Genomic DNA, 110,489 nt, shown 5'->3' on the forward strand with positions numbered 1-110,489 from the left:
AGTCCCTTGGCCACGCGCTGAAGATCGTGGTCGAAACCGTGGAAACCGAGCAGGTCCCGGCCGAGACCCTGCACCAGCGCGCCGACCGCCAGCGTGGCGAGCGGCAGCAGGCTGCCGAGGCCATTTTCATGGACGATCCGGAAGTCCAGCTGCTGATCCAGCAGCACGGCGCCCGGGTTGTTTCCGATTCCATCCGTTCTTTTGACGAGTAAGACGACATGCGCGGCAATATCGCCCAACTGATGCAGCAGGCCCAGAAGATGCAGGAAAACCTGCAGAAGGCCCAGGAAGAAATCGCCAAGATCGAAGTGACCGGCAGCGCCGGTGGCGGCATGGTCAGCGTCACCCTGACCGGTGCCAAGGAGTGCCGCAAGGTGCGCATCGATCCGTCGCTGGCCAGCGATCCGGAAATGCTGGAAGACCTGATCGCGGCCGCCTTCAACGATGCGTCCAACAAGATCGACGCCGAGTCGAAGTCGAAGATGGGTTCGGCCACCGCCGGCATGCAGCTGCCGCCGGGCATGAAGATGCCGTTCTGATGTGCCGCGTGGCATCCGCACTGCCGGGTGCCACGCACTGTGTAGCGTCGAGCGTGCTCGACTGCCCGCAATTTCCAGTCGAGCACGCTCGGCTCTACAGAACACACCGCCGTGTCCGCACCGCTGCTTGAACAACTGATCGATGCACTGCGGGTGTTGCCTGGCGTAGGCCAGAAGACGGCCCAGCGCATGGCCTACCACCTGCTCGAGCGCGAGCGCGAAGGTGGCAAACGCCTTGCCGGGACACTGGCAGAGGCGGTCGAACGCATCGGTCATTGTGCGCAGTGCCGCGACTTCAGTGAAACCGAGCTGTGCCCGACCTGCGCCAATGGCAGCCGCGAGCGCAGCCAGTTGTGCGTGGTGGAATCACCGGCTGACCGCTTGGCGATCGAGAATGCCACCGGCTATCGCGGCGTCTACTTCGTGCTGCAGGGGCGGCTGTCGCCGCTGGATGGCATCGGTCCGCGCGAGCTGGGTCTGGAGCAGCTGGAACAGCGTCTGGCCGAAGCGGAAGTGCAGGAGCTGATCATCGCCACCAGCGCCACCGTCGAAGGCGAAGCCACCGCGCACTACCTCGCGCAGTTGGCGCGCGCCCGCCAGGTGCGGCCGAGTCGACTGGCCCAGGGCCTGCCTCTCGGCGGTGAGCTGGAGTACGTCGATCGTGGCACGCTGTCGCACGCGTTCGGTACCCGCAGCGAAGTGCGCGATTGAGTCGATGCCGGGCATGCCCCGGCGTTACCGGCCTACAATGCGGTGACACCCCGCCGAGGCCGACCATGAGCAGCGAAACTCTCTTCAGCAAGATCATCCGTCGCGAGATCCCGGCCACCATCGTCTATGAAGACGAGGACGTGCTGGCCTTCAAGGACATCGCACCACAGGCGCCGGTGCACGTGCTGTTCATTCCGAAGAACGAGATCATTCCGACCCTGGATGACCTGCAGCCATCGCAGGCGCACCTGATCGGCAAGCTGGCCCTGGCCGCCGCCGAGTACGCGCGGCAGGAAGGCTTCGCGCAGGACGGCTACCGCATCGTGATGAACTGCCGCGAAGATGCCGGGCAGACCGTGTTCCATATCCACATGCATCTGCTGGCTGGCGCACCGCTGGGTCATTTCGGCACGCCGGGGCACTGACGCGGTCATCCACGCATGGCGTGGATCTACAGCGCACACCAGCAGTAGTAGATCCACGCCATGCGTGGATGAAGAAGTCCGCAGCGCACCATCGTCTCCGCGGCATCCACAGTAGATCCACGCCATGCGTGGATGAAAAAAGGCCGCCCAATGGGCGGCCTTCTGCATCATGCGTACCGGGCCTGGACTACCACCAGCCCCAGCCGCGGTAACCGCCCCAGTACGGGCCATACGGGCCCGGGCCCCACGGTCCGTAAGGGTAGGGCACCACATCTACCTGGCGCTGTTCCGGCCACAGGTAGATCACGTCGGCCGCCAGCTTCGGCAGGCGGTAGTCGTAATCACCGATGCGGGTGTTGGCGTAGCCGTCGATCTTGCCGATGAAGGTCACGTCGCGGCCGGCTTCGAACACGGCCGGATCGTAGAAGCCGGCACGGCAGGCAATGAAGCGGCCGTCACTGGCATCGGAGGAGGTCGTGTTCGGGCGGCCGCTACCGTTGAGCGGGCGCGAGATGATCTGGAAACAGGTCTCGCCCTGAGCGGGCTTGGTTTCGATGATCCGCCCACCCCAGCGCACCGGCGTGCCGACCTGCTGGGTGGCAACCGAGTCGCGCGGGGAAACCAGGCTGAATTGTCCCTGCAGCGGCTTGGGGGCCGTGGCGCAGGCCGACAGGGCCAGGGCGGCCACGGCGGTGAGGAGGAACTTGGTATTCATGGGGAGGCTCCGGAAGTCGGGCGATGCCTGCGCAGGTCCCGCAATAATGGGGCGAGCTCGGTACAAGTGCCAGCGTAGCGTGCATCAGCGAAACGCTGGCTGAGTGTGATGAGGTCCGGGTCGGGTCGTTGCGCGTTGACCCGTCGCGCCCAGTGCAGGGCGGGTTCGTGCGGTTCGCGGCCCAGCCCAAGCCGCGCATAGCGCTGCCCCAGCCGGTGCCAGGCGCGCAGCAGCGGGTCGCGCTCGCGTTCGCCACGGGCCAGCAGCCACGCCATCCACGCCAGCGCCAGCAACGCGGCCATCACGAAGCCGGCCAGCAGCTGTCCCGGCTGCAGATCGTCCAGCCCGAACGGTTGCAGCAGTTGCTGCTGGCGGCGCGCGTCGAAGGACAGGACCAGTTCGTTCCAGCCTCTGCGCATCCAGTCGCGGACCTGGCCCAACTGCAGCCAGCGCTGCTGCAGGCCGGTATCGGCCCCGGCCTGCAGACGGTCGTCGAGCGTGTCCAGGATGCGCTCGGGTGCTACTGCCGCTGTCGGGTCGATGCGCACCCAGCCGCGTTGCGGCAGCCACACCTCGGCCCAGGCGTGGGCGTCCATCCGCCGCAGTACCCAGTAGTCGCCGATCCGGTTGCGCGTGCCGCCAGCGAATCCGGTGACCACCCGCGCCGGAATGCCTGCATTGCGCATCAGCACCACGAAGGCAGAGCTGAAATGCTGGCAGTAGCCCGCCTTGTAGTCGAACAGGAATGCATCGACGGGATCGCGGCCGGCGGCCGGTGTCTCCAGCGTGTACGAGAAGTCCTCGGTTATCCACGCGAGGGCACGACGGACCACGGCGGCGTCATCGTTTCCTGCGTCCTGCCGCCACTGTCGGGCCAGGGTTGCCGTGCGGGGGTTGAAGCCTTCCGGCAACTGCAGCGCAGCGCGGCGCTGATACGACGACAAGTTGGCATCAAAATGCAGCGGCGGGGCCGAGTGCAGGCGCCACCGGCTCAACGCGGACAAGGTGCGGTCGCTGCTCAGGCTCAGGGCTGCATCAAGCCGGCTGCCTTCCGGTGCGGCGGTCGGGAGATCCAGGGCGACCAGCTGGCGACGGTCGGTGGGCTCGTAGTCGATCTGGTAATCCCAGCCGTCCGTGCCGTGCTCGACCACTGCAGGCAGCAAACGCTCGGTACGGCGGTCGCGTCGCCAGACATGCCCATCGAACTGGGTCAGTACCGGCCCGCGCCAGTAGCGCTGCGCCGGCTCCGGAACCGCGCCGAAGAACTGCGCCCGCAGGGCCGGGGTATCGTCGGCCATCAGGTCCAGCCACTTGTCCGGCTCCATCGTGTCCGACAGCCCGGGCGTACCGACGGCGCGTTCGGGTATGCCCCACAGCGGCGTGGCCAGTCGTGGGAACAGCCAGAAGCAGGCCAGCGCCAGCGGCAGGCCGATCAGCAGCAGGCGGCCGACGCCGCGAAGCTGCGCGGACAGCGGCGGTGGCGTACTGCGGCCTTCACCCTGTGCCAGTCGCTGCAGCGCAATCAGGGCGCTGATGCCGGCGAGCACGGCGAGCACGGTGGTCAGTGGCCCCTGGTCGAGCAGGAATGCAGCAAACGGTGAAAACAGGGCAAAGCCAAGCAGGCTGCGTGCATCGCGCAGGGTGCGCAGCTCGCTGGACTTGATCGCCAGCATCGCCGCCAACAGCGCGCAGCCGGTATCCCGGCCGGGGCGCACCGCACCCATCTGCCAGACGATGGCGGCCAGCATGCCCAGTACCAGCAGTACGCGCACCGGCATCGGCAGCATGCCGCGCTGCGACAGTGCGGCAGTGACGACCGCTGCCACGGCGATCAACGCGGCCAGCGTGGTGGGCAGCTGCAGCAGCAGCGGCAACAAGGGGAGTGCGGCGCTGGCCAGCGTCCACGTGCGGGTGTTGCGGTCCAGCAGCAGGGCAGGCTCAGTCATGGGGAAGCAACGCCAGCGCGCGCAGGCACAGATGGTGGTGGCTGGCGCCCTGGCCGGGGCCGATCGGCGGCTGCATCGGCAGCAGCAGTGTGTAGCGACGGCCTTCGCGCTCGGCGCTGTCCACCCAGCGTGCCAGCCGCGCGATGCGGGCCTCCTGGCCCAAGGGGGCCAGCGCGCGCCAGTCCAGCATCACTTCGATGCCTATTGGCTTCTCGTATTCGCGTACCAGCAGCGTGTCGCGGCGCGCGGAGTGTTTCCAGGCAATGCTGCGCGGTGGATCTCCAGCGCGATACGGACGCAGCTGATGCAGTTCCTCGCCGTTGGCGTGGGCGCGGGTGTGTAGTGGATCGCTGCCCTGCTGCGGCAACGGCGGCGCTTTCGCCTCGGCCAGCGGGTAGACCAGCAGGGGTTCTTCCGGCCACACCCATGACCACGCCCTGACCAGGCCAAGTGGTTGTGTGGTGGACAGGCGGATACGCGGCAGTTCCAGCCAGCCACGGCGTTCGCTGGGCACTTCCAGCTCGGCTTCACCGCGGCCGTGTGGGGGCAGGTCGAGCCACGTCTCGCTGTCGCCCAGTTGCAAGTGCAGGCCGTGGCGCGCTCGCGGGTCGCGCAGCGACAGGTCCACGCGCAGGCGCAGCGGTTGCCCGACCGGCAGCGGTTCGGCGGAGATCGCGTCGATCTGCACACCGGACAACTGCAGGTGCGCGGCGATGGCGCTGGCGATCGCTGCCGCGGCCAGCAGCAGCGCCAGCAACAGCGCAGGGTTGTTGTTGTAGTTCAGCGCGCCCAGCAGCATCGCGACCAGCAGGCAGGCCACAAACAGGCCGAAGCGGGTCGGCAGCACGTAGATGCGCCGTCGGTCCAGCCGTTGCGGCAACGACTCCGGCGTGCGTGGGCGTGCCAGCTGCAACAGTCGCCGGGCATGCGATGCCATCTTCAATCGACCGCGACGGTCTGCAGGATCGCGCGAGCCAGCGCCGGCCCCGAGCTCGACTCGGCTTCACCCACCAGGCGATGGCCAGCCACCGCTACGAACAACGTCTGCACGTCTTCGGGTACCACGTGGCCACGGCCGAGCAGCAGCGCATGTGCCTTGGCTGCGCGCAGCAGGGCCAGGCCGGCGCGCGGCGACAATCCCACGCGTACGCCGGCGTGCTGGCGGCTGCGGGTCAGCAGTGCCTGCACGTAGTCCACCAGCGCGTCGCTGACATGCACCTGGCTGACGGCCTCGCGCAGTGCGCGTACCTGGGTGTCATCCAGCTGGGGCACCGCGCGGGCGATCAGGTCGCGGCGATCGCTGCCGCGCAGCAGCTCACGTTCCGCCTGCGCGCTGGGGTAACCCATCGCCAGCCGCAGCAGGAAGCGATCAAGCTGCGAATCGGGCAGCGGGAACGTGCCTGACAGATCCACCGGGTTCTGCGTGGCGATCACGAAGAACGGATCGGGCAGGGCATGGGTTTGACCGTCGAGGGTGACCTGCTGCTCGGCCATCGCTTCCAGCAGGGCGCTCTGCGTGCGTGGCGGCGCCCGGTTGATTTCGTCGGCCAGCAGCACGTGGGTGAAGACCGGCCCGGGATGGAACTGGAACTGGCGGCTGCCGGCGTCGTAGACCGATACGCCGAGTACGTCGGCCGGCAGCAGGTCGGAGGTGAACTGCACGCGCTGGAAGCTCAGCCCCAGGCTGCTGGCCAGGGCATGGGCCAATGTGGTCTTGCCGAGACCGGGCAGGTCTTCGATCAGCAGGTGGCCGCCAGAGAGCAGGGCCACAAAGGCCAGTCGAACCTCCTGCACCTTGCCCAGCACCAGTGCATTGACCTGGTCCTGCGCATTGCGCAGGGACTGACGCAGTTGATCGGTTAGCATGCTGTGCATGGGGGACGAAGCTGTCATGGTCGTCTCAAGTTCGGTAACCGGTCGATTCTATCCATAGAGCAATGCAGGGCGAACAACGCGCACGTACGATTTTTCTCTGGTTATGGACGCTCGTCACAGCGGCCAAGCTGGTCGTGGCCGCACGCCTGCCGTTGTTCGTCGATGAGGCGTTCTACTGGCAGGAAGGCCAGCACCTGGCGGCGGCCTATTCGGATCTGCCAGGGCTGACGGCCTGGTTGACCCGGTTGGGTGTGGAGCTTGGCGGCCAGCACGTGCTTGCGCTGCGCCTGCCGTTCCTGGCCATCGGTGCACTGCTGCCGCTGCTGGTATCGCGTATTGCGGCGCGCTGGTTCGGCAACGTTGCAGGTTGGCAGGCCGGCAGCTTGACGCTGCTGATGCCGTTGTCGGCCACGCTGGGTCTGCTGGCCGTGCCCGATGTGCCGATGGCACTGGCGGCGGTGCTGTGCCTGGACGCCGGCGCACGCCTGCTGCGCAACGTAGACGCGTCCTCGGCGGTGAAACTGGCGCTGGGCCTGCTGATCGGCGCGCTCAGCCACTATCGTTTCATCGGTGTGATCGGCGTCGGCTTCGTTGCCCTGCTGGCGCTGCCGCAGGGCCGGCGCATGCTGGCCGATCCGCGCGTCTGGGTGGCCCTGGCCGTTGGCGTACTGGCATGGCTGCCGCTGCTGGCCTGGAATGCCGACAATCACGATGCCGGCCTGAAGTTCCAGGTGGTCGAGCGTCATCCGTGGGCATTCGAGTGGCGCGGACTGTGGTTCCTGGTGATCCAGCCGATGCTGGTGACGCCCATCCTGTGCATCGCGATGTGGAAGGTGGCGCTGGCGGGTACCCGCAGTGGTGGCGGTGCGCGCGTGCAGTGGCGTTATTTCGGTCTGGTCGGCGGTGTGTCGACATTGGGCATCTTCGCACTGGGCTTCTTCACCGACGTCGAGCGCATCAGCTTCCATTGGCCGTTGCCGGGCTACCTGGCCCTGCTGGTGGCGGTGCCGGTGATCCTCAACGGCTGGCCGCGCTGGTTGCGGCGTACCGGCTGGTGGCTGGCCGGGCTGGGCATGGTGCTGGCCTTCGGCTATTACCTGATGGCGTCCTCGTCATCGCTGCGCGAGCAGTTGGCCGGCGACAAGTACTACCCGCGCAACTTCGCCGGCTGGCAGCCGCTGGCTGCTGCGGTCCGCGAAGAACTGCAGCAGATGCCTGAAGGCAGCCGCGTACTGGCCGGCAACTTCAAGGTGGGCGCCGAACTGGGCTTCCAGCTGGGCCGCGGTGACATCGAAGTGCTGCCGCATCCGCTCAACGACAAGCACGGCCGTACCGCGCAGCTGGCGCAATGGAACCAGGTGCATGAGGGCGAGCGCGACGTGCCGATGCTGCTGGTGCTGTCGCCCAGCGATCAGCGTTTCCGCGATCTGCTCACCCGCTATCACGCCCTCTGCGAACAGGTCGGGCCGCTGCCGCCGCCGCGCGTGGTCAGCAACGATCATGGATTCCAGCGCTTCCTGCTGTTCCGCCTGCCGGTGCAGCGCGCGCAGGGCCCATGTGTAGCCCCCGCACTGGCCTGGCTGGACACCCCTTCCAACGGCGACGTGGTGAGCGGCACGCTGGCGATCAAGGGCTGGGCGTTCAAGGAAGGTGTCGGCCTGTCGCGGGTTGAAGTGCTGGTGGATGGTCGTTCGATCGGCGACGCCAGCTATGGGCGGGTGTTCGATATCCGACATGCCTGGCCAGACAGCACCGACCCGCAGCATCCGGCTGTCGGTTTCGATGCAACGCTCGATACGGGTACGTTGTCACCGGGAAAACACTGGCTGGGCCTGCGTCTGCATGGTCGCGATGGCAGCGTGGAGCAGTGGCAGGAACAGCCCTTTGTGGTGAAGAAACGCTGAGGTGTCGTGCCTCGTGTAGCGGGCCGGGTTACGGCACCGAGAATCCGGCCCTGCGCAGCAATCCGCACAGTGCGATCAGCGGCAGCCCGATCAGCGCCGTAGGGTCGCGATTGTCGATGGCGTCGAACAGGCTGATGCCCAGGCCTTCGCACTTGAAGCTGCCGGCGCAGTCCAGCGGTTGTTCGATGGCCACGTAGCGGGCGATCTCCGGCGCCTGCAGCGTGCGGAAGCGCACCTGGGTCAGATCCATTGCCGTGAAGGATTCTCCGTCACGGGTGAGACTGATCGCAGTGTGGAAGCGCACCGTCTGCCCGGACATTGCCGCCAGCTGTGCGCAGGCCGCCTCGACCGTACCCGGCTTGCCCAGCGGCTGACCGTTCAGGTCCGCCACCTGGTCCGAGCCGATCACCCAGCTGCCGGGATGGCGGGCGGCCACGTCGGCCGCCTTGGCGCTGGCCAGGCGTGCCGCCAGCGCCAGCGGGGCCTCGTTGGCGTGCGGGGTCTCATCCACCTGCGGGCGTGCGCAGTCGAAGGGCAACCCCAGCCGTTCCAGCAGGTCGCGGCGATAGCGGGAGGTGGAGGCCAGGACCAGGGCAGGCATGCGGGAATTCCGGGGGCGGGGCGCGGCAGTCTGGCCCGGCACAGCCAGCCACAGCAAGCCTTTCATGGCAGTCATTTGACACGGGACCTGCCGATCCTTAATATTCGGCGGCTTATGTCCGCGAACGTACCCGAAACGCTGGATGCCTGGCGGATGGTCGTAGCGCGAAGGCGCTTCGACGGTCAGGTCTCCCTGGCTGAATTGACTCGCCTGCAGGGGCTTGTCGCAGATACCGAAGGCGAGTGTAATTACTCGCTCGAATTCGGTCGCGACGAGATCTTGCGGGTATCCTATGTGGAACTCAGCATCGATACCGCGTTGCCGCTGACCTGTCAGCGCAGCATGCAGCGTTTCCTGCTGCCGGTGAAGATGACCCAGAGGCTTGGCCTGATCCGCGACGAAGACGAGGAATCGTCCTTGCCGGAGGAATACGAGCCGTTGCTGGTGCCGGAAGATGGCCAGCTGCGCCCGTTGGACCTGGTCGAGGACGAGCTGGTGCTGGCGGTGCCGGTGGTACCCCTGTCGCCGTACGGTGAGGCAGTCGACAAGGACTGGGCACCGACCGAAGAAGAAATTGAAAAGGCCAACCCGTTTGCGGCGTTGGCGGCATTGAAGAAACAATAGCAGCCGGTTGTCGTCGGCGGCTGCGGCGAAAGCGAAAAGTGTGCTGGACGCTGGCGTCCTGTGCGACGAAACGACGAAGCAAAACGAACCGAGTTTGGAGCAATCCCATGGCTGTCCAGAAATCCCGTGTTACCCCGTCCCGTCGTGGCCAGCGTCGTTCGCATGACGCCCTGAGCGCCAAGCAGCTGTCGACCGACCCGACCACCGGCGAAGTGCATCTGCGTCACCACATCACTGCTGACGGTTTCTACCGCGGCAAGAAGGTCATCCAGACCAAGTCTTCGGCTGTCCAGGAAGACTGATGTGCCGGAAGGTCGCTGCCCTATGGGCAGCGGCCTTCGCCTTCTTTCCCGGGCACGCCGGTGAACGGCGGCTCGTGCAACAGGAAACATGATGAGCAAGCGGATCTACTCGAGGATCGCGGGCACCGGTAGCTATTTGCCGGAAAAAGTCCTGACCAACGCCGACCTGGAAAAAATGGTCGAGACCTCGGACGAGTGGATCCAGACGCGCACCGGTATCCGTGAACGGCACATCGCTGCCGAAGGCGAAACCACCAGCGATCTCGGCTACCAGGCCGCGCTGCGTGCGATCGAAGCGGCCGGTATCGACGCCTCGCAGCTCGACATGATCGTGGTCGGCACGACCACTCCTGATCTGATCTTCCCCTCCACCGCGTGCCTGATCCAGGCCAAGCTCGGTGTGAGCGGCTGCCCCGCTTTCGACGTCAACGCGGCCTGTTCGGGCTTCGTGTTCGCGCTCAGCGTGGCTGACAAATTCATCCGTTCCGGTGATGCCCGCCATGTGCTGGTGATCGGCGCGGAAACCCTGACCCGCATCGTCGACTGGGAAGACCGCACCACCTGCGTGCTGTTCGGTGATGGCGCGGGCGCCGTCGTGCTCAAGGCCGACGAAGAAACCGGCATCCTCAGCACCCACCTGCATTCGGATGGCAGCAAGAAAGAGCTGCTGTGGAACCCGGTCGGCGTCTCGGTCGGTTTCGGTGAAGGCAACAACGGTGGCGGCACCATCAACATGAAGGGCAACGACGTGTTCAAGTACGCCGTCAAGGCGCTGGACTCGGTCGTGGACGAAACCCTGGATGCCAACGGTCTGACCAAGTCCGACCTGGACTGGCTGATCCCGCACCAGGCCAACCTGCGCATCATCGAGGCCACCGCCAAGCGGCTGGACATGTCGATGGACCAGGTCGTGGTCACTGTCGACAAGCACGGCAATACCTCGTCCGCCTCGGTGCCGCTGGCGCTGGATGCGGCTGTGCGTTCCGGCAGGGTCGAGCGCGGCCAGCTGCTGCTGCTGGAAGCATTCGGTGGTGGCTTCACGTGGGGTTCGGCACTGCTGCGCTATTGATAGTGCCAGTTACGACAACGTGAAACCGTCGTTACGGCCCCTCTGGGGCCGTAATGCGTTAAAGGAGACTGTCATGGTTGAGCCCATCGTCATCGAAGGGCAACGCGCCTGGCTGAAGCAGTACGGCGAAGGAAGCCGAGCAGTGGCCCTGGGCCTGCTCAATTTTATTGCCCGCCGGTTCCATCTCGATGCCCTGCGCCCGCCGCCGCACCGCGGTGGCGACGCCGCGCGCGAAACCGAGGCCCGCCGGCTGGCCGAACTGCAGGCGCAGGGGGTGAATGTTCCCGCGGTGATCGGCAGCGGCCATGCCGCGCTGGTGATCGGCGACAACGGCAGCTCGTTCAATACCTGTCTGCGCGAGGCCGACGATGCCGGCCGCGATCGCCTCGTGGCTGCAGCGATGCAGGCCATTGCCGAAGCGCACGCGCGTGGCGCCTATTTTGGCCAGCCGCTGCCGCGCAACCTCACCTGGGATGGCCAGAACGTCGGTTTCATCGACTTCGAAGAAGATCCGCTGGAAGTCATGGACCTGGCCGAGGCACAGGCGCGTGACTGGCTGATGTTCGGCTACGGCGTGGCCAAGTACTACGCCGACCGCCCCGAATGCCTGCAGGCGATGATGGCCGAGGCGATGAACGGGGTGCAGGCACCGGTGCGTGCGCACGTACACGCTGTCAGTGGCCGCCTGCAGCGCCTGGCACGGGTGTGCATGAAGCTGGGGCGCTCGGCGCGCGCGCTGGCCCACTCCATTTTCATCACCCACGGCGCCACCACGCTGGGCCTGCTGATGGTGGTCGGCCTGTGCATGGACTGGTTTGCCGACGGCGAGCTGGACATCCTGCAGCTGCTCTGCTGACAGCGGGGCAGCCCGCAGCATCGGGTAGTGCCGGCCGCTGGCCGGCATCACCCGCTGCCCGATCCGGCAGGCCGCCTCCATACGCCGTGCATACGCGCACGTACAGACGACACGGCATGTTCCCCCTTATCATGGCCCGCTTCGATTGCAACAAGCGGATGACCGCGTGACCCTATCCACCCTCGCTTTTGTCTTCCCCGGTCAGGGCTCGCAGTCTGTGGGCATGCTGGCCGAGCTGGCCGAACTGCACCCGCAGGTGCGTGAGGCCTTCACCGAGGCATCCGATGGTGCCGGCGTCGACCTATGGGCGTTGTCCCAGGGTGGCCCGGAGGAAATGCTCAACCGTACCGAATACACCCAGCCGGCCCTGCTGGCCGCCAGCATCGGCGCGTGGCGCGCCTGGAACGCCGTGGGTGGTCCGCGTCCGTCGGTTCTGGCTGGCCACAGCCTGGGCGAGTACACCGCCCTGGTCGCCGCTGGCGCCCTCAGCCTGCACGACGGTGCGCACCTGGTGCGCCTGCGCGGCCAGCTGATGCAGGACGCCGCGCCGGCCGGTGTTGGCGCGATGGCCGCCGTGCTCGGCGCCGAAGACCAGCTGGTGCTGGACGTCTGCGCGGAAGCCGCCGGCAGCCAGGTGGTCGTTCCGGCCAACTTCAACTCGCCGGGCCAGATCGTGATCGGCGGCGACGCTGCCGCGGTCGACCGTGCGCTGGTGCTGCTGGCCGAGAAGGGCGTGCGCAAGGCGGTCAAGCTGGCCGTCAGCGTGCCCTCGCACACCCCGCTGATGCGCGAAGCCGCCAACCGTCTGGCTGAAGTGATGGCCGGCCTGTCCTGGCAGCTGCCGCAGCTGCCGGTGGTGCAGAACGTCGACGCCAAGGTGCACGACGGCGTGGACGCGATCCGCACCGCGCTGGTGCAGCAGCTGTACCAGCCCGTGCAGTGGACCGGCTGCGTGCAGGCCCTGGCCGCGCGTGGCGTCACCCAGATCGCCGAGTGCGGTCCGGGCAAGGTGCTGACCGGCCTGGTCAAGCGCATCGACAAGGCCATCGACGGCCGTTCCCTGGCCACCCCGGGCGACTTCGAAACCGCCCGCGAGACGTGGTCGGCCTGATTGCCCCTGTTCCTGCCGACCGTGCCGGTGGCCGCTGCAAGCGGCACGGGTGCGGCGGCCGCCCCAGCCTGAGGAAAACATCATGAGCAAGCCCCTGCAGGGTGAAATCGCACTGGTTACCGGTGCCAGCCGTGGCATTGGTGCCGCCATCGCCGATCTGCTGGCCGCCCAGGGCGCCACCGTCATCGGCACCGCCACCACCGATTCCGGCGCCGCCGCGATCGGCGAGCGCCTGGCCGCCCACGGCGGTCACGGCCGTGCGCTGAATGTCACCGACGCTGCCGCGCTCGACGCCGTGCTTGACGGCATCGCCAAGGAATTCGGCCCGATCTCGATCCTGGTCAACAACGCCGGCATCACCCGTGACAACCTGCTGATGCGCATGAAGGAAGACGATTGGGCGTCGATCATCGACACCAACCTGACCAGCGTGTTCCGCACCAGCAAGGCCGTCATGCGCGGCATGATGAAGGCGCGCAAGGGCCGCATCATCAACATCGCCTCGGTGGTGGGCGTGACCGGCAATGCCGGCCAGGCCAACTATGCCGCCGCCAAGGCCGGCATCATCGGTTTCTCCAAGTCGCTGGCCAAGGAAATCGGCTCGCGCGGCGTCACCGTCAACGTGGTCGCGCCGGGCTTCATCGACACCGACATGACCAAGGCGCTGCCGGAAGAAGCGCGTGCCGCGCTGATCGGCGACATCGCCCTCGAACGCCTGGGTTCGCCGGAGGACATCGCCCATGCGGTGGCCTTCCTGGCCAGCCCGGCTGCCGGTTACATCACCGGCGAAACTCTCCATGTGAACGGCGGCATGTACATGCCGTAAGCAAGGGGCGCAGGGATCGCGCCGCAAGTGATTGATCTGCGAGGATTTTTGCTGCAATGCAAGGTCACGCCGGTTTCCACTACACTATCCCACGGCCATCGCCTTTGATGGCGACCACTTTTTGAACCACTACTCCATCTGGAGCGATATCCCATGAGCACCATCGAAGAACGCGTCAAGAAAATCGTCATCGAACAGCTTGGCGTCAAGGAAGAAGAAGTCACCAACAGCGCATCGTTCGTCGATGACCTGGGCGCTGACTCGCTGGACACCGTCGAGCTGGTGATGGCGCTGGAAGAAGAATTCGAGTGCGAGATCCCGGACGAAGAAGCCGAGAAGATCAGCACCGTGCAGGCTGCGATCACCTACATCACGGCCCACGTCAAGGCCTGATGCAGGACGTCAGTGCGCGCGCGGGCGTTGAGCTCGCCGCGCACGACACCCCATGGGGCCGCTGTTTGCGGCCCCGTGTGTTTGCGTACCACACCGAAGTAAACCGCGTTACCCGCAAAGAACGTTCGGGTCAGGAGAATCAGCAATGAAGCGTCGCGTCGTCGTAACCGGCCTGGGTATGGTCTCGCCGTTGGGCAATGATCTGGCCAGCAGCTGGGAAGGCATCACCCACGGTCGTTCGGGCATCGGTCCGCTGACCAACGTTTCTGATGCCTACCTGGAACGGTTCACCACCAAGATCGCAGGTGAGGTCAAAGGCTTTGACATCACCGCCGACAACGAACTGTTCGGCAAGTACCGGGTCAGCGGCAAGGATGCCAAGAAGATGGACCCGTTCATCCATTACGGCCTCGGTGCCGCCTTCATGGCCCTGCATGATTCGGGCCTGGAGATCACCGATGCCAACGCCGACCGCATTGGCGCCATCGTTGGCGCCGGCATCGGCGGCCTGCTCGGTATCGAAGAGCAGACCATCGAGTTCCACGAAGGGAAGAAGATCTCTCCCTTCTACGTGCCCAAGACCATCATCAACATGCTGCCGGGCCAGCTGAGCATCATCAGCGGCCTGAAGGGCCCGTCGTTCTCGGCGGTCTCGGCGTGCGCCACCTCCAACCATTCCATCGGCACCGCCATGCGCATGATCCAGTACGGCGATGCGGACGTGATGGTGGCCGGCGGTGCCGAACGCGGTTCCTCGCCGACGGCGCTGGGCGGCTTCTGCGCGATGAAGGCGATGAGCACCCGCAACGACGCCCCGGAACAGGCCTCGCGCCCGTGGGACAAGGACCGTGACGGCTTCGTGCTGGGCGACGGCGCCGGCATCCTGATCCTGGAAGAGTACGAGCACGCCAAGGCACGTGGCGCGAAGATCTACTGCGAGCTGGCCGGTTTCGGCGCCAGCTCCGACGCGTACCACATGACCGCGCCGAGCGAGAACGGCGAGGGCGCTGCGCGCTGCATGACCATGGCCCTGAAGGACGCGGGTGTCACCCCGGAACAGGTCGGCTACCTCAACGCACATGGCACCTCGACCCCGCTGGGCGACCTCGGTGAGACCATGGCGATGAAGACCGCCTTCGGCGACCACGCCTACAAGATGATGGTCAGCTCCACCAAGTCGATGACCGGCCACCTGCTCGGCGCTGCCGGCGGCGTGGAAGCGATCTTCTCGGTGCTGGCAATGCGCGACAACGTGATTCCGCCGACCATCAACCTGCAGCAGCCGGGCGAAGGCTGCGACCTGGACTACGTGCCCAACGAAGCACGCCAGGCCAAGGTCGACGTGGTGATGTCGAATGGTTTTGGTTTCGGCGGCACCAACGGCACGCTGATCTTCAAGCGCGTCTGATCGCACCGGCAGCGTCGAGCCAGGCTCGACTCCGCCAACCACGAGGCCGCCGCAAGGCGGCTTCCGTGTATCCGTCTCCCAGAACTGGCCGCCATGACCCACGCCCCGCTGATCCACCCGCTGCCGCACCCGATCGACCTGCTGGCCCTGCAGCAGCGCGACCCGGCGCGTTTCCCGCTGCTGATGGAGTCCACCGCCTCGGGTACCGCGCAGGGCCGCTGGAGCCTGCTGCTGGCCGCGCAGGGCGACACCCTGCAGCTGGACGCCGATGGCCAGGTGCGCGACCAGCACGGTGCGGTGCAGCCCGGCAGTTTCCTGCAGGCGCTGGACCGCGCATGGCACGCGCAGCGGCTGCCGCACGACGGCGGCCACGCGCTGCCGTTCCGTGGTGGCTGGGCGCTGATGCTGGATTACGAAGTGGCCAGCCAGGTTGAGCCGGTGCTGCCGGCGCGCGCGCGCGATGACGGTCACCCGACCGCACTGGCCCTGCGTTGCCCGGCCGCCGTGCTGCATGACCACCAGGCCGACACCAGCTTCCTCATTGCCGAGGCGGGCGAGCAGGCGCTGCTGGACACGCTGGTCGCCTTGCTGGCCGGCGAACTGCCGCAGGCCGGGCAGGGCTGGCAGCCGCCGCAGTCGGTCAGCGAAGACGAGCCGCAGCGCTTCACTGATGGCGTGCGCCGGGTGATCGAGTACCTGCGTGCCGGCGATGTGTTCCAGGTGAACCTGTCGCGGCGCTGGAGCGCGCATTTCGCAGCACCGGTCAGTCCGCAGGCGCTGTACGCGCAGCTGCGGCGCGCCAATCCGGCGCCGTTTGCCGGCCTGTTCAGTGCGCACGGCCGGCATGTGGTCAGTTCGTCGCCGGAGCGGCTGGTATCGGTGCATGGCGGCCACGCGCAGACGCGCCCGATCGCCGGTACCCGCCCGCGCTTCGAGGGCGACGACGATGCCGCGCGCATCCAGGAGCTGGTCGGCCATCCCAAGGAGCGCGCCGAGCACGTGATGCTGATCGACCTGGAGCGCAACGACCTGGGCCGCATCTGCCTGCCTGGCACGGTCGTGGTGGACGAGCTGATGACCGTGGAAAGCTACGCCCACGTGCACCACATCGTCAGCAACGTCAGCGGCCACCTGCGCGCGGACGTGACCCCGGGCGAAGTGATCGCCGCCACCTTCCCCGGCGGCACCATCACCGGCTGCCCGAAGGTGCGCTGCATGCAGATCATCAGCGAGCTGGAGCAGGTGCCGCGCGGCGCGTACACCGGTGCGTTCGGCTGGCTGAACCGCGATGGCGACCTGGACCTGAACATCCTGATCCGTACCGCCGAAGTGGATGGCAACGAGGTCAGCTTCCGTACCGGTGCCGGCATCGTGGTCGACTCGGACCCGGACAAGGAACTGGACGAAACCCGGGCCAAGGCGCGCGGGCTGCTGCGGGCGCTGGGGCAGCAGGGGTGATCGATTGCCGCCGCCGGGCATGGCCCGGCGCTACCGGTCCTGGTGGGCACGGATGCTTCCATGGTCGTTCATCCACGCATGGCGTGGATCTACTGGAGATGGTGGGTGGGTGCCGACCGTTGGTCGGCACGGACGCGTGGCTCCGGTCATGACCCCACACCGGCGGCACGGTATCCTGCACGACGGAATCGAGTTCAGAGGTAGTCCATGGCGGGAGCCAAGCGCGGGTGTCTGTGGGTGGTAACGCTGCTGCTGGTGCTGGCCGCCATCGTGGCCGGCGCGGGCGCGTGGTTCTTCTACAAGCAGACCCAGTTTGCCGACGTGCCGTTGACCCCCACTGCGGACAGCGTGGTCATCGCCAGCGGCGACGGCATGAACAGCGTGCTGCGCAAGCTGCGCGAGGCCGGCGTGGACGAGGGCCAGGACACCCAGTGGCAGCTGCTGGCGCGCCAGCTGGACGCCGCCGGCAAGCTGAAGGTAGGCGAGTACGCGCTGAGCACGGACCTGACCCCGCGCGAACTGTTGCTGCGCATGCGCGCCGGCAAGGTGCTGCAGCACCGCGTCACCATCATCGAAGGCTGGAACATCCGCCAGCTGCGCGCCGCGCTCAAGCGTGCCGATCCGCTGCTGCACACCACCGACGCCCTCGATGACGCAGCGTTGATGGACCGCCTCGGTTTCGCCGGCCAGCACCCGGAAGGCCGCTTCCTGCCGGAGACCTACGTCTACCAGCGCGGCGACAGCGACCTGGACGTGCTCAAGCGTGCCCACGGCGCGATGGAGAAGGCGCTGGACGAAGCCTGGGAAAGCCGCGCGCCGGATCTGCCGATCAATACGCCGTACGAGCTGCTGACGATGGCGTCGATCATCGAAAAGGAAACCGCGCTGGCCAGCGAGCGACCGCAGATTGCCGGTGTGTTCATGCGCCGCCTGAAGATCGGCATGCGCCTGCAGACCGATCCGACCGTGATCTACGGCATCGGCGCGGCGTACGACGGCAACATCCGCCGCCGCGACCTCACCACCGATACGCCCTACAACACCTACACCCGGTCTGGCCTGACCCCGACCCCGATCGCCATGCCCAGCCGCGACGCGCTGATGGCTGCTGCGCAACCGGCACCGGGCGATGCGCTGTACTTCGTCGCCGTGGGCGATGGCAGCGGCGCACACGTGTTCTCGCCCAGCTTGGACAAACACAACGCCGCCGTAGCCCGCTACCTGCAGCAGCTGCGCCAGCAACGCACCAAGGAGACCCCGGCGCAATGAGTTCCGCGCTGCTTCGCCATCCCCGTTTCGTCAGCCTGGAAGGCGGCGAGGGCGCGGGCAAGACCACGGCCATCAACGCCATCCGCGAGTGCCTGCGCCGCCACGGCCATGAGGTCGTACTGACCCGCGAACCCGGTGGTACGCCGCTGGCCGAGCGCATCCGCGGCCTGGTGCTGAAGCCCGATGCCGAGATCGCTGCCGAGCCGCTCAGTGCCGAGGCCGAACTGCTGCTGGTGTTCGCCGCACGTGCGCAGCATGTGCGCCAGGTGATCCAGCCGGCGCTGCAGCGCGGCGCCTACGTGCTCAGCGATCGCTTCACCGATTCCAGCTACGCCTACCAGGGCGGTGGCCGCGGCCTGGACCCGCAGTGGATTGCCGACCTGGAGCGCCGCGCCGTTGGCCTGCTGCCCGGTTTGACCCTGCTGCTGGACGTGGACGTGGCCGTTGGCCGCGCGCGTGCCAATGGCCGCGATCTGTGGCCGGACCGCATCGAAAGCGAGCAGGACGATTTCTTCCAGCGCGTGCGCGAGGTGTTCCGCAGCCGCGCACAGCAGGACCCCCAGCGCTTCGCGCTGGTCGATGCCGGCCAGGTGCAGGAACGCGTGGCTGCTGATGTGGTTGCGCGTGTCGAGCGCTGGCTGCAGCAAGGGGACGGCGCATGAGTACGTTCTCGCCCTGGCAGCAGCGCGCGTTCGACCAGACCGTGGCAGCGTTGGATGCGGATCGGCTGGGCCACGGCCTGCTGATCTGTGGCCCGGCCGGGCTGGGCAAGCGTGAAGTGGCCCTCGCGCTGGCCGACCATGTGCTGGCACGCGGCGATGCCACGCACGCCACCCGCACCCGGCAGCTGATTGCCGCCGGCACGCATCCCGACCTGCAGCTGATCAGCTTCATTCCGAACAAGAGCGGCGACAAGCTGCGCACCGAGATCGTGATCGAGCAGGTGCGCGAGATCACCAACAAGCTGGCGCTGACCCCGCAGTACGGCGTGGCGCAGGTGGTGATCGTCGACCCGGCCGATGCCATCAACCGTTCGGCGGCCAATGCGCTGCTGAAGACTCTGGAAGAACCGCAGCCCGGACGCTACCTGTGGTTGATCAGCAGTGACCCGGCGCGCCTGCCGCAGACCGTGCGCAGCCGCTGCCAGCGCCTGGAGTTCAAGCTGCCGCCGCGCGAGGAAGCGCTGGCCTGGCTGCAGCAGCAGGGCCACAGCGAGGCGGCCGCGCGCGAGGCGCTGGATGCAGCACGCGGCCATCCCGGGCAGGCCGATAACTGGCTGCGCGAAGATGGCTTGAGCCTGCGTCGCGACGTCGGCCGCGAGCTGGAACAGCTGGCCGCCGGCAAGACCGGTGCGGTGGAACTGGCACAGAAGTGGTGCGCCGATGACAACGCGGCGCTGCGCCTGCGCTTCGCCGCCGACCTGGCGCTGGCCCAGGCCAGCACCGATGCCTTGACCACGCCGGAGCGATTGCACAAGCTTGCAGCCTGGTTCGATGCGGCCAACCGCACCCGCGACCTGCTGCGCACCACCGTGCGCGCAGACCTTGCGGTGGTCGAGTTGCTGCTGGCCTGGAACAAGGTGAACGAGCGGCCTGCCGCAAGGGGAAATCGATGAGTGCCAGCAACGCCCGCCAGGGCATCCTGTCCCTGGCCGTGAAGGACAAAGCCGCGCTGTACAGCGCGTACATGCCGTTCGTGAAGAATGGCGGCATCTTCGTGCCCACGCCCAAGCGTTACTTCCTGGGCGATGAGGTGTTCCTGCTGCTGACCCTGCCTGATTCCAGCGAGCGCCTGCCGGTGGCCGGCAAGGTGATCTGGGTGACCCCGGCCGGCGCGCAGGGCAACCGCACGGCCGGCATCGGCGTGCAGCTGGCGGACGGCCAGGAAGGCGAGACGGTGCGGCACAAGATCGAGACGATCCTGGCCGGCCTGACCGGTTCGGACAAGCCGACGCATACGATGTGATGTGGGCGGATTGCCCTCCCCAGTAGAGCCAGGCCATGCCTGGCTGATTCGGGGAAATGGGCTGGGAAACACGATGTGAAAAGGTGTTGACGCCCTGAAAAACCGCCCTATAATGAGCGGCTCAGCAACACACCGGGCGGTTAGCTCAGCGGTAGAGCATTGCCTTCACACGGCAAGGGTCACAGGTTCGATCCCTGTACCGCCCACCATGTTGCAGAACGAAAAAAGCCTCCAGCAATGGGGGCTTTTTTGTTGCCCGTGATTCAACCGGGCTCCTTTCCCACGGCTGTGATTGCATCGCCAAGGCCGGTCTGCGCGGCATGCGCGATCTGGCGTGCAGCCAGCAGCAGACCGTTTCGATGAAAGTCGCCAATCTGCTCGTCGGCACCTCCGTCCACGCGCGTGTGCTCTGCCGCGTGCAGAAGGTCCAGCACGACGTTCAGTGCGGACAGTGAACGGCCGAGGGCGGCGAGGGTGTGCGCGTTGAGGGTCTGCGTGGTGCAGGGCTGGCCGTCTTCGCCATCTCCCCTGCGTATCGCATCAAGGAGAGTGAAGAACATCGGCTTTGATGGTGGGATCTGCTGTTCCTTGAGTGCGCACTCGATCTCGCGTGCGAGGTCTTCGGGAGCGTCGGTAGCGATGTCGCCGATCAGGGCGTGCAGGTGGGGATGGATGGCGGTGCGGTTGGTCATGGCGGAACCCTCACTGGCATAGGGCCACCCTCCAAAGAGAGGGTGGCGGACGGTGCGGGTTGGCGTGCCGGGGCAAACACAACGGAGTGAGAAATCACCCGGCGGATCGAGTGATCCCCACGCACCGCCCGCCATTGAGGGCCGTCGGTGCATTCTTGCGGCTGCGCACTGCTGCGCAACCAATCCGTCAGGTTTGCTTTTTCGAGACGCCAATCCCGGCCAAGGCAACTTGCCTCGGCCCGGCGATCATCAAGTCGAACAATCACGTCGGTCTGTAAGGAAAGTTCTCAACTGCCCCTAAGCAGTCCAAGCGTGTTCTGTTCTGTGCCGTCGAGCACCAGCCCGCTGGGCAGCCCATCACTGATGGCGTAAATCGCCGCCCCTGCCAGGCGTGCACATGACGACTCCGCAGGAACGCCACCACGGCGATCGCGTCACCTCGCGCAGTTCTGGCGGGAACATGTCACGGATGGAGGCAGAGGGTTCCATCCATGCGCTGTTCCGGCGCCCTTGGCGGGCGTAATCTCGGGCCATTGTTGTGCCCCTCCCATCCTTGGAATGCCACCATGCCGCTCGCCCGCATCGATCTTCGCAAAGGTAAATCCGTCGAGTACCGCCAGCGTGTCGGCGAAGCCATCTACCAGGCCATGCGCGCGGTCGGCGTGCCGGAAAATGATCGCTTCCAGATCTTCCACGAGCACGACGACGACACGCTCGTGTTCGACCCGGGTTACCTGGGCATCGCCCGCACCGATGACTTCATCTGCATCCAGATCACCTGGAACGAAGGGCGCACGTTGGAGCAGAAGAAGGCGCTGTATGCCGGTATTGCCGATGGCCTGCACGCGGCGGTGGGTATCCGCCGCGAGGATGTTTTCATCAATCTGGTGGAAGTGAAGAAGGAGAACTGGTCGTTCGGTAACGGCCAGGCGCAGTACGTGAGTTGATGCGCGAAGCGCATCCACGCATGTCGTGGATCTACTGGATGCGTCGCGAAGACGTGTTCATCGATGTTGTCGGTGCCAGAGCCCTGCGTCACAGTGTCGCAGCAGGTAAACCCTGAACGCGGTCCAGGGTTGGCCCTGGGCCCGTAGAATGGCCGTGTGCGCCGCTCTGCTCTCCACCGCCGGTTCCAGACCCTGGCATGGCTTGCCATGCTGCTGGTGCTGCTTGCCCCGCTGGTGAGCCGCTGGCTGGCGCATGCGCACGTTGCTGTTGCTGCACCGGTGGCGGTCATGGACCACACCCTGCACGCGCAGCACGCGATGGAAGGGCACCACGACCACCACGCGATGGCAATGCAGCATGGCGAAGCGGCACCGAAGCCGCCGGCCGATCCACACGCCGACCACGAGATGGGCGTGGACTGCGACTACTGCCTGATTGCCGCACGACTGATCACCCTGCTGGTGGCGGCGCTGCTGTTGATGATGCCGCTGGCACCGGTGTGCCGTGCGCTGCGTGGTGCGGTGCAGACGTTGCCGCAGCGGATCTGCGGCACGTTGGGAGCGCGTGGGCCACCGGTACTGCTGGCTGCTTGATCCCTGCGCGTGCGCCCTTGGATTGATTCTCCCGAGCTGCCAGGCATGGCCTGGCACTACTGCGTGCGCGTTTCCCGAACTCCTTGAGCTTCCCTGCTACTGCGGGGTGGCCTTGCATGCCGTGAAACAATGAAAACAAACCCAAACTCCGCGCGCCTGCGCCGGGCGGCGCTGTCTGCCGCTTGTGCGCTGCTGCTGCACTCCGCTTCTGCCCTTGCTTCCGACGCGGCACCACCGACCACGCTGGATACCGTCCGCGTGGTGGATACCCGCAGCGGTGCGCTGTCCTCCACCGCCAGCACCGGCTCGGCCCTCGGCCTGAGCGTGCTGCAGACCCCGGCCAGCCTGACCGTGATTTCGCGCGAGCAGTTGGAGCAGCGCGGTGATTCCAATCTCAACGACGCGATCACCCGCGCCGGCGCGATCAGCGCACTTCCCCATCCGGGCAACGGCCTGAGTGCGCTGTCCAGCCGTGGCTTTACCGATGGCGCCTCGGTGATGCGCCTGTACGACGGCCTGCGCCAGTACGGCGGTGTGGGCATCACCTTTCCGTTCGATACCTGGTCGATCGAGCGCATCGAGGTGCTGCGTGGGCCGGCCTCGGTCATCCATGGTGATGGTGCCATCGGCGGTGTGGTCAACATCGTGCCGAAGAAGCCTTCGCGCGGTGCCATCGAGAACGAGGTCAGCGTGACCCTGGGCAGCGAAGACACCGCGCGACTCGGATTCGGCAGTGGCGGTGCGCTCACGCCGGCGCTGGCCTACCGCGTGGACGTCAGCGGCAACTACAGCAGCGGGTGGGTCGACCGCGGCCACAACGGCGATGCCACGTTTTCCGGTGCGTTGCTGTGGCAGCCACGGGCGGATCTGCAGTTCACGCTGACCCATGCGCAGGGCTACCAGAAGCCGATGCGCTACTTCGGTACGCCGTTGATCGATGGGCGGCAGCTGGATGCACTGCGCCACGAGAACTACAACGTGGCCGACAGCGTGATCCGTTTCCGCGACCGTTGGACCCAGCTCGATGCGCTGTGGACGCCGAACGAGAACGTGGAATGGCGCACGCGCGTCTACCAGATCGACAGCCAGCGCGATTGGCGCAACGCCGAGGCCTATGTCTACAACGAGCGCACCGGCCTGATCGACCGCTCCGGCAACACCCAGATCACCCACAACCAGGACCAGACCGGCCTGACTTCCACGCTGCGCCTGCTGGGAAATGCGGGTGGTCTGCCCAACAGTTTCGCCGTTGGCTTCGATGCCAACCGTGCGCATTTCAAGCACACCAACAACACCTATGCGGGCAGCTCGGGACCGGTGGATCCCTTCAACCCGGTGCCCGGCGGGTTCGTCAGCGATGCACCCAACCTGCCGCGCTACCGCAACAGCGCCGAGCAGGTCGCGCTGTTCGTGGAAGACCGGCTGGAACTGAGCGAGCGTTGGTCGGTGCTTGCTGGCGTGCGTCACGATCGCGCCACGATCGATCGCAACGACCTGGTCAGCGGCCAGCGGGCGTTCTCGAAGACCTACAACAGCACCGGCTGGCGCGCGGGCACGGTGTTCGCGGTACAACCGTCGATGACCTTCTATGCGCAGTACTCGCAGGCGGCGGACCCGGTCAGTGGGCTGTTGATGATCAGTCCGGCCAACGGCGTGTTCGATCTGGCCAAGGGCAAGCAGATCGAGATCGGCATGAAGCAGGCTTTCGATGGGGGCGAATGGACGCTGGCGGCCTATCGCATCCGCAAGACCGGGTTGCTCAGCCGTGACCCGTTGCAACCGGACCGTCGCGTGCAGGTGGGTGCACAGGCCTCGAAGGGAATCGAAGCCTCGTTGAACTGGGCCTTCGCGCCGCAGTGGTCGCTGGATGCCAACGCGACCGTGCTCAAGGCCGAGTTCGAGGACTTCCTGGAAGCCACCGGCACGCCGGCGGTGATTGTCTCGCGCGATGGCAACGTGCCGCCGAACGTGGCCGAACGCCTGGCCAACGTCTGGTTGAGCTGGCAGTTCCTGCCCGACTGGAGCGTGGCCAGTGGCGTGCGCTACGTGGGCAAGCGCTATGCCGACAACGCCAATACGCTGCAGCTGCCAGGCTATACCACCACCGATCTGGCCCTGACCTGGCAGGCAGCGCCACGTACACGGGTGACCGCGCGCGTGTTCAACGTGTTCGACAAGGCGTACTACGCCACCGCGTACTACACCAGTACGCAGTGGCTGCTGGGCGCGGACCGGCGCATCGAATTCACCTTCGACCATCGCTTCTGAGGATGGCCGCCATGTCGCTGCGATCCACTGCCAAGCGCTGGACCTACTTGGTGCACCGTTGGCTGGGCATTGGTGGGTGCCTGCTGATGTTGCTGTGGTTCGTCAGCGGCATGGTGATGCTGTTCATCGGTTACCCGAAGCTGACGCCGGGAGAACGCTTGGCCGCGCTGCCCACACTGGCTGATGCGCGCGGCTGGCAGGCACTTTCCGTGCTGCCGGACGCCGTGCGACAGGAGCCTGAGCGGATCGTGTTGACGACGCTGCGTGGCGAGCCCGCCTACGTGGTGCGCTCCGGGACGAACATGGGCGCATGGTCGGCGCTTACCGGGCAGGCATTGCCGCCGGTATCGGCGCAGCTGGCCGAAGTCTCCGCCGCGCAGTTCGCCGGTGGGCCGGCTTTCGTTGGTGCCATGCCGCTGGACGAGGATCGCTGGACGCATTCGCGCGGCCTTGATCCGCATCGGCCGCTGTACCGCGTCGGCGTGGGTGGCGCACAGCCTGGTGATGTCTACGTATCCTCGCGTACCGGCGAAGTGGTGCTGGATGCACCGCGCCTGCAGCAGCGGTGGAACTATGTGGGCGCGTGGCTGCACTGGCTGTACTTCCTGCGCATGCAGTCGGTGGACCCGGTGTGGACCTGGACGGTGATCGCGCTGTCGGCGCTGTGCACGGTGGCCGCGGTCAGCGGGGTCGTGGTCGGCATCTGGCGCTGGCGGTTTCGCGGGCACTACCGGTCGGGGTCGAAGACGCCGTATCAGGAACCGTGGATGCGCTGGCATCATCTGATCGGATTGATGGCGAGCGCGTTCGTTTTCACCTGGATCTTCAGTGGCCTGATGTCGATGAATCCGCTGGGAGTGTTCAGCAGCTCACGCGCCTCGCTCGACGTTGCGCGCTATCAGGGTGAGGTTCCGGCGGATGCAGGCGTCATCGCACAGCCGGCTGCTGTACTGGCTGCAGTGCACACGCCGCAGTTCGTGCCGGTCGAGATCCAGTGGCGACGGGTCGGCGGTGAGCTGTTCGCGGTGGTGCTGGATGGCAACGCCGATTCGCGCGTGGTCACGGAGCGTGGCGGCGCCCTGCAGGTGTCCACCGCATTCGGTGCAGACTGGCTGCGGGGCAGGGTAGAGGCGATGTCCAACGCGCGACTGCGCAGTTTCACCCCCCTGCAGGGGCCAGATGCTTACTTCTATCCGCGTGCTGCAGAGGCGATGAATGGCGCCGCGGTACGTCGCTTTCCGGTGGCGATGGCTGACTTCGATGATGCTGAGGCAACCCGCGTCTATGTCGACCTGGCCACCGGCGATCCGCTGTTGACGATGGGCAAGCGCGAGCGCGCAGGTCGTTGGCTGTTTTCCTTCCTGCACAGCTGGGATCTCCCCGTGCTGCTGCTGCAGGAGAACAGCCGTTTGATCATGCTGCTGTTGCTCAGTCTGGCAGGCACCGCGCTGTGCGCGACGGCCACGGTGATCGGCTATCGGCGGTTGCGGATGACATTCCGACGCAAGCGCCGCCATGCACATCACCCCCGCAGCCAGCGCGTCGACACCGCCACCAGCAACAGCGCCACCGCCACGCCGACGAAGGCGGCGATGAGGCCGAAATGATTGGCGGCGAATCCGATCAGCGCTGGGCCGGCAAGAATGCCGGCAAATCCAAGCGTGGAGACCGCAGTGATGGCGATCGCCTGCGGCATCCGGTTCTGGCTGCCAGCCAGCGAGAACAGCGCCGGGGCGATGTTGGCGCAGCCCAGGCCGACCAGCACGTAGCCGCCCAGTGACGCCTGCCACGGCGTGACCAGGGTGAGCACCAGCACGCCGGCGCAGGCCAGCAGCGCACCGGCCACGATGGCCTTCTGCCGGCCGATGCGCTCCACCAGGCGGTCGCCGAGCAGGCGCGCCACGGTCATGGTCAGAGTGAAGGTGACATAGCCGATGCCGGCATGGCTGGCATCGACCTTGCGGATGTCGGTGAGGAACACCGCACTCCAGTCCAGCATCGCACCTTCCGCCAGGAACGCGATGAAGGCAAGCACGCCGATGAACATGACGATGCCGCGCGGCCACGCCAGCAGCGGTGCATCGTGTGCGACGCGCTCGCCACGCCAGTAGCGCGCCGACAGCAGTGCGACCACACCCATCATCAATACGCCGAGCAGCACCGCCGAGATCGGCGCCATGCGCGCGCTCAGCAACAGGGTCATCGTCGCCGCGCCGAGGAATCCACCGATGCTGAAGAACGCGTGGAAGCCGGACATCATCACCCGCTGTGCTTCGCGTTCCACCACCACGGCCTGTACGTTCATCGTGCAATCCATCGCGCCCACGCCGGCACCGAAGACGAACAGCACCAGGCCCAGCATCCACGCCGACTCAGCCAACGCCAGGCCGGGTACCGTTGCGCAGATGATCAGCGTGGTGGCGACCATCACCCGGCGGCAACCCAGCCGTGCGGCGAACAGGCCCGACAGCGGCATGGCCAGCAGCGAGCCGGCGCCCAGGCAGAGCAGCACCAGACCCAGCGTGGCGTCGTTGATGTCGGTGCGCGCCTTGGCGAAGGGCACCAGCGTGGCCCACAGCGCAGTAGCGAAGCCGGGAATGAAGAATGCAGCGCGGGTCGCGTGCTGTTCGGCACGCGGTCGGTTGGCGAGGGACATGGGCGGTACGGTCAGGGAGGTGTCGGATGTACGGCGATGCCGGCGGCACGGAAACGGGCGGCCAGCGCAGGTGGTGCCGAGGTGGTCAGTACCAGATCGTCGATGTCGTCCAGGCCGGCGATCTGCCAGTTGCCGCGTGCGCCCAGTTTTTCGGTGGTGGCGGCGACGATGATGCGGCTGCTGCAGGCGACCATCGCGCGCTTGAGCGTGGCTTCCTCGGCGTCCATCGCCCACACGCCGGTATCGACGTCGACGGCGCAGGGGCCGGGCAGAAAGACATCCGCCCGCAGGTGCTGCACCTGGGCCAGCGCCTCGGCACCGACCGCGCCGCCGCCTGCGGCCAGACGCCCACCGATCAGCTGCACGGTGGTGCCGTCCTGCCACGCCGCGGCGGTGGCGATCTGCGGTGCGTTGGTGATCACCGTCAGCCCCAGCGCGCCCGGCAATTGCTGGGCAATGGCCAGATTGGTGGAGCCAGCGTCGATCAGCAGGACCTGGCCGGGCTGCAGCAGCGTGCAGACGCGGGCGGCCAGTTCATCCTTGCCGGTGCGGTCCTGGGTCATCCGTTCGCGCAGCGGTGCCGCCTTCGGAGCCGGCAGCACCGCACCCCCATAGACGCGCTGGCACAGGCCCTGGGCGGCCAGTTCACGCAGATCGCGGCGGATCGAATCTTCGGATATGCCATAGCGGCGGGCCAGTTCGGCGGCCACTACGCGCCCCTGCTGGCGCAGCTCCTGCAGGATCAGCTGGGTACGTTCGGCGGGGAGGGTGGGGTCGGAGTTCATGCTTCAATTGTGCATAAACGTGCATAAACGTGCAACATCGAGTGCCCGGCCAGAAGTTGGCGAGACGGGCTGTACACACTCCAACTGCAGCGATGGTGAATCGCGCGGGCGCTGGCGCTGCCCATCCCCTTTCCCGCGCGGCATCATGGCGAGGCATCCGGCACGGAACCCTGCATGTCCTCCACCGTTCATCACAAGCTGCGCATCGGCGCTGATCAATTCACCGGCCAGAAGGTGGTCGACCAGCAGTTCCACGAGTGCGATTTCTCCGGCGCGGACCTCACCGCCACCGAGTTCGTGAACTGCGGCTTCTACGACGCCGACACGCGCACCGGGTGCCGTTTCAGTGGTGCCACGTTGAAGGAAGCCAGCTTCCGCCAGTGCGACATCAGCATGTGCAACTTCAACTTCATCAAGGCGCTGGGGCTGGAAATCAGCGAGTGTCGCGCGCAGGGCGCCGATTTCAGCAACGCCAGTTTCATGAACCAGATCACCACGCGCAGCTGGTTCTGCAGCGCCTTCATCAAGAAGACCAACCTGCGCTATGCCAACTTCTCGCGGGTGACGCTGGAGAAGTGCGAGCTGTGGGAAAACCGCTGGGAAGGGGCCAACGTCAGCGGCGCCAGTTTTGCTGGGTCGGACCTGTCCGGTGGCCAGTTCGATGGCATCGACTGGAACACGGCCAACTTCACCGATTGCGACCTGACCAACTCCGAACTGGGTGAGCTGGACGTGCGCAGCACCAACCTGCGTGGCGCCACGCTGGATGTGCAGCAGGTGGCGCTGCTGATGCAGCGGATCGGCATCACAGTAGTTCCTTGAGCATGCGTCGCAGCGCTATGCCGCTGCGGTCGGCGCATGGGCCACCCATCCCTTGAAGCTGAAGCCGGCATAGAACAGTTCCACCTTGTCGAAGCCAGCCTCCTGCAGCAACGCCACTTCCTGCTCGGGCGACAACAGCGGTAGACGCTCGGCGATCGTGGCCGCTGCGCGCTGCGCATCGGCACGTGGAATGCCGGAGGCCTCCCCGAATGCGGCGTAGCGTTGCAGCCAGCGATGCTTGCCGGCCGCGTCCTGCGGCACGCTGTGGTGGGCTACCACCAGCGGCGCACCCGGCCGCAGCCGTTGCCGCAGTTCGTGCAGGGTGTGCAGGCGCTGTTCAACGGTGAGGAAATGCAGGGTCAGCAGGCAGGTGGCGCCGTCGAAGACGGTGTGCGGGGCATCGTCGATGTAGCCTTCCAGCAGCGTGACCTGCGCCATCAATGGCCCCAGGGTCTGTTCGGCCAGCGCGAGCATGGGCGCGGCCGGATCGATGCCGAGCATCTGCCACTGCGGATGCGCTTCGGCGAAGGCCTTGAGCTCCAGGCCGCCACCTGCGCCGAGCACCAGCACCTGGCCATCGTCGGGCACATGTTCGGCCAGCAGCAGGTGGGTCATCTGCTGCAGTCCGAGGAAACCCGGTACCTGCCGCAGCGGGCCGTCTGCGTAGCGGGCGACGGCGTGGGGATCGGAGAAGGACATCGGAAGCATTCCTGCAGCAATGGCGAGCATCCACTTTACCGCGCTGCGCAAGTGTCGATTGCACGAAGGGCCGCCTTTGCTTAAGGTCTGCGCCTGCCTGTATTCCAGAGATCGCGAATGGACCCTCGCACAGCCCCGATGCCTTCGGCGGAAGCCTTCGAACTGGCGCTGACATTGCTCGGACGCGAAGACGTGAATGAAGAGCAGGCCGAGCGGGCACTGCTCGCGCTCGGCAGCGAACACGGGCCGATGCGCCGCCTGCTGGTGTGGTTGCCTGAAGCATTCGCCATGGCCCTGATCGGGCACATGGAACTGGGCGTGGTGCTGCCGCGTACATTCACCGCCTCTGACGCGCAGGGTGAGCTGCATGAACTGCCGCTCGAGCGTGAACCGGTATTTGCCGCGGGTCTTCAGCGCGCCCTGGCCATGTACCACGAAGGCCCGCGCGCTGCGTTCAAGGCGATCTGCCAGCGGAGTTCGCTGCTCAATGCGATCGACAATGCCTTGAACGCCGGCGCCGATCTGCAGGGCGCGACGCTTTCAGGTCCAGAGCTGCTGGACATTCCCGCAGAGACCTACCTCGCCGATTGAGTCCGAGGTATTCAGAGCGCCGGCTTCATTCCGTCTGCTTCCAGTCGATACAGGCCGGTCAATCGCCAGTCATCCTGCACACGTTGCAGCCGGTACTCATGGATGAGGATGCTGGAGCGGCGTTGCTGTGCGGTACGTATCGACGCTGCGTCGCCGAGGATCTGCACGGCCAGGACCTGTTCCAGTGCCGGATCATGCGCTGACTCAACGCTTGGCCGTTGCATGAAGGTGTACGGGGTACCCGGCAGGGCATAGTGCTCCACCAGCTTTGCATACGACGCACTCGCCAACGCCAGGCCACGCGGAGCACCATGTTCTGTCACCCCTGCAAGCGAGGCATTGTTCCAGTCCAGGAAGTCGGACTGGAAAGCACGCATGCGTACCACCGGAGTGCTGCCGCCCAGATCGAGTGCGCTACGCTCGAAAACAAGGAGCGGTAGAACCTCGCCGAACCTCACGTCGCGGCCATAGCGGAAGTTGCGTTCGGCCTGCAGCCTGCCATTGCACAGCAGGGCGACGTGACCTGGCCTGCTGGAATGAACCATCACGTGCCGTTGAAAATACCCCTGTACCGGCTGGGCTTCCGCGTTGGATGCGCCCGGCGCGGTGATCTGCAGTTGGCAGTTCCCGTCCGTGGGTGCATAGCCAATGACCCGCAGTGAGCCGTCTCGGGGCCCGAACGTGATGCAACCACCGGTCAGGCTGCAGACCAAGGCGATGCCGATCCATCGACGCATGCGGATGCTCCTTGCTTGGATGGCCGGCAGGATAACGCACTGGGATGCTTCAGCTTTTCTGCTGCAGTGCCTTCCCCAGTACCTGCCAGATCTTCGGGTCCTGGCACTGCGACACATTGAATCGCACGTAATCAGCGGCTTTCTGCGACTGGCTGAAGGCATTGCCGGGCGCCACCACCACGCCTTCGCGCAGGCACAGCCGTGCTACCGCTGATGCATCGCGCCCATCGGGCAGCTGGCACCACAGGAACAGCCCTGCTTCCGGTTGCAGCCATGGCGTGATGCCCAGCTTCTGCACCTGCCGCAGGGTGTGCTTGCGCGCATCGGCCAGGCGCGTGCGCACCGCCTGCATGTGCCGTCGGTAGCCGCTGTCGGTCAGTGCGATCTGCATGAGGTGCGCGGCCAGGTGCCCACCGCCGAAGCTGGTGGCCAGCTTCAGATCGGTCAGTGCCTCGATCCAGTCAGGGCGTGCGGCGATGTAGCCGCAGCGCGATGCAGCTGAGATGGCTTTGGAGAAGCTGCCGACATGGATCACCCGCGACAATCCATCCAGCGCCGCCAGCCGCGGCGCGGGGCGCAGCTCGAAGTCGGCGAAGATGTCATCCTCGATGATGATCAGTTCGCTGCGTTCGGCCAGGCCAAGCAGGCGATGTGCCGTGGTCGCCGACAGCACCGCGCCCGTCGGGTTGTGCAGACCAGCGTTGGTGATGTACAGGCGCGGCGCGTGTTCCTGCAATGCGCTGGCGAACACCTCCAGATCCGGCCCGGTGTGCGTGTAGGGCACGCCTATGGCCTGGACCTGATGCGCCTTCAACATCGCGTGGTAATTGAAATAGCTCGGGTCGTCGACCAGCACGCAGTCGCCGGGCTTCAGCAGGAAGCGGCAGATGAGGTCGACCGCATGCGTCCCCGATTCGGCCAGCAGCAGCTGCTCCATCGACGCTTCGATGCCCAGCGTGGCCGCGCGTCGCTGCAGCGTCTGCCGCAGTGCCGGCAGGCCGAGCGGCCCCGCGTAGTCGACCAGGTGTGCGGCGTCGGCGCGGGCCATGCGGCGCAGGCCGCGGCGCAGGCCATCGTGGTACAGCCAGTCACTGGGCATCCAGCCGCAGCCGGGCTTGAGGTGGCCGGGTGGGGTTTCCAGTGATTGCCGCGATACCCACAACGGGTCCACCGCGCGATCAAGGCGCGGTTCCATCTCGGCCAGCGCCAGCGGTGCTGCCGGGCCAGTCACGTAGAAGCCGGAGCCGGCGCGCGCGGCGATCACGCCCTCGGCCGCCAATCGTTCGTAGGCCTCGACCACGGTGGACACCGAAACGCCCATCGTCGTCGCCTGCGCGCGCACCGAGGGCAGGCGGCTGCCCGGGCCATCGAGGCGCGAGCTGATGCGTGAGCGGACGGCGTGGATGACGCTGTCGATGCGGCTGGACGGTCGGGACATGGGCGTGACTGTAAGGGGATTGTGGGCAGTACAGTTACTTGTGACTGTACTGGATTGTAGCTGTGTGTCTCCGGCGCCCGGTGGCTCAATGACGGGCACAGCCGGCTATTGCCCGGTACTTCTGGAGCAGGGTGTGGAACGGTCGGCAAGCGGGTGGATCAATGGCTTCATCGGTGTGGTGATCTTCGCCGGCTCTTTGCCGGCCACTCGCATGGCGGTGATGGAACTGGACGCCAGCTTCGTTACTGCCGCACGCGCCAGCATCGCCGCGTTGCTGGGGCTGGTGCTGCTGCTGGCATTGCGGCAGCCGCGGCCGGTCAGAAGCGATCTGCCTGGCCTGGCGCTGGTCAGCCTGGGCGTGGTGGTGGGCTTCCCGTTGCTGACCGCGCTCGCCCTCCGCCACGCCTCCTCGGCACACACCATCGTGTTCCTCGGACTGCTGCCGCTGAGCACGGCGGTATTCGGCGTCCTGCGCGGCGGCGACCGGCCACGCCCGGCGTTCTGGGTGTTCTCGCTGCTGGGCAGCGCCTGTGTCGTCGGCTATGCCGCACGCAACGGCATCGAGGCTTCCCTGCAGGCCGACCTGCTGATGCTGGCGGCAATCGTGGTGTGCGGGCTCGGCTATGCAGAGGGCGGCCGCCTTGCCCGACATCTTGGCGGTTGGCAGGTGATCAGCTGGGCACTGCTGCTGGCATTGCCGGTCATGCTGCCGCTGATGGTGGCGATGCGCCCGGTCTCGTTCACGGCGGTCGCTGCTTCCGCATGGTGGGCGCTGGGGTATGTAGCGGTGTTCAGCATGCTGATCGGGTTCCTGTTCTGGTATCGCGGCCTGGCCCAGGGAGGCATTGCCGCGGTCGGCCAGCTGCAGTTGCTGCAACCGTTCTTCGGCCTGGCACTGGCGGCGATGCTGCTGCACGAGACCGTCAGCGCCGGCATGCTGCTGGTGACCGTGGCGGCGGTGATCTGCGTGGCCGGTGCCCGTCGCTTCAGCCGCTGAGAGCTCAGCCCCATCGTCGCGCGATACCGTTGGCGTATCGCGCGGTCGTGCAAACAGTATTGGCCGAGGATGATGGCGCTCGCCGATGCTGGCCGGATGAAACCCAATTCCAGTATCTCGTTCGAAGGCCAGGTGGGCCTGGTGACCGGTGCCGCCGGTGGCCTGGGCATGGCCTACAGCCGCCTGCTGGCGCAACGTGGCGCGCATGTGGTGATGCATGACGTGGGCGCTGCAACGGATGGCACGGGCGCCGATCCGCAGCGCATCGCCACGGCGGTGGCGACACTGCACAGCCAGGGCCTGCCGGTCGAGGCCGCCAGCGGCCCCATCAACGAGCGCAGTGGTTGCCATGCGCTGGTGCAGGACATCCTGCAACGCCACGGTCGCCTGGACTTCATCATCCACAACGCCGGCTGGGTGGCCTATGCCGGTATCGAAGCGGTGGAGGACGATGCGCTGGAGCAGATGCTGTGCCTGGCCGCAAAGACACCGCTGTGGCTGGCACAGGCGGCATGGCCCGCGATGCGTGCTGCCGGCGGCGGCCGCATCGTGCTGACCACCTCCGATCGCGCGCTGTACCCGCAGTATGCGCAGCGCGGCCTATGTGGCTACGCGATGGCCAAGCTGGCCGCGCAAGGGCTGGTCAATGTGCTGGCCCTGGAAGGCGCCGAACATGGCATCGTGGTCAACGCGGTATCGCCGGTGGCCAAGACCCGCATGTGGGGCATCGACGGAGAGCCGGATGAACTGCATCCCGATGCCGTGGCCACCGGGGTGGCCTTCCTGGTTTCCACCCGCTGCCGGCAGGGTGGCTGGATTCTGCGTGCCAGCAACGGCCAGTTCCATGCACTGCGGTTGCAGGAAGCAGAGCACGTGGACTATCCACGCGACCTGCGCGCCGTGGCCGCCGACAGCATCGAATCGGTGGCGCTGCAGTGGCCGGTCATTGCACGGCCGAGTGTCGACGCGCGCGGCTGAGCGCGTACCCTAGGCGGGTCTCCACCTGCCTGCGATGAAATGATCGATCTGCGCCTGCTCCGCCAGTTCGTGGCGGTAGCCGAAGAACTGCACTTCCATCGCGCCGCTGCACGCCTGCACATGTCGCAGCCGCCATTGACGGCGGCGATGCGGCGCCTGGAAGACGAAGTAGGCACGGGATTGATCGTGCGCGGCAACCGCACGCTGGGCTTGACCGCAGCGGGGCAGACGCTGCTGGTGGAAGCGCGCGCGACGCTGCAACAGGCCGAACAGGCGCTGCAGCGCACGCGCGAATCGGCGGCAGGGCAGACTGGCAGCCTGCGCGTAGGCTACGTCGGCAGCGCACTCTATGGGCGCCTGCCGGCGCTGATCCGCCAGTTCCGCCACGCGTTTGCGCAGGTGCAGCTGCATCTGCACGAAGCCACCTCGCGGCAGCAGCAACAGTGGCTGCGCGAAGGGCGCATCGACCTGGGCATCCTGATTCCGCCGATCATTTCCGCAGAACTGCATCTACGGGCGTTCGACCATGATCGACTGGCCATTGCCCTGCCGCGCGCGCATCGGCTGGTGGCACAGCAACGGCTGGATGTTGCAGACCTGATGGACGAGCCCTTCGTTTCATGGCCCTCTGCTGAAGGGATCGGCTTCCATGCACAGGTACTGGGCCTGTGTACCGCTGCCGGCTTCACGCCACGGGTCGTGCAGGAAGCGCAGGGCATGCACGCGGTGTTGTCGCTGGTGGCCGTGGAAGCAGGTGTGGCGATCGTGCCGGCAAGCATGAGCGGGTTCCGTCCCGAAGAAATCGTCTACCGGCCACTGGGCGGTGGCAATGCTGCGTTCGAGCTGCAATTCTGCATGCGCCCGGAATCGCCGACGCCGGTGCTGCAGAATTTCCTGGCGATGGCAGCGCAACCGGTAGTGTCGTGATTGCCGGTTGAGCTTCCGTGCTGCATGCACGGGTAGAGCAGTTGTCTGCGTCGTGCATGCCTCTGGAATGTGATCCGGCCTGCAGTTCTGACCCTGGGAATCGCGCCTGCCGCAAGCCTGATGCACAGGCGCGGGCAACTCCTACATACCGTCCCGGCGACAACGACCAGCATGTGCCCGTCGGCCATCATCGGCCGGCTGGGATTGGCGTCCCACAATCAACTCTGGCACGTGATCGGCAGGCGCACGGATGGCGCCTTCGGATCACGTGACCCGCTGTCCGTGGTGGGCGATGTGTGGGGATCACCATGATCCGCCGGTCAGTCCCAGAGTTGTCCGGTACGCCAACCCGCATCGCCCGCCGCCTGTGCGTGGTCAGACACGAATGCGTTGATCGCGCTTGCCTCGGGGGTGGCAATGCGCGTCGTGCATGGGGAGCGGCGGCGGGCGGTGCATCTGTCTGCTCAACAAGGACGGGCGAACAGATGATCGGCCATGTAATCGATGAACACCCGCAGGCGCGCACTGGGGTGACGATTGCCGGGCCAGAGCAGTGAGAATTGCCCGCGCTGCGGCTCCATCATCGGCAACACCTGCTGCAACCGGCCATCGGCCAGTGCTTCGGCCGCCAGGAAGTCGGGCATCCAGGCGACGCCCATGGCGCCGATTGCAGCGGCCAGCAGCGCTTCCATGTTGTTGCAGGTCATTGCTGTAGTCAGAGCGGCGCCGGCGTCGCCATCGACGCCGGGCAGGCTCCAGGGTTGCAGCATGCCGGTGGTCGGGAAGCGGAAACGCACCGCCTGCAGCGTACGCAGTTCCGGCAGCGACTGTGGCCAGCCGTGTGTTCGCAGGTAGACCGGCGCTGCGCACAGCACGAAGTGGAAGCTGCCGAGGCGCCGAGACATCAGGCTGGAGTCGGCCAGTTCACCGCTGCGTATCACCGCATCCAGTCCTTCGCTGACGACATCGACCAGGCGGTCATTGAAATCAAGTTCCAACTGCACCTGCGGGTAGCGCTGCTGGAAGCCGGGCAGCACCGGCAGCAGAAAACGGTAGCCGATGGTGGGCAGGCCAATCCGCAGCAGCCCGCGGGGAGCGAGTTGGCGCTGCGCAAGATCAGCCTGGGCCTCGGACAGTTCATCCAGTGCACGTCGGCAGCGCTGCAGCAGCAGGTCGCCTTCGTCGGTTAGGTGCATGCGGCGGGTGGTGCGGTGGAACAGTCGCGTACCCAGGTCCTGTTCCAGGCGGGCGATCCGCTTGCCCACCGCCGAAGCGGACAGGCCCAGTACGCGCGCGGCGCCGACAATGCTGCTGGCCTCGGCGGTGCGGACGAAAGCCAGTAGTGCGGAAATGGAATCCATGGCGGGATGATTGCGGAACATCTGGCCGTAATCAAACGCCTGTGAGCCGGTTTTTACCCGAACGCGGCCTGTTCATCATCAATGCCCCGATTGCAGGAGGCCCCGATGGCCCGTTTCTTGATGGATTCCCAGCCCGTGCAAGGGCGTTGGGCCCTGGTGTCGGTGTGCCTGGCGGCGCTCGCGTTGCCGTTGTCGTTCTCGGCCGGCGCGGTAGCGGTGCCGGTGCTGGCCATCCAGTTGGCCAGCTCGCCCGCTTCGTTGGCCTGGGTGACCAACGCCTTCATGCTCAGCTTCGGCAGCCTGCTGCTGGCGGCAGGGGGACTGGCGGACCGCTATGGGCGACGCCGGCTGTTCCTGCTGGGCAGCGGCGGTTTCGCGTTGGCGACGTTCTTCGTCTGCATGGCGCCGGATCTGTTCTGGCTGGACCTGGCGCGCGGTCTGCAAGGCGTGGGCGCTGCCGCGGCATTGGCATCGGGCAGCGCGGCGCTGGCGCAGGCGTGGCACGGCCAGGTCCGTATGCGTGTGTTTGCCCTGCTGGGCACCACCTTTGGCGCCGGCCTGGCGCTGGGGCCGCTGCTTGCGGGCGCGCTGCTCGAGGCGATGGGTTGGCGCAGCGTGTTTGCCGCCGGTGGTGTACTGGCTCTGCTGGCATGCGTGCTGGCAGCGCGCGTGCTGCCGGAGAGCCGCGGGCAGGCCGGGCGGCTGGACGTGCCGGGCATGCTGGCTTTCAGCCTGACGCTGAGCATGCTGACCCTGGCGCTGTTGTGGTTGGGCGAATTCGGCCTGCCCGCAGCGCGGGTACAGTGGGCATCGCTGGCGACCGTGCTGCTGGCGGCTTCGTTCGTACTGATCGAGCGCAGGCAGCCGGCGCCGTTGCTGGATCTTTCGCTGTTCGCGCAGCGGGCATTCGTCGGTGTGCAGCTGCTGCCGGTGGCAACCTGCTTCGGCTACGTGGTGCTGCTGGTGGTGCTGCCGCTGCAGTTGCTGGGCGTGCATGGCCAGGGCGTCGCCACCGTCGGCGTGCAGATGCTGGCGCTGTCCGCGCCGATGCTGGTGCTGCCACTGCTGGCCGCGCGCTGGGCAAGCCGGATGGGAAGCACGCGCCTGTGCGTGGCAGGGTTGCTGCTCTGCGCGTTGGGGCTGTATCTGCTGTCGCGGCAGGCGGTACATCCGCTGCCTGCGCAATGGATCCCGCCGCTGCTGCTGATCGGTGCAGGCACCGCATTGCCCTGGGGGTTGATGGACGGGTTGTCGGTCAGTGTGGTGCCGGTGCAACGCGCGGGCATGGCGGCGGGGATCTTCGGCACGGTGCGGGTAGCGGGCGAGGGCATCGCACTGGCGGCAGTGACCGCATTGCTGGCGACGCTCATCGGCCACCGCCTGCAGGGCACATCTGCTCCAGCACTGGGCAGGGCGGCGGCCTATCTGGCTACCGGTGCGTTGCATTCGGCCCAACCGCTGCTGCCCGGAGCAACGGCCCTGCAGTTGCAGCGCGCCAGCGGCGAGGCGCTGGGGCAACTGCTGCACATGCTGTCAGCGCTGACCGCCGGCAGTGCCTTGCTGCTGCATGTGCTGCTGCGGCGCTCAACGGCCGTTGCCGTGCCCGGAGCCGGTAGCTGATGGTGGCGGTGACCGCCTCAGGGAAGCCCGTCTGCAGCGCCGCGGATGCTCATCCAGGCGCCGCCGTCCGGGCCGCTGCCGGCGCGGACACGGAAGCCGTGCAGTCCGGCAATGGCAGCCACGATCGACAGCCCCAGGCCAAATCCTGGAGCTTGCCCGGCACTGCTGCTGCCGCGGAAGAAGCGCTGGTAGATCAAGGTGCGGTCCTGCGGCGGGATGCCCGGCCCGTTGTCGATCACATCGATGCGGGGCGCGCCGTGGTCGTCCACCGCGCGCAGCAGGATGCGCCCGTGCGCGGGCGTGAACTGCAGGGCGTTGGACAGCAGGTTGGCCACCGCTTCGAACAGCAGCTCGCGATCGCCGCGCAGCACGCCGATCTGCGGCGCGACCTGCAGCTGCAGCTCCTGTTGTTTCTCTTCGGCCAACGGCAGGTAGAACTGGTGCAGCTCCTGCAGCAGGTCGGCGATGTCGACCTCGTCGAAGGCTGAGCGGCGCTGGTGGCTTTCCAGCTCGGACACGCGCAGTAGCGCAGCGAAGCGCGCCATCAGCATGTCAGTCTCCGCCAGCGCCTTGTCCAACGGGTCCGCATGCGGGTCGTGCTCGTCCAGGCCCACGCGCATGCGGTAGAGGTGCGCACGCAGCCGGGTAAGTGGCGTGCGCAGATCATGCGCGATGCTGTCGCACACGCCTTTGACCTCGGTCATCAGCTGTTCGATGCGTTCCAGCATGGCGTTGACGATGCTCGACAGCCGATCGATTTCATCGCGCCGGTTGGATACCGGCAGGCGTTGCCCGAGGTCGCCGGCGATGATCCGGTTGGTGGCCGCTTCGATCTGCTGGATCCGCTTCAACGGGCGCCGGCGCAGCAGATGCCAGCCCACCAGCCCGGGAATGACGGTCAGTGACACGCCCCACAGCAGCGCATCGAGGATGATGCTGTTGACCGCCATCAGCTTGCCGTTCTGGCGCACGAACACCAGTGTGCGGCCATCGCGGGTGACCACGCCGAGTGCGCTGCCACCGCTCTCATGCGGGCCATCGACCAGTGTCCAACCCGCCACAGGATGCGAGTTGCCATCCAGCGGCAGTCCCTCGGGAATGGCCGTCAGCGGCCCCGCCATCGGCATGCCGGCGTTGTCGAACAGCCCGTACGTATACACCTGGTGCAGGTCGAAGCGCTGGCTGTCGCGCAGCGCGTCATCCAGGGCAGGGCCGTCGAAGCTCATGAACAGATGGGCGCGCTGTTGCAGACCCGATTCGGTCAGGTCGTTCAGGTAGTCCGAGATGCGCCAGTACATCACCCCCAGCAGCATGCTCGACCAGGCCACGAACAGGATGCAGTACAGGCCAAGAAGGCGGCTGCTGGACGAGCGCCACTGATCAAGGTTGCGCGTCGAAGACATAGCCGGTTCCCCTTACGGTCTTGATCGGCTGCGTACGGCCGGGCTGCTCGATGCGTTTGCGCACACGGCCGATATGCACGTCGATCAGGTTGGTGCCTGGGTCGAAGTGGTAGCCCCAGACTTCCTGGAACAACATGGTGCGGGTGACCACCTGGCCGGCGTTGCGGACCAGGAATTCGAGCAGCTTGAACTCGGTCGGCAGCAGGCTGATCTCCTGGCCGCCACGGCGCACCGAGCGGCTCATCAGGTCCAGTTCGAGGTCGCCGGCGCGCAGCATGCTGTCGACGGTGCCCAGCTGTCCGTGGCGGCGGATCAGCACCTCCACCCGCGCTGCCATTTCATCCGAAGCGAACGGCTTGGTCAGGTAGTCGTCGCCACCGGCGCGCAGCCCGCGCACGCGCTCGTCCACGTCCGACAATGCGCTGATCATCAGTACTGGCGTGGTCACGCCTTCGCGGCGCAGCGTGGTGACCAGGGTCAGCCCGTCCACGCCCGGCAGCATGCGATCCAGGGTGATCACGGCGTAGTCGCCGGCGCGTGCCAGCGCCAGGCCATTGCTGCCATCGGCCGCCAGGTCGACCTCGAAGCCGTGGCTGCGCAGCTCGGTGGCGATTTCCTCCGCGGTGACAAGGTCGTCCTCGATGGTGAGTACGCGCGGCATGGGCCACTTTGCAGATTGGGACCAGCGCATCCTCGCAACCACGGGCGTGCACTGCAAATGAAAAATGTTTCATGCGTTTTTCGCTGGATCGCAGCGCGGGGTCTTCTATATTCGGCGCCGAGCGCTCCCCCCGGCGCGTGGAACCTGCTGCCGATGACCCTTCCGTATTCCTTCCCGCCGGCTGCGGCCTGGCGCCTGCCCCGAACCTGGCGCCTGCCGCTGCTGTTGATAGCCCTGGCGACCCTGCTGGCCGGTTGCGGCAAGGACGCGCCCAAACCAGGCACAGCGACGCCGGAAGTGACCGTGCTGACGCTGCAGAACCAGTCGCTGGCGCTGGAGCAGGAGCTGCCGGGACGCACCATCGCCTCGCAGGAATCGGATGTACGCCCGCAGGTGGACGGGGTGCTGGTGAAGCGGCTGTTCGAGCAGGGGCAGCTGGTGAAGGCCGGGCAGCCCCTGTTCCAGATCGAGCCGGCGCTGTACCAGGCCGCCCTGAACGAGGCGCAGGCCAACCTGAAGACCGCCGAAGCGGCGGCCGTGACCGCGCGTCTGCGGGCGCAGCGGATGCAGGCGCTGGGCAAGGACCAGCTGGCCGCGCGCCAGGACGTGGACGACGCCATCGCCAGTGCCCAGCAGGCAGCTGCGGCAGTGCAGGCGGCGCAGGCGGCACGCGATACCGCCAGCACGCGGCTGGGTTTTGCCACAGTCACCGCACCGATCGCCGGCCGCATCGGGCGCGCGCTGTTCACCCCCGGTGCGCTGGTGACGTCCGCCCAGGCCGACCCGCTGGCGCGCATCCAGCAGGTGGATCCCATGAACGTGGATATCACCCAGTCCAGCAACGAGTACCTGGCGTTGCGTCGTGCCATTGCCGAGGGTGGGGTGCAGGCCAACAGCGCGCCGGTGCGGCTGCGCTTGTCCGATGGCACCGACTATCCGCTGCCGGGCACGCTGGAGTTCGCCGACATCGATGTGCAGCAGGACACCGGCAGCATCACCCTGCGGGCGCAGTTCCCCAATCCCGAAGGACAACTGCTGCCGGGCATGTATGTGCGCGCGCAGGTGGGCCAGGGCACGCAGCAGCAGGCGCTGCTGGTGCCGCAGTCGGCGGTGGACCGCAGTGCCAAGGGCGAGGCGCAGGCGTGGCTGGTCGACAAGGAGGGCAAGGCGCGGCTGCGCACGTTCCGCACCGCACGCGCGGTCGGCAACCAGTGGCTGGTGCTTGACGGCATCAGCGCTGGCGAGCAGGTGGTGGTGGCGGGGGCGCAGGGCCTTGCCGACGGCATGCCGGTGCGGGTGAAGCACGCGCCCGTGGCCGCGCCGGCCGGAAAGGACTGAGCGCATGCTGCCGCGCTTCTTCATCCACCGCCCCGTATTCGCCTGGGTACTGGCGATCTGCATCATGGCGTTCGGCACGATTGCGGTGACCCAGCTGCCGGTCGAACAGTATCCGGACATCGCACCGCCGCAGGTCAACATCACTGCCAACTACACCGGCGCGTCTGCGCAGACGGTGGAAGACAGCGTCACCCAGGTGATCGAACAGCAGATCAAGGGCATCGACCACCTGCTGTATTTCTCTTCCACCAGCTCGTCTTCGGGGCAGGCGCGGATCACGGTCACCTTCGACCAGAGCGCCAACCCCGACATCGCCCAGGTGCAGGTGCAGAACAGCGTCAACCAGGCCATCAACCGCCTGCCGCAGGAAGTGCAGCAGCAGGGCGTGACCGTGGCCAAGTCGCAGGGCGACTCGTTGATGGTGGTTTCGCTGTACGACACCAGCCGGCGCATGGAGCGGGTGGACGTTTCCGACTTCCTGGTCAGCAACGTGCAGGATCCGATCAGCCGCATTGCCGGCGTCGGCGAGATCAATGTGTTCGGTTCGGCCTATGCGATGCGGGTGTGGCTGGATCCGTACAAGCTGCGTGCATACGACCTGATGCCGTCTGATGTGCGCAGTGCGATCCAGGCGCAGAACACCCAGGTCACGGCCGGTGAACTGGGGGCGCTGCCGTCCAGTGCGACGCAGAGCCTCAATGCCACCGTCACCGCGCAGTCGCGCCTGCAGACCCCGGAACAGTTCCGCGCGATCATCCTGCGCACGCTGCCCAGTGGCGCGGCAGTGCACCTTGGCGATGTGGCGCGGGTCGAGATCGGCGCGGAGAATTACCAGACCAGCAGCTACCTCAACGGCTATCCGGCCGCAGGTTTCTCGGTGACCCTGGCCTCCGGCGCCAACGCGCTGGCCACCGCCGATGCAGTGCGCGCGGAGCTTGAGCGGTTGCGGCCTACGTTCCCGCCCGGGCTGCAGGTCGCCTATCCACGCGACAGCACGCCGTTCGTACGGGTCTCCATCGAAGGGGTCATCCACACCCTGATCGAGGCGATCGTGCTGGTGGTGGTGGTGATGTTCCTGTTCCTGCAGAACCTGCGCGCCACCCTGATTCCTGCGATCACGGTGCCGGTGGTGCTGCTGGGTACCTTCGGCGTCCTCGCGGTGGCCGGTTTCACCATCAACACCCTGACGCTGTTTGCGATGGTGCTGGCCATCGGCCTGCTGGTCGATGACGCGATCGTGGTGGTGGAGAACGTGGAACGCATCATCCACGAAGAGCATCTGCCGCCACGCGAGGCAACCGAGAAGTCGATGGGCGAGATCACCGGTGCGCTGATCGGCATCACCGTGGTGCTCGGTGCGGTATTCCTGCCGATGGCGCTGTTCGGTGGTTCCACCGGCATCATCTACCGGCAGTTCTCGATCACGATTGCATCGGCCATGGCGTTGTCGGCGCTGGTCGCGCTGACCTTGACACCGGCGCTGTGCGCGACCCTGCTCAAGCCCTCGTCGGCACAGAAACCAGCGGGACGCTTCTTTGCTGCGTTCAATCGCGGCGTCGAACGCAGCCAGTCGGCCTACCAGGGCAGGCTGGGCGGCGTGGTTGCCCGTCCACGCCGCTGGATGGCGTTCTACCTGCTGCTGGTGATCGCCATGATTGCCCTGTATGCGCGCATGCCGACCGGCTTCCTGCCGGTGGAGGACCAGGGCCAGGTGACGTTCCAGTTCTCCACGCCGGAAGGCACGCCGATGGCGCGCACCGAGGCGCTGGGCGAGCAGATCAGCCGCTACTTCATGGAACACGAAAAGCAGAACCTGGACGTGGTGTTCGTGGTGGTCGGTCGCAACAATGCGGGTACCGGCCAGAATGCGGGGCAGGGCTTCCTGGCGCTCAAGCCGTGGGACCAGCGCAACGGCGACAACACTGCGGCGGCGATCATCGCGCGCGCCAATGCCTATTTCCGCAAGCTGCCCGACGCCAAGGTGAATGTGCTCGCTCCGCCAGCCGTGCGTGGCCTGGGCCAGTCCAGTGGTTTCGAACTGTGGCTGCAGGACACCAGCGCTGCCGGACGCGTGGCCCTGCAGGCCGCACAGGAGCAGGTGGTGCGCGCAGCCGGCGAAGATGATGGGCTGACCTCGGTGCGCTTGAACGGATTGGGCGACAAGGCCGAGCTGCGGCTGGACATCGACCACGCCCAGGCCAGTGCGCTGGGTCTGGCCCAGGCCGACATCAATTCCACGCTGTCTGCCGCCTGGGGCGGCAGCTACATCAATGATTTCCTGGACCGCGGCCGGGTCAAGCGTGTCTACATGCAGGGCGACCAGCCCTACCGCAGCGTGCCCGAGGACATCGGTCAGTGGTATGTGCGCGGCGGCAACGGTCAGATGGCCTCGTTCGCCAGCTTCGCCAGCAGCCACTGGGCGCGTGGGCCGCAGCTGCAGCAACGTTTCAACGGCCTGCCTGCGATGCAGATCCAGGGCAGTGCGGCCGAAGGGCGCAGCTCGGGCGAAGCGATGCAGCGCATGCAGGCGCTGGTGGCCGATCAACCCGGATTCGATCTGCAATGGAGCGGGCTGTCCTACCAGGAACAACTGGCCAGCAACCAGACCCTGTACCTGTATGCCGCGTCGATCGCCTTCATCTTCCTGTGCCTGGCCGCGCTCTACGAGAGCTGGACGGTTCCGGTGGCGGTGGTGCTGGTGATCCCGCTGGGCGTGATCGGCACGGTGCTGGCGACCACGGCTGCGGGCTTTGTCAATGACATCTACTTCCAAGTGGGGTTGCTGACCACCATTGGACTATCGGCAAAGAACGCGATCCTGATCGTGGAGTTCGCCGAAGCGCGCTACCGCGCCGGCAGTTCGGCGGTGGAAGCGGCACTGCAGGGTGCGCGCCTGCGCCTGCGGCCGATCGTGATGACCTCACTGGCCTTCGTGGCAGGCGTCATTCCGCTGGCATTGGCCACCGGCGCCGGCGCGGTCAGCCGCCGTGAGATCGGCATGAGCGTGATCGGCGGCATGCTCTCGGGAACGGTGCTGGCGGTGGTGCTGGTGCCGCTGTTCTTCGTGCTGGTACGGCGGCTGGGCAGGGCGCGGCCGGTACACTGAAGGCAGGCCGCCAGCTGTCATCGGTATGCCGCAGCGCCATCACCCGGTCTTGGCCTGGGCATCGGTACGGTAGATCGTCCCCGCCCCCAACGGAGACCTGCCATGTGGTTGCTCGACCGACTCTGGCCCCCGCGCCCTGCGCTGCCTGCTGAGACGCTGCCGCCTGCGGCGGACGCGCCCTCGCGTCGAACGCCGTTGAAGCGCCCGTTGCGCGTCGGCCGGGCCAGCATGGCGCCGTGGCAGAAGATCGCGCCGCCGCCCCGGCGCAGCCGGCACTAACCGGTACGGTCGGCGGGGTGGTTCACCCCGTCATTGACCGGAATCGTTCCCAGCGCGAACGGATCGATGCCTTCCAGGCAGGCCACGTTGTAGCCGTACTGGTCCGGGTTGGAGCGGCGGCGGTGGTGCGTGTAGATGCCACAGACGCCGCAGAAATAGTGCTCGGCCACGTGGGTGTTGAACTGGTACAGGCGCAGATGAGCCTGGCCGCGCACGATCTGCAGCCCGTCCCGTGCCACGCTGGCGGCGATGGCGCCGCGGCGCCGGCACATCGAACAGTCGCAGCGGCGCGGGTCGACGATGCCCTCGGGCAGGTCCAGCAGCAGCTCGACCGTGCCGCAATGACAACTGGCCCGGTGCTGCGGCTGCACGGCTACGCCGGCCACGGTGGTGATGCCCATCTCTGCTCCCTGCGCGCCCTTGGTGGCTGCCAGTATGCCCCTGCCGGGCCAGCCTGAACCGGTTGTAGATGTCGCCGTGAGGCGGCTTGTGGCTAACTATGCCGCCCCGGGACCTCGACAGGACGCCAGTGAAAGCCGCAGGACGATGGATGACAGGATGTGTGATGGTGCTGCTGGCGCTGTGGGTGGCCGGTCTGTTGACCTACCAGATGCCCGGGCCGGGCTGGCTGGGCGGCGCTGTGGCGTTGCTGTGGTTGCTAGCCGCCGTCTGGGCGGCCTGGCAGGTGGCGCGCGGCCGTGGCACGCGCAGGCTGTGGGCGGCCTTTGCCGGCGCTCTGGCGCTTGCGGGGCTGTGGTGGCTGCTGCTGACCCCGCGCCAGGACCGCGACTGGGCCGATGACGTGGCGCAGCGCCTGCACGTGGAATCCTTCGATGGCCGCCACGTGGTGCTGGACAACGTGCGCGATTTCACCTGGCGTACCGAGACCGACTACGACGCGCGCTGGGTGCGCCGCAGCTACGACCTCGACCAGCTGCGTTCGGCCGATCTGGTGCTGTCGTACTGGATGGGCCCGGCAATCGCCCACACCCTGGTCTCGTTCGGATTCGAGGACGGGCGCCACCTGGTGTTCTCGCTGGAAATCCGCAAGGAGCGCGGTGAATCGTTCTCGGCGCTGGGCGGCTTCTTCCGCAAGTTCGAGATGACGCTGGTCGCCTCCGAAGAAACCGACATCATCCGCACCCGCACCAATGCCCGCGGCGAGGATGTCTACCTCTACCGCCTGCACGGCATGGACCGCAACCAGCTCAAGACCCTGTTCGCTGCCTACATCGACCAGGCACGGCAGCTCGATGCCGCGCCCGGTTTCTACAACACCCTGACCAGCAACTGCACTACGATCGTCTTCGATCTGGCGCGGCATATCGCCCCGCGCCTGCCGCTGGACTACCGGCTGCTGGCCTCGGGCTACCTGGCCGAGTACGCGCAGGAGGTGGGCGCGCTCACCCCCGGCGTGCCGTACGCCGAACTGCACGCCAAGGGCCGCATCACCGAGCGCGCGCTGAAGATGGCCCCCGACGATGATTTCTCCACCGTGATCCGCCAGGGCATCCCCGGCACCGAGCAGGACCCGCAGCAATGACCCCGATGATCCCGTTCCGCTGGCAGCGCGTGCTGCCGGCGCTGTTGGCTGCCTTCCTGCTGCTGGGTGGCAGCGGCTGCGCGATGGTCACCGTCAAGCAGGTGGCGTCCAGCGATTACCTGGTCAACAAGCGTGCCGACGTGCTCAACACCGGCAAGCTCAGCCCCGCCTCGCGCGAGACGCTGAGTGCGGCCGGGCTGGACGAATCGCAGTGCGAGAAGGACTTCCTGGTCTGCCGCAGCACGCTGTTGATGACCGATGACCTCAACGTCGAGCAGCGCTTGTCGACGCTGTCCGAGCTGTGGGTGAAGGCCGCTCTGGCACTGACGCCGAAGAAGCAGGCGGCCAACGAGCCGCCGATGAGCGATGCAGCGCTGGATGCGTGGCTGGAGGCGGCGCGCTATGGCTACGCCTATCTGTTCTACAGCGGACGCTCGCCCTCCGATCGTGCGTTCGAGGACCGGCAGACGCAGGTGCGCGATTACTACAACTACGCTGCCGAGAAGGCCGCCGTGGTGTTGTTCGCGCGCGCCCGCGCCGCCGCATTGGCCGGCGAGGACTACACCAAGCCGGTGTCGGCGGGCAGCTGGACGCTGGCGTCCGATTTCCAGCGGTTGTCGCTGAAGAGCATCCCCAAGCAGCTCGTGCCGGCCGGCACCGTCAGCTTCGTCGGCATGCGCAGTACCTATCGCCGCGATGGTTTCGGCGCCGAGCTGGTGATGGTGATGGACCCGCCGAAGCTGGTGGTGCCGGTGGTCGCCGCGGAAGGGCCGAAGGCCGAAACGGCACAGGCGCAGGCCACCAAGGACGAGCAGGAGGAGGGCGTCCGTCGCGGACGCCGCCACCAGCACGACGATTCGGTGCCCGAGTACAGCGAGATGTCCTCGATCAACGTCACGGCGTTGCTGCGTTTTGAAGGCAACACGCTGGAGGACGTGATGCGTACCCGCCAGGTGCTGCTGGATGGCTATTCGCCGGAGGCGACCGAGCGCATCACCCTGCATGGCGAAGAGGTGCCGCTGGCGGGCAACTTCACCGCCGCCTACGGCCTGTGGCTGGCGCAGAGCGGGTTCGCCACGCAGTCGCTGCGTACCCTGTTCGGCATGAGCGAGGGCATCGGCGAGCCGCACATCTACCTGATGCAGCCGTGGGATCCGAACCGCCGCATCATCTTCATGCTGCATGGCCTGGGCAGCAGCCCGGAAGCGTGGGTGAACCTGGCCAACGAGATCATGGGTGACCCCGAACTGCGCCAGCAGTTCCAGGTGTGGCAGGTGTACTACCCGACCAATGCGCCGATCGCGCTGAACCGCTATGAGATCGCCAACGCATTCAACGACACGTTGAAGCATTTCGACCCGAACGGCAGCACGCGTGCTTCCAAGGACATGGTCTACATCGGCCACAGCATGGGCGGCGTGCTGGCGCGGCTGCTGGTCAGCGACTCGGGCGACGTGCTGTGGAACGATCTGCTGGCCAACTATGACCTGAAGGGCGAACGCCTGAAGCGGGTGCAGTCCAAGCTCGGTCCGCTCCTGCACTTCAAGGCCGAACCGAACGTGGAGCGTGCGATCTTCATCGCGGCCCCGCACCAGGGCACGGACATCGCCGGCAACAAGGTCGGCCGCCTGATCGGCCGCCTTGTTCGCCTGCCGTTGACCATCCTCGGCAAGTTCGAGGATGTGTTTTTGGCCCTGGCGCAGGCCGAGCAGCAGGTGGATGGCACGGCCAAGCCGAAGATTCCCAACAGCATCGACAACCTCAAGGCCAGCGACCCGTTCGTGAAAGCCGCTGCACAGCTGCCGATCACGCCGGGCCTGAAGTACCACTCGATCATCGCCCAGCGCAAACCGGAACTGCCGGTGGAGAAGTCCGACGATGGGCTGGTGCCGTACTGGAGTTCGCACCTGCCCGGCGCGCTGTCGGAGAAGGTGATCATTTCCGGCCACAGCGTGCAGGAAACCCCGCAGGCGGTGCTGGAAGTACGCCGCATCCTGCACCAGGACATCGATGAAGTGGGCACGGTGGCGAAGCCCTGATCGCGGCGTCCGCCGGGCGTGCCCCGGCGGAACCCGCGGCGTGTCTACACCCGCCTGGCGATCACGGTGGCGAACGCGGCCAGGCCGAGGGTGATGGCCAGGCACAGGATGTAACCGGTATGCGGGGCGCTTTCCACGAACAACGCGAACAGCGCGCCGGATACCGCCAGTGCGGTGGTCACCGACAGCGCTTCGCTCAACTGCAGGGCCGAGGTGTTCGCGCCCTGTTCGTGCGGCGGTGACAGTGACAACGTCAGCACCGACAGGCTGGCGTAGATCATGCCCATGCCGAAGCCGGTCAGCGTCCAGCCGACCAGTGCGACCGGCAGTGGCACCGCAGTGAACAGCACCGCCAGCGTCGCGGCGATGCCCACGGTCATCAGCGGCGTGCCCACGCGCAGCAGTTGCTGGCGCGACCAGCCGCGCTGCTGGTGGCCCTGCAGCCACGAGCCGGTGAACCAGCCCAGTGCACCCAGGCTCAGCACGGCACCGGCCCAGCTGGGCGACAGCCCTCGCTCGCGCTGCAGGAGCAGGGGCAGGTAGGCCTCGCAGGCGAAGAACGCGGCAGCGGCCACACCGCGCAGCGCGATCACGCTGGGCAGGCCGCGGCGCAGGCGCAGGGTGCCGGCCGGCAACAGGCGATGCACGCAGAACAACAGCGCCAGCATTGCCACGCCGATGCACACCAGCGCCGGCAAGCCCTGTTGCTGCCCACCCAGGTACAGCAGCAGGGCAGCAAGGGACGCGCCGGTGGCCCAGCGCACGATGCTGCCGCGGCCATCATCGGCAACACCGGTCGCTGGAGCCTGCATGCGCGCCAGCGCCGGTCGCAGCAGCAGGCCGGCCGGTATCGCCAGCAGCGGCACCGCCAGGAACACCCAGCGCCAGCCCAGATGCTGCACGATCACCCCGCTCAGTGCCGGGCCGATCATCGAGGGCACCACCCAACCGGCGGAGAACGCGGCGAATACCTTCGGCCGCAGATGCTCGGGATAGGTGCGGCCTACCATCACATACAGCGAGACCGAGATGGCACCGGCGCCGAGGCCCTGCAGCAGACGGCCGGCCACCAGCATGCCCATGCGCATCGCGAAGCCGGCCAGCAGCAGGCCCAGCACGAAGCAGGCCAGGCCCCACCACAGCGGGCGTGCAGGCCCGTGGCGGTCGGCCCAGCGGCCGGCCAGGGTCATGCCGATCACGCTGGTGGCCAACGTGCCACCGAAGGCCAGCGCATACAGACGCAGGCCGTCCAGGGCCTCGGCCACGGTCGGCATAGCGGCGGCTACCGCCAGCGCCTCGAAGGCATGCAGGGAGACCAGGGCGACCATGCCCACGGTGGTGGCGCGATAGCGCGCGGACAGGATGGAGGAATCGGCCGGATCGGCCGTGGCAGCGGGGGAGGGCATCGGGTTCCTGCGGGTGGCGGACGGGCCGCGCTTGTCATCTGGCGGCGATGGTAGCAGCATGCCACCTCAACCAAAGTTGAGGTCAATCGATGCTGGCACAGGACATGAGCGTCGGCGATGTCGCCCGCCGCAGTGGCGTAGCGGTTTCTGCGCTGCATTTCTACGAGCGCAAGGGGTTGATCAGCAGCCTGCGCACGTCGGGCAACCAGCGCCGCTACGCCCGCGATGTGCTGCGGCGGCTGGCGGTGATCCGCGTGGCGCAACGCGTGGGCATGCCGCTGGAGGCGGTGGCGCGTGCGTTCGAGAGCCTGCCGCAGGGGCGGGCGCCGACCAAGGCCGACTGGGCCAAGCTGTCGGCACGCTGGCAGGTGGAGCTCGAAGAACGCATCCACATGCTGCAGTTGCTGCGCGACGAGCTGACCGGTTGCATCGGCTGCGGCTGCCTGTCACTGAAGCGTTGCCGCCTGGCCAACCCGGATGACGTGCTCGGCGAGCGCGGCGACGGCCCGATGCGCTGGGGCTGACCGTGCTGGTGGGTGCCGCCCCTGGTCGGCACGCTCGTTACCAGACGGTGATGGTTTCGCCGCTCTGGATGCCTTCCACCGCGCGCTGGAAGGCCAGCGCCGCGCGCTGTGCGGTGACTGCTTCAAAGCCAGGGAAGTACGGAGCGTAGGCCTCCATCGATTCCACCAGCACGTTCGGGCTGACCACGTTGATGCGCAGCCCGCGCGGCAGCAGTTCCAGCGCCGCCGCGCGCACGAAGCCTTCCAGTGCATGGTTGACGGCGGTGGCATTGGCACCATCGCGGATCGGCTGCGCGCTGACGATGCCACTGGTCAGGGTGATCGAGCCGCCCGCGTTGAGATGGTGCTGCGCCGCCAGTGCAAGGCGCACCTGGCCGAGCAGCTTGTCCTGCAGGCCGATGTTGAACTGTTCGGGGGTCATCTGCTGCAGGGGGCCGAAATGCAGCTTGCCGGTGGTGGAGATCACTGCATCGACCGGGCCGGTCTGCGCGAACAGCTCGCGCACGCTGGCGTCGTCGGTGAGGTCCACGCGCAGGCTGCCGCTGCGGCGGCCGGCTGCGAGGATCTCGTGCTGCTGGCCCAGGTGGCGGGCAACGGCCTGGCCGAGGGTGCCGCTGGCACCGACGAGAAGAATCTTCATGACAGCTCCTTGCGAGAGGGGATGGACGCAGTCTGCGCCGTCGCCGGCTGGTTTGGTAAGTGGCGTATGATTCGCATATTCCTAACCATGGGTTTGCAATGGATACCTTGCGCTGCATGCAGGCCTTCGTCGCCGTGGCCGAGCACGGCAGTTTTTCCGCCGCCGCCAGCCAGCTGCAGGTCTCGGCGGTGATGGTCGGCAAGTACATCCAGCAGCTGGAAGCGCATCTGGGCACCGCGCTGCTGCAGCGGAACACCCGGCGCCAACGCCTGACCGAAGCCGGCAATGCCTATCTGGCCGGTTGCCGGCAGGTGCTGGAACAGGTGCAGCAGGCCGAGGCCGACGTGGCCGGGCTGCAGGTGCAGCCACGCGGGCTGTTGCGGGTCAGTGCGCCGACCACCTGGGGCAGCTGTGTACTCGCACCGCTGCTGGCCGAGCTGCTGCGGGCACAGCCGCTGCTGAACCTCGAACTGGACCTGAGCAATCGCCGCATCGATCTGATCGAGGATGGCTTCGATGCAGCGATACGCGTCGGTCCGCTGCCGTCGCAGGAACTGGTGGCGCGGCCGCTGCCGCCGTATGCGATGAGCCTGTGCGCATCACCGTCGTACCTGCGCCGCCGCGGTACGCCGCGCACGCCTGCCGATCTTGAAGGACATGATTGCCTGAGCCACCTGGCCTGGCGCGGTGGTCACGGTTGGCAGTTGGCCAACGGCGAACAGGTGGACTGGGAAGCACGGTTGACCAGCAATGACGGTTACGCGCTGCGCGAAGCAGCCGTGGCGGGTGCGGGCCTGGTGCTGCAGCCGACGGCGCTGCTTGCTGGTGAAATCGCGGCAGGACGATTGAAGCCCCTGCTGCGTGACCATCTGCCCGAGCCACGGCCGATGCACCTGATCTACCTCCCCGACCGTCGCCCACGACCGCGTCTACAGTGTTTCGTCGATTTCGTCATGGCCAAGTTGGGCACGTAGATCCACGCCGCGCGTGGATGGCGGCGGGTGCCGACCGTTGGTCGGCATACCTGTTTCAATCATTCGCTGCAGAGAGCTCCCGCCCACGCACCTGCGCTGCACGTAGTGCTTTTCCCACCAACGCTTCAAACCCACCGGTCTGGAAGCTCTCGATCGCCGCCTGCGTGGTGCCGTTGGGTGAGGTCACCCGGCGACGCAGTTCGGCCGGGCTTTCACCGGCTTCGTCCAGCATGCGCGAAGCGCCCAGCAGCGTCTGCACCACCAGCGTGCGCGCCGCCTCTGCAGGCAGGCCCTGTGCGATCCCCGCCGCTTCCATCGCTTCGGCCAGCAGGAACACATAGGCTGGGCCACTGCCGGATACGGCGGTGACCGAATCCATCTGCGCTTCGTCGTCGATCCACACCGTGCGTCCAGCGCTGGCCAACACACGTTCGGCCTGCGCATGCTGCTGCGCATCCACCGAGGGCGTTGCATACAGACCGGTAACCCCGGCACCGAGCAGCGCCGGGGTGTTGGGCATCGCGCGCACCACCGGCAGCGAGCCACCCAACCAGCGCTGCAGCTGCGGGCTGGTGATGCCGGCGGCGATCGAGATCACCAAGGGCTTGCTCGCCTGCGCCAGCACCTGCAGTGACTGGCAGACATCGCGCAGCACCTGCGGCTTCACCGCCAGCAGCCACGTATCGCCTTGTGCTGCGGCGTCGGCCGCGTTGTCATGGGTCTGCACGCCGAAATCGGCAGCCAGTGCTTCCCGCAGTCCGGCCACCGGTTCGGCCACGTGGATATGCGTGGCCGGCACGCCCTGCCGGATCAGGCCGGCGATCAGGCTGCGTGCCATGTTGCCGCCGCCGATGAAGGTGATGGAATCAGCTGCCATGAGAATCTCCTTGGAATCAGGCCGGGCGCGGACGCGCGCCGAACAGGGCGGTGCCGATGCGCACCAGGGTGGCACCTTCGGCAATGGCTTCAGCGTAGTCGCTGCTCATGCCCATCGACAGGGTGTCCACCTGCGGATGACGGGCGGCCAGCGCCTCGAAAAGTGTGCGCATGCGCACGAACGCATCGCGCCGGCGCTCGGCCTCGGGCCATGGCGCAGGAATCGCCATCAGGCCGCGCAACCGCAGCTTGGGTTCGGCGGCGATGGCCGCGGCCAACGCCTCCACGTCCTCCGGCACGCAGCCGTGCTTGCTCGATTCGTCATCGATGTTGACCTGGATGAGCACGTTCAGCGGGCCACGTTCAGCAGGGCGGTAGCGGGCCAGGGCGGTGACCAGCTTGGGCCGGTCCACGCTCTGCACCCAGTCGAAGTGCGTGGCCACCGGTTCGGCCTTGTTCGACTGCAGGTGGCCGATCAGATGCCATTCCAGGCCCAGCTGCTGCAGTTCCTGCATCTTGGCCAGCGCCTCCTGCACGTAGTTCTCGCCGAAGGCGCTCTGGCCCTGCGCGGCAAGGGCCGCGACAGCCTCGGCCGGCTGGGTCTTGGACACCGCCAGCAGGCGCGGCGGTGGCCGCCCGGCGGCATCGGCGGCGTTGTGCAGGTTGCTCAGGATCTGGGGCAGGGGAGTGGCCACGTAACGCGTTCCGTTCAATCAGGAGGCTATACTGCCGCCCGGGGAAAGATCCTTCCAGTCGAAGCCGTTATTGGGGAGTAGCCGCTCATGGATATCGCCGAGCTGTTGGCGTTTTCCGTAAAGAACAAAGCGTCCGACCTGCATCTGTCCGCAGGCCTGCCGCCGATGATCCGTGTGGACGGCGACGTTCGCCGGATCAACATTCCAGCCCTGGACCACAAGCAGGTCCACGCGCTGGTGTACGACATCATGTCCGACAAGCAGCGCCGCGATTACGAGGAATTCCTCGAAGTCGACTTCTCCTTCGAGATCCCGTCGCTGGCGCGCTTCCGTGTCAATGCGTTCAACCAGAACCGCGGCGCCGGTGCGGTGTTCCGTACCATTCCGTCCGAAGTGCTGACCCTGGAAGACCTGGCCTGCCCGCCGCTGTTCCGCGAGGTGATCCAGCAGCCGCAGGGCCTGATCCTGGTGACCGGCCCGACCGGTTCGGGCAAGTCGACCACGCTGGCGGCGATGATCGACTACATCAACAAGAACGAATACGGCCACATCCTCACTGTCGAGGATCCGATCGAATTCGTGCACACCTCGCAGAAGTGCCTGATCAACCAGCGCGAAGTGCATCGCGATACGCATGGTTTCAACGAGGCGCTGCGCTCGGCGCTGCGTGAGGACCCGGACATCATCCTGGTCGGCGAACTGCGTGACCTGGAAACCATCCGCCTGGCGCTGACCGCTGCGGAAACCGGCCACCTGGTGTTCGGCACCCTGCACACCAGTTCGGCGGCCAAGACCATCGACCGCATCATCGACGTGTTCCCGGCCGGCGAAAAGCCGATGGTGCGCTCGATGCTGTCCGAATCGCTGCGCGCGGTCATTTCGCAGGCGCTGCTGAAGAAGGTCGGTGGCGGTCGTACTGCTGCGTGGGAAATCATGGTCGGCACCCCGGCTATCCGCAACCTGATCCGCGAAGACAAGGTGGCGCAGATGTATTCGGCCATCCAGACCGGCCAGCAGTACGGCATGATGACCCTGGACCAGCACCTGCAGGACCTGGTCAAGCGCAGCCTGATCACCCGCAACCAGGCCCGCGAATACGCCAAGGACAAGCGTCTGTTCGAGTAAGGCGAGGCAATGGTGGGGCAGGGCGCAGCACTACGCCATCGGCCCCGCGCTGTTTCCTCCACCGACCGATTCCTGGTACATGCCCCATTGGGAGCCCGCCGTGAACACCACCGCGACCACCATCGATTTCACTTCGTTTCTCAAGCTGATGGCGCACCAGCGCGCCTCGGACCTGTTCATCACCGCTGGCATGCCGCCGGCGATCAAGGTCAACGGCAAGATCTCGCCGATCACCCAGACTCCGCTGACGCCGCAGCAGAGCCGCGACCTGGTGCTGAACGTGATGACGCCGGCGCAGCGCGAGGAATTCGAAAAGACCCACGAATGCAACTTCGCCATCGGCCTGTCCGGTGTCGGCCGCTTCCGTGTGAGCTGCTTCTACCAGCGCAACCAGGTCGGCATGGTGCTGCGTCGCATCGAGACGCGCATCCCGACCGTGGAAGAGCTGAGCCTGCCGCCGATCATCAAGACGCTGGCGATGACCAAGCGCGGCATCATCCTGTTCGTCGGCGCTACCGGTACCGGTAAATCCACGTCGCTGGCCGCGATGATCGGCTACCGCAACCAGAATTCGACCGGGCACATCATCACCATCGAAGACCCGATCGAATTCGTGCACAAGCACGAGGGCTGCATCATCACCCAGCGCGAAGTCGGCATCGATACCGACAGCTGGGAAGCCGCGCTGAAGAACACCCTGCGCCAGGCCCCGGACGTGATCATGATCGGCGAGGTGCGTACCCGCGAGGGCATGGACCACGCCATCGCCTTCGCTGAAACCGGTCACCTGGTGCTGTGCACCCTGCACGCCAACAATGCCAACCAGGCGATGGACCGCATCGTCAACTTCTTCCCGGAAGATCGCCGCAACCAGCTGCTGATGGATCTGTCGCTGAACCTCAAGGGCGTGGTCGCGCAGCAGTTGATTCCTTCGCCGGATGGCCGCTCGCGCAAGGTCGCGATGGAGATCCTGCTGGGCACGCCGCTGGTGCAGGACTACATCCGCGACGGCGAGATCCACAAGCTGAAGGAGCTGATGAAGGATTCGGTCCAGTTGGGCATGAAGACCTTCGACCAGAGCCTGTTCGAGCTGTACCAGGCCGGTGAGATCAGCTACGAGGACGCACTGCGCTACGCCGATTCGCAGAACGAAGTGCGCCTGCGCATCAAGCTCAGCCAGGGCGGCGATGCCCGCACCCTGTCGCAGGGGCTGGATGGCGTGGAGATTTCCGAGGTCCGGTAACGGCGGCGCCGGCCACCGGCGCCAGTGCGATGGGTGGCCGGACGGCATTCATGAAATCCAGTCATGACCGACTGCCATCCAGGTCGTTCAATCCGCCGGCCCTGCAGGCGTATCGTCATCGCTCCCCTACTGGAGCACGACGATGCAGACACGTGAACTCGGCCGCAGCGGCCTGAAAGTCTCCGCCCTGGGCCTGGGCTGTATGGGCCTGAGCCACGGCTACGGTCCCGCCGTCGAGCAGAGCCAGGGCATCGCCCTGCTGCATGCGGCGGTCGAACGCGGCGTGACCTTCTTCGACACCGCCGAAGTCTATGGGCCGTATACCAACGAAGATCTGCTCGGCAAAGCGCTGGCACCGCACCGCGACAAGCTGGTGATCGCCACCAAGTTCGGCTTCAAGGACGCACAGGTCGACACCGGCCTGGACAGTCGCCCGGAGAACATCCGCGCGGTGGCCGAAGCCAGCCTCAAGCGTCTGCGCACGGACCATATCGACCTGTTTTACCAGCACCGTGTGGATCCGAACGTGCCGATCGAGGACGTCGCCGGTACCGTGCGTGACCTGATCGCCGAGGGCAAGGTGCGCCACTTCGGCTTGTCCGAAGCCAGTGCGGCCACGGTGCGTCGCGCCCATGCCGTGCAGCCGGTGGCTGCTGTGCAGAGCGAGTACTCGCTGTGGTGGCGTGAGCCGGAACGCGAACTGCTGCCGGCGCTGCAGGAACTGGGCATCGGCTTCGTCCCGTTCAGTCCGCTGGGTCGCGGCTTCCTGACCGGCGCGATCAACGCCGACACCACCTTCGCCGACAACGATTTCCGCAATACCGTGCCACGTTTCGAAGTGGAAGCACGTCGGGCCAATCAAGCGCTGGTTGATCGCATCACCACGATCGCGGCGGCGCGCGGCGCCACCCCGGCACAGGTCGCGCTGGCCTGGCTGCTGGCGCAGGCGCCCTGGATCGTGCCGATTCCGGGTACGACCAAGGTCCATCGCCTGGAAGAGAATCTGGCCGCCGCCGACCTGCAGTTGTCGCCGGCCGAGCTGGAGCGTATCGCGCAGACGCTGCAGGAGATCGCCATCGTCGGCGAGCGCTACAACGCACAGCGTGCGGCACAGGCCAAGGGCTGATCGCAGTGGGTACGTTCTGTGGTGGGTGCGGACCGTTGGTCCGCACCCCTCAATCCATCATCGGCCCGCGCAGCGCATCAAGCACGGTGCGCATCGCCACGGTGACATGCCGGCGCGACGGGTAGTACGCGTAGTAGCCGTCGAAGTGCGGGCACCAGTCATCCAGTGTTGATTGCAGCTGGCCCTCCTGCAGGGCCGCCTGCACCTGGTCCTCGGGCAGCCAGGCCAGGCCACTGCCAGCCAGCGCTGCTGCCCGCGTCATGCCCATGGTGTTGAAGGTCCACTGGCCAGAGACGCGGATGCTCAGCTCGTTGCCGTCCTGGCCGAAATCCCACGGCATCAGGCCGCCATGGGTGGGCAGGCGCAGGGTGATGCAGTTGTGCCCGGCCAGATCGTGCGGATGCACCGGTGCCACCTGCTGGCGGAAGTACGACGGCGCGCCCACCACGCGCATGCGCAGCGGCGGGCTGATCGGCAGCGCCACCATGTCGCGTGCCAGGCGCTCACCGAGACGGATGCCGATGTCGTAGCGCTCGGCAACGATGTCGGCCAGGCCGTAATCGGTGGTCAGCTCGACCTTCAGGTCCGGGTACTGCTGCAGCAGCGGCGCCAGCCTTGGCCAGGCCAGGTATTCGGCGGCGTGGCCGGTGGCATTGATGCGGATGGTACCTGCGGGCCGCTCGCGATATTCGGCCAGCGCGGCCAGTTCGTCTTCGATCTCGGCCAGGCGCGGGGCCAGGGTTTCCAGCAGGCGAGCACCCGCCTCGGTGGTGGCGACGCTGCGGGTGGTGCGGGTCAGCAGGCGCACGCCCAGCCGTTCTTCCAGCCCGCGCATGGCATGGCTGAGGGCGGACTGGGAGACGCCCAGCTGGGCGGCGGCCTTGGTGAAGCTGCCTTCGCGGGCAACGTGGACGAAGGCTTGCAGGTCGTTGAGGTTTTCACGCGGCATGAGGGGATGATACGGCCGGGCTGCGCCCGGCGCCCGCGGTAGTGCCGGCCGCTGGCCGGCAACCTCAACAGCAGCAGCCGAAGCAAGAGCAAAAGCCGAAGTCGAAGCAACAGCAACATCGGTTTCCCGGGTTTGGCGGGGTGGGTCCGGTTGCGGGGGACGCCGTGAATACGTCCCTGTAGGCTTGGCCGCGGCATCCATGCCGCGGACACCCCCGCAACCGGACCCACCCCGCCTTCGACAGTTTCCCGCGATCTTTTGGAATGGCATGGCCTGCTCTTAGTGGGTGTCGACCTTGGTCGACACGTAGATCCACGCCATGCGTGGATAGGTGCCGGGCTGTACCGGTGCTGGTTTGTAAATCCGCCATGTCGATTTGTGGTTCCGTGGTTCGTCGAATGGGTACTTTCCAAACAACAGGGAGCAGCACATGAGCACCGACAGCAAACCCAAGGGCCCGGCGTCCTACTTTCCGTCCATCGAGAAGACCTACGGGCAGCCGGTGGCGCATTGGCTGGGGCTGCTGGCCAAACGGCCGGGGCTGAAGCACATGGAGCTGGTCAGCTTCCTGAAATCCGAGCATGGGCTGGGCCATGGCCACGCAAACGCCCTGGTCGCACACCACCTCGCCACCCAGCGCTGAACCCACCGCTCCACCGAGCGCAGCGACCCGCTTTTGCTCTTCTTTTCTCTTTACGTGGCTGGACGCGCACGGAACCTGTCCAAGGCCGGGCAGGTGGGCTGTGCAGGGGCGTGAGCCGCATGGATGCGGCGACCGAGCTTACATGGACGTACTTGCAGCGCCCCCTGCACAGCCCACCCGCCCGGCCCACTGCCAGATTTGGAGGCAGTATGCCGCCCAGCCGCGAGGGGCTGCGCCGTTCGCCGGAACTCCCAACTGAACGATTTCATCTGCAACTGTCATGCAGATCGTGTCTAATACCGCTCCCCACCCGTAGTGCCCCCACCTGTATGTCCCTCCAATCCCATGGCCCGGCGCCGTGCGACGACGCTGACGGCCACCTGGTCACCGCTGGCCCGCTGACCCCGCCGCCCGATGTTGCCGGCACCCCCGCCGATGAGAAGGCACTGCGCCACTCGGTCGCCGAGGACGTGCAGGGCATGGTGCTGGCGATGCTGGTGGCCTCGCTGGGCCTGGCTATCTTCGCCAAGGGCGGGCTGATGATCGGCGGCATGGCCGGCATGGCCTTCCTGCTGCACTACGCCATGGGCTGGAACTTCGGCCTGGTGTTCGTGCTGGTCAACCTGCCGTTCTACTGGGTGGCCGTGCGCCGCATGGGCTGGGAATTCACCCTGAAGACGTTCGCGGCGGTCACCGCCTGCGGCCTGCTGACCGACATCCTGCCGCGCTGGGCCGACTTCTCGCATATCGCGCCGTTGTACTCGGCGCTGGTCGGTGGCGCGTTGTCCGGCCTGGGCATCCTGTTCTTCATCCGCCACCGCGCCAGCCTTGGCGGCATCGGCATCCTGGCGGTGTACCTGCAGCGCACCCGTGGCTGGAGCGCCGGCAAGGTGCAGATGTCCTTCGATGCGTGCCTGATGGTGGCTGCGTTCTTCGTGCTGTCGCCGTCGAAGGTGATGTACTCGGCCATCGGCGCGGTGGTGCTCAGCCTGGTGCTGATGTTCAACCACCGCCCGGGCCGGTACATGGGCGTCTGACGGCTCACGGGTAGTGCCGGCCGCTGGCCGGCAACGCGATCAACCCTGGCATCCTGCGAAGGTCTGCCGGCCAGCGGCCGGCACTACCGGGGCAGGGCCTGCACCCACGGTGGCGCCAGCTTCAGCAGCTTGGCGTGCACCGGGCAGTCCTCGGCATGCGCGCCCGGCAGGTAGCCCAGGCTCATCAGGAACTCGCCGGTGATCTCGCCACCGGTGAAGCGGAAGGTCTTCTTGAACAGCTTTACCCAGTCGGCCTTGCTGCGCGGGTGGTGCGCGTCCAGCCACGCGGCGAAGCTGCCGTGGCTCTGGCGCAGCTGCTGGATCACCTGTGCGTTGTGGATCGCCGCCATCACCTTCAAGCGGTTGCGGATGATCCCAGGGTCCGACAGCAGGCGCTCGATGTCCTGCTCGGCATAGGCGGCGACGCGATCGACGTCGAAGGCGTCATAGGCCGCGCGGAATCCCTCGCGCTTCTTCAGGATGGTTTCCCAGCTCAGGCCGGCCTGGTTGATTTCCAGCAGCAGGCGCTCGAACAGCTCGCGCTCATCGCGCTGCGGGAAACCATATTCGTTGGCGTGGTAGTACTCGTGCACCGGGTGGCCCGGGGCGATGCGGCAGTATCCGCTCATGGTGTTGCCGCCTCCGCGCGGTCTTTGCTGCGATCAATCTCCAGCTGGCCCGCCGCGCCGTCAAGCAGCAGCGTGGGCCAGCGTGGCGGCTGCACGGTCAGGCGGCCATCGCGCAGGGCCTGTGGGGCCTCGTCCGAAGTGCGCTGGTCAACGTCCTGGAAGGAAACATCACCCTCCTTTCTCCAGCCAGCGGGTTCACGCACGTGCAGCTGGCAGCGCGGACCGCTGTACAGACTGGTCATGCACAGCAGCACTTCATCTTCGCCATCGCCGTCCAGGTCACGACGCAGGGCGACGCAGCGCTTGTCGCCGATCTTGTCGTCGTCCAGGCAATCGCCTGCGCTCAAGTGCCGATCCAGTACTGCCTGCCACCAGTCATCGGCTGGCGATGCGGTGCCCTTGGCCAGCACGATCCGTGCCTTCAGGCCGGCCAGATCGCGCACGCCATCGTCGATGTCGTTGTCCCAGCGCGACTCGCGCTTCTGCCGGGCCAGTGCCTGCACGATGATGCTGGAGGCGCGGGTATCGGCCGCCAATGAAGGTGCCTTCTGCAGCGTGCGCAGCGCCTGCACACCACGGCGGCCCAGCTCGAAACGCAGCTGGTTTGCAGCGTCCGCGGTCATCAATGCCGGATCGGCGCGCAGGCGCTTCATCTGGCTGGCCAAGGTGATGCGCACCGGGTCGATCACCGGGGAGATGGCCAGCAGCGCAGTGGCCAGCACGGTCCAGCACATCCAGCGGTTGACCGGCTCAAGCCGATGCAGCCAACGCCCCTGCCGGCGCAGTGCGGCGAAGGCGTAGCCGATGGCATAGCCGGCGATCAGCACCGCAACCGCGAAGCCCCAGAAGCGCGAGAGGGTCCAGCCATATTGGCTGACCCGCAGGGTCATCGCGTACAACGCCAGGCCGGCGTAGATCGGCAATGCCAGCAGGCTGGCCTCGACCAGCCGGCGCAACCAGGCCGGGTAGGGCGGGGTGCCGTCGTCGTGCTGGTAGACCGCGTTGGCCAGGCTGATCAGCAGCACCGCCAGCACCAGCAGCAGGCTGGCGGCCGAGCGCGTGGCCCACAACGGCGCCAGCCCGGTGAACGGCAGCGACAGCACGAACAGCACCGCGATGAACGACAGCAACGGCAGCAGGCCGCGGCAGATCGCGAACAGCACCTGGCGGGTAATCTGCATCGCGCGATGCTGGGTGCGCCCGATCAGCACGCCGAAGCCCGCCAGCATGCCGGTGGCCAAGGCGATGAAGGCATCGCTGCCGAACAGCACGTGGAAGAAGTCGACCTTGACCATCCGGAACAGCGCCGCCCACAGCCACAGCAGCAGCCAGGTCAAGCCGGTGAACACCGCCGCCAGCACCAGGGTGAGACCGTTCTGCCACGCACGTTCGAACAGTGCGCCGTAGTCGGCCCGCCAATGACCCGCGTGCAGGCGGAACTGCCACCACGGTAGGGCAATGAACGTGGCAACCGCCAGGCAGACCGAGAGCGGAACCTGCAGCCCGGCCGCATACAGCGCGGTTTCTCCGCTCAGGTTCCAGGCGGCCCAGGCCGCGAGCGCAAGCACCAGCAGCGAGGCCAGCCCGGCGTGCAGCCACAGGCGCCACGCCTTCAGATCGACCAGCGTCAGGGCCACCGCGGTGGGCACGGTCAGTACCCAGGCATACCAGCAGTAGTGCCAGCCGATGTCCCGGAACGGCCATTGATCGGCCAGTTCCTGGGCGGCGAAAAGCATCAGCCCCTGCAGCAATGCGATCAACACGATCATGCTGCGGGTGGGCCATGACAGCGTTGCGTCCTGCTGCATCCGGTCGTCCTCCTTGCAAGAGCGCCATCCTAGCCCATCCCTTCGCGCCCGCATCCGGCCGCAGCGGTTAGAATGACGCCCATGCCAGTAACGCCGACTTCCCTCGCCAATCACCTGCTCGTGGCGCTGCCGTCGCTGATCGACGCCACCTTCGCCCGCACCGTTGCGCTGATCTGCCAGCACGATGAGAACGGGGCAATGGGGGTGCTGGTCAACCAGCCTTCCGAGTACACCCTGGGCGAAGTGCTTGCGCAGATGGACATCGCCACCGTCGATGGCGGTCTGCAGGCGCGTCCAGTACTCAATGGCGGGCCGGTGCATCCCGAACGTGGTTTCGTCATCCATGACGATGCGCGCGCGTGGGATTCCAGCCTGGTCGTCGGTGATGGCCTGTACCTGACCACCTCGCGTGACATCCTCGAGGCGATGGCGCGCGGTGAAGGCCCGGCCAACGCTGTGGTCACCCTGGGCTGCGCGGGCTGGAGTGCCGGCCAGCTGGAAAGCGAACTGTCCGAGAACAGCTGGTTGACCGTGCCGGCCGACGCCGAGCTGGTGTTCCAGCTGCCGCTGGAACAGCGCTGGCAGGGCGCCGCCTCGCGCATTGGCGTCGATCTGTTCCGGCTGACCGACTACAGCGGCCATGTCTGAGCCCGCCCTCATCCGTCGCGATGGCACCGTACTCGGCTTCGATGTCGGCTCGCGCCGGATCGGTGTGGCGATCGGCAGTGCGTTCGCCGCGCATGCGCGCGCGGTGGCCGTGGTCGATGTGCACGGCAATGGTCCCGACTGGGCGGCGATCGAACGCCTTCTCAAGGAATGGAAGCCCGATGGCTTGGTGGTTGGCGATCCGCTGACCCTGGACGGCCAGGACCAGCCGAACCGCAAGCGTGCGCAGGGCTTTGCCCGCCAGCTGCGGGAACGTTTCAAACTGCCGGTGGTGATGATCGACGAGCGTTCCAGCTCGGTCGAGGCCGCCCGCCGCTTCGCCGTCGAGCGCGCCGAAGGGCGCAAGCGCCGCCGCGATGCGGCTGCCCTCGATGCCGTGGCTGCGGCGGTGATCATCGACCGCTGGTTGTCGTCGCCGGACGACGCCATTCCCATTCCCTGACGATACGAACTCCGCCATGACCGCCCAGCAACTCGATGACTCCGGCCGCCTGCGCCACCTGTTGACGCTTGAAGGTCTGCCCCGCGACACCCTGGTGCAACTGCTCGACCGCGCCGGCCAGATCCGCGATGCCGCGGTGGGCCGCGTCGGCAACAAGCGCCATGTGCTGGGCGGATCGGCGGTGTGCACGTTGTTCTTCGAACCCTCCACCCGTACCCGCAGCTCGTTCCATCTGGCGGCGCAGCGGTTGGGCGCGGACGTGCTGAACTTCGACGCCTCCACCTCGTCCACGCGCAAGGGCGAAACCGCCTGCGACACGCTGAAGAACCTGGAAGCGATGGGCGTGCGTGGTTTCGTCGTACGCCACCCGGACGACGGCGCCGTGGCAGCGCTGGCTGCCGTGGCGGGCGAGGGCACCGCGCTGGTCAATGCCGGCGACGGCCGCAGCTCGCATCCGACCCAGGGCCTGCTGGACATGCTGACCCTGCGCCAGGCCAAGGGCCCGGACTTCTCGAAGATGAAGGTGGTGATCGTCGGCGACGTCAAGCACTCGCGCGTGGCCCGCACCGACCTGCATGCGCTGCGTACGCTGGGCGTGGGCGAGATCCGCGTGTGCGGCCCGCAGTCGCTGCTGCCGGACGACGACACCCTGAAGGGCTGCGTGGTGGGTGATGATTTCGACGCGATGCTGGAAGGCGTCGACGCGCTGATGATGCTGCGCCTGCAGCGCGAGCGCATGGAAGAAGGCCTGGTGCCGTCGCTGGAGCAGTACCACGCGCAGTACGGCCTGAACACCGCACGCCTGGCCCGCGCCGGCAAGGATGCAGCCGTGCTGCACCCGGGCCCGATCAACCGCGGCGTGGAAGTGACCGACGACGTGGCCGACGGCCCGCAGTCGTGGGTGCTGCGCCAGGTCGCCAACGGCGTCGCCGTGCGCATGGCCGTACTGGAAACCCTGCTGGGTTGATTGCCGGTGGGTGCCAACCTTGGTTGGCACTGGCCCCGCTCTGGTAGATGCCAACCTTGGTTGGCACGTGCACTGCTAGATGCCAACCTTGGTTGGCACTATCCGTCCGTGAATGCCTCAGGCCGATCACCCAAAGCCTCGAGCTCCCGCTCGCACCATGCGTGCCGATACTGACCCAACTGCGTCGTCAGACCCGCCCTGATCGGATTACCCATCAGGTACATCGCATGCCGGTACAACGATTCGTCCGAGCGGATCGCATGATCGTGGTAGCAGGCCTGCCAGAAACGCCCGACCCTTCCCAACAACCGGTTTGCCTGCTGCGCCGTGCGCGATTTGAAGCGCTTCATGACGGTTTCCAATGTTCCTGCACGCAATTCAACCAGCCAGTGGATGTGATCGGGCATGACTACGTAGGCGATCGAGCGGGTGAAGCCTTCCTGATCGAGCCTCTGGAATTCCTGGATTGCCAGGGCTGCGGCAGCATCGTTGGCGAACACGGGCGCGCGGCGATCCACGACGGTAGTGAGGAGGTAGCTGAGGCCGACGCTGGAGCGACGGCCGAGCAGGAGACGGACGTTTTGCATGGCGCAAGCTTGGGTGGACATGCCTGCGACGAACATCGGGGAATGGCTTGATCTTGGGTAGGCCAGTGCCAACCAAGGTTGGCATCTACCAGAACAGTGCCAACCAAGGTTGGCATCTACCAGAACAGTGCCAACCAAGGTTGGCATCTACCAGAGCAGTGCCAACCAAGGTTGGCATCTACCAGAACAGGCGCTCAGCGCTTCTGCTTGAACAACCACGCCCACATCGCCGCGTCGGCGTAGGTGGCATCCCAGGCATTGTGGTTGCCTTCCGCGTACTCGGTATAGCGCACGTCACGCGCGCCTGCGGTCTGGAAGGCGGCATGCAGCCGGCGGTCGTCATCCGGCGGCACCACATCATCCAGCGCGCCGTGGAAGATCCAGATCGGGGTGCGCTGCAACCGTTGCGCGATCACTGCATAGGGATCCGCTTCGTTCGTCACCTGCTCCACGAACAGGGTGGGACGTACCGCACGCGGCGCCAGTACCGCACCGCAGACCGGCACGATCGCGGCGAAGCGCTGCGGGTCATCCAGGGCGATGTTCCAGCTGCCGTAGCCACCCATCGACATCCCGGTCAGGTACTGCCTTGCAGGGTCGGCGCCGAATTCGGCGATTGTTGCATCGAGCGCGGCCACGGCCACACGGTTGTTGCGTCCACTCCATTCTCCACGGCCGGGTACCTGCGGAAACACCGCCAGCGCGGGGAAATCGGCGGCGTGCCGACGCAGGTACGGGCCCAGGCCTGCGTGGGTCTGCTTCACGCCATCGCCGCCGCGCTCGCCGGAACCGTGCAGGAACAGCACCACCGGCAGCGGCCCAGACGCGCGCGCGGTTTCGGCTGGAATGAACACCTGGTAGTAGGCGGTTTCGCCGTCCACCTTCACCGCGCGTGCCTCGAAGTGGCCGCGCCCACTGGGCGGCGTACTGGCGCACCCGGTCATCATCAGCAGGGCCAGCAGTGGCAGCCAGCGCGAGAACGATCGAAGCATGGCGATTCCCATGAGGGCGAGGTCGCTTCGATGGTAGTGTGCTGCGGCCAGCCCGGCATCGTGCGCCGCATCACTGCGGGCGCGGGAAGCTGGCGATGATCTGCAGCTGCTCCTGCGCTTCGGCATTGCCGCCTGCGGCTGCGGCCTGCACCTGCGCCATGTCCGGATGCAGCACCACCAGCAGCGGGTTCTCACACACCGGGCACACGTACTCGGTGGCGTCCTCGTCCAGCTCCATCACCATTGCCCGTGAACTGCCTTTCCACTCGCAGGCCGCGCAGGTGTGAGGCTGGTCGCGCCAACCCGGCGCAAAGTAGTTTTCGATCGTCGTTGCCATGGCAATTCCAGTCAGTGCAGCAGGACCATGGTGGCCAGGCCGAGGAAGGTGAAGAAGCCCATCGAATCGGTCACCGCGGTCAGGAAGATGCCGCTGGCCAGCGCCGGATCGAAGCCGAAGCGCTTCAGGCCCAAGGGCACCAGCACGCCGGCCAGTGCCGCGAACAACAGGTTGCAGGTCAGCGCGATGGCGATCACCGCCGAGAGTCCGGGCGAGTGGAACCAGGCGAGCACGATCAGGCCCAGCACCGAGCCGAGCACCACACCATTGAGCAGCGCGACCCGTACTTCCTTCCACAGCAGCGTGCGTGCGTTGGAACTGCCGACCTGGCCCAGCGCCAGGCCACGCACCATCAGCGCCAGCACCTGAGTGCCGGCATTGCCGCCGAGCCCGGCGACGATCGGCATCAGCACGGCCAGTGCGACCAGCTTGTCGATGGTGCCTTCGAAGTGGCCGACCACGCTGGAGGCCAGGAACGCGGTGCACAGGTTCACCGACAGCCACATCAGTCGGCGCCGCATCGCGCGCCAGACCGGGCTGAACAGATCCTCGTCCTCGTCCAGGCCGGCGGCGCCCAGCGCCTGGTGCTCGGCCTGGCCACGGATGATGTCGACCACGTCATCGATGGTGATGCGGCCGATCAGGATGTTGTTGTCATCGACCACCGGCGCGGAGATCCAGTCATGGTCGGAGAACTGCCGCGCCACTTCCTGGTCGCTCTCGCCGACATCGATGGCAGGCTGCTCATCGTCGATCAGGCGGTTGATCGGGGTGGTGTCTTCATGGGTCACCAGCGAGGCCAGCGACACGCGGCCGAGATACTGGTGACGGCGGCTGACCACGAACAGGTGATCGGTATGGTCGGGCAGTTCGCCGCGCAGGCGCAGGTAGCGCAGCACCACGTCGACATTGACGTCGGCGCGCACCGTCACCACGTCCGGGTTCATCAGGCGGCCGGCGCTGTCCTCGGGGTAGGACAGCACCTGTTCCAGGCGCTCGCGGTTTTCGCGGTCCATCGACTTGAGGACTTCGTCGATGACCGTGTCCGGCAGGTCTTCGACCAGGTCGGCCAGATCGTCGATGTCGAGGTCTTCGACCGCGGCGATGATCTCGTCCGGGTCCATGTCCGCGAGCAGGCTCTCGCGCACGTCGTCGCCGACGTGGACCAGCACCTCGCCGTCGTCTTCCGGATCGACCAGGCCCCAGACGATCTCGCGTTTGCCCGGTGGCAGCGATTCGAGCAGGTTGCCGATCTCGGCCGGCGCCAGGGTATTGACCAGACGGCGTACCGGGCCCAGCCGACCGCTGTCCAGTGCATCGGACAGCATCCGCAACTGGCGCGCAGTCTTGTCGTGGCGTACAGCCTCAGCCATCGCAGCTCCCGCGGGATAAGAAAAGCCGCGATCCTGGCAAGGATGCGGCAACAGGGGTGTTCAGCGCGTCATTATCGCAAGGGGATGTTTCAGCGCATACCCCGCTGGCCTGCGGCCACCGGGGTCCACGCATTCCGCCGGGTATGGCCCGGCGCTGCCAAAGGTGACACGCGGCGGTAGCGCCGGGCCGTGCCCGGCGAGCGCGTAGCGCGGGAATCAGGACGCGTCCGCCACCAACGCCAGCCAGCGCTCGATGCCGCGGCGGTCACGCATGCCCAGCAGCTTCGGTGCGCGGGCGCGCAGCGCACCGAGGTCGGCATCACGGACAGCTCGGCGTACCTCCAGCAGGGTGCCCGGGTGCAGGCTGAACTCGGTCAGGCCCAGCGCCAGCAGCAGCGGGGTCATCCGTGCGTCGCCCGCGATCTCCCCGCAGACCGCCACCGGAATGCGATGGCGTGCGCCTGTCTCGATCACCATCTGCAGCAGCCGCAGCACGGCCGGGTGCAGCGGCGAATACAGTTCGCCCAGTGCTTCGTTGTTGCGGTCGGCGGCCAGCAGGTACTGCACCAGATCGTTGGTGCCGATCGACAGGAAGTCGACCAGGTCGATGAAACTCTCCAGCGCCAGCGCGGCGGCGGGCACTTCGATCATCGCGCCCAGTGGCACATGCTCGGCCACCATGTGGCCCTCGGCGCGCAGTTGCTCGCCCAGTTTCAGCATGCGCCGGCGTACCGCCAGCAGTTCGTCGCGGGTGCTGACCATGGGCACCAGTACGCGCAGCTTGCCGTAGGCCGAGGCGCGCAGGATCGCGCGCATCTGGGTGTCGGCCACCTTGGGCCGGGCCAGTGACAGGCGCACGCCGCGCAGGCCCAGCGCCGGGTTTTCCTCGTTGCTCAGGGTCAGGCCGGTGCGGTCGGCCTTGTCTGCACCCAGGTCGAGGGTGCGGATGGTCACCGGGCGGCCACTCATGCCCAGTGCCGCATCGCGGTAGGTCTGGAACTGTTCTTCTTCGTCCGGCAGTTCGTTGCGCTGCAGGAACAGGAATTCGGTGCGGTACAGGCCCAGGCCGTGGGCGCCCAGCGCATGCGCTTGGGTTACATCTTCCAGCGATTCGGCGTTGGCCAGCAGGGCGATGTCGACCTGGTCGCGGGTACGGCTGGGCTTGCTGCGCAGGCGGCCGAGCTCGCGCTGCTCGCGCGCGTGCTCCTTCAGGCGTGCGCGGTAATCACGCAGGTTGTCGGCCTGTGGGTTGACGGTGATGCTGCCGTCGGCGCCATCGATGATCAGCACGTCGCCATCGATCACCTTGCTCAGCAGCTGCGGCACGTTGACGATCAACGGCAGGTGCAGGCTGCGGGCGAGGATCGCACTGTGCGAAAGCGCGCTGCCCGCGCTGGTCACGATGCCGACCACACCGTGCGACTGCAGCTGGGCCAGCTCGGAAGGGGCGATGTTGTCGCAGACCAGGATTTCACCGGCCAGGCCCTTTACCGCTGCCGGCCGCTCGGGCTGCAGGAACGCATGGATGCGCCCGATCACATGGTCGAGGTCGTCCATGCGGCTCTTCAGGTAGGCATCGTCCATGCCATCGAAGACTTTGGCCAAGCGGTCGCGCTGCAGTCGCAACGCATAGCCGGCGCTGTAGGGACCGCTGCGGATCAGTTCGTCCAGGCCGAACAGCAGTTCGGGATCGTCCAGCAACAGTGCATGCAGGTCGAGGAACTCGCCCACTTCCTGGTTCAGCGCACCATGCAGGCGCTGGCGCAGCTCGTGCATTTCCGTGCGCGCCGCGTCCACGGCGCGGTGCAGGCGTGCCAGCTCGGATTCAACCTGGGAAGGGGTGACGCGCTGTTCGGCTACTTCCAGTGCATGCGGCAGGCGCACGCGGGCGCGGCCCATCGCAGTACCGCGGGCGGCGCCGTGCCCGGCCAGCAGCTGTACCGGCCGTTGGCCGGTGGGGGCTTGGCCGGCGCGCGCGCGCGGCACGCTCAGTTGTCCTCGTCGAAGCGGCGCTCGAACAGGTCGACCACCGCGTCCATCGCCGCGACTTCGTCTTCGCCGTTGATGCGGATGGTGACCGGCGTGCCTTGCCCTGCCGCCAGCAGCATCACGCCCATGATGCTCTTGGCGTTGATCTCACGGCCCTTGGCGGCCATGGTCACATTGCAGCGGAACGGCGCCAGGGTCTGCACCAGCTTGGCGGTGGCCCGGGCATGCAGGCCCAGGCGGTTGCTCACAGTGAGTTCTCGTTCAAGCATCGTCGACTATCGCTCCATTACGGGTGCCCGCCGCCGCAGTGGCAGGCAGTTGATCCAGTCCCTGTTCCGGATAATTCATCACCCGCAGCAACATCGGCAGACTCAGCGCCGACACCCGGCGGACCGGGGTCCCCAACCGGGCCAGCTGCCCGGCAAGGTTGGCGGGGCTGGCGCCGTACAGGTCGGTCAGGATCAGCACGCCCTCACCCCCATCGACCCGCCGCAGAGCGGCCGAGGCGAGCGGGAGCAGAGCATCCAGGTCTGCGTCGAACGGTACTTCGAAAGCTTCGGTTTTCAACGGCAACTGCCGCAGAAGCCGGGTCGCCACCTCAAGCAGGGCGATCCCGACCCCAGGATGTGTTACGAGGAGAATGCCACAGGTCATTACTGCACGTTAACAGGTCAAGGTGAATTGGCGATAGCAGCAGGAGAGGGGCACTGTGTCCCGTATTCAGCGTTACTCGGGTCGGAGCCCTTTTTCGTTGAAAAAGGGATCCGACCCCATCCGTTTTTCGATGCATGACAGAGAGCCATCCACGCATGGCGTGGATCTACTGTGTCGACCAAGGTCGACACCCACCAACAGCAGCAGAGAACGCCGTCCCGACAGATCGCGGGAACCTGTCGAAGGCGGGGCGGGTCAGCAAGCGGGGGCGTGAGCCGCATGGATGCGGCGACCGAGCTTACATGGACGTACTTGCAGCGTCCCCCGCTTGCTGACCTGCCCCGCCACCCCAAGAAATGCAGGCGTTTGACGTTGACGTTGCCGTGGCTTCTGCGGGTGCCGGGCGCAGCCCGGCCGACCACCCCTCAATCCTGCTCGCGGTGGTACGTCGCCACGTCTTCCCAGCCCATCTCACGTGCATGGCGGGCCAGGCGTTCGGCCAGGAACACCGAGCGGTGCTTGCCACCGGTACAACCGAAGGCCACCGTCACATAGCTGCGGGTGCCATCACCCAGCTTGGGCAGCCACGTATCCAAGAAATCCATCAGCTGCGCCAGGTAGCGCTGCACATCCGGCTGCGCTTCCAGGTAATCGCGCACGCCGGGTTCGCGACCGCTCAGCGCCCGCAGTTCCGGATCCCAGTGCGGGTTGGGCAGCACGCGCGCGTCGAACACGAAGTCGGCCTCGGCCGGCACGCCGCGCTTGTAGGCGAACGATTCGAACAGCAGCGACAGGCGGGTGGCATGGCCCATCGCGAATTCGGTGATGATCCGGCGCCGCAGCTGATGCACGTTCAACGCACTGGTATCGATCACCGCATCGGCTTCGCGGCGCAGCGGCGCGATCAGTTCGCGCTCGCGGGCGATCGCTTCCGGCAGCGACAGGCCCAGCTGGCTCAGCGGGTGCCGGCGGCGGGTGTCGGCATAGCGCTTGAGGACCGTTTCATCGTTGGCCTCGAAAAACAGCACCTTGGCATCCACGCCGGCATCGGTGGCCAGCTGCCGCCAGCTGGACAACTGGGTCAGGTCGCTCTGCCCGCGTACATCGATGCCCACCGCCAGGCGGCGCGCTGCTGCACCGTTGTGGTGGCTCAGGACATTGCGCACGAAGTCCGGCAGCAGCTGGATCGGCAGGTTGTCCGAGCAGTAGTAGTCCTGGTCCTCGAAGGTCTTCAGGGCGACGGATTTACCCGAGCCGGACAGGCCGCTGACGATGATCAGGGTCGGGGCGGTGGGACTGACGGTGCTCATGGACGGACTCTTCGAAGGGCAGGGGGGTCAGGGCGTTCGCCGTTCCAGCAGGTTGCTGTGGCGGGCGATGAACATCGCCGCCGGGTCGATACCCTTGGTACGCAGGATGTGCAGGCGGGTGGCCGCCTCGGTCAGAACGGCCAGGTTGCGGCCGGGCATCACCGGCAGGGTGATCAGCGGCACGTCCAGGTCCAGCACGTGGCGCGTGCCCGAGTCGCCGGTCAGGCGCTCGTAACCATGGGGGGTGGGCTCGGTCATCGGCTTGGTCAGGTGGACGATCAGCCGAAGGTACTTGTTCTTCTTTACAGCGGTGTCGCCAAACATCTCGCGGACGTTCAGCACGCCCAGGCCGCGCACTTCCAGCAGGTCCTGCAGCAGTTCCGGGCAGGTGCCGTCGAGCACGTCGGGGGCGATCTGGGTGAACTCGGGGGCGTCGTCGGCCACCAGGCGGTGGCCGCGACTGAGCAGTTCCAGGGCCAGCTCGCTCTTGCCCGATCCCGCTTCACCGGTGATCAGCACGCCGATGGAATAGATCTCCATGAACACGCCGTGCAGGATCACCCGCGGCGCCAGCGTCCGCGCCAGGTGGTACGACAGATGGTTGAGCAGTTCGTGGCCGCGCTTGGGCGAGAGCCACAGCGGCGTGCCGGATTCATCGGCGGCCGCGCGCAGGTCTTCCGGGCAGGGCTGGTTGCGGGTCAGCACCAGCGCCAGCGGATGCGACTGCATGATTTTTTCGATGGTCTCCCAGCGCTGGCGTGGTTCCAGCGCGTCCAGCCAGGACAGTTCCTCGGTACCGAGGATCTGCACCTTGTTGGGATAGATCGCATTGAGATAGCCGGCCAGCGAAGGGCGTCGCGAGACCGTATTACCGGCCTCCAGCTCGCGCTTCTCGCCGGATTTGCCCGCTGCCCAACGCAGGCCAAGCCGCTCACGCTGCTGTTCGAACAGTTCGCGGGCAGTGATGCTGGTATTCATGCGGCGCTCGCCGGTGGGGTCAGGTCCAGGGCCTGGCGCAGCTCCCGCGCATCACCGGCCTCGCGCAGCGCCTGGCGGATGCAGGGCGCGGAAAACAGCTCGGCCAGCTCGGACAGCAGCATCAGGTGTTGATGGGTGTAGTGAGCGGGAACGGCCATGGCGAACACCAGGTCCACCGGCGCGTCGCCACCGAAATCGACCGGGGTCTGCAGACGCAGCAGCGCGCCTCGGGGTCGATCCAGGGTCGGCGCACGACCATGCGGGATGGCGATGCCGTAACCGATCGCGGTACTGCCCAGCGCTTCGCGCTGGCACAGGTTGAGATAGATCTGTTCGGCATTGGCCTGGCGGCAGGCCAGCAATCCGGCCGCGGCCTGCAGGACGCTGTCGCGGTCGGTGGCCGTGCAGAGCTGGGTCTGCACGGCCGCCAGGAGGTCAGTCAGGGGCATGTCTGCGGGGAGCGGTGGCGATCAGCCACCATTGTCGCCCACCGGCAGCGGTGCGTGCTGCTGTTTTTTCTCCTTGTGCTTGATCACCAGGCGGTCAAGCTTGTCCGCCAGCAGGTCGATCGCGGCATACATGGTCTGCGCATTGGCTTCAGCGTGCAGGGTCTGACCCGGAATATTGAGGCTGGCATCGACGTGGTGTTCAGTCTTCTGCAGCTTGAGCGTCACCCGCGCTTCGCAGTGCTGGTCGAAGTGTTTGCCGATCCGGGCCAGCTTCTCTTCTACATAGGACTGCAGGGCCGGGGTGACTTCGACATCTTTGCCAAACGTTTCGATGCGCATCGGGTTTCTCCTTTGATCGGATGTGCCAATGAACCTCTCCGCCGGGCGCGGCGGCGCGTCAAACGATTCTGACTCTTTCGTGCGAGGCGGAGATGTTCATGGCCTCACGATACTTCGCCACGGTGCGCCGCGCTACTGGGATTCCCGATGTTTTAAGCAGGTCAGCCAGCTTGGCGTCAGAAAGCGGCTTGCGTGGGTTCTCGTCATCGATCAGGCGCCGGATCATGGCCTGGATGGCGGTGCTGGACGCTTCGCCACCGCCGTCGGTGTCGATGCCCGAGGCGAAGAAGGCGCGCAGCGGCAGGGTGCCGCGTGGCGTACGCACATGCTTGCGGGCGATGGCGCGCGACACGGTGGATTCGTGCAGGCCCAGTTCGCCGGCGATCTCGCGCAGGGTCAGCGGGCGCAGAGCCTGTTCGCCGAATTCAAGGAAGCCCGCCTGCTGCTGGATCAGGCTGCGCACCACCCGCAGCAGCGTCTCGCCACGCGCCTGCAGGCCCTTCAGCAGCCAGCGCGCTTCCTGCAATTGGCCGCGCAGATAACCGGCATCGGCGTCACCGCAGCGACGGATCATCTGCTCGTAGCCGCGGTGGATCACCAGCTTGGGGCCGGCATGGGCGGCCAGCGCGGCGCGCCAGATGCCGTTCTGCCGCCACACGACCACGTCCGGCACCACGTAGGTGTCCTGGGCGAGCGGAGCGATCTGGGTGCCGGGGCGAGGGTCCAGCGAGCGCAGCAGGGCCACGGCGGTCTCGACCTCGGCCAACGGCTGCTTCAGCTGCTGGGCCAGGCCGGTCACGCCGCTGCGCGGCAGTTGTTCCAGTGGACCGGCGGCGACCTGTCGGGCCAGGGCCAGGCACGGGGTGTCGACAGGCAGCACGTCCAGCTGCAGTTGCAGGCATTCGCCGAGGCTGCGTGCGGCCACGCCAACGGGGTCGAAGCGCTGGATCTGGTGCAGCACGGTCAGGATTTCGTCTTCACCGGCATGGATCGCCGGCAGCAGCGCTTCGGCAATGGCCGAGAGCGGCTCGCGCAGATAGCCATCGTCTTCCAGCGAATCGATCAGCGCGGCGCCGATGCTGCGGTCGCGGTTGGACAGGTGGGTCAGGTGCAGCTGCCACAGCAGGTGGTCGGCCAGGGTTTCGGTTTCGGCGACGCGTTCGGCAGCACTGCCGTTGTCGTCGTCATCATCGAAACTACCGCCGCTGCCGCCACTGCTCCAGTCCAGCTCGGCGGGCGCCCAGTCGTCGCCACTGTTTTCAGCATTGTCGGGCGGGGCGTCATTGTCGCCGCCCGCGTCGTCGCTGCTGGCGTCCTTGTCGACACCGGCGCCTTCGTCGCTGCTGTCGGACCAGTCCAGCAGTGGATTGCTCTCCACCGCCTGGGCGATTTCCAGCTCCAGCTCGGTCGTGGACATCTGCAGCAGCTTGATCGCCTGCTGCAGCTGGGGCGTTAGCACCAGCTGCTGTCCCAACGATGTCTGCAGCCGAGTCTTCATGCCTGTGCCGAACGGAAGGGAGAGGGCCCGGCGGCCGCGGTTACAGCTTGAAGGAATCCCCAAGGTAGACGCGGCGCACGTCGGCGTTGTCCAGGATCGCCTCGGGCGAGCCCTGGGCCAGTACGGTGCCCTCTGCGAGGATATACGCGCGGTCGCAGATTCCCAAGGTCTCGCGCACGTTGTGGTCGGTGATCAGCACACCGATGCCGCGCTGCTTGAGATGGGTGACGATGCGCTGGATTTCGCCGACCGAGATCGGGTCCACGCCGGCGAAGGGTTCGTCGAGCAGGATCAGCCGCGGCTTGGCGGCCAGTGCACGCGCGATCTCGCAACGACGGCGTTCACCACCGGACAGGCTGGCACCGAGCTGTTCGGACACGTGCCCCAGCTGCAGTTCGTCGAGCAGGCTGTTCAGTTCGCGCTCGCGGCCAGCCGAATCCAGGTCCTCGCGCAGTTCCAGCACCAGGCGCAGGTTGTCGGCCACGGTCAGCTTGCGGAACACCGACGGTTCCTGCGGCAGGTAACCCACACCCTGCTTGGCGCGGGTGTACATCGGGTCGCCGGTGATGTCCTTGCCGTCCAGCACGATGCTGCCGGCATCGGCACCGACCAGGCCGACGATCATGTAGAAGCAGGTGGTCTTGCCGGCACCGTTGGGACCCAGCAGGCCGACCACTTCGCCGGCGTCCAGGGTCAGCCCGAAGTCCTTGACGACTTCGCGCTGCTTGTAGCGTTTGCGCAGGCCAGTTGCGACGAGCATTACTTCTTGCCTCCCGCCGGCGCCGCAGCCGGGGCGGCCGCAGGCGTCTTGTTCTTCGGCGGAATCACGGTGCGCACGCGGCTGCCATCGCCGCCGGAGTTCATCTCACCGCTGCGGGTGTTGTAGACCATGCGCTGGCCGGCATTGGTGCCGCGCGCGCTGGTGACCTTGTAGTTGCCGGTCAGGGTGATGATCTCGGTGGTGATGTCGTAGTCGATCCGGTCGGCCACTGCATCCATCCAGCTGCCATCGTCGAGCTGCTGCTTCATCTTGGCCTGCTTGCCGGTGAACACCGCACGCACGGCTTCGCCGCCCTTGAGGTAGATCTCGGCCTCGGACGAACGCAGGTCCAGCGTGCCCTGGGTAATGATCACGCCGCCCGACAGCACGGTCTTGCCGTCACCGGTGAGGGTGCCGGACTGCGCGCCGGAATCAATGTTCATCGCTTCATTGCGGTCGGTCGACTTGGCAAAGGCGACAGCGGGGACAAGAAGACTGAGTGCGAGCACGGCTGCAAAGGGAATCTTCATCGGGGTCCGTTCTACCGGTGGTGGCCCTCCGGCGGGACCGGGGGCTGCGGGTGGGGGCTGCCTGCTTCGCGCCTGTCAGGAAGACGTCGCGGGCGGGCGGCGGAATCAGCGCTTGGGCGTGTAACGGCCCTTGGACTGGCTGAGGAAATGATACGTGTTGTTCTTCGAATCCACCTCGAACCCGACGCCGGACTGCTCCATGCCTGGGCGGGTCATGGTCACCAGGGCATCGGTACGGGCGCGATTGTCCTTCGGGAACACGTCCAGGTGGTCGGTGCGGAAGGTGGTCGGGACCACGCCGGGATCGGCCGGGCTGTCGCCGGCGACGTTGCCCCGCAGCTTCATCTCGTCGCCCTTGGCACTGAGCCAGCCGGTCTCGGCGCGCAGCGTCCAGTGCTTGCCGTCCTTGTCGGGCATTTCGAACAGCGGGGTGGTGATGTTGAGCGTCTGGTCGCCACGCTGGCGTTCCAGCAGGGGCGCGCGCAGGGTGGTCGATTCCTTGCCGTGTTCGTCCAGGGCGACGATCTGGAAGTCGTGCAGGATGTAGTCCACACCGGCGTCCTGGCCTTCGACAACAGGTGCCTTTTCACGGTTGCGCAGCGCAGCCCAGCTGCTCAACAGGGCCGCCAGCAGCAGGCCCACGCCGAGGATCATCCGCCAGTTCAAGGTGGGGGCATTCATGCGCCGAACCTCGCCAGCACGGCGTCCAGGCGGCCCTGCGCGGCCAGCAGCACGTCGCACAGCTCGCGTGCGGCACCACGGCCGCCGTCGGCGCGGGTGATCCAGTGCACGCGCTCGGCGATCCACGGATGGGCATTGGCCGGGGCCACGGCCAGGCCGACCGCGCCCAGTGGCGCCAGGTCCGGCAGGTCGTCACCCATGAAGGCCACCTGCTCCAGGCCGATGCCGTGCTGCGCGCACAGCGCCTGCACGCTGGCCAGCTTGTCGCCGACGGCAATCTGGGTGTCGATGCCCAGGTCGGCGCCGCGCTTGAGCGCGGACTGGCTGTTGCGCGCGGTGATCAGCACGGGGTGGATACCGTGCTGCTGCAGCAGTTTCAGGCCCAGGCCATCCTGCACGAAGTACGCCTTGCTCTCGTTGCCATCCTTGTCGTAGTACAGCCGACCGTCGGTGAGGGTGCCGTCCACGTCGAAGCAGGCCAGGCGGATATTGGCCGCAACGGCATGCAGGTGGGCGGGGAAGGCGGGCAGGGGGGACCAGGGCATCAGGGCATCGGACTCGGTGGTTGCGGGCTCGTTGGTACAGACTGAATGGGGTCTACGGACTGTCGGTTAAACCACCCGGGCCCGCAACAGGTCATGAATGTTCAGGGCGCCGACCGCGCGGCCCTCGCTGTCGACCACGATCAGGCCGGTGATCTTGTGGGTTTCCATCAGCCGGGCAGCCTCCACCGCCAGCTTGTCAGCGCTGATGGTGCGCGGTTGCCGGGTCATCACATCGGCGATCCTGGCGGTGCGCACGTCCAGATCGGTGTCCAGGGCGCGGCGAAGGTCGCCGTCGGTGAACAGGCCGATCAGCACGCCCTGGTCGTCGACCACGGCGGTCATGCCCAGGCGCTTGCGGCTCATCTCCATCAGCGCTTCGCTGAGGCTGGCGCCGACATCGACCTTGGGCAGGTCCTCGCCGGTGTGCATGACGTCGGTGATGTGCAGCAGCAGGCGGCGGCCGAGGCTGCCGGCCGGGTGCGAGCGGGCGAAATCGTCAGCGGTGAAGCCGCGCGCGTCCAGCAGGGCCACCGCCAAGGCGTCGCCCATCGCCAGCGAGGCGGTGGTGCTGGAGGTGGGCGCCAGCGCCAGCGGGCAGGCTTCGGCCGGTACGCTCACATCCAGGTGGAAATCAGCGGCGCTGGCCAGGCTCGACTGCGGGCGTCCGGTCATGGCGATCAGCACGTTGCCCTGGCGCTTGAGCACCGGCAGCAGCATCAGCAGCTCATCCGATTCACCCGAATAGGACAGGGCCAGCACCACGTCGTCCTCGGTGATCATGCCCAGGTCGCCATGGCCGGCCTCGCCCGGGTGCACGTAGAACGCGGGCGTGCCGGTGGAGGCCAGGGTGGCGGCGATCTTGCGCGCGACATGGCCGGACTTGCCCATGCCGGTGGCGACCACCCGGCCGCGGCTGCCCAGGATTGCCCGGCAGGCCTGCTGGAAGGCGTCGCCGAGGCGGTCGGCTACGGCGTCCAGCGCCTGCCGTTCGATCTCGAACACGCGCCGGCCACTGGCGACCAGGGCGGCAGGGTCGGCGGAACGGGGGGGCAACAGGGATTCGGCCATGCGGACGCCACGCAGCGGAAGTAGAATGGACGCACATTTTATTAGGAAAGCCCGTTGGACGCCGACACCATCCGCAATCTGATCGAAACCGGCCTGCCCGGCGCCCGCGCCGACGTGCAGGGTGACGATGGCGTGCATTTCGAAGCGACCGTGGTCAGCGAGGCCTTTGCCGGCAAGATGCCGCTGGCCCGCCACCGGATGGTGTATGCCACTCTGGGCGACCTGATGGGCGGCGCGATCCACGCGCTCGCATTGAAAACCGTGACCCCGGCCGAAGCCGGCTGAACCGCAGAAGATCCCCAATACATGGCCAAGATCGTTGTGACCGGCGGCGCTGCGCTGCACGGTGAAGTAAGCATCTCCGGCGCCAAGAACGCCGTCCTCCCCATCCTGTGCGCGACCCTGCTGGCCGACGCGCCGGTGGAGATCACCAACGTGCCGCATCTGCACGACGTGGTGACCACGGTGAAGCTGCTGGGCGAACTGGGCGCAAAAGTGACCATCGACCAGGGCACGCTGTCGCGCGGCAGTGCGATCGTGGTCGACCCGCGTCCGGTCAACCAGCATGTGGCTCCGTATGAGCTGGTCAGGACCATGCGCGCCTCCATCCTGGTGCTGGGCCCGCTGCTGGCCCGCTTCGGCGCGGCCGAAGTGTCGCTGCCGGGTGGCTGCGCGATCGGCTCGCGTCCGGTCGACCAGCACATCAAGGGCCTGCAGGCACTCGGTGCCGACATCGTGGTCGAGAACGGCTTCATCAAGGCCACCGCCAAGCGCCTGAAGGGTGGCCACTTCACCTTCGACATGGTCAGCGTGACCGGTACCGAGAACGTGCTGATGGCAGCGGTACTGGCCGAAGGCACCACCATCCTCGACAACGCGGCGATGGAACCGGAAGTCACCGACCTGGCGCATTGCCTGATCGCGCTGGGCGCGAAGATCGAAGGCCTGGGCACCGCACGCCTGGTCATCGAAGGTGTCGAGCGCCTGTCCGGTGGCCGCCATGAAGTGCTGCCCGACCGCATCGAAACCGGCACCTTCCTGGTGGCCGCCGCGATGACCGGTGGCAAGGTCACCGTCAACCGCGCGCGTCCGAACACCATGGACGCGGTGCTGGCCAAGCTGGTGGAAGCCGGCGCCACCATCGAGACCACCGAAGACAGCATCACCCTGGACATGCACGGCAAGCGGCCGAAGGCGGTCAACCTGACCACCGCGCCGTACCCGGCGTTCCCGACCGACATGCAGGCGCAGTTCATGGCGCTCAACTGCGTGGCCGATGGCGTGGGCGTGATCAACGAAACGATCTTCGAAAACCGTTTCATGCACGTCAACGAACTGCTGCGCCTCGGCGCGGACATCCAGGTGGAAGGTCACACGGCCATCGTGCGCGGTCACGAACGCCTGAGCGGGGCGCCGGTGATGGCGACCGACCTGCGCGCATCGGCGTCGCTGATCCTGGCCGGCCTGATGGCCGATGGCGATACCACCATCGATCGCATCTATCACCTTGATCGCGGCTACGAGAACATCGAAGAGAAGCTGTCTTCGCTCGGCGCCACCATCCGGCGCGTGGCCGCATGATCCTGCGCGGCAAATTCAGCCGTCGCCGCAAGGCGCTGCTGGTGCTGGTGCTGATCGTGCTGGCGTGGCTGGGCTACGCCTGGTACGCCAACATCGCCATCACCAAGGGCATCGAGCAGAAGGACATGGACTGGAATGGTGACGGCACGGTGACCCGTGACGAGATCATCCAGTCGTTCTACGCGGTAGCGGTGAACGACAGCCAGGACGGCAACCGCCATTGCCGCACCTTTGTGCGTCGATCCACGGGCGAGCAGATCCGGGTGGACTGCCGCACCGAGTTCGCGCCGGCGGAAGCGCCGAAGAAATAAAAAAACGCCCGCGAAAGCGGGCGTTTTTTTGGGACATCCATCCACGCATGGCGTGGATCTACTGGGACGTGAAGTAGATCCACGCCCGTGGATGGCGCGGATCGCCGGTCAGTTCATCGCCTTGATGGTCAGGTCCAGCGCATCGCGACCGCTTTCACGCTGCAGCATGCGCGCCGGCACCGGGAACTCCGGCACGATCCAGGCGATCAGCTCCTTGTTGCCGTCGACGCGCGAGACCTTGGTGGCCTCGTAGCTCTTGCCGCCAACGGTGACCGATTCCTTGCCCACGACGCGGTAGGTCATGTTCTTGATGCGGCCTTCGTCGACCATGCGATAGGTCAGCGGCTTGCCGGCAGCCAGGTCGCGGGCAATGGCCAGGTTGATCAGCAGCGCGTCCATGTCGCCGGCCTTCAGGGCGATCGGTCCGGCGCGATCCGGCTTGATGTCGCCGGTCCAGGTGGCCTGGTTGCTGGTCCAGTTGTAGTTGGCCTGCACATTGCGCTTCTTCACCAGCAACGCCGAGCGATCCTGGCTGCTGAGCGGGCGCAGCTGCCCGCGCACCTCCTCGAACACGGTGGTCTGGCTCAGGTCGGCCAGCTGGTTCTTGACCTGCAGGCTGTAGCGCCACTTGTTGCTGCCTTCGCTGGCCAGGGTCATGCTGCCGTTGGCCTGCATGCCCATGTAGCTGGCCAGGTAGTCGGCCTTGAACGGCTGCAGGGCCATGGCCGGCAGGCTGGCCACCGACAAGGCGGCAGCGGCGATCCAGGTCAGGGGGCGGGTCAGGGTGTTCATGCTCAGACTCCTTGGTATTCGATCAGGCGCAGATCGACGCGATCTTCGCCGTCTTCGCGTTGCAGGATGCGCACCGGGGTGGGGACACCGTTGGCGATCCAGAGAATGGTTTCGTTGTTGCCGCCGTTGGTCCGATAGACCCGCAGCGCGTTGTAGGACAGGTCGCCGACCTCGACGTTCTCGGTCTGCGGCGCGGCCTGGTAATCGTGCTGGCGCACCTTGCCCATGTCGACGTAGCGATAGTGCATGGCCGCGCCAGGGCGGGCATCACGCATGATCGCCAGGTTCATCAGCAGGGCGCTCTGATCGCCGGCCTGCAGCGGAATCGGCTGTGCGCGCTTCTTTTCCACGTCGCCACTCCACTGCGCGGTGCCGGCCTGCCAGTTGTAGGTGCCGACGGCCTTCTTGCCGAGGAACAGGCCCTTGCGCACCGTGCTCTGGCTGAGCGGCGCGTACACGCCATTGCGCTCCTCGAACACGGTGCTCTGCTCGATGTTCAGGCCGAGCACGCTGGCAAAGCCGCGACGGCCGACTACCTGCATGTCCACCCGCCACTGGTTGCCACCGGTGTGGGTGACCTGCATGGTCGCGTCGCCCGCTTCCTTGCTCTTGTAGAAGGCCTGGTAGGTCGCGCTGAACGGCTGCAGCGGCGGCGGCTCCCAGGCCAGCGCCGGCAGCACGGGCGGCGCCACCTCGGCAGGTGTCGGCGCAGCAGGCGCTGTTGCCTGGCCCCAGCCCGCACAGGCGAGGACGGCAAGCGGCAGCAGCAGGGTTGTACGCAGCAGGGTCGTGGTCTTCATGGCCGACAGGAACCGCAGGAGGGGAGCAGGATGCCAGCCCCGCAGTCAGCGGGGCGTGTGCACGGGCGTTACCGGTTCAGGTTCCCGGCGGAATCTAGAGCCAAGGGGCTAAACAGGGGGTGACCGTCGAATGTCGGCTGGCCTTCCCGTTCAGCCAGGCGGCCTGCACACAGCAGTTCCAGGGTGGCGATCAGCAGCGGATGCTCCACCGCGAGCACGCGTTCGGCCAGGGTCTGCGCGTCATCGCGGGCAAGCACCGGAACCCGGGCCTGCGCCAGCACCGCGCCGGCATCCAGTTCCGGCACCACCAGGTGGACGCTGGCGCCGTGCTCGCTATCGCCGGCCTCAAGCGCCCGTGCATGGGTGTGCAGGCCCTTGTGCAGCGGCAGCAGCGAGGGATGGATATTGACCAGGCGGCCATTGAACCGCTGCACGAAATCGGCGCCCAGGATGCGCATGTAGCCGGCGCAGACGATCCAGTCCGGGGCGGATGCAGCCAGCGCATCACCCAGCGCCTGCTCGTAGGCGGCGCGGTCGCTGAACTCCTTCGGCGCATGCCCCCAGCGTCGATCCGCTGCCACCCGCTCCAGTGCGGTCGCATCGGGGCGGTCGGAGAACACGCCGACAATCTCGGCCTGCAGTCGCCCTGCCGCGATGGCGTCGACAATGGCCTGCAGGTTGCTGCCGCGACCGGAGGCCAGCACGGCGATTCGGCAGATGCTCATCGCCCCGCGCTCCGGCGCACCAACGGCCACAGCAACAGGCTGCCAAGGGTCGCCAGCAGCATGTCCGCATGCGCGTCCCACATGTCGCCCTGCTGGCCGTTGTAGGCCTCGGCCGCTTCCGGCGACAGGGCAAGGGCGATGCCCCATTCCAGCCACTCATACGCCAGGCTGGAACACATCACTGCCATCACCGCCAGGGTGAAGGCCTGGCCGATGTGCAGTGCAGGCCAGTACTGTCGCGCCAGCTGCAGCAACGCCGGTGTGAAGCAGACGCCATAGAGGAAGTGGATCAGGCGATCGAAGTGGTTGCGCTGCCAGCCAAAGGCGGCATCCGGCGACCATCCGAGCAGCGACTGCAGCCAGGCGTCATAGGGAACGTTGGAATACAGCCAGCGCGCGGCCACGCAGTGGATGGCGATGAAGCCGCAGATGGCGATGAACGCGCCGTTGTCCAGCTGCCAGCGCCGGTCCACCCACCACAGGGCGAGCAGGCCGATCACGGTCAGCGAGCTGTGCAGGGTCTGCTCGAGCGGCCACAGCGGATGGATCCAGGTTGCTGCGAATATGCACAACACCGCAGCCAGCGCGACCTTCTTCGGTCCCGACAGTGAGTGGGTGGCGCGGTTGCTGGCGAGCGTGGAGGCGGCGGGCGTGGACATGTCGGAGCAATCAGCAGAAGGGACGGAACATGCGCCTGCCAGCTCAGACGCTGACGTGGTCGCCGCGGTCGAACAGTGCAGCAATCTCCGGTTTGCGCAGGAAATACACCGCGTAGGCGGTCAACGCCATGCCCAGCGGGCCGGCCATCACCGCCGCCCAGGCCGCGCCACGACACCAGGCCAGATTGCTGCGCTGGCCAAGCAGCCGCGCGGTGCGCAGCTGCAGGAAGCCCTGCCCGATGGCCAGCAACGACACTGCGCCGTACACCGTCGCCAGCACGGCACCGTCATCCATGCCGCGTTCGAAGGCGACGATGCCGACAAAACCGAGGAACACCAGCGCTGCCAGCCAATGGAAGCCTGCCAGTGCATAGAACAGGATCTTCAGGTTGTGCAGGTGGCTGGCGGTCTGCAGGTCGGCCAGGGTCTGCCGGGGCAGGGGGGGCGGGTTCAATCCATCGCTCATGCCACACCCGCCTGGCCAGCGAAGGCGGCCTTCACCTGCGGGCGCAGCAGCACGACCAGGGTGAACACGCCGAGGATGGTGCCGATGGGGGTGAACAGGCACGATAGCCCCGCCACGATCATGCACAACAGGTAGCGGCGCTGCTGCGACAGGCAGCGGCCGGCATAGGCGACAAAGCCGGCCAGGGTCAGCCCACCAAGCACGATGCAGAAACCCATGACGGTGAACAGCCAGCCGACGAACTGCTGTTCTTCCGGCGAAGACGGTTCACCGCCGGACTTCATCGGCAGCGAACCGGACAGCATGGCGATGCCCAGCACGATGTGCAGGATGAAGATCAGCGAGAACACCGCCATCAGACCGGCGACCACGTAGTGGCCGATTGCCAGCTGGCGCAGCTGGGTGGCGTCCTGCGGGCCGAACACCGGCACGGCCGGGTTCGGCGGCAGCACCGGCGGAGCCGGCGTCGTCGACAAGGGAGTGGGTGCGTCCATGCGGGTTCCTTTGTCCAGTGGATCAGGCGATGTGGACGCGTTCGCCGCCCTGGGCGGTGACCACCTGGCCGATCGTCCAGTGCTCCAGGCCCTGCGCCTTGACCGCAGCGGACACGGCCTCCAGCTGGTCCGGGGCGACGATCAGCACAAAGCCGATGCCGCAGTTGAAGGTGCGCCACATTTCACTGTCGGCCACCGCGCCTTCCTTCTGCAGCCACTGGAACACCGGCGGCAGGGTCCACGACGAGGCCTGGATGTCCAGGCCGAGGCCCTCGGGCACCACGCGGATGATGTTCTCGGTCAGGCCGCCGCCGGTGATGTGGGCCATGCCATGGATGGCATCGCCGTGCGACTTCAGCAGCGACAGGATCGGCTTGACGTACAGGCGGGTGGGGGCCATCAGCGCATCGACCAGCTTGACCCCGCCTTCCAGCTCCAGCTCGGCCGGGCGGCCGGCGCGGTCGTAGATGCGACGGACCAGCGAGTAGCCGTTGGAGTGCGGGCCGGACGAGGCGATGCCGATCAGCACGTCGCCTTCGGCGACATGGGCGCCGTCCTTCAGCTCGCTCTTTTCGACGGCAGCGACGGTGAAGCCCGCCAGGTCGTACTCACCCGGCGCGTACATGTCGGGCATCTCGGCGGTTTCGCCGCCGATCAGGGCGCAGCCGGCCTCGGTGCAGCCATTGGCGATGCCGCCCACGACCGCGGCGGCGGTATCGATGTCCAGCTTGCCGGTGGCGAAGTAGTCCAGGAAGAACAGCGGCTCGGCGCCCTGCACCAGCACGTCGTTCACGCACATGGCGACCAGGTCGATGCCGATCGTATCGTGGCGGTTCAGCTGGTGGGCCAGCTTCAGCTTGGTGCCGACGCCGTCGGTACCCGACACCAGCACCGGCTCGCGGTACTTGTTGGACAGGTCGAACAGGGCACCGAAGCCACCCAGGCCGCCCATCACCTCCGGACGGAAGCTGCGCTTGACCAGGGGCTTGATCCGCTCGACCAGCTCGTTGCCGGCGTCGATGTCGACACCCGCGTCACGGTAGGTGAGGGGGGAAGGGGCGGAAGACGGGCTGTTGGTCACGGGCGTCGGCGCTGGCAGGGGTTGAATCGCCGATTTTAACAGGCCGCATTGGCGCAAAGGCCGTATTCGGGCAACAATTCCCCCCCGGATACGTCGAGCCAATGGATGTCCTGATGCGCCGCAGCCTGTTTTTGACCCTGCTCCTTGCGCTGTGCCTGCCGGTGGCCACGATGGCCCAGAGCGGCATGCGAACCGAGGGGGATGTTGCCACTGCCAGTGGTGCGTACGAGGCCGAAGTGCCCGTCAACAGCCAAGCCGAGGCTGACCGCAACGGTGCACTTGCCCGCGCGTTGAGCGTTGTACTGGGCAAATTGTCCGGCGATCGCAGCGTCATGTCGCGCCCCGGCGTGGCGCAGGCGTTGCGCAATGCCAAGGACTATGTGGCCAGCTACGACTACAAGCAGGACCAGAGCGTGGGCGCCAGCGGTGCGCCGAGCTTCCGTACTCTGCTGGTCGCGCGCTTCCGCGAGGATGACGTGGACGGGCTGGTGTCGGCGCTGGGCCTGCCGCTGTGGCCGCAGCCACGACCGAAGCCGGTGCTGTGGCTGGCCGTTGATGACGGCAGCGGTCCGCGTCTGGTCAGCGTGCAGCAGGCCAATGCCGCGCGGCCGTTGCTGAGCCGGGCCATCGAGCGCGGCTACAAGCTCGGCCTGCCCAGTGGTGGCGCAGCCGAGCAGGCCCTGGCCGGTGCCATCTGGCGCCAGGACAGCGCTGCCGTTGCCCGCGCCTCGTCGCGCTATTCGCCGCCGATGCAGTTGATCGGCAAGCTCTACCGCGCCAATGGCGGCTGGCAGGCGGACTGGGTGTTCGTCGACAACGGCCGTGAACTGAACAAGTGGACCAGCAAGGATGCCAACGCGATGCGCGCGATGGCTGCCGGTGCCGATGGCGCTGCCGACGCGCTGGTCAAGCGTTATGCCAAGGCCGGTGCGGCCACCGGCCAGGCGGGCACCTACCGCGTGGTGGTGACCGGTATCAACAGCGCGGACGAATACCTGCGCCTGGCTGCCGGCCTGCGTGAAGTGGCCGTGGTGCGCAACGTTACCCCGCTGCGTGCGACCGCCGATCATCTGGAACTGAATCTGGAAATGACCACCGGCCTGGCCGGCTTCAACCGCATGCTCGGCGACAACGGCGTGCTGGTGCCGTCGGCGACCCTGCCGGCCCTGCCGACGCCGATCGACGATACGACCGGTGCACCGGCACCGGCGCCGGTCAGCAACGAGTACCGCCTGCGATGATCCTGTCCCCGGAAGCGGAAATCGCGCAGTTCCTGCGTCGGCTGAAGTACATCCTGCTGGCGGGCCTGATCGGCTGGATCGTCTGGCTGCTGGCACCGATCCTGACCCCGTTCGTGCTGGCGCTGGCGCTGGCCTGGCTGGGCGATCCGCTGGTGGACCGCATCGAGGCCACCGGCCGCTCGCGCATGACCGGCGTGGTGCTGGTGTTCGTGGCGATGGTGCTGGTGATCGTCGCGCTGCTGCTGGTGCTGGTGCCGATGATCGAGCGCCAGATCACGACCTTGATCGCCGCGGCGCCGCAGGCGCAGGCCTGGTTGATGGAGAAGGGCATTCCCTGGTTCGAGCAGAAGACCGGGCTGGAAGTGATGCAGTGGATGGACCCGGACCGCCTGATCGAGTGGGTGCGCAGCCATTGGCAGCAGGCCGGTGGGTTCGCAACAACCTTCATGGGCTACGTATCGCGCTCGGGCTTCACGGTGGTCACCTGGGTGGTCAACCTGTTGCTGCTGCCGATCCTGGCGTTCTACTTCCTGCGCGATTGGGACAAGCTGGTCGAGCGCGTGGCATCGGTGATTCCGCGCAACCAGATCGGCACGATCACCGCGCTGGCGCGTGAATCCAATGAAGTGCTCGGTGCGTTCATCCGCGGGCAGTTCCTGGTGATGCTGGCGCTGGGCGTGATCTACGCCGGTGGCCTGTCGCTGGTCGGGCTCAAGCTGGGCCTGTTGATCGGCCTGATCGCCGGCCTGATCAGCTTCATTCCCTACCTGGGCGCGACCACCGGCATCCTGATGGCGATCGTGGCTGCGCTGGTGCAGGCGCAGGGGTTCGACCTGAAGCTGCTGATCCTGGTCGGCGTGGTGTTCACCGTCGGCCAGCTGCTGGAGAGCTACGTGCTGACCCCGCGCATCGTCGGCGACAAGATCGGCCTGCACCCGGTGGCGGTGATCTTCGCGGTGATGGCCGGTGGCCAGCTGTTCGGCTTCCTCGGCATGCTGCTGGCACTGCCGGTGGCGGCGGTGAGCAACGTGCTGTTGCGCTATGCGCACCAGCGCTACCGGCAGAGTGAGCTGTATGCCGGCGAGAAGCCCGCGATCGTGCTTGATGGCGTGATCGACCAGCCCCATATCATCGTGCCTGGCAATGACAAGGGTCCGGAACTGAAGTGATTGGTGTGCCGCAACTTCCGCTGGCCCTGCATTACCCGCGGGACCAGCGCCTGGAGAGCTTCATCGGTGCGCCGGACGGCGCGCTGGCGCAGCTGCATGCCATCGCGGTAGGGGCCAGCCACGATTGGATCTACCTGGAAGGCGCGGCCGGCACCGGCAAGACCCATCAGGCGCTGGCGATGTGTTCCAGCGCCGAGCAGGCCGGGCGCCTGCCGACGTACGTGCCGCTGGCCAGTGTGGTTGGCCGGGTGCGGGTGGCGCTGGAAGGACTGGAGCAGCGCGAGCTGGTGGCGCTGGATGGCCTGGATGCGGTGGCGGGCAACCGCGAGGACGAGATCGCGCTGTTCGATTTCCACAACCGCGCGCGCGCTGCCGACGTGACGGTGCTGTACACCGCGCAGAAGTCGCCCGGCGAACTGGGCCTGGTGCTGCCGGACCTGCGTTCGCGCCTGGGCCAATGCGTGCGCGTGCTGCTGCAGCCGCTGGACGAGGAAGGCCGCGCGGCGGTGTTGCGCGAGCGCGCGCTGCGCCGTGGGCTGGCGATCGACGAGGCCGCCATCGAGTGGCTGCTGTCGCACACCGGCCGCGAGCTGGGGGGGCTGATCACGCTGCTGGACTGGCTGGATCGCGAATCGCTGGCGGCGAAGCGGCGGATCACCGTGCCGTTTCTGCGCCAGGTACTGGAAGAAGGCCGTCCTCGTTACTGAGATTAGGGTTGGTCGGCAGGGCTGCGCCCTGCACCCGCCGAAGCCAGGGCAACGTCAACGTCAACGTCAAAAGCGGGCTATCCGTGGGATGGCGGGGTGGCTCAGGTTGCGGGGGACGGCGCAAGTACGTCCATGTAGCCTCGGTCGCGCCTTGCTCGTGTGCGCTGTCCTGCGCACACGGCAAGACCGGGGTTGGGCGTCCTGCCCAACCCGCCCGAGGCATGCCTCGGGCCCATAGCGCTCACGCCCCCGCAACCTGAGCCACCCCGCCTTCGACAGTTGGCCGCGGCTGTGGGTAGGTGTCGACCTTGGTCGACAAGTAGATCCACGCCATGCGTGGATGCGTTTTTCGCTTTGTGAGCGAAGCGACCCGCTTCTGCTTTTCTTTCTTTCTTCCGTGGCTGGACGCACACGGAAACTGTCAGAGGCCGGGCGGGATGGGTTGCGCAGGGGCGTGAGCCGCATGGATGCGGCGACCGAGCTTACATGGACGTACTTGCAGCGTCCCCTGCGCAGGCCATCCCGCCCGGCCAAGCAAGGCTTCTGCTCTGAAGACGTCCAACCACGAGGGGCTCAGCCGTTCGCCGCCAACTCAACGTCCAGCGCACGCAGGCGATCAACAGTACCGACATCCGTCCAGCGACCGCGATGATGCTGACCGCTGATCCGCCCCTGCGCCATGAAATGCTTCTGCAACGGCACCACCGAGAACTTCGGTGGCACGCGCTCGCTGCCCGCTGCCTCGCCGATCACCGCGCGCCAATCGGCCACGATCGACGGACGATAGACGCCGATGCCCGCATAGGTCAGGCACGGACCTTCGCGGTCGTGGTGCAGCACGCCGTGCGCGTCCAGCCGGTAGTCACCGGCGGGGTGCTGCTCGGGGTTGTCGACCAGCACCAGATGCGCTTCGCCGGCCGGTTCACGCGGCAGCGTGGCGAAATCGAAATCGGTCCAGATATCGCCGTTCACCACCAGGAACGGATCGTCCCCCAGCGCCGGCAATGCATTGAGGATGCCGCCACCGGTTTCCAGCGGGGTATCGCCTTCGTGCATGAAATGCAGCTGCAGGCCCCATTGGCGGCCATCGCCCAATGTCGCCGGAAACTGCTCGGCGAGCCATGCGGTGTTGATCACCACGTCGCGGACGCCGAATGCAGCCAATCGCTCCAGGTGCCACACGATCAGTGGTTTGCCGGCCACTGCCAGCAGCGGCTTGGGCGTGTGCAGGGTCAATGGACGCATGCGCTCGCCCAGGCCGGCGGCGAAAATCAGTGCCTTCATCGACGCGACCTTCAGCGCAGCACGCGCATCGGCGCGGCCAGCTCGGCCAGTGCCGGCTTGATCCGCATTTCCAGCAACTGCTGCAACGGTGCCAGTTCGCGGTAGCGTGGCAGCACTTCATCCAGGTAGGCGATGAAGCGCGGCGCGTCGTCCAGGTAGTGACCCTTGTTGTCGCGGTAGCGCAGGCGGCAGAACAGGCCGAGGATCTTCACGTGGCGCTGGATGCCCATCCAGTCGGCATCGCGCAGGAAGGTGGCACGGTCGGGTACCGGCAGGCCGGCATCGCGCGCGCGCTGGTGATACTGCGACAGCCATTCGTCCACGCGCTGCAGCGGCCAGCTCAGGAAGGCGTCCTTGAACAGACTCACTGCGTCGTAGGCGATCGGGCCACGCACCAGGTCCTGGAAATCCAGCACGGCCGGGCCGCCGTCCACCGGCATCAGGTTGCGCGGCATGTAGTCGCGGTGGGTCATCAGCTGGGCCTGGCCCAGCGCGTTGTCCATCAGCCGGCGGTGGACCAGCTGCAGGCCTTCGATCTCGCCGCAGTCCAGTTCAAGGCCAAGATGGCGCTGCAGGAACCACTCATCGAACAGGCCCGCATCACGCTGCAGCAGCGCTTCGCCGAACTGGCCGAAATCGGCCGGCACCGGGATGGCCTGCAGGCGCAGCAGCTGTTCGATGGAGCGGCTGAACCACGCGTCGGCATTGCGTTCGTCGAGGATCTTCGCCAGCGTCGGGCCGCCCAGGTCTTCCAGCAGCAGGAAGCCGGCGTCGAGGTCCTGGGCAAGCAGCGCGGGCACGCGCAGGCCGTGATCGTGCAGCAGGCCGCGCATGCGCAGCCACGGCGTGGGGTCTTCCAGCCCCGGCGGGGCGTCCATCACGATGTGGCTGCCACGCTGGCTGGTGGTGCGCCAGTAGCTGCGCATGCCGGCGTCGACCGAGGCGCGTTCGACCACGGCGTTGCCGTCGTCGAGCTGGGTACGGGCCCACTGCAGGCGCTGTGCGCTGCGCTGGGGATCAGAGGCGGGTTCGGTCATGCAGGCATATCCGGGCGCGCCGGGCGCGCCAACGTCGGGGCAGAATGAAAAAGGAGGTGGCGGCTCAGCGGCGGCCGCTGAACAGGCGCAGGATCGCCAGCACGACGACCGCGCCCACGACCGCGCCGAGGAAGCCGGCCGGTTCACCGGGCGCGTACCAGCCCATGTACTGGCCGAACCAGCCGGCCAGCAGCGCGCCGATGATGCCCAGCACGATGGTCAGCAGGCAGCCCATGCGGTTGTTGCCGGGCATGAAGAAGCGTCCCAGCAGGCCGACGAAGAAGCCGACCAGGATGATGTAGAGCCAGCTGGTGCTGCCAAACAGACCGTTCATGCAATCAGTGCCCTCGAAGGATGGACGCAGCCTAGCAAGGCCGGGCTGCGTCCGTCACTGCGTGCTGGATCAGCAGCAGCCGTGGTCGCCGTGGCGGGTGCCGCTGTCGGCGGCCACCGGCGAACCGCTGGTCTCGCCACGCAGGCTGGCCGCGTAGTGCTCGCTGATCACCTTGGACACGCACGAGGTGACCTTCTTGCCCATCGGAATGTGCAGGAACTCGTTCGGGCCGTGGGCATTGGAGTGCGGGCCGAGCACGCCGGTGATCATGAACTGGGCGCCCGGGAACTTCTCGCCCAGCATGCCCATGAACGGGATCGAGCCGCCTTCGCCCATGTACATCGCCGGCTTGCCGAAGAAGGTCTGGCTGGCATCGTCGATGGCCTTGGTCAGCCACGGTGCCATCGCCGGCGCATTCCAGCCGGTGGAGGCCTTTTCCAGGTCCAGGGTGACCTGCGCGCCGTTCGGCGGGTCACGCAGCAGTGCTTCCTTCAGCAGTTCGCCGCAGGTCTTGCCATCGGCGGTCGGCGGCAGGCGCAGCGACAGCTTCACCGCGGTATGCGGGCGCAGCACGTTGCCGGCCGATTCCAGCGGCGGCATGCCGCCGATGCCGGTCACCGACAGGGCAGGGCGCCAGGTACGGTTGAGCACCAGCTCGGTCAGGTCGTCGTTCATCGGCTTGAGACCATCGACCAGCGGGAATTTCTCGAAGATCGCGGTATCGACCACGTCGGCGGCGCGCTTGGCCTGTTCCAGGCGCTCAGCCGGGATCTCCACGTTCATGCCCTCGATCAGGATGCGGCCGGTGTCCTGGTCCTCGATGCGCGACAGCAGCTGGCGCAGCAGGCGGAAGCTGGACGGCACCACGCCGGAGGCATCACCGGAGTGCACGCCTTCGTTGAGCACCTTCACCGAGAAGTTGCCGCCGGTCAGGCCGCGCAGCGAGGTGGTGCACCACAGCTGGTCGTAGTTGGCGCAACCCGAATCCAGGCAGACCACCAGCGACGGCTTGCCGATGCGGTCAGCCAGGTGGTCGACGTAGGCCGGCAGGTCGTAGCTGCCCGACTCTTCACAGGCTTCGATCAGCACCACGCAGCGGGCGTGCGGCAGGCCCTGGGCCTGCAGCGCCAGCACCGCGGCCAGCGAGCCGAAGATGGCGTAACCGTCATCGGCGCCGCCACGGCCATACAGCTTGTCGCCGCGCAGGACCGGGGTCCACGGGCCGAGGTCGTCGTCCCAGCCGGTCATCTCCGGCTGCTTGTCCAGGTGGCCGTAGAGCAGGATGGTGTCGTCGCCGGTTTCGGTGCCGGTAGCCGGAATTTCCAGCAGAATCAGCGGGGTACGGCCTTCCAGACGGACCACTTCGACCTTCAGACCGGGCAGTTCCTGCGCCTTGGCCCAGGTTTCCATCAGGGTGACCGCCTGCTCCATGTAGCCGTTCTGCACCCAGTTGGCGTCGAACATCGGCGACTTGTTGGGAATGCGGATGTAGTCGACCAACTGCGGGACGATTTCGCTGTCCCACTTGTCATTGACGAATTGGCCGAGCTTGGCGCTGTCCATCTGAAACTCCGGTTGCATGGCTGATCCGCCCATTCTACGCCTCGGCCAAGGGTAGGGTTTTCCCTACATCACGTCGGGTATTTGGCTGGCTTTTAGAAATCCGTGAACCCGATACGCTGTGTGCATGTGGTGACGGACACTGTTTCGACCGACGGGATTGCCGGTCGGGACGGTCAGAACCACAAGGAGATACACGTCGTGCCTTGGTTTGTCGTGTTTAGGGCGCTGGTACTGGGAATGTGGATCGCGGCGGCGCAAGCTGCCGAGCCGATCGACATCAACCGGGCCGATGCCCAGGCGCTGCAGCAGGGATTGACGATGGTCGGGGCCACCAAGGCCGCGGCAATCGTTGAGCACCGGCGCAGACACGGCCCGTTTCACCGCGTCGAGGACCTGACGCAGGTGAAGGGGATAGGGACATCGATCGTCGAACGGAATCGACGGCGGATCACCGTTGGCAACACGAAGTTGCCTGCGGATCCGGTACCCGGATCGGTACCGGTGCGAACCGTACCCAGGCGCTGACAACAGGAAACGTCGGGACCGGCAGGATGCAGGTCCATTGGCTACGGACAGGATGCCCGTAACCACCGACCGTCGCAGGGATGCGGCACCAATCACCAGGATGGTGGCATCACAGACCTGTGGAAGGGGCTGAGATACAAACAGGACAGACGCGGCCGCGTGCAGGATGCAACGCCGCCCCCGCTTCGCAGGATGCGAGGGGGTGGCAGCAGGCCGACAGGGACGTGACGATTGCCCGGTACGACACATGGCTGTGTCGCCGGGCAATTTCTTTTGGCGCAGCCACCACGCGCGCATGGTGTACGGTGAGGCCTTCGCATGGAATGGAATCGGCTGGATGCACCTGCACCGTTTGACCCTGATGCTCGCCGCCGCGCTGGCACTGCCCTGCGCCGCGCACGCGGCCGCACCCTCCAAGCCGGTCGCGGCGACGACTTCCGAAGTGCGCGGGCCGACCGACCTCAAGCCCGGCGAGTACCTGTGGCATCCGGAAGTTTCGCCGGCTGGCCCGATCGTGCTGGTGGTGAGCCTGGATGAGCAACGCGCCTACGTGTACCGCAACGGCATCGCCATCGGCCTGACCACGATCAGCTCGGGCAAGACCGGCCATGAGACGCCGACCGGTGTGTTCACCATCCTGCAGAAGGACAAGGACCACCATTCCAACCTCTACAACAGCGCACCCATGCCGTACATGCAGCGGCTGACCTGGGACGGCATCGCGCTGCACGGCGGCAGCCTGCCCGGGCACCCGGCCTCGCATGGCTGCGTGCGCCTGCCGCAGGCCTTCGCCCAGAAGCTGTTCAGCGAAACCAAGCGCGGCGATACGGTGGTCGTGGCCGATGCCAAGAGCGCGCCGATGACGCTGGCCTATCCGGCGGTGCTGGCGCCGGTGAATGCACGCGGACAGGCCCTGCCGGAAGGCGAGGCTGGCGCCCCGGACAAGGCGTGGTGGGATGATGCGGCCGCCCCCAGCGGGCAGGTCGGCATCCTGGTCAGCCTGCACGACCAGCGCCTGTACGTGCTGCGCGATGGCGTGATGATCGGCGAGTCGCCATTGAAGGCCGACGCGCTGCCGGCGTTCCAGGGCACCACCCTGTTCGTGATGGGCCAGGGCTACAGCGATACCCCCAGCCCGCTTGATGCGCAGCAGCGCCTGCACCAGTGGACGGCCTATCCGCTGCTGGGCCAGGACCGCGCCCAGGCCACGCCGGACCTGCTGGCCACGCCGTCGTTGCCGATGGCACTGCCGGCCGATTTCGCCCGCCAGCTGTACCAGGTGCTGGTGCCGGGCACGACCCTGCTGGTGACCTCGCTGCCGGCGGTGCGCCCAAGCGCGGCTGAATCGGGAATGCAGCCGGTCTTGGAATCGGAGCCGCCAGCGTCCACCCTCAAGGGATCCTGAGCCCTCCCTACGTGCCCATGTCTGCTTTCCGCCTGTGCCGGCTGGCCGCCCTTGGCCTGCTGGCGACCACTGCCAGCGCCCCGGCCGGGGCACAGACGCCTGTTGCCGCGATCAGCGCCGATGATCTCGCTGCGCAGCTGGCCCGCAGCGCGCCCAAGGCTGACCGCCGGGTGCTGCAGTTGGCCGCCCACGCCATGCGCTGCGCCCTGCAGCGGCCGGAACTGGGTGTCAGCGGCGAACGCCTGAGCGTGATCGATTACTCGCGGCCATCCACCGAGCCGCGGATGTGGGTGTTCGACCTGGCCCGCCAGCGGCTGTTGTTCGAGGAATGGGTGGCGCACGGCCGCAACAGCGGCGAGAACCGCACCGAGCATTTTTCCAACCGCGATGGCAGCTTCATGTCCAGCCTCGGCGCGTTCACCGCGCAGGAAACCTACATGGGCGGCAACGGCTATTCGCTGCGCCTGGCGGGGTTGGAGCCGGGTTTCAATGACCGTGCACGCGAGCGCGCCATCGTCATCCACGGTGCGCCGTATGTGAATCCCTCCACCGCGCAGTTGCAGGGGCGGTTGGGGCGCAGCCTCGGCTGCCCAGCGGTGCGGTTGTCGGTGGCCAGGCCGCTGATCGACGCGCTGCGTGGCGGCACGATGGTGTTCGCGTATTACCCCGACCAGGATTGGCTCAAGCACTCGCAGCTGCTGGGTGGCGATTGCGGTACGTCCGCGGGTCTTGCAACGCGGTGATGCGCTGTGGCGCGCGGCATGATGCAATGCGCGCATGAACATCGACTCCCTGCTGCAGACCCCGAGCCAGGTGATTTCCAGCCTGGATTACCGCCGCGAACGCTGGCGCAACGGCCTCGGCTGGACCCGCGAGATCCTGCGGTTGCCAGCGCAGGGCGATGACTGGGCATTGCGCCTGTCAGTGGCCGAAATCGAACAGGACGCCGCGTTTTCCGCGTTCCCCGGTGTCGAGCGCGAACTGGTGTTGTTGCAGGGCAATGGCGTGCGCCTGCGTTTCGAGGACGGCCGCGTCGCCGAGGTGCTGCCACCGCATGGGCGCGTGCGTTTTGCCGGCGAAGCCGCGTTGCACGGCGAGCTGGTCGACGGCACCACCCACGATTTCAACCTGATGTGGAAGCGCGAGCTGCTGCAGGCCGAGCTGCTGCACCGGCCGCTGGTCGGGCCGATGTTCTTCTTCTGCGAGCCGGGTGTGGCGTGGGCCCTGCACCTGTTGGGTGGGCAGGCCACGTTTGGTGCGGACAGTGGATTGCCTGCGATGCAGGGCGGCGATACCGCGTGGTTGGCGGCCGGTGAACGTCAGCGGCATGCGCTGCAGGGCGGCGGGGAGTTGCTGGCGATACGGGTGAGCGCCGCGGGCGGCTGAGCCAGCGTCGGCGCCCGGAGGCAATCATCCACGCATGGCGTGGATGCGGTTGTGTAGAGCCGAGCCCATGCTCGGCTGCGGTTGGGGTCAGAGCCCTTTCCTGCGGAAAGGGATCCGACCCCGATGGTTCGCTCAATACACATCGCGCCGGTAACGACCGGCCAGCAGCAGCGCTTCCTTGCCGTCGGCACCGAGCACCTGCTCGATCACCGCATCCACTGCCGGGGCCATGCCCTGCAGGCTGCCGCAGACCAGGATCGTTGCGCCTTCATCGATCCACTGCCGCAGCGTGGCCGCTTCGGCCAGCAGGCGATCCTGTACGTAGCGGTGTGCGCCGCCATCACGGCTGAATACCGTATCCAGGCGGGTCAGCGTGCCGTTGGCGAGCATCGCCTGCAGCTCATCGCCGAAGTGGAAATCATGCGCGGCCGAGCGTTCGCCGAACAACAACCAGGTGCGACCGCCGCCAACACGTGCGCGCTCGTGCAGGTGTGCACGCAGGCCGGCGATACCGGTGCCGTTGCCGATCAGCAGCAGCGGAACATCGATGGCGACGCCGTGGAAATTCTCGTTGCGGCGCAGGCGCATCTGCACCGGCTCGCCGACGACGGCGTGGTCGCACAGCCAGCCACTGCCAACGCCCGGTGTGCCATCGGCACGCAGCTGACGGCGCAGCAGAAGCTCCACCGCACCGTCGTCCATCACTGAGGCGATGGAATATTCGCGATGCGGCAGTGGCTGCAGTGCCGCCAACAAGCCAGGCAGATCGCCCGCAGCAACCAAGGAGGGCAGATGCGAGCGTGCAACGCGGGCGAGCAGCGTATTCCCGTCGTCCAACACAGTGTTGGCATCGAAGCCCTGCGCCTGCAGCCAGTCGCGCCTGCTCTGTTCGGCGTGCTGGGGTCCGACCTCGGCGATGTCGCCCGCCTGCCAGTGCGCGCTGCTGTCGGTCGGTGGCTGCAGGCGCAGCCGGTAGACGGGGCCACCGACGCTGCCGGGGTTGAGGTGGCTGCGCTGCAGCAGCGTCCACGGCTGGTACTGGGCCGGTGTCCAATCGGGCAGTTCGCTGGCGTCGCCGCCGAGCTGGCCGAGCAGCTGCTGCCAGTGGCGCAGGGCGGCCGGGTCGGCGTTGTCGACTTCAATGGCATCGAACAGCGGATGCGCGCCATGCTGACGCAGCCAGTCGTGCAGTTGGTGGCCGAACGCGCAGAAATGCCCGTAGCTGCGATCACCCAGCGCGAGTACGCCGTACTGCAGGTGGCCCAGGGGCGGCGGCGTTGTCATCACCTGGCGCAGGAAGGGCAGGGCGTGGTCGGGTGCATCGCCTTCGCCGGTGGTGCTGACGATGAACAGTGCACGCGCGCTGCCCGCCAGCAGGGGCGCATCCACTTCGTGCAGACCGCGCAGGCGCACCGGCACGCCGGCCGAGCGCAGGGCCTGCGCACTGCGCTCGGCCAGTTCGCGGGCAAAGCCGGTCTGGCTGGACCAGACCAGCAGCATCGGTTGGTCGCCGCCTTCGGTCGTGTCATCGCGTGGACGGCTGCGCCACCACACCACGGTGCACGCCAGTGAATACAGCGCGGTGGCGGCCAGTGCGATACCCCACTGCCGCGACGGCGGCGCACCCTGCCACCACGCTTCGCCAAGGTGCAGGCGCAGCAGGGCGAAGCCGATCACTGCCAGCAGGACCAGCACTGCGACGTTGCCAAGGGTTGCGCGCGAGAAACGAGTGCTCATGCGGCCTGCTCATCCAGCAGCCGCTGGAAGGCGCTGCTGAGGGTTTCGCGTGGGCCATCGGCGGCGCGTTCGAGGTAGCGCGCGGCCAGCCCTTCGCGCTCTGCCAGCGCGATGCCCGCGTCGCGACCGAGCACGGTCAGTGCGGTGGCCCAGGCGTCAGCGTGCATCGCGTCGTCGGCGACCACGGTGACCGCGGCTGCGACCTGTCGCACCGGCGTGCCGCTGCGTGGGTCGAGGCTGTGACTGTAGGCAACGCCATCGTCCTGATACTGGTGCCAGCGATCGCCGGAGGTCGCCACTGCCTTCCCTTCCAGCGCGAGGACACGTGGTGGCGTATCGGTGTGGGCATCTTCTTCCGGCGCCGACTCCACCAGCACGCGCCACGGCTGGCCGTCGGGCTTGCGGCCGTAGCCCGCCAGCTCGCCACCGACTTCAATCAGTGCGGCATCGACACCTTGGCTGCGCAGCCAGGCGGCGACGTGGTCGACACCGAAGCCCTTGGCGATCGCCGAGAGATCCAGTTCCAGGCCGCCGGGTTGCAGCAGCGCATCGTCCTGCCAGTGCAGGTGTTGCCAGCCGCAGCGTGCACGGGCTGCCTGCAACGTGGTGGCATCGGGGGCACGCCGTGCGCCGGCATGCGCACCGAAGCCCCACAGCGCCACCAGTGGGCCGATGGTCGGGTCGAAGGCACCACCGCTGGCGGCGGCGATGGCCTGCGCGCAGGCCAGTACATGGCGCGTTTCGGCGGGCAGTACGCAGTAGCGACCCGCGTCGGCGCGGTTGTAGCGGCTCAGGTCAGAGCCCGCTTCCCACGTGCTCATCTGCGCGACCACTTCATCCAGGCGGGCCTGGATGCCCGCATGCAGCGGATGCAGGTCGCGCTGACGCGGTGCCACCAGCGACACGCTCCAGGTGGTGCCCATGGTGGTGCCGCCCAGCCGGGCGATGTCGAGTGCGGTAGAGGTCATCGGCATGCGTGGCAGGCTGCGATACCCGGGCGCGCCGGGTGTCGCAGCGATGCGTTTACTGCGGCAGTACTTCCAGCGTGGCGACGTAGCTGAGGCGACGCTTGGCGGCTTGCTTGACCGACGTCTTCTTGTCCTCGGTGCCGGTTTCCAGCCAGTACATGCCGGCTTCCGGCCAGGTCACCTTGATTTCGCCCTGGGCGTCGCTGGTCAGTTTCTGCTCGTCCTGCGCATTGCGGTAGCGGGTGCCACCGCGCACGATCTCGAACTCCAGGCCAGCGGTCGGCTTGCCGTCGACCAGTACGCGGAAGGTGGCTTCCTCGCCGGCAAACAGGTCGTTCGGGTGGCCGACGGCCACCAGTTCGATGCCGCGGTTGGTCGGCTTCAGCGCGGTGTCGTTCGGCGCGCCGTTGGTGACGAAGGTCTCCACGCGGCCGACCGACTGGCTCACTTCCAGCTTCTTCGCGTCCTTGGGCAGTTCGCCGAAGGTGGCGGCGGTGCCGCGCCAGCGCTTGCGCTCGCCATTCAGTTCATAGGTGGCCGACAGGCCGTCGTTGACCGAGGCGATGCGGTAGGTGCCCTGCTGCTTCAACTCGACGTCGAACACGCTGCGGTACTTGCCGGTGGCCGCGTTCTGCGCCTGCACGGTGCTGCCGTCCGGGGCGGTGATCACCACCGATTCCAGGCGCAGCGGCACGTGGTTGAAATAGAACAGGTCATTGGAGACCGCACCGTCGACGGTGATCCACGGCGCGTTGCCGGCGATCACGGTCTGCGAGGGCAGCAGCCAGGCCTTGTGGGCCAGGGCAGAGAAGGGAAGGGCAGCGGCCAGAGCGGCGGCGAGGACGAGCGTGCGCTTCATGCGGAAGACTCCAGTTGGAAGGGGTCGGATCCCTTTCCAAAGGAAAGGGCTCTGACCCCGAGGATATGGCGATGGGGTCAGAGCCCTTCCTGCGGAAGGGATCCGACCCCGCTTGATCAAGGCTTGACGGCGAGGGTGACCTGGCCCAGTTCGGTGGCGCCCTGCGCGCGGCCGTTCTGTGCGGCGGTGGCCGGCCAGGTGAAGGGGATCTTCAGCAGTTCGCGGCCGCCGACTTCGCGCACCGCTTCCACCACCAGGGTGTAGTTGCCCGGGGCCAGCTGTTTCAGCGCCGGCTGCTTGTCGTTGAACGACAGCGCGTGCTTGCCGGCGGGGCGGGTCGGGCCGGTCACGCCATCCACCGGCACCTGCAGGGTGCGGCCGCTCTTGCGCCACCACTGGCGCAGGTCGGGCAGCCACTTGGTGCCATGACCTTCGCTGTTGCTGGTCTGCTGGTACCAGACCGACAGGTTGGCGGCGACCTTCTGGTCGGCGCCTTCCAGCCACACCGCCACATACGGGCGGTGGTACTCGGCCACGTTGAGCTTGGGCACTTCGACGTTGATGTCGAGGGTGGTGGCGTAGGCCGGCGAGGTGGCCAGCAGGCCGCTGAGGGCGATGGTCAGGGTGACGCGCATGGGGCGGCTCCGGAGAAACGGATGGAAATCACGGTGGAAGTTCAATGGATCAGCAGCAGGGCGATCAGCAGCGGAATCATCAGGCCCAGGCCGACCAGCGGCCAGGTCATGCGTCGCTGCCGCGCATGCAGGTGCAGCAGGAACAGACCGGTGATGCAGAACACCAGGCAGGCCACGGCGAACACGTCCAGGAACCAGCCCCACGCGGGGCCGGCATTGCGGCCCTTGTGCAGGTCGTTGAGGTAGGACACCGCGCCGCGCGAGGTCGATTCGTACTCGACTGCGCCGGTTTCGCGGTCGATGCTCAGCCAGGCGTCGCCGCCGGGGCGTGGCAGCGACAGGTAGATTTCCTCGGCTGACCATTCGGCGGGGCGGCCGCCGATGGAAATGCCCAGCTGCTCGTCCAGCCATTGCCGGGCCGGGCGCGGGATCGGCGCGTTGCCGTCCTCGCGTGTGCCGAGCTGGCCGCGCACGTCGGCCGGCAGTTCCAGATGCTGGTTCTGCACCTGTGGCTTGGCCTCGATCTTCGCCGCATGATTCAGCGTGAGCCCGGTCACCGCGAACAGCAGCATGCCGATCAGGCAGACCGCCGAGCTGATCCAGTGCCACTGGTGCAGGGTACGCAGCCAGAAGCCGCGGCTCTGCTGCTGCACGGTGGACGATGCGGGACGGCTCACGGCACGGTTCGGGACGGATGAATACTGGCCATTACATCATTGATGAGAATTGCTCGCAATTAGATGTCGTTGTGTATCTCTGAAGGGGTAGTGCGGACCGGCAGATCCACGCCATGCGTGGATGAAACGCCGACCAAGGTCGGTATGGGCAGTAGATCCACGCCATGCGTGGATGGAACGGTGCCGACCAAGGTAGGCACCCACCAAGGCCGGGCGGTGCCGACCAAGGTCGGCATCTACCAGGGCAGGGCGATGCCGGCCAGCGGCCGGCACTACCGGTCGCGGCCTCAGAACTTCGCGTTGAGCGAGATCCAGTAGCTGCGGCGCTGGTCCTTGGTGGCGTAGTCGTCCACGCAGTTGTATTCGCTGGGGCTGGTCAGCAGGCACGACTGCGAGACGAAGTTCTTGTCGAACAGGTTGTTGACCCGCGCGTTGACCGTCAGCCACTGCGTCGCCTTCCAGCTGCCACCGAGGTGGAAGATCGTGTAGTCCTCGTAGTAGCGGGTGTGGCTGGCACCGGCGGCATCGAGGATCGTGTCGCGGTAGCGGTCGTAGCGGCCTTCGCCGATCAACGACAGGCTGATCGCATCGTTGAGCTGCCAGTTGAGGCTGGCGTTGGCCATGTGCTTGGCCGGCATGGTGCCGGTGATCGGCAGGCCTTTGCCGGAACCGGCAGTCTGCTCGCTCTTGGTCCAGGTGTAGTTGCCGCGCAGCTGCAGGTTGTCCAGCAGGTCGACGTGGCCGGCCAGTTCCGCACCGCGCGTTTCGGCCTTGTCGATGTTCACGCTCTGGGTGAACGTGCTGTAGCCCAGCGAGGCCCAGCCCGGGCCGATGTCCACGCAGTAGCCGCTGCCTGCAGGTGCCACCTCGCAGTTGGGGAACGTGCCGCCGCTGGCGATCTTGTCTTCGAACTTGTTGATGAAACCGGTGACGTTGAAGCCCCAGCGCTGGCCCTCGTAGTACGCAGCCAGCTCGTAGTTGGTGCTGGTTTCCGGCTTCAGGTTCGGCGAACCCACCAGCGGCAGCACGCCTTGGCCACCGAAGCCGGTGATGCCGGGGAACAGCTGGTCCGGACGCGGGGTCTTGTAGCCGGTGCTGACGCCACCCTTGAAGGTCCACGCATCGGTGGCATTCCAGACCAGGTAGCCGCGTGGGCTGAGGTGGCTGCCGAAGATGTTGTGGTCGTCGTAGCGCAGGCCGAAGGTGGCGGTCAGGGTGTCGGTCAGCGACCAGTTGTCCTCGGCGAACAACGCCCACATGCGGTGCTTCTGCTTGGTGTTGCTGCGGTAGCCGGCACCGTCCATGCCGAACACGCCGTCGACCATGTCGGTGTCGTTGTACTGGCCGCCGACGGTGAGCTTGTGCGCGCCGAAGTCCAGGTCGAGCATCGTGTCCAGCACGTAGCCTTCCAGTTCCATGGTGCGCAGCGGACGTGGCAGGAAGGCCTGCAGGCGTGCCTGTTCGCTGGTGTTGAGTGCAGCCAGCGCGTTGTTGCGGCCGGCGGCACAGTTGTTGGCGGCACCGGTGCGGCGGCAGACGTCGTTCCACAGGGTCTGCAGGCCGGCGCGCTCGTCCAGGGTCAACGGCAGCGAGCGGCCGAGGTTGTTGCTCTTGCTGTGGGTCAGCGAGGTCTGCCAGGTGCCGAAGCTGTAGCGGCCCTGATGGGTCAGCGACAGCTGGTCGCGCTCATAGCGCTGGTAGGCGGTGTAGCCCACGCGCGGCTGCACCACGCGGCGGGTGACGGTGCCGTTGCCATTCGGGTTCGGGACCACTGCGTTGCCCACGCGCCACAGGCTGGCCAGGCTGTCCAGCGTGCCGGTCTGGCCCTCGCTATTGTCGTACTTCTGGCGTGAGACATCGTAGTCCAGCCACAGCTCGTGGTCGTCGTTGACGTGGAAGTTCAGGCGCACGCCGGTGTTCCAGTTGGTGTTGGCCACCGATTTGCCGCCGCCACCGAATCCGATGCTGCGTTCCCACAGCGTGCCGTCGGGCAGGGTCAGTGCATCCCACTCGGGATTGGATGCCTTGGCGTCGTAGTAGCTGCCGCGCACGGCCAGACCCAGGCGATCCTTCACCAGCGGGCCGCTCAGGTACAGGTCGGTGCTGCGCGCATCACCGAACTGATCGTCCTGCTGCACGGTGAAGCCCTGGGTGACCGCGCCGTGCCAGCTTTCCTGGTTGCGGCGGGTGATGATGTTGATGACGCCGCCCATTGCATCCGAGCCGTACAGCGTGGACATCGGGCCACGCACCACTTCGATGCGCTCGATCGCATCCAGCGGCGGCAGGTAGGCGAACTGGCCACCGCCGAAGTTGTTCGGATACAGCTGGCCAGCGTTGCTCTGGCGACGGCCGTCGATCAGCACCAGGGTGTATTCGGACGGCAGGCCGCGCATGGAGATGGTGGCGCGGCCGTTCTTGTCGGTGGCTTCCAGGCCGACGTCGATGCCCTCGACGTCGCGCAGGGCGTCGACCAGGCTGGTGTAGGGGCGCTTGCTCAGCTCTTCGCGGCTGACCACGCTGATGCTGGCCGGTGCATCGACCACCTTCTGCTCGAAGCCGGAGGCGGTCACCACCACCTTGTCCAGCGTCTGCGGCGCGCCGCTGGCGGCACCACTGGCGTAGGCAGGAGCTGCGACGGCGGCCAGCACGGCGCTGGTCAACAGGTGGCGGGACAGGGACGAACGGACACGATGGCGCTGGGCCATGGCAGATACCTCGAAGGATGCAGGACAGCGCGATGCCGGGCGCGGAGCGCGCGCGGCAGGGCAGGGATGGCCCGGTCAGGGGCGGCAGAGGTGAAGCAGGCAGCGGCGAGCCGGTGCAACCGCTCAGGCGGTCACAGCGTGCCGTGGATCAGGCGAGCGGCGGCGCCTGGCCGCGTTGCTGGCGACGCCCGGGCGCATCGGTCCAGGGCATGTCTGGTGCGGCCAACGGCCAGTGCGAACGCGCGCCGGACGGAGCCGACGCGGAGGGAACCAGATCAAGTTCGGTACGCAGCCAGTGGCTGGCCAGCAGCAGTGGCGGCGCCGGTTTGTCAGTGGACTTGGCTGGTGCCGATGCGCAGCGCCGCAGTTTGGCTGGCGCTTCTTCCTGCAGGGGGCCTTCGCCGCCGCGCTCTTCCAGCGGTTGCTGCAGCGCCTGGGTTGCAGCCGCATGGGCCACCGGCAGCAGCGGCAGGGTGCCCAGCAACAGCGTCAACATCGCCACCCACGCCAGCAGGCTGGCCAGCGCAGGCCGACGGCCGCGCATGGCGGTGCCGAGCTGTACAAGCCGAAGCGGGCGGGGGCGGAACGGGCGGCGCAAGCGGAAATCCCTGGCTGGCCGGAACATCCGGCGTCAACGGGGCGTGATTGTAATGAGACCCGTTAGCCGTTGCAAATGAGAATGATTGCCAAGTTGTCGCAGGGGTGGCCTGATCGGCTCAGACCTCGCTCCAGCGTCGCAGCAGGTTGTGGTACACGCCGGTCAGCTGCAGCACCGCGTCGGCATCGCCATCGGTCTGCCGCAGGCGCTCGATGGAGGTGTCCATCTCCCACAGCAGGCGACGCTGCACATCGTCGCGGACCATGCTCTGCACCCAGAAGAACGAGGCCACGCGCGTACCGCGGGTGACCGGGTTGACCTTGTGCAGGCTGCTGGAGGGATACACGATCAGATCACCGGCCGGCAGTTTCACTTCATGCTCGCCGTAGGTGTCACTGATGATCAGTTCGCCGCCGTCGTACTCGTCCGGGTCGGACAGGAACAGCGTGCAGGAGATGTCCGAGCGCAGCTGCTCGCCGTTGGCCAGGTTCATCACCGCGCCATCGACGTGGAAGCCGTAGGTGCCGCCGCCGCTGTAACGGTTGAAGCGCGGTGGCAGGTACTTCAACGGCAGCGCGGCGCTGAAGAACAGCGGGTGTCGCGCCAGTGCCACCAGAATGGCTTCGCCCAGTTCGCGGCGCAGCGGCGAGGCGTCCGGCAGCTGCTGGTTGTGCTTGGCCTGCGCGCCGAGGTGGCCGACGGTCTCGCGGCCGTCGGTCCAGTCGGCCGCATCGAGCCTGCGGCGGATATCAGCGACCTGTTCGGCAGGAAGGATGTCGGGGATATGCAGCAGCATGCGGAAGTCCTCAGCAAGCGGACGGTGCGACCAGGGCGCGCACCTGCGGGTGGGGGGAGGCGGCCAGCTCGGGCACGATATGCGCCATGAAGGCGGGGCTGCCGTGCTGCAGCGCCAGCCGCAGCCAATGCACGGCCTGTTCGATTTCACCGGCCTGCAGCAGGATCGAGGCGTAGTTGGCCTGGCCGCGGAAATCACCGGCCTCGGCCGCGCGCCGATACCAGGCCAGCGCGGCCTGCGGATCGCGTCCGGTGTCCAGTCCATCTTCCAAGTGTCGGGCCAGCAGGTTCATCGACTTGGCGTGGCCCAGATGCGCCGCGCGGGTATACAGCGCCAGTGCCTGTGCACGGTCCTGCGGCACGCCACGGCCGGTGGCCAGCAGGTTGGCCAGGTTGTACAGGCCCCAGTCCAGACCGGTGTCGGCCGCGCGCCGGTACCAGACCGCGGCAAGCGAAGGATTGGCGGTGGTGCCCTGGCCCAGCTCGTGGCAGCGGCCGAGCATGTTCATCGCCATCGGCGCGCCGTTGTTGGCCGCGGTCTCGTACCAGAGCAGGGCTGCAGCGGCGTCTTCCGGCGTGCCTTTGCCTTCCATATGCATCTGCGCGAGCAGCAGCTGCGCCTCGACCTGCCCGGCCTGTGCCGCATCGCGCACGCGCGCAAAGGCGGCCTGCGGGTCGTGCAGCAGCAGGTCTGCCAGGACGTCGGAATCAAACGGGGTGTTGGAAGCCATGCGCGGAGTATCGCCGGAAACAAAAACGGCGGCAGGAGATCCTGCCGCCGTGCGGGTGTTGCGGGTTACATCAGAACTTCACGTTCAGTGCCAGGGTGGCCGAACGACCCGGGGCGATGCTCGCGTAGTGCGAGGCGTAGGCTTTGGTGAAGTAGGTCTTGTCGGTCAGGTTCTGCACGTTCAACTGCAGGCTGATGTTGTCCTGGATCGCGTAGCTGGCCATCGCATCGAAGCGGGTGTAGCTGGGGATCCACTTGGTGTTGGCCACATCACCGTACTGCTTGTCGGAATAGTTGGCACCGGCGCCGACGGTCAGGCCGAACGGGAAGCGGTAGGTGGTCCACAGGGTGGCGCTGTGCTTGGCGGTGTTGGGGAACACGTTGCCGTTGTACGGCGAGGGCACGTAGACGTTGGACGGGCAGGTACGGCCGGACACGGCGCAGACGAAGCCGTTGTCCTTCAGTTCCGAATCCAGGTAGGTGTAGCCGCCGTACAGGCTCCAGGCGTCGGTCAGCTGGCCGGTGAAGCCCAGTTCCACACCGTTGATTTCCTTCTTGCCGGCGTTCTGGCTGGTGCCGTTGTCCACGGTCACGCGTGCGTTGTCCATCACGGTGTGGAAGATCGCAGCGGTCAGGTTCAGGCGGTTGTCGAACAGGTCCCACTTGGTGCCCAGTTCGAGGTTCTTGGTTTCCTGCGGCTTGAGGTCGGCCACGGCGGCGCTGAGGCCATCGGAACCGTCGCCACCGTCCATGCCCGGCGGGGTGGAGGAGGTGCCGTAGGACAGGTAGATGCTGCCGTTGGCAGCCGGCTTGAAGACGATGCCGGCCTGGTAGTTCAGGAAGTCATTGTCGTTGCGCACGCGGGTCGGCGCTTTGCCGGCCACCGGGGTGGTCAGGGTGGTGGAGAAGTCGTCGTAACGCAGGCCGACGTTGATCATCCACTGCGCGTTCAGTTCGATGGTGTCGAACAGGTAGGCAGACGTGGTCTTGGTGCGCTGCTCGACGTCCAGCGCCTTGTCGCTGCGGTACACCGCATGGGTGGCCGCCCACGGATCGTTCGGGTTCGGGTTGTCGAAGCTGGTGCAGTTGTAGCCGGTGGCGGCACCGGTGGTCGGGCACTTGCTGCTGTTGGTCAGCGGGTTGCTGGTGCCCGGGGTCATCAGGTAGCTGCCGCGGGTCATCTTTTCGTCGCTGTATTCCAGGCCGGCGCTGTAGCTGTGCTTCAGCGCACCGGTCTGGAACGCACCGGTCAGGCTCAGCTGGTCGGCAAAGCTCTTGACGTCGACGGCGCGGCTGTTGGTACGGCGCCACAAGGTGCCGTAGTTGTTCGGGTTGCCCTGGCTGTCGTCCGGCTGGGTCCACAGGTAATCGTTGCTGGTGTTGCCCAGGCGCGCGATGTTGCGCAGCTTGTGGCCACCGAAGTCGTAGCTGCCGTCCAGGGTGCTGATGTCGGCGCGGGTGCGCTGGAAATCGCGGTCCACCAGACCGTAGTAGTTGTTGCGGTCGGGCACCATCGGGCGGCCGTCGACCCACTTCGATACCGGTGCGCCGTTCGGGTTGCCGTACGGGAAGCCGCCCGCGTCGGGCAGGTCGTCGCTCTGCATGTGGTAGTGGCTGGCGATCAGCTGCGCCGGGCCGTTCAGGCCGAACGCGATCGACGGCGCGATGCCCCAGCGGCTGACGTTGGCCGCGTCACGACCGGCGATGTCCGACTCGTGCTTCATCAGGTTCAGGCGTGCGGCGATGCCATCGGCCAGCACGTAGTTGGCATCCACGGTGCCGCGTGCGTAGCTGTCGGTACCGATGCCCATGCTGGCAGTGGTCTCGTTCTTCAGCTTCGGCGTCTTGCTGACCAGGTTGAGGCTGCCACCACCGGAGTCACGGCCGCCGTAGGCCGAGCTCGGGCCCTTGACCACTTCCACCTGCTCCAGGTCGAACACTTCGCGGGTCTGCGAACCGACGTCGCGCAGGCCATCGACGAACATGTTGCTCTGCGAGTCGAAGCCGCGGATGAAGGGGCGGTCACCGGTCGGGTTGCCGCCTTCGCCGGCACCGAAGGTGATGCCAGGAACCATGCGCAGCGCATCCTGCAGGTTGGTCGCACCGGTTTCGGCGATCAGCTTTTCCGAGACGATCGAGACCGACTTCGGGGTGTCCAGCAGCGCAGCGGTGAACTTCGGCGAGGACGGGTTGAACCAGCTGCCGCGCACTTGGACCTTGTCCAGTTCGGTGGCCTGGCTGGCGCCGGCGTCGTCGGCCGCCTGTGCCGCCAGCGGCGCGAAGCCGGCGGCGAGGGTGGCGGTGGCCAGTACCGAAACGCGAGGTGCGTACTTGCGGGTCTTGATGTGGGTCATGGGCAGGTTGGCGGTGGCTTGGATAAGGAATGAGCGAGAGCCGGCCAGCACGGCTGGGCGCGCAGCGGCAGGCAGGAGGTGGGTTCTGTGGAGCCGAGCCATGCTCGGCTGGCCGGAAACGCAATCAGGCGCGCGGCAACGGCCGCAGGGCGCCTCAGATGGCGCGCGGTGCCGGAGGTGCGTGGCCGGGATTCAGGCGCAGCGAGGGGTCGTGCAGCTGCCAGCGCAGGGCATCGGAGTGCCACAGCGGGATATGCGCCACCAGCGCGGCACGCGGCAGGGCAGTGCCGGCGCAGGGCGTGCCACCTTCACCATCCACCGGAGGTTCCGGGGCGGGGGCGGCGTGGTGTGGGCATTCGTCGCCGGAAGGCGCCGGCAGCGGAGCGGCCTGCTCGATATCCTGCAGATGCGCCTGCCAGCCGGCGTTGGCGGCGTGTCCTTCACCACGACCTTCGTGCAACGCCGACCAGCCCAGCAGCAGCGTCAGCAGCGCGGCCACGAGCAGCGGCCACCCCTGACGGGCGAGCTTGCACAGCGGGGCGGTGGGCGCGGACGAAGCCATGGCGCAGGCGGAGGCGTTACGAAGATGTTACGTAGGATAACATCAACGATAATGATTCGCATGTACGAGATGCGGCAGGGCGCCCGGGCGGCGCCGAAAGGCCCTGGCAGGCCCTTCAGGCTGTTCCTGTAGATCCACCCCATGGGTGGATGCCCCTGGCCTCAATCGCGGTCGTCGCGGGTCCACACCGCGTCGTGCTCGCGCTTCACCGGAAACTTCGGCACCGCGGTATAGGCCGGCGCACACAGGGCGCGGCCATCGCGCACGTCGAAGCGGGCGCCATGCAGCACGCATTCGACGCTGCCTTCGGTGGTGTTGAACTCACCCGAGGACAGTTCGAATTCCTCATGCGTGCACTGGTCTTCCAGCGCGTACAGCTCACCGTCGAGGTTGAACACTACGATCGGCGTACCGGTCACTTCGTCGAACACGCTCTTCATTTCGCCCGGCAGCAGTTCGGCGCCGGCGCAGACAAAGGTCCAGGCCTCGCTCACGCGGTGGCTCCGGCCAGTGGCTTTTCCAGGATCTCGAAGCGCAGGTCGTCGCGCTTGGGAATGCCGAAGCGTTCGTCGCCATACGGGAACGGCTTCTTGATGCCGGTGCGCTGGTAACCGCGGCGCTCATAGAAGGCGATCAGTTCATCGCGCACGTCGATCACCGTCATCTGCATCACCGGCACGTTCCATTCGCGTGCGGCATGGGCTTCGGCCGCGTCCATCAGTTGCTTGCCGACGCCGCCGCCCTGCTGGGCCGGGTCGACCGAGAACATGCCGAAGTAGCCCTTGCCGTCGACGTCGGCGACGTGGGCGCAGGCCACCAGCTGGCCGTCGCGTTCGGCCAGCAGGATGGTCGAGCGCGGGCGGTCCAGGTCACCCTGGATGCCTGTGGCGTCGATGCGGGCGCCGTCCAGCAGGTCGGCTTCGGTGGTCCAGCCGACGCGGCTGGCGTCGCCACGGTAGGCCGAGGTGACCAGGGTGATCAGGGCGGGGATGTCGGCCGGCGTGGCGGCGCGGAAGGTCAGGGTGCTCATGGGGGCATTTTAGGTGGCGTGGGGGCAAGCGGGGAGGTGGCTGATCTGGCTGGCTTTGCCAAGTGCGTCGGATACGCCTTGTTGACATCGCCTTCATTTTTCATTCATAAATGAAACAATGCCCGCCCACCGTGTTCAAGCGTGTGGTTGTCTGCCGGAGTGGGCAACGTCCGATCTGAGCATCGACAGTGGCGCGATGTGGGCGGGGCTCTCAAGGAAGGTCGATCCAGGGAGGATCTTCATGCAAGCACGGCTCATTGCTCATCCGCGCGCGGCAAACGCCATCAAAGGCCTGCTTCTGACAGCACTGGCCTTCTGCGTGATGGCGCCGGTAACCGCTTCCGCCCAGATCGTGCCGACTTGGCGTCAGGAATATGACAAGCGCTTGAAGTATGGCGATCTTGTCGAGCCGCTGAAGGGCGAGATCTTTGGTGAGCAGGTGAACCTGTATGACGGTTCGATCAGCTTCAAGGCCACGGATATTTCGATTCCGGGTAACGGCAGCTTGCCGATGGCGCTGAGCCGAACCTACAGCGCTGGTGACGGCAGCAGCGAGAGCCCGTTCTCCGATTGGGGCCTGGATATTCCATCGTTGTCAGGTGTCTACGGTGATCTGCCGGAAACTGCTGCCGCCGGCTATTGGACGCCGGCAGCGCGCTGTTCGACGGTGGGCGCACCGCCGGCGCTCGATGTCTGGAATCGACGGCACACGCAGATCGTCAACTTCAATACGCATACGTTCTGGGACGGCGTGCGCCTTTCCCTGCCGGGGGGCGGCGGAGAGCCGGTGCTCGGCGGCAACGGTGACCCGCGCCAGCCGCAGCCGCAGTTTGGCGAGCCTGCGCCTTGGAGCACGAAGGGAGGCTGGACGTTCAGCTGTTTGAGCGCATTGAAGAGTGGTCAGCCGGGGCAAGGATTCCTTGGTCATGCCCCTGATGGCACCAGGTATTACTTCGAC

Annotated in this window: 116 protein-coding genes and 1 tRNA gene (2 of these 117 cut by a window edge); 54 read left to right on the forward strand and 63 right to left on the reverse strand. The window is 66.8% G+C overall.

Translation table 11 applies throughout. The annotated features are described in order from the left end of the window. The 4 genes from dnaX to HFK18_RS00590 all read left to right on the forward strand — a co-directional run. Positions 1–212: the end of a DNA polymerase III subunit gamma/tau gene (dnaX, locus tag HFK18_RS00575; RefSeq protein ID WP_180163740.1), read on the forward strand. It extends 1,867 nt beyond the left edge of the window; the window shows 212 of its 2,079 coding nt (coding positions 1,868–2,079); its start codon lies off the left edge, out of view; its stop codon occupies positions 210–212. A 6-nt stretch (positions 213–218) separates the two neighbouring features. Continuing rightward, complete coding sequence (locus HFK18_RS00580) at positions 219–539, forward strand: YbaB/EbfC family nucleoid-associated protein (protein ID WP_025879376.1); 321 nt, start codon at positions 219–221, stop codon at positions 537–539. 111 nt (positions 540–650) lie between these two features. Next, complete coding sequence (recR, locus tag HFK18_RS00585) at positions 651–1,250, forward strand: recombination mediator RecR (RefSeq protein ID WP_089239142.1); 600 nt, start codon at positions 651–653, stop codon at positions 1,248–1,250. Between the two features lie 65 nt (positions 1,251–1,315). After that, on the forward strand, positions 1,316–1,675 hold the full coding sequence (locus HFK18_RS00590) for a histidine triad nucleotide-binding protein (protein ID WP_180163741.1): 360 nt from the start codon (positions 1,316–1,318) through the stop codon (positions 1,673–1,675). 187 nt (positions 1,676–1,862) lie between these two features. Here HFK18_RS00590 and HFK18_RS00595 read toward each other — a convergent pair whose 3' ends face one another. Genes HFK18_RS00595 through HFK18_RS00610 form a run of 4 tightly spaced genes read right to left on the reverse strand, consistent with a single transcriptional unit; the run spans position 1,863 to position 6,229 of the window. Next, complete coding sequence (locus HFK18_RS00595) at positions 1,863–2,390, reverse strand: Slp family lipoprotein (RefSeq protein ID WP_100551691.1); 528 nt, start codon at positions 2,388–2,390, stop codon at positions 1,863–1,865. Beyond that, entirely contained in the window at positions 2,387–4,336 is a 1,950-nt protein-coding gene (locus HFK18_RS00600) for a DUF3488 and transglutaminase-like domain-containing protein (RefSeq protein WP_180163742.1), read from the reverse strand. Before HFK18_RS00600 ends, HFK18_RS00595 begins: the two co-directional genes overlap by 4 nt. Then, positions 4,329–5,273, reverse strand: a complete 945-nt coding sequence (locus HFK18_RS00605; protein ID WP_180163743.1) for a DUF58 domain-containing protein — start codon at positions 5,271–5,273, stop codon at positions 4,329–4,331. The genes HFK18_RS00600 and HFK18_RS00605 overlap by 8 nt, the downstream gene beginning before the upstream one ends. 2 nt (positions 5,274–5,275) lie before the next feature. After that, on the reverse strand, positions 5,276–6,229 hold the full coding sequence (locus HFK18_RS00610) for a MoxR family ATPase (RefSeq protein ID WP_180163744.1): 954 nt from the start codon (positions 6,227–6,229) through the stop codon (positions 5,276–5,278). Positions 6,230–6,273: 44 nt separating this feature from the next. On the opposite strand from HFK18_RS00610, the gene HFK18_RS00615 reads away from it, so the two are divergent. Continuing rightward, entirely contained in the window at positions 6,274–8,115 is a 1,842-nt protein-coding gene (locus HFK18_RS00615) for a glycosyltransferase family 39 protein (RefSeq protein ID WP_180163745.1), read from the forward strand. Positions 8,116–8,143: 28 nt separating this feature from the next. Here HFK18_RS00615 and HFK18_RS00620 read toward each other — a convergent pair whose 3' ends face one another. After that, complete coding sequence (locus HFK18_RS00620; RefSeq protein WP_180163746.1) at positions 8,144–8,716, reverse strand: Maf family nucleotide pyrophosphatase; 573 nt, start codon at positions 8,714–8,716, stop codon at positions 8,144–8,146. 114 nt (positions 8,717–8,830) lie between these two features. Between HFK18_RS00620 and HFK18_RS00625 the strand changes: the two genes are divergently transcribed. From HFK18_RS00625 to HFK18_RS00690, 14 genes are all read left to right on the forward strand, one after another. Continuing rightward, positions 8,831–9,340, forward strand: a complete 510-nt coding sequence (locus HFK18_RS00625) for a YceD family protein (RefSeq protein WP_088101178.1) — start codon at positions 8,831–8,833, stop codon at positions 9,338–9,340. 107 nt (positions 9,341–9,447) lie between these two features. Then, complete coding sequence (gene rpmF, locus HFK18_RS00630) at positions 9,448–9,642, forward strand: 50S ribosomal protein L32 (protein WP_025879386.1); 195 nt, start codon at positions 9,448–9,450, stop codon at positions 9,640–9,642. A gap of 91 nt (positions 9,643–9,733) precedes the next feature. Further along, positions 9,734–10,711 (forward strand): beta-ketoacyl-ACP synthase III, encoded by a 978-nt coding sequence (locus tag HFK18_RS00635; protein ID WP_100463418.1) that lies wholly within the window; start codon positions 9,734–9,736, stop codon positions 10,709–10,711. 73 nt (positions 10,712–10,784) lie between these two features. Further along, positions 10,785–11,567 (forward strand): serine/threonine protein phosphatase, encoded by a 783-nt coding sequence (locus tag HFK18_RS00640; RefSeq protein WP_180163747.1) that lies wholly within the window; start codon positions 10,785–10,787, stop codon positions 11,565–11,567. 166 nt (positions 11,568–11,733) lie between these two features. Continuing rightward, complete coding sequence (fabD, locus tag HFK18_RS00645) at positions 11,734–12,678, forward strand: ACP S-malonyltransferase (RefSeq protein WP_180163748.1); 945 nt, start codon at positions 11,734–11,736, stop codon at positions 12,676–12,678. Positions 12,679–12,760: 82 nt separating this feature from the next. Beyond that, on the forward strand, positions 12,761–13,504 hold the full coding sequence (gene fabG / locus HFK18_RS00650; protein ID WP_180163749.1) for a 3-oxoacyl-ACP reductase FabG: 744 nt from the start codon (positions 12,761–12,763) through the stop codon (positions 13,502–13,504). Positions 13,505–13,657: 153 nt separating this feature from the next. Continuing rightward, complete coding sequence (gene acpP / locus HFK18_RS00655; protein ID WP_025874077.1) at positions 13,658–13,897, forward strand: acyl carrier protein; 240 nt, start codon at positions 13,658–13,660, stop codon at positions 13,895–13,897. A 145-nt stretch (positions 13,898–14,042) separates the two neighbouring features. Then, positions 14,043–15,305 carry a beta-ketoacyl-ACP synthase II gene (gene fabF, locus HFK18_RS00660; RefSeq protein ID WP_100551697.1) on the forward strand — a complete coding sequence of 421 codons (1,263 nt, stop codon included), beginning with the start codon at positions 14,043–14,045 and terminating at the stop codon, positions 15,303–15,305. Between the two features lie 93 nt (positions 15,306–15,398). Further along, positions 15,399–16,763: an aminodeoxychorismate synthase component I gene (locus tag HFK18_RS00665; RefSeq protein ID WP_180163750.1), complete on the forward strand. Its 1,365-nt coding sequence runs from the start codon at positions 15,399–15,401 to the stop codon at positions 16,761–16,763. Between the two features lie 207 nt (positions 16,764–16,970). Then, on the forward strand, positions 16,971–18,032 hold the full coding sequence (gene mltG / locus HFK18_RS00670) for an endolytic transglycosylase MltG (protein ID WP_180163751.1): 1,062 nt from the start codon (positions 16,971–16,973) through the stop codon (positions 18,030–18,032). Beyond that, positions 18,029–18,694, forward strand: a complete 666-nt coding sequence (gene tmk / locus HFK18_RS00675; RefSeq protein ID WP_180163752.1) for a dTMP kinase — start codon at positions 18,029–18,031, stop codon at positions 18,692–18,694. Before mltG ends, tmk begins: the two co-directional genes overlap by 4 nt. Continuing rightward, positions 18,691–19,647: a DNA polymerase III subunit delta' gene (locus HFK18_RS00680; protein WP_180163753.1), complete on the forward strand. Its 957-nt coding sequence runs from the start codon at positions 18,691–18,693 to the stop codon at positions 19,645–19,647. Before tmk ends, HFK18_RS00680 begins: the two co-directional genes overlap by 4 nt. Further along, positions 19,644–19,997, forward strand: coding sequence for a PilZ domain-containing protein (locus HFK18_RS00685; protein ID WP_025874071.1), 354 nt, complete (start codon positions 19,644–19,646; stop codon positions 19,995–19,997). The genes HFK18_RS00680 and HFK18_RS00685 overlap by 4 nt, the downstream gene beginning before the upstream one ends. A gap of 134 nt (positions 19,998–20,131) precedes the next feature. Then, a tRNA-Val gene (locus tag HFK18_RS00690) sits at positions 20,132–20,206 on the forward strand. Positions 20,207–20,260: 54 nt separating this feature from the next. Here HFK18_RS00690 and HFK18_RS00695 read toward each other — a convergent pair. Next, complete coding sequence (locus tag HFK18_RS00695; protein WP_180163754.1) at positions 20,261–20,689, reverse strand: hypothetical protein; 429 nt, start codon at positions 20,687–20,689, stop codon at positions 20,261–20,263. A gap of 566 nt (positions 20,690–21,255) precedes the next feature. On the opposite strand from HFK18_RS00695, the gene HFK18_RS00700 reads away from it, so the two are divergent. From HFK18_RS00700 to HFK18_RS00715, 4 genes are all read left to right on the forward strand, one after another. After that, on the forward strand, positions 21,256–21,636 hold the full coding sequence (locus tag HFK18_RS00700) for a tautomerase family protein (protein ID WP_180163755.1): 381 nt from the start codon (positions 21,256–21,258) through the stop codon (positions 21,634–21,636). Positions 21,637–21,843: 207 nt separating this feature from the next. Further along, positions 21,844–22,230 (forward strand): DUF2946 family protein, encoded by a 387-nt coding sequence (locus HFK18_RS00705; protein WP_100463443.1) that lies wholly within the window; start codon positions 21,844–21,846, stop codon positions 22,228–22,230. Positions 22,231–22,359: 129 nt separating this feature from the next. Next, entirely contained in the window at positions 22,360–24,498 is a 2,139-nt protein-coding gene (locus HFK18_RS00710) for a TonB-dependent receptor (RefSeq protein ID WP_180163756.1), read from the forward strand. 11 nt (positions 24,499–24,509) lie between these two features. Next, positions 24,510–26,105 carry a PepSY domain-containing protein gene (locus HFK18_RS00715; protein WP_180163757.1) on the forward strand — a complete coding sequence of 532 codons (1,596 nt, stop codon included), beginning with the start codon at positions 24,510–24,512 and terminating at the stop codon, positions 26,103–26,105. Here the strand turns inward: HFK18_RS00715 and HFK18_RS00720 are convergent. Both HFK18_RS00720 and HFK18_RS00725 read right to left on the reverse strand, forming a co-directional pair. After that, positions 26,021–27,154: an MFS transporter gene (locus tag HFK18_RS00720; protein WP_180163758.1), complete on the reverse strand. Its 1,134-nt coding sequence runs from the start codon at positions 27,152–27,154 to the stop codon at positions 26,021–26,023. The genes HFK18_RS00715 and HFK18_RS00720 overlap by 85 nt on opposite strands. An 11-nt stretch (positions 27,155–27,165) precedes the next feature. Continuing rightward, entirely contained in the window at positions 27,166–27,939 is a 774-nt protein-coding gene (locus HFK18_RS00725; RefSeq protein WP_180163759.1) for a DeoR/GlpR family DNA-binding transcription regulator, read from the reverse strand. 174 nt (positions 27,940–28,113) lie between these two features. On the opposite strand from HFK18_RS00725, the gene smqnr reads away from it, so the two are divergent. Next, positions 28,114–28,761, forward strand: coding sequence for a SmQnr family pentapeptide repeat protein (gene smqnr / locus HFK18_RS00730; RefSeq protein WP_100551708.1), 648 nt, complete (start codon positions 28,114–28,116; stop codon positions 28,759–28,761). A 15-nt stretch (positions 28,762–28,776) separates the two neighbouring features. Here the strand turns inward: smqnr and HFK18_RS00735 are convergent, their stop codons facing one another. Further along, positions 28,777–29,460, reverse strand: coding sequence for a class I SAM-dependent methyltransferase (locus tag HFK18_RS00735; RefSeq protein WP_180163760.1), 684 nt, complete (start codon positions 29,458–29,460; stop codon positions 28,777–28,779). A 117-nt stretch (positions 29,461–29,577) separates the two neighbouring features. Between HFK18_RS00735 and HFK18_RS00740 the strand changes: the two genes are divergently transcribed. Then, the gene (locus tag HFK18_RS00740; protein WP_180163761.1) at positions 29,578–30,051 is read left to right on the forward strand and encodes a hypothetical protein; all 474 of its coding nucleotides are present in this window, start codon (positions 29,578–29,580) and stop codon (positions 30,049–30,051) included. An 11-nt stretch (positions 30,052–30,062) separates the two neighbouring features. Here the strand turns inward: HFK18_RS00740 and HFK18_RS00745 are convergent, their stop codons facing one another. Both HFK18_RS00745 and HFK18_RS00750 read right to left on the reverse strand, forming a co-directional pair. Next, on the reverse strand, positions 30,063–30,788 hold the full coding sequence (locus tag HFK18_RS00745) for a hypothetical protein (RefSeq protein WP_180163762.1): 726 nt from the start codon (positions 30,786–30,788) through the stop codon (positions 30,063–30,065). A 49-nt stretch (positions 30,789–30,837) separates the two neighbouring features. Further along, positions 30,838–32,226, reverse strand: coding sequence for a PLP-dependent aminotransferase family protein (locus HFK18_RS00750; RefSeq protein ID WP_180163763.1), 1,389 nt, complete (start codon positions 32,224–32,226; stop codon positions 30,838–30,840). A 133-nt stretch (positions 32,227–32,359) separates the two neighbouring features. Between HFK18_RS00750 and HFK18_RS00755 the strand changes: the two genes are divergently transcribed. From HFK18_RS00755 to HFK18_RS00765, 3 genes are all read left to right on the forward strand, one after another. Further along, complete coding sequence (locus HFK18_RS00755; RefSeq protein ID WP_100463463.1) at positions 32,360–33,223, forward strand: DMT family transporter; 864 nt, start codon at positions 32,360–32,362, stop codon at positions 33,221–33,223. A 96-nt stretch (positions 33,224–33,319) separates the two neighbouring features. Beyond that, a complete protein-coding gene (locus HFK18_RS00760; RefSeq protein WP_180163764.1) occupies positions 33,320–34,201 on the forward strand; it encodes an SDR family oxidoreductase in 882 nt (293 codons plus the stop codon). A 39-nt stretch (positions 34,202–34,240) separates the two neighbouring features. Beyond that, the gene (locus tag HFK18_RS00765) at positions 34,241–35,128 is read left to right on the forward strand and encodes a LysR family transcriptional regulator (protein ID WP_180163765.1); all 888 of its coding nucleotides are present in this window, start codon (positions 34,241–34,243) and stop codon (positions 35,126–35,128) included. A 464-nt stretch (positions 35,129–35,592) separates the two neighbouring features. Here HFK18_RS00765 and HFK18_RS00770 read toward each other — a convergent pair whose 3' ends face one another. Then, positions 35,593–36,489 (reverse strand): LysR substrate-binding domain-containing protein, encoded by an 897-nt coding sequence (locus HFK18_RS00770; protein WP_180163766.1) that lies wholly within the window; start codon positions 36,487–36,489, stop codon positions 35,593–35,595. 105 nt (positions 36,490–36,594) lie between these two features. On the opposite strand from HFK18_RS00770, the gene HFK18_RS00775 reads away from it, so the two are divergent. Next, positions 36,595–38,109 (forward strand): MFS transporter, encoded by a 1,515-nt coding sequence (locus HFK18_RS00775; protein WP_257216018.1) that lies wholly within the window; start codon positions 36,595–36,597, stop codon positions 38,107–38,109. A gap of 17 nt (positions 38,110–38,126) precedes the next feature. On the opposite strand, the gene HFK18_RS00780 is transcribed toward HFK18_RS00775, so the two are convergent. Together HFK18_RS00780 and HFK18_RS00785 are read right to left on the reverse strand one after the other, a co-directional pair. Beyond that, complete coding sequence (locus HFK18_RS00780) at positions 38,127–39,512, reverse strand: HAMP domain-containing sensor histidine kinase (protein ID WP_180163767.1); 1,386 nt, start codon at positions 39,510–39,512, stop codon at positions 38,127–38,129. After that, on the reverse strand, positions 39,490–40,173 hold the full coding sequence (locus tag HFK18_RS00785; protein WP_180163768.1) for a response regulator transcription factor: 684 nt from the start codon (positions 40,171–40,173) through the stop codon (positions 39,490–39,492). Before HFK18_RS00785 ends, HFK18_RS00780 begins: the two co-directional genes overlap by 23 nt. Positions 40,174–40,326: 153 nt before the next feature. Between HFK18_RS00785 and HFK18_RS00790 the strand changes: the two genes are divergently transcribed. Beyond that, the gene (locus HFK18_RS00790; RefSeq protein ID WP_180163769.1) at positions 40,327–41,511 is read left to right on the forward strand and encodes an efflux RND transporter periplasmic adaptor subunit; all 1,185 of its coding nucleotides are present in this window, start codon (positions 40,327–40,329) and stop codon (positions 41,509–41,511) included. Between the two features lie 4 nt (positions 41,512–41,515). Further along, on the forward strand, positions 41,516–44,617 hold the full coding sequence (locus tag HFK18_RS00795) for an efflux RND transporter permease subunit (protein WP_180163770.1): 3,102 nt from the start codon (positions 41,516–41,518) through the stop codon (positions 44,615–44,617). Between the two features lie 275 nt (positions 44,618–44,892). On the opposite strand, the gene HFK18_RS00800 is transcribed toward HFK18_RS00795, so the two are convergent. Then, entirely contained in the window at positions 44,893–45,297 is a 405-nt protein-coding gene (locus HFK18_RS00800) for a GFA family protein (RefSeq protein WP_180163771.1), read from the reverse strand. A 164-nt stretch (positions 45,298–45,461) separates the two neighbouring features. Here HFK18_RS00800 and HFK18_RS00805 point away from each other — a divergent pair, with 164 nt between their 5' ends. Beyond that, complete coding sequence (locus HFK18_RS00805; RefSeq protein ID WP_180164308.1) at positions 45,462–46,439, forward strand: DUF4105 domain-containing protein; 978 nt, start codon at positions 45,462–45,464, stop codon at positions 46,437–46,439. Beyond that, the gene (locus tag HFK18_RS00810; RefSeq protein ID WP_180163772.1) at positions 46,436–48,478 is read left to right on the forward strand and encodes an alpha/beta hydrolase; all 2,043 of its coding nucleotides are present in this window, start codon (positions 46,436–46,438) and stop codon (positions 48,476–48,478) included. The genes HFK18_RS00805 and HFK18_RS00810 overlap by 4 nt, the downstream gene beginning before the upstream one ends. 44 nt (positions 48,479–48,522) lie before the next feature. Here the strand turns inward: HFK18_RS00810 and HFK18_RS00815 are convergent, their stop codons facing one another. Beyond that, a complete protein-coding gene (locus tag HFK18_RS00815; RefSeq protein ID WP_180163773.1) occupies positions 48,523–49,944 on the reverse strand; it encodes an MFS transporter in 1,422 nt (473 codons plus the stop codon). Between the two features lie 29 nt (positions 49,945–49,973). Here HFK18_RS00815 and soxR point away from each other — a divergent pair, with 29 nt between their 5' ends. Next, positions 49,974–50,408, forward strand: a complete 435-nt coding sequence (gene soxR, locus HFK18_RS00820) for a redox-sensitive transcriptional activator SoxR (protein WP_032951587.1) — start codon at positions 49,974–49,976, stop codon at positions 50,406–50,408. A gap of 37 nt (positions 50,409–50,445) precedes the next feature. Here the strand turns inward: soxR and HFK18_RS00825 are convergent, their stop codons facing one another. Further along, on the reverse strand, positions 50,446–51,048 hold the full coding sequence (locus HFK18_RS00825; protein ID WP_180163774.1) for a short chain dehydrogenase: 603 nt from the start codon (positions 51,046–51,048) through the stop codon (positions 50,446–50,448). Between the two features lie 98 nt (positions 51,049–51,146). Between HFK18_RS00825 and HFK18_RS00830 the strand changes: the two genes are divergently transcribed. Continuing rightward, on the forward strand, positions 51,147–52,022 hold the full coding sequence (locus HFK18_RS00830) for a LysR family transcriptional regulator (protein WP_180163775.1): 876 nt from the start codon (positions 51,147–51,149) through the stop codon (positions 52,020–52,022). 55 nt (positions 52,023–52,077) lie between these two features. On the opposite strand, the gene proC is transcribed toward HFK18_RS00830, so the two are convergent. Further along, the gene (proC, locus tag HFK18_RS00835; RefSeq protein WP_180163776.1) at positions 52,078–52,899 is read right to left on the reverse strand and encodes a pyrroline-5-carboxylate reductase; all 822 of its coding nucleotides are present in this window, start codon (positions 52,897–52,899) and stop codon (positions 52,078–52,080) included. 16 nt (positions 52,900–52,915) lie between these two features. Continuing rightward, positions 52,916–53,593 (reverse strand): YggS family pyridoxal phosphate-dependent enzyme, encoded by a 678-nt coding sequence (locus HFK18_RS00840; RefSeq protein WP_180163777.1) that lies wholly within the window; start codon positions 53,591–53,593, stop codon positions 52,916–52,918. An 87-nt stretch (positions 53,594–53,680) separates the two neighbouring features. Here HFK18_RS00840 and HFK18_RS00845 point away from each other — a divergent pair, with 87 nt between their 5' ends. The 3 genes from HFK18_RS00845 (at position 53,681) to HFK18_RS00855 (ending at position 57,087) form a co-directional block, all read left to right on the forward strand. Further along, the gene (locus tag HFK18_RS00845; RefSeq protein WP_004147099.1) at positions 53,681–54,718 is read left to right on the forward strand and encodes a type IV pilus twitching motility protein PilT; all 1,038 of its coding nucleotides are present in this window, start codon (positions 53,681–53,683) and stop codon (positions 54,716–54,718) included. Between the two features lie 79 nt (positions 54,719–54,797). Then, positions 54,798–55,961, forward strand: a complete 1,164-nt coding sequence (locus HFK18_RS00850; protein WP_099819249.1) for a PilT/PilU family type 4a pilus ATPase — start codon at positions 54,798–54,800, stop codon at positions 55,959–55,961. 142 nt (positions 55,962–56,103) lie between these two features. Further along, positions 56,104–57,087, forward strand: coding sequence for an aldo/keto reductase (locus tag HFK18_RS00855; protein WP_099819251.1), 984 nt, complete (start codon positions 56,104–56,106; stop codon positions 57,085–57,087). A gap of 49 nt (positions 57,088–57,136) precedes the next feature. On the opposite strand, the gene HFK18_RS00860 is transcribed toward HFK18_RS00855, so the two are convergent. Further along, positions 57,137–58,036 carry a LysR family transcriptional regulator gene (locus HFK18_RS00860; RefSeq protein WP_180163778.1) on the reverse strand — a complete coding sequence of 300 codons (900 nt, stop codon included), beginning with the start codon at positions 58,034–58,036 and terminating at the stop codon, positions 57,137–57,139. Between the two features lie 430 nt (positions 58,037–58,466). Between HFK18_RS00860 and HFK18_RS00865 the strand changes: the two genes are divergently transcribed. Then, a complete protein-coding gene (locus HFK18_RS00865) occupies positions 58,467–58,679 on the forward strand; it encodes a DUF4287 domain-containing protein (protein WP_033830520.1) in 213 nt (70 codons plus the stop codon). Positions 58,680–59,008: 329 nt separating this feature from the next. Further along, complete coding sequence (locus HFK18_RS00870) at positions 59,009–59,716, forward strand: YitT family protein (RefSeq protein WP_099819252.1); 708 nt, start codon at positions 59,009–59,011, stop codon at positions 59,714–59,716. 83 nt (positions 59,717–59,799) lie between these two features. Here the strand turns inward: HFK18_RS00870 and HFK18_RS00875 are convergent, their stop codons facing one another. Continuing rightward, complete coding sequence (locus HFK18_RS00875) at positions 59,800–60,345, reverse strand: DNA-3-methyladenine glycosylase I (protein ID WP_180163779.1); 546 nt, start codon at positions 60,343–60,345, stop codon at positions 59,800–59,802. Then, on the reverse strand, positions 60,342–62,153 hold the full coding sequence (locus tag HFK18_RS00880; RefSeq protein ID WP_180163780.1) for a DUF4153 domain-containing protein: 1,812 nt from the start codon (positions 62,151–62,153) through the stop codon (positions 60,342–60,344). Before HFK18_RS00880 ends, HFK18_RS00875 begins: the two co-directional genes overlap by 4 nt. Positions 62,154–62,234: 81 nt before the next feature. On the opposite strand from HFK18_RS00880, the gene HFK18_RS00885 reads away from it, so the two are divergent. Genes HFK18_RS00885 through HFK18_RS00895 form a run of 3 tightly spaced genes read left to right on the forward strand, consistent with a single transcriptional unit; the run spans position 62,235 to position 64,228 of the window. Beyond that, the gene (locus HFK18_RS00885) at positions 62,235–62,801 is read left to right on the forward strand and encodes a YqgE/AlgH family protein (protein WP_099819255.1); all 567 of its coding nucleotides are present in this window, start codon (positions 62,235–62,237) and stop codon (positions 62,799–62,801) included. Continuing rightward, positions 62,794–63,261 (forward strand): Holliday junction resolvase RuvX, encoded by a 468-nt coding sequence (gene ruvX / locus HFK18_RS00890; protein WP_025874031.1) that lies wholly within the window; start codon positions 62,794–62,796, stop codon positions 63,259–63,261. Before HFK18_RS00885 ends, ruvX begins: the two co-directional genes overlap by 8 nt. A 16-nt stretch (positions 63,262–63,277) precedes the next feature. Further along, positions 63,278–64,228 carry an aspartate carbamoyltransferase catalytic subunit gene (locus tag HFK18_RS00895; protein ID WP_089239291.1) on the forward strand — a complete coding sequence of 317 codons (951 nt, stop codon included), beginning with the start codon at positions 63,278–63,280 and terminating at the stop codon, positions 64,226–64,228. A 98-nt stretch (positions 64,229–64,326) separates the two neighbouring features. Here the strand turns inward: HFK18_RS00895 and HFK18_RS00900 are convergent, their stop codons facing one another. The 17 genes from HFK18_RS00900 to HFK18_RS00980 all read right to left on the reverse strand — a co-directional run bounded on the left by HFK18_RS00900 (position 64,327) and on the right by HFK18_RS00980 (position 78,318). Then, on the reverse strand, positions 64,327–64,815 hold the full coding sequence (locus HFK18_RS00900; protein ID WP_180164310.1) for a transposase: 489 nt from the start codon (positions 64,813–64,815) through the stop codon (positions 64,327–64,329). 194 nt (positions 64,816–65,009) lie between these two features. Then, positions 65,010–65,807, reverse strand: a complete 798-nt coding sequence (locus HFK18_RS00905; RefSeq protein ID WP_180163781.1) for a prolyl oligopeptidase family serine peptidase — start codon at positions 65,805–65,807, stop codon at positions 65,010–65,012. Positions 65,808–65,877: 70 nt separating this feature from the next. Next, on the reverse strand, positions 65,878–66,144 hold the full coding sequence (locus HFK18_RS00910; RefSeq protein WP_089239293.1) for a hypothetical protein: 267 nt from the start codon (positions 66,142–66,144) through the stop codon (positions 65,878–65,880). Positions 66,145–66,155: 11 nt separating this feature from the next. Further along, the gene (gene mgtE / locus HFK18_RS00915) at positions 66,156–67,517 is read right to left on the reverse strand and encodes a magnesium transporter (RefSeq protein WP_025874026.1); all 1,362 of its coding nucleotides are present in this window, start codon (positions 67,515–67,517) and stop codon (positions 66,156–66,158) included. A gap of 216 nt (positions 67,518–67,733) precedes the next feature. After that, positions 67,734–69,503, reverse strand: a complete 1,770-nt coding sequence (ptsP, locus tag HFK18_RS00920; protein WP_180163782.1) for a phosphoenolpyruvate--protein phosphotransferase — start codon at positions 69,501–69,503, stop codon at positions 67,734–67,736. A 2-nt stretch (positions 69,504–69,505) separates the two neighbouring features. Continuing rightward, on the reverse strand, positions 69,506–69,775 hold the full coding sequence (locus HFK18_RS00925) for an HPr family phosphocarrier protein (RefSeq protein ID WP_025874024.1): 270 nt from the start codon (positions 69,773–69,775) through the stop codon (positions 69,506–69,508). Continuing rightward, entirely contained in the window at positions 69,768–70,160 is a 393-nt protein-coding gene (locus HFK18_RS00930; protein ID WP_099819261.1) for a PTS fructose IIA subunit family protein, read from the reverse strand. The genes HFK18_RS00925 and HFK18_RS00930 overlap by 8 nt, the downstream gene beginning before the upstream one ends. Positions 70,161–70,585: 425 nt before the next feature. Then, positions 70,586–71,470, reverse strand: a complete 885-nt coding sequence (gene rapZ, locus HFK18_RS00935) for an RNase adapter RapZ (RefSeq protein WP_162292003.1) — start codon at positions 71,468–71,470, stop codon at positions 70,586–70,588. Positions 71,471–71,497: 27 nt separating this feature from the next. Next, on the reverse strand, positions 71,498–72,448 hold the full coding sequence (gene hprK, locus HFK18_RS00940; RefSeq protein WP_004147299.1) for an HPr(Ser) kinase/phosphatase: 951 nt from the start codon (positions 72,446–72,448) through the stop codon (positions 71,498–71,500). After that, the gene (locus HFK18_RS00945) at positions 72,445–72,897 is read right to left on the reverse strand and encodes a PTS sugar transporter subunit IIA (RefSeq protein ID WP_180163783.1); all 453 of its coding nucleotides are present in this window, start codon (positions 72,895–72,897) and stop codon (positions 72,445–72,447) included. The genes hprK and HFK18_RS00945 overlap by 4 nt, the downstream gene beginning before the upstream one ends. 21 nt (positions 72,898–72,918) lie before the next feature. After that, on the reverse strand, positions 72,919–73,236 hold the full coding sequence (raiA, locus tag HFK18_RS00950; protein WP_004147311.1) for a ribosome-associated translation inhibitor RaiA: 318 nt from the start codon (positions 73,234–73,236) through the stop codon (positions 72,919–72,921). A 58-nt stretch (positions 73,237–73,294) separates the two neighbouring features. Next, on the reverse strand, positions 73,295–74,734 hold the full coding sequence (locus HFK18_RS00955) for an RNA polymerase factor sigma-54 (RefSeq protein WP_180163784.1): 1,440 nt from the start codon (positions 74,732–74,734) through the stop codon (positions 73,295–73,297). A gap of 40 nt (positions 74,735–74,774) precedes the next feature. Next, positions 74,775–75,494 carry an LPS export ABC transporter ATP-binding protein gene (gene lptB, locus HFK18_RS00960; RefSeq protein ID WP_025874019.1) on the reverse strand — a complete coding sequence of 240 codons (720 nt, stop codon included), beginning with the start codon at positions 75,492–75,494 and terminating at the stop codon, positions 74,775–74,777. Beyond that, on the reverse strand, positions 75,494–76,024 hold the full coding sequence (gene lptA / locus HFK18_RS00965) for a lipopolysaccharide transport periplasmic protein LptA (protein WP_099819263.1): 531 nt from the start codon (positions 76,022–76,024) through the stop codon (positions 75,494–75,496). Before lptA ends, lptB begins: the two co-directional genes overlap by 1 nt. A gap of 105 nt (positions 76,025–76,129) precedes the next feature. Beyond that, a complete protein-coding gene (lptC, locus tag HFK18_RS00970; RefSeq protein WP_089239303.1) occupies positions 76,130–76,705 on the reverse strand; it encodes an LPS export ABC transporter periplasmic protein LptC in 576 nt (191 codons plus the stop codon). Next, positions 76,702–77,250: an HAD hydrolase family protein gene (locus tag HFK18_RS00975; RefSeq protein ID WP_100463540.1), complete on the reverse strand. Its 549-nt coding sequence runs from the start codon at positions 77,248–77,250 to the stop codon at positions 76,702–76,704. Before HFK18_RS00975 ends, lptC begins: the two co-directional genes overlap by 4 nt. Before the next feature lie 66 nt (positions 77,251–77,316). After that, positions 77,317–78,318, reverse strand: a complete 1,002-nt coding sequence (locus HFK18_RS00980) for a KpsF/GutQ family sugar-phosphate isomerase (protein ID WP_100551733.1) — start codon at positions 78,316–78,318, stop codon at positions 77,317–77,319. Positions 78,319–78,372: 54 nt separating this feature from the next. Here HFK18_RS00980 and HFK18_RS00985 point away from each other — a divergent pair, with 54 nt between their 5' ends. The 3 genes from HFK18_RS00985 to HFK18_RS00995 are packed head-to-tail and all read left to right on the forward strand — an operon-like array spanning position 78,373 to position 80,210. Beyond that, complete coding sequence (locus tag HFK18_RS00985) at positions 78,373–78,603, forward strand: BolA family protein (RefSeq protein ID WP_089239309.1); 231 nt, start codon at positions 78,373–78,375, stop codon at positions 78,601–78,603. Between the two features lie 21 nt (positions 78,604–78,624). Next, positions 78,625–79,899, forward strand: a complete 1,275-nt coding sequence (gene murA, locus HFK18_RS00990) for a UDP-N-acetylglucosamine 1-carboxyvinyltransferase (protein WP_180163785.1) — start codon at positions 78,625–78,627, stop codon at positions 79,897–79,899. Next, positions 79,896–80,210 (forward strand): hypothetical protein, encoded by a 315-nt coding sequence (locus tag HFK18_RS00995; RefSeq protein WP_100551735.1) that lies wholly within the window; start codon positions 79,896–79,898, stop codon positions 80,208–80,210. The genes murA and HFK18_RS00995 overlap by 4 nt, the downstream gene beginning before the upstream one ends. A gap of 108 nt (positions 80,211–80,318) precedes the next feature. On the opposite strand, the gene HFK18_RS01000 is transcribed toward HFK18_RS00995, so the two are convergent. From HFK18_RS01000 to purM, 7 genes are all read right to left on the reverse strand, one after another. Then, on the reverse strand, positions 80,319–81,002 hold the full coding sequence (locus HFK18_RS01000; RefSeq protein ID WP_180163786.1) for a DUF3108 domain-containing protein: 684 nt from the start codon (positions 81,000–81,002) through the stop codon (positions 80,319–80,321). A gap of 2 nt (positions 81,003–81,004) precedes the next feature. Continuing rightward, a complete protein-coding gene (locus HFK18_RS01005; protein WP_180163787.1) occupies positions 81,005–81,802 on the reverse strand; it encodes a DUF3108 domain-containing protein in 798 nt (265 codons plus the stop codon). A gap of 68 nt (positions 81,803–81,870) precedes the next feature. Further along, the gene (purN, locus tag HFK18_RS01010) at positions 81,871–82,527 is read right to left on the reverse strand and encodes a phosphoribosylglycinamide formyltransferase (protein ID WP_180163788.1); all 657 of its coding nucleotides are present in this window, start codon (positions 82,525–82,527) and stop codon (positions 81,871–81,873) included. Continuing rightward, positions 82,524–83,186: a DUF2238 domain-containing protein gene (locus HFK18_RS01015; RefSeq protein ID WP_180163789.1), complete on the reverse strand. Its 663-nt coding sequence runs from the start codon at positions 83,184–83,186 to the stop codon at positions 82,524–82,526. The genes purN and HFK18_RS01015 overlap by 4 nt, the downstream gene beginning before the upstream one ends. A gap of 43 nt (positions 83,187–83,229) precedes the next feature. After that, a complete protein-coding gene (locus HFK18_RS01020; RefSeq protein WP_180163790.1) occupies positions 83,230–83,652 on the reverse strand; it encodes a hypothetical protein in 423 nt (140 codons plus the stop codon). Beyond that, positions 83,649–84,146: a hypothetical protein gene (locus HFK18_RS01025; protein ID WP_100551741.1), complete on the reverse strand. Its 498-nt coding sequence runs from the start codon at positions 84,144–84,146 to the stop codon at positions 83,649–83,651. The genes HFK18_RS01020 and HFK18_RS01025 overlap by 4 nt, the downstream gene beginning before the upstream one ends. Positions 84,147–84,168: 22 nt before the next feature. After that, entirely contained in the window at positions 84,169–85,227 is a 1,059-nt protein-coding gene (purM, locus tag HFK18_RS01030) for a phosphoribosylformylglycinamidine cyclo-ligase (protein ID WP_100551742.1), read from the reverse strand. A 113-nt stretch (positions 85,228–85,340) separates the two neighbouring features. Between purM and HFK18_RS01035 the strand changes: the two genes are divergently transcribed. From HFK18_RS01035 to hda, 3 genes are read left to right on the forward strand one after another with little or no spacing between them, the layout of a single operon-like run. After that, complete coding sequence (locus HFK18_RS01035) at positions 85,341–86,468, forward strand: DUF2066 domain-containing protein (RefSeq protein WP_223482051.1); 1,128 nt, start codon at positions 85,341–85,343, stop codon at positions 86,466–86,468. Continuing rightward, positions 86,465–87,637: an AI-2E family transporter gene (locus HFK18_RS01040; RefSeq protein WP_100551743.1), complete on the forward strand. Its 1,173-nt coding sequence runs from the start codon at positions 86,465–86,467 to the stop codon at positions 87,635–87,637. The genes HFK18_RS01035 and HFK18_RS01040 overlap by 4 nt, the downstream gene beginning before the upstream one ends. Continuing rightward, on the forward strand, positions 87,637–88,344 hold the full coding sequence (gene hda / locus HFK18_RS01045) for a DnaA regulatory inactivator Hda (protein WP_180164311.1): 708 nt from the start codon (positions 87,637–87,639) through the stop codon (positions 88,342–88,344). Before HFK18_RS01040 ends, hda begins: the two co-directional genes overlap by 1 nt. 573 nt (positions 88,345–88,917) lie before the next feature. On the opposite strand, the gene murU is transcribed toward hda, so the two are convergent. The 4 genes from murU to HFK18_RS01065 form a co-directional block, all read right to left on the reverse strand. Next, positions 88,918–89,628, reverse strand: a complete 711-nt coding sequence (murU, locus tag HFK18_RS01050) for an N-acetylmuramate alpha-1-phosphate uridylyltransferase MurU (RefSeq protein ID WP_180163791.1) — start codon at positions 89,626–89,628, stop codon at positions 88,918–88,920. A gap of 11 nt (positions 89,629–89,639) precedes the next feature. Beyond that, the gene (locus HFK18_RS01055) at positions 89,640–90,665 is read right to left on the reverse strand and encodes a phosphotransferase (protein ID WP_100551745.1); all 1,026 of its coding nucleotides are present in this window, start codon (positions 90,663–90,665) and stop codon (positions 89,640–89,642) included. A gap of 64 nt (positions 90,666–90,729) precedes the next feature. Further along, entirely contained in the window at positions 90,730–90,999 is a 270-nt protein-coding gene (locus HFK18_RS01060; RefSeq protein WP_089239335.1) for a GlsB/YeaQ/YmgE family stress response membrane protein, read from the reverse strand. A gap of 69 nt (positions 91,000–91,068) precedes the next feature. Next, a complete protein-coding gene (locus tag HFK18_RS01065; protein ID WP_180163792.1) occupies positions 91,069–92,562 on the reverse strand; it encodes a M20 family metallopeptidase in 1,494 nt (497 codons plus the stop codon). 198 nt (positions 92,563–92,760) lie between these two features. On the opposite strand from HFK18_RS01065, the gene HFK18_RS01070 reads away from it, so the two are divergent. From HFK18_RS01070 to HFK18_RS01085, 4 genes are all read left to right on the forward strand, one after another. Beyond that, positions 92,761–93,087 carry a helix-hairpin-helix domain-containing protein gene (locus HFK18_RS01070; RefSeq protein WP_286041725.1) on the forward strand — a complete coding sequence of 109 codons (327 nt, stop codon included), beginning with the start codon at positions 92,761–92,763 and terminating at the stop codon, positions 93,085–93,087. Between the two features lie 337 nt (positions 93,088–93,424). Beyond that, entirely contained in the window at positions 93,425–94,492 is a 1,068-nt protein-coding gene (locus HFK18_RS01075; protein WP_180163793.1) for a L,D-transpeptidase, read from the forward strand. A 17-nt stretch (positions 94,493–94,509) separates the two neighbouring features. Continuing rightward, positions 94,510–95,235: a murein L,D-transpeptidase catalytic domain family protein gene (locus HFK18_RS01080; RefSeq protein WP_180163794.1), complete on the forward strand. Its 726-nt coding sequence runs from the start codon at positions 94,510–94,512 to the stop codon at positions 95,233–95,235. Between the two features lie 34 nt (positions 95,236–95,269). Then, positions 95,270–95,878 carry a HutD family protein gene (locus HFK18_RS01085; RefSeq protein ID WP_180163795.1) on the forward strand — a complete coding sequence of 203 codons (609 nt, stop codon included), beginning with the start codon at positions 95,270–95,272 and terminating at the stop codon, positions 95,876–95,878. Between the two features lie 132 nt (positions 95,879–96,010). Here HFK18_RS01085 and HFK18_RS01090 read toward each other — a convergent pair whose 3' ends face one another. The 13 genes from HFK18_RS01090 to HFK18_RS01150 form a co-directional block, all read right to left on the reverse strand. Then, positions 96,011–97,615 (reverse strand): sulfite reductase subunit alpha, encoded by a 1,605-nt coding sequence (locus HFK18_RS01090; RefSeq protein ID WP_180163796.1) that lies wholly within the window; start codon positions 97,613–97,615, stop codon positions 96,011–96,013. Then, positions 97,612–98,583, reverse strand: coding sequence for an FAD:protein FMN transferase (locus HFK18_RS01095; protein WP_180164316.1), 972 nt, complete (start codon positions 98,581–98,583; stop codon positions 97,612–97,614). Before HFK18_RS01095 ends, HFK18_RS01090 begins: the two co-directional genes overlap by 4 nt. Before the next feature lie 55 nt (positions 98,584–98,638). Then, positions 98,639–99,442: a DUF4198 domain-containing protein gene (locus tag HFK18_RS01100; protein WP_180163797.1), complete on the reverse strand. Its 804-nt coding sequence runs from the start codon at positions 99,440–99,442 to the stop codon at positions 98,639–98,641. A gap of 116 nt (positions 99,443–99,558) precedes the next feature. Then, positions 99,559–100,077 carry a DUF2271 domain-containing protein gene (locus HFK18_RS01105; protein ID WP_032975835.1) on the reverse strand — a complete coding sequence of 173 codons (519 nt, stop codon included), beginning with the start codon at positions 100,075–100,077 and terminating at the stop codon, positions 99,559–99,561. A gap of 41 nt (positions 100,078–100,118) precedes the next feature. Then, positions 100,119–100,754 carry a PepSY-associated TM helix domain-containing protein gene (locus tag HFK18_RS01110; protein WP_180163798.1) on the reverse strand — a complete coding sequence of 212 codons (636 nt, stop codon included), beginning with the start codon at positions 100,752–100,754 and terminating at the stop codon, positions 100,119–100,121. Between the two features lie 287 nt (positions 100,755–101,041). Further along, entirely contained in the window at positions 101,042–103,462 is a 2,421-nt protein-coding gene (locus HFK18_RS01115; protein ID WP_180163799.1) for a TonB-dependent receptor, read from the reverse strand. Between the two features lie 148 nt (positions 103,463–103,610). Beyond that, positions 103,611–104,006 carry a hypothetical protein gene (locus tag HFK18_RS01120; RefSeq protein ID WP_180163800.1) on the reverse strand — a complete coding sequence of 132 codons (396 nt, stop codon included), beginning with the start codon at positions 104,004–104,006 and terminating at the stop codon, positions 103,611–103,613. 172 nt (positions 104,007–104,178) lie between these two features. Beyond that, entirely contained in the window at positions 104,179–104,856 is a 678-nt protein-coding gene (locus tag HFK18_RS01125; protein ID WP_180163801.1) for a Fe2+-dependent dioxygenase, read from the reverse strand. A 10-nt stretch (positions 104,857–104,866) separates the two neighbouring features. After that, positions 104,867–105,586: a tetratricopeptide repeat protein gene (locus HFK18_RS01130; protein ID WP_180163802.1), complete on the reverse strand. Its 720-nt coding sequence runs from the start codon at positions 105,584–105,586 to the stop codon at positions 104,867–104,869. Positions 105,587–105,656: 70 nt separating this feature from the next. Continuing rightward, complete coding sequence (locus tag HFK18_RS01135; protein WP_180163803.1) at positions 105,657–107,939, reverse strand: TonB-dependent siderophore receptor; 2,283 nt, start codon at positions 107,937–107,939, stop codon at positions 105,657–105,659. A 154-nt stretch (positions 107,940–108,093) separates the two neighbouring features. Further along, positions 108,094–108,501 carry a hypothetical protein gene (locus tag HFK18_RS01140; protein ID WP_180163804.1) on the reverse strand — a complete coding sequence of 136 codons (408 nt, stop codon included), beginning with the start codon at positions 108,499–108,501 and terminating at the stop codon, positions 108,094–108,096. Between the two features lie 161 nt (positions 108,502–108,662). Continuing rightward, positions 108,663–108,995, reverse strand: a complete 333-nt coding sequence (locus tag HFK18_RS01145) for a non-heme iron oxygenase ferredoxin subunit (protein ID WP_088101588.1) — start codon at positions 108,993–108,995, stop codon at positions 108,663–108,665. Next, positions 108,992–109,531 (reverse strand): GNAT family N-acetyltransferase, encoded by a 540-nt coding sequence (locus HFK18_RS01150; RefSeq protein ID WP_180163805.1) that lies wholly within the window; start codon positions 109,529–109,531, stop codon positions 108,992–108,994. The genes HFK18_RS01145 and HFK18_RS01150 overlap by 4 nt, the downstream gene beginning before the upstream one ends. A 241-nt stretch (positions 109,532–109,772) precedes the next feature. On the opposite strand from HFK18_RS01150, the gene HFK18_RS01155 reads away from it, so the two are divergent. Next, positions 109,773–110,489, forward strand: partial view of an RHS repeat domain-containing protein gene (locus tag HFK18_RS01155; protein ID WP_180163806.1) — the 5' end (the start) only. The gene runs 4,602 nt beyond the window's last position; 717 of the gene's 5,319 nt are visible here — the first part of the coding sequence; the start codon lies at positions 109,773–109,775; the stop codon falls past the right edge of the window.

The sequence above is a fragment of the Stenotrophomonas sp. SbOxS2 genome (assembly GCF_013416715.1).
In the GTDB taxonomy this organism is placed as follows: Bacteria; Pseudomonadota; Gammaproteobacteria; order Xanthomonadales; family Xanthomonadaceae; genus Stenotrophomonas; species Stenotrophomonas lactitubi.

Bases quoted from the DNA above. Each gene is read 5' to 3' on its own strand.
- HFK18_RS00685 (WP_025874071.1), top strand. From the start codon at position 19,644: ATGAGTGCCAGCAACGCCCGCCAGGGCATCCTGTCCCTGGCCGTGAAG.
- HFK18_RS00740 (WP_180163761.1), top strand. From the start codon at position 29,578: ATGGACCCTCGCACAGCCCCGATGCCTTCGGCGGAAGCCTTCGAACTG.
- HFK18_RS00880 (WP_180163780.1), bottom strand. From the start codon at position 62,153: ATGCAGCAGGACGCAACGCTGTCATGGCCCACCCGCAGCATGATCGTG.
- HFK18_RS00910 (WP_089239293.1), bottom strand. From the start codon at position 66,144: ATGGCAACGACGATCGAAAACTACTTTGCGCCGGGTTGGCGCGACCAG.
- HFK18_RS00620 (WP_180163746.1), bottom strand. From the start codon at position 8,716: ATGCCTGCCCTGGTCCTGGCCTCCACCTCCCGCTATCGCCGCGACCTG.
- HFK18_RS00815 (WP_180163773.1), bottom strand. From the start codon at position 49,944: ATGCTGCTACCATCGCCGCCAGATGACAAGCGCGGCCCGTCCGCCACC.
- HFK18_RS00715 (WP_180163757.1), top strand. From the start codon at position 24,510: ATGTCGCTGCGATCCACTGCCAAGCGCTGGACCTACTTGGTGCACCGT.
- HFK18_RS00635 (WP_100463418.1), top strand. From the start codon at position 9,734: ATGAGCAAGCGGATCTACTCGAGGATCGCGGGCACCGGTAGCTATTTG.
- HFK18_RS00865 (WP_033830520.1), top strand. From the start codon at position 58,467: ATGAGCACCGACAGCAAACCCAAGGGCCCGGCGTCCTACTTTCCGTCC.
- HFK18_RS00605 (WP_180163743.1), bottom strand. From the start codon at position 5,273: ATGGCATCGCATGCCCGGCGACTGTTGCAGCTGGCACGCCCACGCACG.
- HFK18_RS00720 (WP_180163758.1), bottom strand. From the start codon at position 27,154: ATGTCCCTCGCCAACCGACCGCGTGCCGAACAGCACGCGACCCGCGCT.
- HFK18_RS00790 (WP_180163769.1), top strand. From the start codon at position 40,327: ATGACCCTTCCGTATTCCTTCCCGCCGGCTGCGGCCTGGCGCCTGCCC.
- HFK18_RS01090 (WP_180163796.1), bottom strand. From the start codon at position 97,615: ATGAGCACTCGTTTCTCGCGCGCAACCCTTGGCAACGTCGCAGTGCTG.
- HFK18_RS01120 (WP_180163800.1), bottom strand. From the start codon at position 104,006: ATGCGCGGCCGTCGGCCTGCGCTGGCCAGCCTGCTGGCGTGGGTGGCG.
- HFK18_RS00925 (WP_025874024.1), bottom strand. From the start codon at position 69,775: ATGCTTGAACGAGAACTCACTGTGAGCAACCGCCTGGGCCTGCATGCC.
- HFK18_RS00600 (WP_180163742.1), bottom strand. From the start codon at position 4,336: ATGACTGAGCCTGCCCTGCTGCTGGACCGCAACACCCGCACGTGGACG.
- HFK18_RS00695 (WP_180163754.1), bottom strand. From the start codon at position 20,689: ATGACCAACCGCACCGCCATCCATCCCCACCTGCACGCCCTGATCGGC.
- HFK18_RS00955 (WP_180163784.1), bottom strand. From the start codon at position 74,734: ATGAAGACTCGGCTGCAGACATCGTTGGGACAGCAGCTGGTGCTAACG.
- HFK18_RS01125 (WP_180163801.1), bottom strand. From the start codon at position 104,856: ATGCTGCTGCATATCCCCGACATCCTTCCTGCCGAACAGGTCGCTGAT.
- mgtE (WP_025874026.1), bottom strand. From the start codon at position 67,517: ATGGCTGAGGCTGTACGCCACGACAAGACTGCGCGCCAGTTGCGGATG.
- HFK18_RS01015 (WP_180163789.1), bottom strand. From the start codon at position 83,186: ATGTCCACGCCCGCCGCCTCCACGCTCGCCAGCAACCGCGCCACCCAC.
- HFK18_RS00870 (WP_099819252.1), top strand. From the start codon at position 59,009: ATGTCCCTCCAATCCCATGGCCCGGCGCCGTGCGACGACGCTGACGGC.
- HFK18_RS01040 (WP_100551743.1), top strand. From the start codon at position 86,465: ATGATCCTGTCCCCGGAAGCGGAAATCGCGCAGTTCCTGCGTCGGCTG.
- HFK18_RS00775 (WP_257216018.1), top strand. From the start codon at position 36,595: ATGGCCCGTTTCTTGATGGATTCCCAGCCCGTGCAAGGGCGTTGGGCC.
- rapZ (WP_162292003.1), bottom strand. From the start codon at position 71,470: ATGAGCACCGTCAGTCCCACCGCCCCGACCCTGATCATCGTCAGCGGC.
- HFK18_RS00895 (WP_089239291.1), top strand. From the start codon at position 63,278: ATGACCGCCCAGCAACTCGATGACTCCGGCCGCCTGCGCCACCTGTTG.
- HFK18_RS00595 (WP_100551691.1), bottom strand. From the start codon at position 2,390: ATGAATACCAAGTTCCTCCTCACCGCCGTGGCCGCCCTGGCCCTGTCG.
- HFK18_RS00700 (WP_180163755.1), top strand. From the start codon at position 21,256: ATGCCGCTCGCCCGCATCGATCTTCGCAAAGGTAAATCCGTCGAGTAC.
- lptC (WP_089239303.1), bottom strand. From the start codon at position 76,705: ATGAATGCCCCCACCTTGAACTGGCGGATGATCCTCGGCGTGGGCCTG.
- HFK18_RS00725 (WP_180163759.1), bottom strand. From the start codon at position 27,939: ATGAACTCCGACCCCACCCTCCCCGCCGAACGTACCCAGCTGATCCTG.
- soxR (WP_032951587.1), top strand. From the start codon at position 49,974: ATGCTGGCACAGGACATGAGCGTCGGCGATGTCGCCCGCCGCAGTGGC.
- HFK18_RS01005 (WP_180163787.1), bottom strand. From the start codon at position 81,802: ATGAAGACCACGACCCTGCTGCGTACAACCCTGCTGCTGCCGCTTGCC.
- HFK18_RS01075 (WP_180163793.1), top strand. From the start codon at position 93,425: ATGCACCTGCACCGTTTGACCCTGATGCTCGCCGCCGCGCTGGCACTG.
- HFK18_RS00975 (WP_100463540.1), bottom strand. From the start codon at position 77,250: ATGCCCTGGTCCCCCCTGCCCGCCTTCCCCGCCCACCTGCATGCCGTT.
- HFK18_RS00625 (WP_088101178.1), top strand. From the start codon at position 8,831: ATGTCCGCGAACGTACCCGAAACGCTGGATGCCTGGCGGATGGTCGTA.
- acpP (WP_025874077.1), top strand. From the start codon at position 13,658: ATGAGCACCATCGAAGAACGCGTCAAGAAAATCGTCATCGAACAGCTT.
- murU (WP_180163791.1), bottom strand. From the start codon at position 89,628: ATGAAGGCACTGATTTTCGCCGCCGGCCTGGGCGAGCGCATGCGTCCA.
- murA (WP_180163785.1), top strand. From the start codon at position 78,625: ATGGCCAAGATCGTTGTGACCGGCGGCGCTGCGCTGCACGGTGAAGTA.
- HFK18_RS00615 (WP_180163745.1), top strand. From the start codon at position 6,274: ATGCAGGGCGAACAACGCGCACGTACGATTTTTCTCTGGTTATGGACG.
- HFK18_RS00995 (WP_100551735.1), top strand. From the start codon at position 79,896: ATGATCCTGCGCGGCAAATTCAGCCGTCGCCGCAAGGCGCTGCTGGTG.
- HFK18_RS00785 (WP_180163768.1), bottom strand. From the start codon at position 40,173: ATGCCGCGCGTACTCACCATCGAGGACGACCTTGTCACCGCGGAGGAA.
- smqnr (WP_100551708.1), top strand. From the start codon at position 28,114: ATGTCCTCCACCGTTCATCACAAGCTGCGCATCGGCGCTGATCAATTC.
- HFK18_RS00750 (WP_180163763.1), bottom strand. From the start codon at position 32,226: ATGTCCCGACCGTCCAGCCGCATCGACAGCGTCATCCACGCCGTCCGC.
- HFK18_RS00930 (WP_099819261.1), bottom strand. From the start codon at position 70,160: ATGACCTGTGGCATTCTCCTCGTAACACATCCTGGGGTCGGGATCGCC.
- HFK18_RS00810 (WP_180163772.1), top strand. From the start codon at position 46,436: ATGACCCCGATGATCCCGTTCCGCTGGCAGCGCGTGCTGCCGGCGCTG.
- HFK18_RS00765 (WP_180163765.1), top strand. From the start codon at position 34,241: ATGATCGATCTGCGCCTGCTCCGCCAGTTCGTGGCGGTAGCCGAAGAA.
- HFK18_RS01000 (WP_180163786.1), bottom strand. From the start codon at position 81,002: ATGAACACCCTGACCCGCCCCCTGACCTGGATCGCCGCTGCCGCCTTG.
- HFK18_RS00680 (WP_180163753.1), top strand. From the start codon at position 18,691: ATGAGTACGTTCTCGCCCTGGCAGCAGCGCGCGTTCGACCAGACCGTG.
- HFK18_RS01130 (WP_180163802.1), bottom strand. From the start codon at position 105,586: ATGGCTTCCAACACCCCGTTTGATTCCGACGTCCTGGCAGACCTGCTG.
- HFK18_RS01115 (WP_180163799.1), bottom strand. From the start codon at position 103,462: ATGGCCCAGCGCCATCGTGTCCGTTCGTCCCTGTCCCGCCACCTGTTG.
- hprK (WP_004147299.1), bottom strand. From the start codon at position 72,448: ATGAATACCAGCATCACTGCCCGCGAACTGTTCGAACAGCAGCGTGAG.
- HFK18_RS00705 (WP_100463443.1), top strand. From the start codon at position 21,844: ATGCTGCTGGTGCTGCTTGCCCCGCTGGTGAGCCGCTGGCTGGCGCAT.
- purN (WP_180163788.1), bottom strand. From the start codon at position 82,527: ATGAGCATCTGCCGAATCGCCGTGCTGGCCTCCGGTCGCGGCAGCAAC.
- HFK18_RS00770 (WP_180163766.1), bottom strand. From the start codon at position 36,489: ATGGATTCCATTTCCGCACTACTGGCTTTCGTCCGCACCGCCGAGGCC.
- HFK18_RS00845 (WP_004147099.1), top strand. From the start codon at position 53,681: ATGGATATCGCCGAGCTGTTGGCGTTTTCCGTAAAGAACAAAGCGTCC.
- HFK18_RS00830 (WP_180163775.1), top strand. From the start codon at position 51,147: ATGGATACCTTGCGCTGCATGCAGGCCTTCGTCGCCGTGGCCGAGCAC.
- HFK18_RS00710 (WP_180163756.1), top strand. From the start codon at position 22,360: ATGAAAACAAACCCAAACTCCGCGCGCCTGCGCCGGGCGGCGCTGTCT.
- HFK18_RS00855 (WP_099819251.1), top strand. From the start codon at position 56,104: ATGCAGACACGTGAACTCGGCCGCAGCGGCCTGAAAGTCTCCGCCCTG.
- tmk (WP_180163752.1), top strand. From the start codon at position 18,029: ATGAGTTCCGCGCTGCTTCGCCATCCCCGTTTCGTCAGCCTGGAAGGC.
- HFK18_RS00780 (WP_180163767.1), bottom strand. From the start codon at position 39,512: ATGTCTTCGACGCGCAACCTTGATCAGTGGCGCTCGTCCAGCAGCCGC.
- HFK18_RS00905 (WP_180163781.1), bottom strand. From the start codon at position 65,807: ATGCTTCGATCGTTCTCGCGCTGGCTGCCACTGCTGGCCCTGCTGATG.
- HFK18_RS00805 (WP_180164308.1), top strand. From the start codon at position 45,462: ATGGTGCTGCTGGCGCTGTGGGTGGCCGGTCTGTTGACCTACCAGATG.
- HFK18_RS01095 (WP_180164316.1), bottom strand. From the start codon at position 98,583: ATGACCTCTACCGCACTCGACATCGCCCGGCTGGGCGGCACCACCATG.
- HFK18_RS01105 (WP_032975835.1), bottom strand. From the start codon at position 100,077: ATGCGCGTCACCCTGACCATCGCCCTCAGCGGCCTGCTGGCCACCTCG.
- HFK18_RS00735 (WP_180163760.1), bottom strand. From the start codon at position 29,460: ATGTCCTTCTCCGATCCCCACGCCGTCGCCCGCTACGCAGACGGCCCG.
- HFK18_RS01025 (WP_100551741.1), bottom strand. From the start codon at position 84,146: ATGGACGCACCCACTCCCTTGTCGACGACGCCGGCTCCGCCGGTGCTG.
- HFK18_RS00875 (WP_180163779.1), bottom strand. From the start codon at position 60,345: ATGAGCGGATACTGCCGCATCGCCCCGGGCCACCCGGTGCACGAGTAC.
- lptA (WP_099819263.1), bottom strand. From the start codon at position 76,024: ATGAAGATTCCCTTTGCAGCCGTGCTCGCACTCAGTCTTCTTGTCCCC.
- HFK18_RS00860 (WP_180163778.1), bottom strand. From the start codon at position 58,036: ATGCCGCGTGAAAACCTCAACGACCTGCAAGCCTTCGTCCACGTTGCC.
- mltG (WP_180163751.1), top strand. From the start codon at position 16,971: ATGGCGGGAGCCAAGCGCGGGTGTCTGTGGGTGGTAACGCTGCTGCTG.
- HFK18_RS00885 (WP_099819255.1), top strand. From the start codon at position 62,235: ATGCCAGTAACGCCGACTTCCCTCGCCAATCACCTGCTCGTGGCGCTG.
- fabG (WP_180163749.1), top strand. From the start codon at position 12,761: ATGAGCAAGCCCCTGCAGGGTGAAATCGCACTGGTTACCGGTGCCAGC.
- HFK18_RS00945 (WP_180163783.1), bottom strand. From the start codon at position 72,897: ATGCCCCTGACTGACCTCCTGGCGGCCGTGCAGACCCAGCTCTGCACG.
- HFK18_RS00795 (WP_180163770.1), top strand. From the start codon at position 41,516: ATGCTGCCGCGCTTCTTCATCCACCGCCCCGTATTCGCCTGGGTACTG.
- HFK18_RS00825 (WP_180163774.1), bottom strand. From the start codon at position 51,048: ATGAAGATTCTTCTCGTCGGTGCCAGCGGCACCCTCGGCCAGGCCGTT.
- HFK18_RS01055 (WP_100551745.1), bottom strand. From the start codon at position 90,665: ATGACCGAACCCGCCTCTGATCCCCAGCGCAGCGCACAGCGCCTGCAG.
- HFK18_RS00980 (WP_100551733.1), bottom strand. From the start codon at position 78,318: ATGGCCGAATCCCTGTTGCCCCCCCGTTCCGCCGACCCTGCCGCCCTG.
- lptB (WP_025874019.1), bottom strand. From the start codon at position 75,494: ATGCTCGTCGCAACTGGCCTGCGCAAACGCTACAAGCAGCGCGAAGTC.
- rpmF (WP_025879386.1), top strand. From the start codon at position 9,448: ATGGCTGTCCAGAAATCCCGTGTTACCCCGTCCCGTCGTGGCCAGCGT.
- HFK18_RS00800 (WP_180163771.1), bottom strand. From the start codon at position 45,297: ATGGGCATCACCACCGTGGCCGGCGTAGCCGTGCAGCCGCAGCACCGG.
- proC (WP_180163776.1), bottom strand. From the start codon at position 52,899: ATGGCAGCTGATTCCATCACCTTCATCGGCGGCGGCAACATGGCACGC.
- HFK18_RS01080 (WP_180163794.1), top strand. From the start codon at position 94,510: ATGTCTGCTTTCCGCCTGTGCCGGCTGGCCGCCCTTGGCCTGCTGGCG.
- raiA (WP_004147311.1), bottom strand. From the start codon at position 73,236: ATGCGCATCGAAACGTTTGGCAAAGATGTCGAAGTCACCCCGGCCCTG.
- HFK18_RS00900 (WP_180164310.1), bottom strand. From the start codon at position 64,815: ATGCAAAACGTCCGTCTCCTGCTCGGCCGTCGCTCCAGCGTCGGCCTC.
- fabF (WP_100551697.1), top strand. From the start codon at position 14,043: ATGAAGCGTCGCGTCGTCGTAACCGGCCTGGGTATGGTCTCGCCGTTG.
- HFK18_RS01065 (WP_180163792.1), bottom strand. From the start codon at position 92,562: ATGGACAGCGCCAAGCTCGGCCAATTCGTCAATGACAAGTGGGACAGC.
- HFK18_RS00580 (WP_025879376.1), top strand. From the start codon at position 219: ATGCGCGGCAATATCGCCCAACTGATGCAGCAGGCCCAGAAGATGCAG.
- ruvX (WP_025874031.1), top strand. From the start codon at position 62,794: ATGTCTGAGCCCGCCCTCATCCGTCGCGATGGCACCGTACTCGGCTTC.
- HFK18_RS00640 (WP_180163747.1), top strand. From the start codon at position 10,785: ATGGTTGAGCCCATCGTCATCGAAGGGCAACGCGCCTGGCTGAAGCAG.
- HFK18_RS01060 (WP_089239335.1), bottom strand. From the start codon at position 90,999: ATGAACGGTCTGTTTGGCAGCACCAGCTGGCTCTACATCATCCTGGTC.
- HFK18_RS00665 (WP_180163750.1), top strand. From the start codon at position 15,399: ATGACCCACGCCCCGCTGATCCACCCGCTGCCGCACCCGATCGACCTG.
- HFK18_RS00590 (WP_180163741.1), top strand. From the start codon at position 1,316: ATGAGCAGCGAAACTCTCTTCAGCAAGATCATCCGTCGCGAGATCCCG.
- HFK18_RS01135 (WP_180163803.1), bottom strand. From the start codon at position 107,939: ATGACCCACATCAAGACCCGCAAGTACGCACCTCGCGTTTCGGTACTG.
- HFK18_RS00850 (WP_099819249.1), top strand. From the start codon at position 54,798: ATGCCCCATTGGGAGCCCGCCGTGAACACCACCGCGACCACCATCGAT.
- HFK18_RS01020 (WP_180163790.1), bottom strand. From the start codon at position 83,652: ATGAGCGATGGATTGAACCCGCCCCCCCTGCCCCGGCAGACCCTGGCC.
- HFK18_RS01140 (WP_180163804.1), bottom strand. From the start codon at position 108,501: ATGGCTTCGTCCGCGCCCACCGCCCCGCTGTGCAAGCTCGCCCGTCAG.
- HFK18_RS00760 (WP_180163764.1), top strand. From the start codon at position 33,320: ATGAAACCCAATTCCAGTATCTCGTTCGAAGGCCAGGTGGGCCTGGTG.
- HFK18_RS01085 (WP_180163795.1), top strand. From the start codon at position 95,270: ATGAACATCGACTCCCTGCTGCAGACCCCGAGCCAGGTGATTTCCAGC.
- HFK18_RS00745 (WP_180163762.1), bottom strand. From the start codon at position 30,788: ATGCGTCGATGGATCGGCATCGCCTTGGTCTGCAGCCTGACCGGTGGT.
- HFK18_RS01035 (WP_223482051.1), top strand. From the start codon at position 85,341: ATGCGCCGCAGCCTGTTTTTGACCCTGCTCCTTGCGCTGTGCCTGCCG.
- HFK18_RS01100 (WP_180163797.1), bottom strand. From the start codon at position 99,442: ATGAAGCGCACGCTCGTCCTCGCCGCCGCTCTGGCCGCTGCCCTTCCC.
- HFK18_RS01150 (WP_180163805.1), bottom strand. From the start codon at position 109,531: ATGAGCACCCTGACCTTCCGCGCCGCCACGCCGGCCGACATCCCCGCC.
- HFK18_RS00610 (WP_180163744.1), bottom strand. From the start codon at position 6,229: ATGACAGCTTCGTCCCCCATGCACAGCATGCTAACCGATCAACTGCGT.